Below are 112,518 nucleotides of genomic sequence, written 5' to 3' on the forward strand. Positions count from 1 at the left end.
TGACGACCACGAACTCGGCCGGACGGACCGGCGCGATGCCGACGAGCACGTTGACGATGCCGTTCGCCACGTCCTCGTCCGTCGTGGTCTCGCTGTCGCACTTGACGAAGTACGCCTCACGCGGGGTGCTGCCCTTGAAGGCGCCCTGGCGGAAGAGCGTGTGCAGGTACGAGGAGGCGCCGAGGCGGATCTGCTGCCACAGGCTCTCGTCGTTGGGCTCGAACACGACCCACTGCAGGCCGCGTTGGAGGCTCTCCTCCACATGAAGCGCGAGCCGCCGCACGGGCACGTACTTCCATGCGCTGTCGAGGGCGTCGGAGCCCTCCAGCGTGCGCGCTCCCCACACCAGCGGGCCGGTGAGCGGGAACGTGCGCAGGCAGTTGACGCCGAGCGGGTTGAGCAACCCGGTCTCACGGTCCGTCAGGTCGACGGTGAGCGAGTGCACTCCGACGAGCTGCGCCTCCGTGCCGGCCGGTGCCTTCCAGACACCGCGCTCGGAGTCGGTGCGCGCGATGACGCCGGCGACCGCGCCGGACGGCGGGAAGGCGCGCAGCCGACCGGTGAGCGGGTCGGTGAGCTGGATGTGCGGGAAGTACAGGCCGGCGTGGTTGCCGCGCACCGGGTCGAAGGCCGACAGGCCGGCCCGCGCGGAGTCCACGCTCACCCAGGTGCTGGGCGCGTCGACGAGCAGGAAGATCCGCCGCTCCTCGCACAGCCGCTGAGCGGCGGACACGACGGTGAGCGCGTCCTCGGTCTTCTCGTACGAGGCCAGTTCCGGCAGCGACAGCAGGTTGACGTCGGCCACCCCGCGCAGCGCCTGGACGCCCGTCTTGGCGGCCTCGGAGCCGATGAGGTCGCGCGGGCCGGGGGCCTCGCCGTCCTCGCCGCCCTCCAGCGGGAACACCGGCGGGTTGACCGAGGCCTCCAGGCCCAGGTCGTTGGCGCACTCGCCGAGGAAGCGGACGACGTCGCCGGGGTCGGTGGAACCGGCGACCACCTGAACACGGCGGCCGAAGGCGGTGACCTCGACGCCGGCGAAGGCGTGCTTGCCGGGCGCGTCGGGCAGTGCCCGCAGCTTGCGTTCCAGGAGCAGCGCCAACTCGGCCACGGTGGACGGGGCTTCGCCGTCGCAGTCGGGGTCGTAGAGCTTGAACTCGCGCTCCACGTCACCGATCTTCACCGTCAGGTCGACGGCCAGGTCGGGCAGTTCGTGCCCGAACGGCTTGGAGACGGTGCCGGACGGGTCGGGGCGCCCCTCGCCGACGGCCTCGACCCGGATCAGCCGGGAGCCGGCGTTGATCACGGTCGGCGCGTACCGTCCGCTGCCGGCGTCCATGGACAGGCCGGCGAAGCTCTCGCGGGCGTCGCCCTTGGCGTCGTAGACCCGCAGGTTGAAGGTCTCTTCGCAGGTGGGGGTGTCGTAGTCGACGGCGACGCGCAGACCGTTGCCCCAGACGCCGGGTTCCTTGGCGTGGACCTCCAGGACGCGGCTCTCGCTGTGGCCCTCGGTGGACTCCAGGACGACACACGCGGCCTTGCCGCTGCCCGCCTTGGCGACCCGGACGATCACGGCGACGGAGCCGCCGTTGCCGAAGAACTGGTGCACCGCGTACGCGAGCGGGCTCTGCGCGCTCAGCCCGCCGAAGCGGCGCTCGAAGTCGGCGAAGCCGGTGACGCGCACCGGCTCGTTCAGCGGACCGCGCCGGGTGTGTCCCACGAACGCGGTCACCGAAGTGGTCACGGCGGAGATGGCGCGGGTGCTGCTGGGAAGCTCTTCGACATAGACGCCCGGATACGTCGGCCTCGCGGCGCTCACGGCATTCGTCGGCATTCCCCCTCCTATCCCTGATCTCAGGCACCGGTGAAAGGCACCAAGAGGCGGCAGAGGGAGAGGTTTCGGCACGGCGACGCGCGGAAGTCTTCCGACGCGCCCTGTCGCGCCGGTCCGCACACCCCGTATCAGTTTCCCCCGTCAGTGCCCCGGACGGACGGCCGCCCGGGTCAAGCACGCACGCTTGTGACTCCTGATGCTCAAGTGCACTGCCCACCCTGTGAGTTGGCCGTTGCGGGAGCAAGTCGCGTTCGCGCCAGTTCGAAGGGAGGTTCGATGAAGGGCGTGGTGCATGACCCGCACACGATGTGCGCGTGTCGGAGCAGGTGCTTCACGGATCTCACACAGCGAGTGGTGCAGGAGAATGGGGCGCATGTCCCGACGTACCTCGCATCCTGGGCGGAAGCACGGCTCCGCCCCTGTTGACAACCCCTCCTGCCCTTGCGGTCTTGCGGAGACGTACGAAAAGTGCTGTGGCCGATTCCACCGGGGTGAGGCCGCGGCACCGACCGCCGAGACGCTGATGCGATCGCGCTACAGCGCATTCGTGAAGCGCAACGAGCAGTACCTGCTGAGGACTTGGCATCCGCGTACCCGGCCGGGGCAGGTCGAGTTCGATCCGGGGATGCGGTGGAGCGGTCTGGAGATCCTCGGCACCGGAGACGGCTCGGCCTTCCACAGCACCGGCACGGTGACCTTCCGCGCCACGTACCGGGGCGGCACGCTGCACGAGCGCAGCCGGTTCGAGCGGGTCGACGGCGCCTGGGTGTACGTCGACGGGGAGTTCCTCGACTAGCTGATACCCCGACGCTAGGGAGCGAGGATGTCGAGCTCCTGAAGGGCCCCGACCGTGATCTCCCGGGTCAGCTGCTCGGCGCGCGCCGCGTCGCCCTCCCGGATCGCCTCGGCGACCTGGACGTGCAGGGTGACGGCGGCCGGGTCGGGGTCCTCGAACATGACCTCGTGGTGGGTACGGCCCGCGAGGACCTCGGCGACGACGTCACCGAGCCGCGCGAACATCTCGTTCCCGGACGCGACGAGGACGACCCGGTGGAAGGCCATGTCGTGGACGAGGTACTCCTCCAGCCGGTGGCCGCGGGAGTTGGCGACCATGCCGAGCGTGCACGCGGTGAGTTCGGCGCACTGCTCGGCGGACGCGTGCCGGGCGGCGAGGCCCGCGGCGACCGGCTCGACGGCCGAGCGCAGGACGGTCAGTGAGCGCAGCTGGTGGGGGCGGTCCGCGCCGGCCAGGCGCCAGCGGATGACCTGCGGGTCGTAGACGTTCCACTCGGACTTCGGGCGCACGGTCACGCCGACCCGCCGACGTGACTCGACCAGGTGCATGGATTCGAGCACGCGCACCGCCTCGCGCATCACCGAGCGTGACACGTCGAAGCGCTGGGCCAGCTCGTCGGTGCGCAGAACGCTGCCCGGCGGGTACTCGCCGGCCGTGATGGCGGGTCCGAGGGAGTCCAGTACGCGGCCGTGCAGCCCCCGGCCCAGAGTGCTCATGCACTCAGCGTACGGGGAGGTTCACAGAAACAAAAAGTCAGACTTATTTGTCACAGACCCTTGAACTAGTCGTACCTAATCGGTTTCAGTGTCGTCGACGCCGGATGGCGTCCAGATGTCGAAGAAGACAGTGAGAGCACGATGCAGCAGCTGCGCACCTCCCATGTCGTCGTGGTCATGGGCGTCGCGGGCACCGGCAAGACCACCATCGGTCCCCTGCTCGCGGCCCGTCTCGGCGTTCCGTACGCCGAGGGCGACGACTTCCACCCGCAGGCCAACATCGCCAAGATGTCGGCCGGGATCCCGCTCCAGGACGAGGACCGGTGGCCCTGGCTCGACGCCATCGGCGCCTGGGCGCACGGGAGGGCCGGACTGGGCGGCGTGGTCAGCAGCTCGGCGCTGAAGCGGTCCTACCGCGACCGGCTCAGGGCCGCCGCGCCCGGTGTCGTCTTCGTGCACCTCACGGGCGACCGTGCCCTCATCGAGAAGCGGATGTCGCACCGGCAGGGCCACTTCATGCCCACGGCGCTGCTCGACTCCCAGTTCGCCACGCTCCAGCCGCTTCAGCCGGACGAGGCAGGCATCGCGGTGGACGTCACCGGCAGCCCCGAGGAGATCACCGCACGGGCCGTGAAGGCACTGGACGCGCTCCCCCACCCGGCCGGATAACACCTCCCGGCCCGCTCCCCAAGCTCTTCTCGCTCAAGTCCTCCTCCCTCAAGTCCTCCTCCCTCAAGTCCCCAGTCCCCCATACCCGCAAGGACACCACCGTGACCAGACTCAGCGTCGAGACCCTGGCAGCGGACGCACCGGCACCGATCACCTCGGCCGGTCACGCTCAGCTGGGCATCGCCGTTCTGGTGGGCATCGCCGTCATCGTCGTGCTCATCACCAGGTTCAAACTCCACGCCTTTCTGGCCCTGACCATCGGGTCACTGGTTCTCGGCGCCGTCGCGGGGGCCCCGCTCGACAAGGTGATCCTCAGCTTCAGCACCGGGCTCGGCACCACGGTCGCCGGCGTGGGCGTGCTGATCGCCCTCGGCGCGATCCTCGGCAAGATGCTCGCCGACTCCGGCGGCGCCGACGAGATCGTCGACACGATCCTCGCGAAGGCGGGCGGCCGGGCGATGCCCTGGGCGATGGTGCTGATCGCCTCGGTGATCGGCCTGCCGCTGTTCTTCGAGGTCGGCATCGTGCTGCTGATCCCGGTCGTGCTGATGGTCGCCAAGCGCGGCAACTACTCCCTGATGCGCATCGGCATCCCGGCCCTCGCGGGACTGTCCGTGATGCACGGCCTGATCCCGCCGCACCCCGGCCCGCTGGTGGCGATCGACGCGGTGGGCGCCAACCTCGGTGTCACGCTGGCGCTCGGCCTGCTCGTCGCCATCCCGACGGTGATCATCGCCGGTCCCCTGTTCTCGAAGGTCGCGGCCCGCTGGGTGGACGCCCCGGTCCCCGACCGGATGCTGCCGCCGCGCGCCTCCGAGGAGCTGGAGAACCGCCCCGGCTTCGGCGCCACCCTGGGCACCATGCTGCTGCCGGTCGTGCTGATGCTGGCCAAGGCACTGGTCGACATCGTCATCGACGACCCCGCAAACCGCACCCAGCGCGTCTTCGACGTCATCGGCAATCCACTGATCGCCCTCCTCGCGGCCGTGCTCGTCGGCATCTTCACGCTGCTTCGGCCCGCCGGCTTCGGCAGGGAGCGGCTCACCCCGCTCGTCGAGAAGGGCCTCGCGCCCATCGCCGGCATCCTGCTGATCGTCGGCGCGGGCGGCGGCTTCAAGCAGACGCTGATCGACTCCGGCGTGGGCCAGATGATCCTGGACATCTCCAAGGACTGGTCGATTCCGGCGCTGCTGCTGGCCTGGCTGATCGCGGTGGCCATCCGCCTGGCGACCGGCTCGGCGACGGTGGCGACGGTCTCGGCCGCCGGCCTGGTCGCCCCGCTCGCGGCCGACATGTCGACCGCCCACACCGCACTGCTCGTCCTGGCCATCGGTTCCGGCTCGCTCTTCTTCAGCCATGTCAACGACGCGGGATTCTGGCTGGTCAAGGAGTACTTCGGCCTCAGCGTCGGCGACACCCTGAAGACCTGGTCCGTCATGGAGACGATCATCTCGGTGGTCGCCGGCGGTCTGGTCCTGCTCCTCTCACTGGTCATCTAGGAGTACGAGGATGAGTCACCCCCTGTTCGACGTCAGCGGCCGCACGGCCCTGGTCACCGGCTCCAGCCGCGGCATCGGTCTCGCCCTCGCCCGGGGCCTCGCGGAGGCCGGCTGCACGGTGGTCCTCAACGGCCGCGACGCCGACCGTCTCACCAAGGCGGCCGCGGAACTGCCCGGCGACGTCCACACGGCCGTCTTCGACGTGACCGACGGCCCGTCGGTCGCCGCGGGGATCGCGGATGTCGAGGAACGGGTCGGCCCCGTCGACATCCTCGTCAACAACGCGGGCGTGCAACTGCGCGCCCCGCTCCTGGAGTTCACGGACACCGACTGGCACCGCCTCCTGGACACCAACCTCACCAGCGCGTTCCTGGTCGGCCGTGAGGCGGCCCGCCGGATGACGGAACGCGGCCACGGCAAGATCGTGAACATCTGCTCGCTGCAGAGCGAGGTGGTCCGCCCCGGCATCGCGCCCTACGCGGCCACCAAGGGCGCCCTGAAGATGCTCACCAAGGGCATGTGCGCGGACTGGGGCCCGTACGGCGTGCAGGTCAACGGGTTGGGCCCGGGGTACATCGAGACGGAACTGACCAGGCCCCTCGTCGAGGACGAGGAGTTCAGCGCCTGGGTGCGCCGCCGCACCCCGGCCGGCCGCTGGGGCCGTACCGAGGACCTGGTGGGCGGGGTGCTGTTCCTCGCCTCGCCCGCCGCGGACTTCGTCAGCGGACAGGTGCTGTACGTCGACGGCGGAATGACGAGCGTGCTGTGAAAGGGCCTGCTGACATGACAGGGATGCCGGGCTGTGTGATCCACGGTCAGGGAGACCTGCGGGTCGACCGGCTGCCGGTCCCGGAGCCCGGCCCCGGGCAGGCGCTGATCGCCGTCCGCTACGGCGGCGTCTGCGGCTCCGACCTGCACTACTGGCGACACGGCGGGGTCGGCGACTTCCGTCTGAGGGAACCGATGCTGCTCGGGCACGAGGTGGTCGGGACGGTCCTGGCGTACGGCTCCCCGGACACGTCGGGCCCGGCCGTCGGTACGGCGGTGGCCGTGCACCCCGCGACTCCGTGCGGCTCGTGCCCGGAATGCGCGGCGGGACGCCGAAACGTCTGCCGGGACACCCGCTACCTCGGCAGCGCGGCGCGCTTCCCGCACGTACAGGGTGGTTTCGCGGCCCAAGTGGTCGTACCCATCGAGCAGTTGAGGCCGCTTCCGGTGGGCCTCGGAATGCGGAGGGCGGCGCTCGCCGAGCCGCTGTCCGTCGCCCTGCACGCGGTGCGGCGGGCCGGGGAGGTGAGCGGACGGCATGTGCTGGTCACCGGTGCCGGTCCCATCGGGTGCCTCGTGGTCGCCGCGGCGAAGGCGGCGGGTGCCGCACGGGTCACGGTCACCGACCTTCTCCCGACGGCTCTGGAGTACGCGCGTGTCGCGGGCGCCGACACCGTCGTACGGGCCGACGATCCGGCCGACGCCGGGTGGCCGTCCGAGACGGACGAGGTGGATGTGGCTGTCGAGGCGTCAGGGGTGGCCGCCGGTCTCGACACCTGTCTGCGTCTGGTGCGGCGCGGCGGGGTCGTCGTGCAGCTGGGGATGCTGCCGCCCGGGCCGAGCCCGTTCGCCGGGAACCTCGTGGTGAGCCGGGAGATCGAGCTGCGGGGAGCGTTCCGCTTCGACACCGAGTTCGATGAGGCGCTGCGGCTGCTCGCCGCCGAGCCCGCCTTCGACGGGCTGGTCAGCGCGGTGGTGCCGGTGACGGACGCCGAGGCGGCGTTCGCGCTCGCCGCGGACCGGAGCCGGTCCTGCAAGGTCCTGTTGGACTTCGGTGCCTGAACCCGCTTCCCCGGCGGCCCGCTCGGCCTCATCATGAGGAGACCCCCGGCCACGGCCTCCGGGGCGAACGTGTCGGGGGGCGTCATGGCGGTGTCCCTCGGGATGCGTGTCTCGGGACTGCTCGTGGTCGGAGCGGTGGCGGTGGCTGTCGCGGCCTTCACCGGTGGCGGAACTGGCACACCGGACAGAGGGGGCGGGCACGGCACGATCGTGACCGTCGGGCCGTCGGACGGTTCCCGTTCCGCTGCGTCGCCCCTGCCTCCCGTTCCCCGGCAGTCACCCGCCGGGGAAGCGGGCCCCACGGCACTGCCGAGCACCCCGGGCCACACCCACCGCACCACGGCACCGCCGACCGACACCTCCCCCACCCCTTCCCCCACCCACGGCAACAGCCTTCTCCTGAGCCCCGCTTGGCTCCCGCCCGGCCCGGTCTCGCCCGATGCCGACTCCACCCCCGACCCGTCCGGCGTCTACGACGAGCTCCGGGACCCGGAGCAGTGCCGGGCCGCCCTCGATGTCGTCCCGGCGGCCTCGGCCGACCCTCAGTGGCGGGTTGTGCGCGCGCTCGCGACGGCCTGTCTGGCGGTTCAGGGCCGAGGCGGCAGCTGGGACGGCGCGGCCGAGGAGTACACCGGCCTGGCCGGGAAGACGGACACCTGCAAGGGCCGCGCCGCCTACGCCGTCCTCGGCGGGCTGCTGGACTTCCACCGCCTGCACCCGGGCGCCACCGTGCGGTTGCACGCCTCGGGCGGCACGCCCGCGTGCGCCTACCGGGTCGCCGGCGTGGACACCGGCGGCGACGGCGAGGCGCAGCCCGGCGACCCGGTCGCGATCGAACTGCGGGATATCTGCTTCGACCCGTCCGAACTGCCGCGGTTCGGAAACGTGTTCATCGGCGGGCAGCAGCTCGCCGGGCCGCCCGTGCAGCGGGCGCGGGCGGGCGACCGGCTGGTCCTGTCCGCAGTGGTGCCGTCCCTGGGCGGCTACCCGCGCTCGGTCGACGTGGTCGTCCGGTACGGGACCACCGAGGCGCGGCTGAAGGACGCGTTCACGGTCGTGGCACCCGCCGCGCTCCCGTCACCCGGTGTCCCGTCAGGGTCGCCACAGGGGGTGCTCCCGCTCGGCCCACTCCCGGCTCACCTTCCCGGTCCGTAGCCCGCCGCGTGCCTCGGGATCCGCGATCGCCATGCCGATGTGCCCCGCGAGGACGATGCCGATGGTCAGGGCGAGCCAGTCGTGGACGAAGGTCGCGCTGGTGCGCCACACGATCGGGGTGAGATGGGTGAACCACATGATCAGGCCGGTGCCGAGCATCACCAGGGTCGCCCCGGCGATCCAGGCCGCGTAGATCTTCTGTCCGGCGTTGAACTTGGCCGCCGGACGCGCCGAGCGCCGCTTGTCGCGCAGCAGGGCGCCGCGCAGCCACACCCTGTCGTGCGGGCCGAAGCGGTTCAGGTGCCCCAGGTCGGCGCGGAACCAACGGGAGGCAAGGCCGAGCAGGACAGGCACGGGCAGGGCGAGCCCGGCGCACTCGTGGACCCGGACCACCACCTCGCGGCGGCCGACGAGTTCGGCGAACTGCGGGATGTAGAGGAACGCGGCCGTCACCACGCACACGCCCATCAGTGCGGCGGTCGTGCGGTGCACCCAGCGCTGCGCGGGCCCGAACCGGCGGATCTCGGCGACCGGCGGGGTGTGTGCCTCAGCTCGTAGGGTCATCGTCCCGCCCGTTCGACTTGCCGACCCAGGCGTCGACGTCGTAGCCGAGGTGCTCCCAGTAGCCCGGCTTCACGTCCTCGGTGACGGTGATGCCGGAGAGCCATTTGGCGGACTTGTAGAAGTACATCGGCGCCACGTAGAGGCGGACCGGGCCGCCGTGGGCGTGGCCGATGTCCTTGTTCTGCATGCGCAGCGCCACCAGGACGTCGGAGCGGCGGGCCTGGGCGAGGGTGAGGCTCTCGGAGTACGTGCCGTCGAAGCAGGTGAAGCGCACGGCCCCGGCCTTGCCCCGCACGCCCGCCGCGTCCAGCAGCCGGGACAGCCGTACGCCTTCGAAGGGGGTGTCGGGGACCCGCCAGCCGGTGACGCACTGGACGTCCTTGACCAGCTTGGTCTGCGGCAGGGCACGCAGGTCGTCGAGCGTGTAGGTCTTCGGGCGGTCGACGAGTCCGTCCACGGTGAGGCGGTAGTTCAGGGCGTTCCTGTGCGGCACGGAGGAGGCGACCGAGTAGTAGCGGAACCCGCCGCCGTTGGGGAGCAGGCCGGTCAGACCGGTGGGGTCCTTGTCGGCCGCCGCGCCGAGGAAGCCCTCCAGGGCGTTCTGCAGCGTGGGTGCGGCGATCACGCCGAGGGCGCCCAGGCCGATGGTGCCGAGCAGGACACGGCGCCCGATCGGTGTGCCGCGCTCCTCGGGTGCCTTCGGGCTGCCGGGCTCCTCGGGTTGTTCGGAGTTCACGTATCCATTCGAACACCCGCGACCCCGGTGGGACCAGGAATCGCGGGTGCTCGTCAGGGTTCCGTAATCACTTCTTACGGCGTTCTCAGAAACCGGCGCCCGAAAAGCCGGTCAGCATGCGTGCCTGCTCCGCATACGTGCCTGTTCCCCATGCGTACTACGACGTCTCCTGCGCCGCCCTGTCCAGCTGGAATGCCTCGTTGCCGAGTCCGATCCGGGCGTGTGCCTCGGGGACGCGCGAGCGCAGGACCAGCCCCTGGGCCAGGCCGACGACCAGGGCGAGGCCGATGATGCCCGGCAGCGCCCAGCTCAGGGCCGAGTCGGGGCCGGCACCGACCAGCACGTCGAAGTCCTTGACGGTGTAGCCGGCGATCACGAGCAGGGCGACGGCGGCGAGCGCGGAGGTCACCAGGCGCCACCGCTGGGCGCCCAGGGCGCCGCGCCGGGCGAAGAAGACGATGACCGACACGGAGGCCGCCGCCATCAACAGGATCACGCCGAGGGCGCCGATGTTGCCGAACCAGGTGAACAGGTGCAGCACCGGCTCGGTGGGGTCGCCGGTGGGCTTGTCGTCGGCGATCGCGAAGGCGATCACGACGACCGCCGCCACGGCCGTCTGCAGCAGGGAACCACTGCCGGGAGCGCCGCTCGAACCGGTCGTTCGGCCGAAGGTGCGCGGCAGCAGGCCCTCGCGCCCCATGGCGAAGGTGTAGCGGGCGACGACGTTGTGGAAGCTGAGCATGGCCGCGAACATGCCCGTCACGAACAGGACGTGCAGGACGTCGGTGAAGGTGGAGCCGAGCCGGGACTCGGTCAGCGAGAAGAGCATTCCGGCGCTCTCCTTGCGGGCCACGCCGACCACCTGCGTGGGGCCCGCGGCGACGGTCAGGGCCCAGCTGCTGACGGAGAAGAAGACGGCCACGCCGGCCACCGCGAGGAACATCACGCGCGGCACCAGGATGTGCGGCTTGCTGGTCTCCTCCGCGTACACGGGCGCCTGCTCGAAGCCGAGGAAGGCCGCGATGCAGAAGCAGAGCGCGGTACCCACCCCTGCGCCGCTGAGCGTGTCCGGGTTGAAGGCGTGCAGCGACAGGCCCTCCCCGGCCGGGTCGCCGATCGCCGCGATGTCGAAGACCACCACCAGGATCACCTCGACGACCAGCAGTACGCCCAGCACGCGCGCGTTGACGTCGATCTTCAGCCAGCCCAGCAGACCGACGACCGCCAGCGCCGCCAGCGCCGGTATCCACCAGGCGATCTCCAGGTGGGCGTAGGTGGAGAAGAGCCCGGAGACCTCGAAGCCGAAGATGCCGTAGATGCCGACCTGCAGGGCGTTGTAGGCGACCAGCGCCACGAGGGCGGCACCCGCGCCGGCGGTGCCGCCCAGACCCCGGGAGATGTACGCGTAGAAGGCGCCCGCGTTGTGGACGTGCCGGCTCATCTCGGCGTAGCCGACGCTGAAGAGGACCAGCACCACGCCGAGGGCGACGAACAGGAGGGGCTGGCCGACGATCCCCATCACCGCGAATGTGGTGGGCATGACACCCGCGACCACCATGAGGGGGGCGGTCGCGGCGAGCACGGAGAGCAGCAGTCCTCCCGTGCCGAGGCGGTCGGCGCGCAGGGCGCGCTCCTGCCCCAGATACGTACTGATGCCGTCGGCGGCGGGTCTGCTCGCGTTGGAACTGCCCGTGGTCATCGCAGGACCGTCCTTCTGGTTGGCGTCGGGAGTGTCATGCCGTGCCGAGCGCGGCGGCGCGCGCGGTACGGAAGGCGGAGTGCGGATCGCGGTCCGGGTAGGACCACGGCGCCGCGGTGGCGTGCTCGCCGATGCGGTGGAAGAGGGCGGCGGCCTCGGCGCCCCGGCCCTCGCAGACCTTGGCGTGGGCGAGGAAGTTGAGGTCGACCAGGCGGCGCGGGTGGCCCTCGTGCTCCCACTCCAGCCACCAGTCGAAGGCGGTCTTCATGACCTGGCGGGCCCGGCGCCCGGTCCAGTGCCCGGAGGCGGCCGGGTCCGCCGGTTCCTGTCCGGCGGCGGCCAGCACGCGGTAGCGCTCGGCGTGGGCGACGACCGGCAGGATCGCGAGCGGGGAGTCGGCGGGGGCCTGTTCGGCGGCCCAGTTGGCGAAGTCGTAGACCTCGTGCAGGGGGTCGGGGCCGGCGCTCGCGTGCCGCTCGGCGAGGTGGGCGACCATCAGGTGGTGGGCGTGGTGGTGGTCGGCGTACCGGCCGCGGACCTGGTCGAAGAGCCGTGCGGTCTCCTCGTCCGCGCCCCCGTTCCGTTCCAGCATGAGCAGACCCAGCCACGGGGTGGGATCCGCGGGTACCAGGGCGGCGGCGTCCCGGCAGGCCTCCCGGGCACGGTCGGGCTTCTCCTTGCCCCGCAGGGCGCGCCGGACCAGTGCGAGCGCGAGCAGCACGGCCGCGTCGGCGGAGTCGGGCTCGGCGAGCAGCCAGTCCCCGGCCCAGGCGGCACTGTAGGGCTCCAGCGCCAGCACGGTGATCCGGTGCCCGCGGCGGTCCCAGTCGTCGCCGGTGTGCACGAGCAGGGACCGCGCGGCCTGCCACCGCCCCTGCGCCAACGCGGCGCGGGCGCCGGAGAGTTCGGCGTCGTCCAGGGCCGCGTCGAGCGCCTGGGCGGCCACACGCTTGCGGCCCCGGCCGAGGGGTGGCGGGGGTGGAGACACCGCGGGAACTTCCTCACGCGACACGGCTCGTCGGCCGGTTTCGGCTTGCCGTCGACTGGTCACGCACAGCAAACCCCCCGCCAATGCTTTGCGTCAAGAGATGTACGGCTGTTACACGCGTCAACTTCCGTTACTGCAGGGGCATTTGTGATCAGGTGACCTGCGGCAGCCCCGGTATGTGCGGTCACGGATGTGGCGTACGCCATGGCGCCCCCGGTTCCGGCACCTCACCATGGCGGGACGGCCACGTCACCGTCCTTGATCGTCCTTCGACCGTCGGGGCAACGTGACGGAGCCGACTCCCCGGATCCGGGTACTCCCAGGAGCCTGCCGGGCGCCGGGACGCTACAGTCACCCAAACGCACCCCGAGGCCCGGCCCGACGATCGAGGTACGCAGCGTGTCCGTTCTGGTTCTGATTCTCGCCGTGAGCGCCGCCTGCTGCCTGGGCTTCGGCTTCGTGCTCCAGCAGAACGCGGCCCAGCAGGCACCCCTGAGCGACTTCCTCTCGCTGCGTCTGCTCTTCGACCTGATGCAGGTGCCGCGCTGGCTGGGCGGCATCGGCCTGATGGTGGCCGGCATGGTCCTGGGCGCGATCGCGCTGAGCCAGGGCGAGATCTCCCTCGTCGAACCCCTGCTGGCCACGAACCTCCTCTTCGCCCTCGCCCTCTCCCGCAAGCAGACCAGGCAGCCGCTGGGCCGCCAGGGCTGGGGCGGACTCGCGCTGCTCGCGGGCGGCGTCACCGCCTTCATCGTCGCGGGCCGGCCGCACGGCGGCACCGCGGTCAGCGACCCCTTCCGGCACTGGCTGATCATCGGTGCCATGATCGGCCTCGCGCTGCTCCTGACGACGTACGCGAAGCGCTCCCGCCTCAGCTCCGGCCCGGTCCTCCTCGCCCTCGCCGCGGGTCTCCTCTACGGCGTCCAGGACGCCCTGACCCGGGTCAGCGGGCAGCGCTTCTCCGAGGGCGGCCTCACCGAGCTGGTCACCGGCTGGCAGCCGTACGGCGTCGCGGCCCTCGGCGTCACCGGCCTGATCCTGGTCCAGAGCGCGTTCGAGACGGCCCCCCTGCGCATGTCGCTGCCCGCCCTCACCGCGGCCCAGCCGCTCGCCGGCATCATCTGCGGAGTGGGCTTCCTGGGCGACCGCCTGCGCACCGACACGGGAGCGCTCGCCTGGGAGGCGGCCGGTCTCGCGGCGATCGTCGGCGGCATCGTCCTGCTCGGCCTGCACCCGTGCATGCCGAGCGGCGCGGCGAAGCCGCAGCGGGTCCGGGACCTGCAGCCGAACTGACGTCGTCCTGCTGACGCCGTCCTGCTTGGATGGCCGTATGACGAGCCCCGCAGACGAGATCCTCGACATCGTCGACGAGAACGACCAGGTCATCGGCCGGTCCCCGCGCGGCGAGGTGTACGCCGAGGGCCTGCGCCACCGCTGCGTCTTCATCCAGGCCAGGGACGCGCAAGGCCGCCTCTTCGTCCACCGCCGCACCCCGACCAAGCTGGTCTTCCCCTCCCTCTACGACATGTTCGTCGGCGGAGTGGTCGGCGCGGGCGAGTCCTACGACGACGCGGCGCTGCGCGAGGCCGAGGAGGAACTGGGTGTCTCCGGGCTCCCGGACCCGGGCTTCCTCTTCAAGTTCCTGTACGACGACGGCGCCGGCCGGACCTGGTGGTCGGCGGTGTACGAGGTCCGCTGCGATCTGCCGGTCGATCCGCAGGCCGAGGAGGTGGCCTGGCACGCGTTCCTGCCGGAGGCGGAGGTGGAGCGACGTCTGCCGGAGTGGGAGTGGGTGCCGGACGGGCTGGCGGCGTACGAGCGCTTGAAGGCCTTCCGAGGCACGTCCGGCCCTCCCGGCCTCTGAGGACGAGGCCCGTTCAGGGCCGATAAAGTCCTGAACGTGATCGACCTTGCACGAAACATCCGGCTCTGGTTCGCACCCGAACAGGTCCGGCAGGACGGCCGCACCCCCGATTACCGCTTCTCGCTGGCGAACGAGCGCACCTTCCTGGCCTGGCTGCGCACCGCGCTCGCCCTGATCGGCGGCGGCTTCGCGGTGGACCAGTTCCTGCCGGACCTGCGCTGGGCCTGGCGGGTCGGGCTCGCGCTCGCGCTGCTCGGAGCGGGCGTGCTGTGCTCCCTGCGTGCGGTCAATCACTGGATGCGCTGCGAGCGTGCCATGCGCCGCGGCGAGGACCTGCCGGTCTCACGGTTCCCGGCGGTGCTGAGCGTGGTCGTCGCCGTCGTGGCCGTGGCGATGGTCGTCGTCGTGCTCTTCGGGTGGGAGGGATGACCGCCGACGCGGTGCCCGAGCGCGACCCCGGGCTGCAGCCGGAGCGGACCCGGCTGGCCTGGCGGCGTACGACACTGGCGAGCACCGTGGCCGCCGTTCTCGCCATGAGGACCGCGCTGCACGGCGATGCCTCCCCGGTCGACGTCGTGGCCTGCGCCCTGTGCTGCGCCCTCTGGCTCGGCTTCCTCCTGATCGCCCACCGCCGAATCCGCACCCTGTCATCGCCCGACAGCCCCCACGCCCTCGCCCCCCGCCACGCCACCACAGCCGTCCTGTGCACCATCGCCGTCGCAGCCTGCGGAGCGGCCCTCGTCCTCTGACCGGAAACACCGCACCGCACCGCGACACCCCCCGACAACCGTCGCGGCCCACACCCCGTGCTCCATCTCGCAGGGCTCCCCGCCACGCCACCACAGCCGTCCTGTGCACCATCGCCGTCGCAGCCTGCGGAGCGGCCCTCGTCCTCTGACCGGAAACACCGCACCGCACCGCGACACCCCCCGACAACCGCCGCGGCCCACACCCCGTCCTCCATCTCGCAGGGCTCCCCGCCACGCCACCACAGCCGTCCTGTGCACCATCGCCGTCGCGGCGTGCGGGGCGGGCCTCGGCTTCTAACCGGCCGGTTCCACTTCCCAGTCCACCGTCACCACGATCTTTCCCCGCGTCCGGCCTTGCTGGCTGAGGCGGTGGGCGTCCGCCGCGCGTTCCAGTGGGAACGTCTCCGAGACATGCACGGACACGACGCCCTGTTCCGCCAGTTCGGTCAGCCGCAGCAGGTCCTCGGCGTCCGGGCGCACCCAGCAGTACCGGCCGCCGTAGCCGATGACGTCGCCGTCGGCGATCGACGCCAGACGGCCCTGTGGGACCAGCAGGTCGACCGAGGTCTTCAGGGCCTCGCCGCCGACGGTGTCGAACACGGCGTCCACGCCCTCGGGCGCCAGCCCGCGCATCCGCTCGGCCAGCCCCTCGCCGTACTTCACAGGCTCGCAGCCCAGCCCCCGCAGGAAGTCGTGGTTGCCCTCGCTCGCCGTGCCGATCACCCGGGCGCCCAGATGCCGGGCCAGTTGGACGGCGATGGAGCCGACCCCGCCCGCGGCCGCGTGCACCAGGACCGTGTCACCGCGCCCGACCTGGAGCGCCTTCACCAGCACCTGGTAGGCGGTGAGCCCCGCCAGCGGCAGCCCGGCCGCCTCCTCCCAGGTGAGGTTGCGCGGCTTGCGGGCGAGGGTGCGCACCGGGGCGGCGACGTACTCGGCGAAGGTGCCGCGGGAGAGGAAGTCCTCGCGCACGTACCCGATGACCTCGTCCCCGGCGGTGAACTCCGGGACGGAGACGCCCGGTTGCACCACCACGCCGGAGACGTCCCAGCCGGGCACCACGGGGAAGACGGGGTCGAGCATTCCGTCGAGGTAGCCCTCGCGGCACTTCCAGTCGACGGGATTGACGGCGGCCGCGCGGACCTTGACCAGCACGGCGTCGGGGCCGACCTTCGGATCGCCCACCTCGCCGTACTCGAGCACGTCCGGTCCGCCGTACCGGCTGTAGCTGATGCCTTTCATGACACCGACCCTCCGGGGTGCCCGGGCGCCACGCAACCCGAATGCCCCGATATGCACCGATCGCGTGGCAGCCTGTCCGTCGTCACCACCCGTACCCCCGAAGGTGAGCCCCATGACCACCCTCCACATGGAACACGCCTCCCACACGCACGCGCACGGCCCGGACTGCGGGCACGCGCGGGTGCCGCACGGAGACCACGTCGACTACGCGCACGACGGGCATCTGCACCGCGCGCACGGAGAACACTGGGACGAGTGCGAGCCCGCCGGACACGCCCCGCACGAGGGCCACGACCACCGGCACGGCGAGGGCTGCGGGCACGAGAGCGTCCTGCACGGAGACCACGTCGACTATCTGCACGACGGCCACCGGCACGCCACGCACGACGGCCACTGGGACGACCACTGAATCGGGCCGGACCGGCCCCCCGACAGCTCCCCGCGGTACTGCGCGGGGAGCTGTCGGCCTATCGTGGCTCAGATCACGTTCGCCTCGCGCACTGGACGACATACCGACCGGTCGGCATCATAGTCGGGAACCCTTTACGCGCCCGTTAGGAGCACCGATGAGTCCCGACCACCCGCCAGGCCTCGATCTCGACCGGCTGCGCGGCCTGCTCGACCAGGAGCGGCCCGGCCTGGTGCACGGCCCCCTGACCGGCCGGCTGATCGAGGGCGGACGGTCGAACCTCACGTACGCGGTCTCCGACGGCACCTCGAAGTGGGTCGTACGACGGCCCCCGCTCGGCCATGTGCTGGCCACCGCGCACGACATGAAGCGCGAGCACCGCGTGATCAGCGCCCTGCACCCGACGGACGTCCCGGTGCCGCGCCCGGTGCTGCTGTGCGAGGACGAGGAGGTCTTCGGGGCTCCTCTCTACGTCATGGAGTTCGTGGAGGGCACGCCGTACCGCACGGCCGACCAGCTCGCCCCGCTCGGCCCCGAGCGCACCAGGGGCGCCGTTCTGTCCCTGGTGGACACCCTGGTCGAGCTGCACGCGGTGGACCCCGCCGCGGTGGGCCTCGCCGACTTCGGCCGACCCGAGGGCTTCCTGGACCGGCAACTGCGGCGCTGGGGCAAGCAGTTGGACGCCTCCCGCAACCGTGAGCTGGCCGGCATCGACGAGCTGCACGCGGCGCTCGGCCGGCAGCTCCCCCCGTCGCCCGCGCCGACCGTGATCCACGGCGACTACCGGCTCGACAACGTCCTCATCGGCGAGGACGACAGCATCAAGGCGATCCTCGACTGGGAGATGTCGACGCTCGGCGACCCGCTCACCGACCTGGGGCTGCTGGTGATGTACAGCATGCCGCTCGGCATGCCGGACTCCCCCGTCTCCACCACGGCCGAGGCGCCCGGGCACCCGGAGCCGGCCGAGCTGATCGAGCGGTACGCCGCGCGCTCGGGGCGCGACGTCTCCTCGGTCTCCTGGTACACGGCGTTCGCCTGGTTCAAGCTCGCCGTGATCCTGGAGGGCATCCACTACCGCTACACGCTGGGCCAGACGGTCGGCCAGGGCTTCGACCGCATCGGCGACCTGGTGCCCGTCTTCATCGGGCACGGCCTGACCACTCTTCAGGAAGGCTGATCAGTCATGGACTTCGCGTTCGACGCGCGCACCGAGGAACTCCGCGCCAAACTCCTCGCCTTCATGGACGAGTACGTCTACCCGGCCGAGGCGGTCGCGGAGGAGCAGCGGGCCGCGCTGGCCTCCCCGTGGGACACCCCGGCCGTGGTGGGCGAGCTGAAGGCCGAGGCGCGCAGGCAGGGCCTGTGGAACCTCTTCCTCCCGGACGCCGAGCACGGCGCCGGACTGACCAACCTGCAGTACGCGCCGCTCGCCGAGATCACGGGCCGCAGCCCGCACCTGGCGCCCACAGCCACGAACTGCGCGGCGCCCGACACCGGCAACATGGAGGTGCTCGCGCAGTTCGGCGACGAGCAGCAGAAGAAGCAGTGGCTGGAGCCGCTGCTCGCCGGTGAGATCCGCTCGGCGTTCGCGATGACCGAGCCCGAGGTGGCCTCCTCGGACGCCACCAACATCACCACGCACATCGAGCGAGCCTCCGACGGCACGGACGAGTACGTCATCACGGGCCGCAAGTGGTACATCTCCGGGGCGATGAACCCGGACTGCAAGATCTTCATCGTGATGGGCAAGACGGACCCGGACGGCGCGGACATCCGCCGCCAGCAGTCCATGATCCTGGTCCCGCGGGACACCCCGGGAGTCGTCGTGAAGCGCGCGATGCAGGTGTTCGGCTACGAGGACCACTCCCACGGCGGCCACGCCGAGGTGGTCTTCGACCACGCGCGCGTACCGGTGACCAACCTGATCGGCGAGGAGGGCGGCGGCTTCGCCATCGCCCAGGCCCGGCTCGGTCCGGGCCGCATCCACCACTGCATGCGGCTGATCGGCATGGCGGAGCGGGCGATCGAGCTGATGTGCCGCCGGGCCGTCTCCCGTACGGCCTTCGGCAAGCCGCTGGCCCAGCAGGGCGTCGTCCAGAACTGGATCGCGGACGCGCGCGTGGCCGTCGAGCAGTTGCGCCTGCTGGTCCTGAAGACTGCCTGGATGATGGACACCGTGGGCAACAAGGGCGCCCACGCCGAGATCCAGGCCATCAAGATCGCCACGCCCCGCACGGTCGTCGACATCCTCGACCGCGCGATCCAGCTCCACGGCGCGGGCGGTGTCAGCCAGGACTTCCCCCTGGCCGAGCTGTACGCGAGCGCCCGCACCCTGATGCTCGCCGACGGCCCGGACGAGGTCCACCAGCGGTCGCTGGCGCGACGGGAGCTGAAGAAGTACATGTGAGCCCCATGACCCATGTGTAAGGGGCGGCTGCCATTGGCAGCCGCCCCTTACCTGTGCCCGTATGGACCTGTGCCCGTACCGCGGTTACGGCCGCAGCGCGCGCAGCAGCAGGTCCGCCAGGTGGTCGGCGACCTCCTGCGGGCTGAGCGGGCCGTCGGGCCGATACCAGGTGGACAGGTGGTGGACCGAACCGAAGTGGTAGTCGACCACCAGGTCGGCCGGGGTCGCCTTGGAGAAGACGCCCGTCTGCTGCCCCTCCTCCACCAGCGCGCGGAAGCGCTCGTGGTAGCGACGGCGCTCGGCCCGCACCTGCTTGTTCTTCTCCGGGCTCAGATGGTGCATGGAGCGGAAGAAGATGTTCGCGTCGTCGAGGTTGTCGATCGTCGTGACCACGACGTCGGCCGCCGCGCCCCGCAGCCGCTTCTCGATCGGCTCGTCGGCGTCCGCGAAGGCGTCGAGGCGCTCCTGCTGGACGCGCAGCACGCGCGCGTACACCTCGTGCAGGAGGTCGTCCTTGGAGCCGAAGTAGTGGTACAGCGCCCCCTTGGTGACGCCGGCCGCCTCGACGATCTCCTGCACCGAGGTGCGGTCGTAGCCCCGCTCGGCGAAGAGCCGGGTGGCGGCGGCCAGCAGCCGCTGAGGGACGGGAGTACCGTCACCGTCCGTCGTCCTGGGCACTGTGCCGCCACCTGCCTTCCAAGCTCTCGGTCTGCTTCTAAGCACTGTCCCGCGGTCGGGAACGAAGCTCCCGACGGAGGATCTTCCCACTTGCCGTCTTCGGCAAGTCGGGCAGGATCTCCACCTGCCGCGGGTACTTGTAGGCGGCCAGTCTCTCCTTGCAGTACGCCGCGAGTTCACCCGGGTCCGTGTCGGCGCCCGGACGGAGGCTGATGTACGCCTTGACGGTCTCACCGCGGTACCCGTCGGGCACCCCGACGACCGCCGCCTCACGGACCGCGGGATGCGTGTACAGCACGTCCTCGACCTCGCGCGGCCACACCTTGAAGCCGGACGCGTTGATCATGTCCTTCTTGCGGTCGACGACGTACAGCCATCCCTGCGGGTCCATGAAGCCGATGTCGCCGGTGCGCAGTTCGCCGTCCGGGAAGGTCTCGGCCGTCGCGTCGGGCCGCCGCCAGTAGCCGGGCACGACCTGCGGTCCGCGGACGAGGATCTCGCCCTGCTCGCCCATGGGGACCTCACGGCCCTGGTCGTCGACGATCCGCACGATCGTGTCGGGGCCCGGCAGGCCCACGGCCAGGGTGCCGGAGGCCGGGTCGACGGGGGCCTCCAGGCCGGGCGGGACGGAGGCGCAGGGTGCGGTGCACTCGGTCAGCCCGTAGCCGTTGCGGATGTACGGCCCGAAGCCTGCCCGGAACTTCTCCACGAGGGCCGGCGGCACGGGGGCGCCGCCCGAGGAGATGTTGACGAAGGAGGAGAAGTGGTCGGGGGTGGCGTCCGGGTGGGCGCCCAGCGCCATGAAGGCGGTCGACGGGCCGACCGTGTAGTGCGGCCGGTGCTCGGCGAACGCGTCGAGCACGACACCCGCCTCGAAGCGGTACGTCAGCACGAGTGTGCCCGCGCTGTTGAGACACGCGCCGAGCTGGCAGACCATACCGGTGATGTGGAACAGGGGCGCCATCGCGTAGTAGACCGGCGCGTCCGGCAGGGCGAGGCCCGTGCGCTGCCGCTCGGCGTTGAACATGATGTTGCCGTGCGTGTTGGTGGCGCCCTTGGGGGTGCCGCTGGTGCCCGAGGTGTAGCTGATCAGCGCGATGTCGGACGGCCCGGGGTCCCGGCCTTCCGGGGCCTTGTGCCCGGCGCGTGCCACGGCCACCAGGTCGTCGGCGTCGTCGGCCTGCGCCAGCCGCTCGAAGGACAGTACGCGCGCGTCGTCGCGCGTCTGGAAGTCCAGCTCGCACCCGGTCAGCACGATCCGTACGGAGGAGTCGGCGGCGGCGTCGCGCAGATACGACTCCCAGGCACGATCGGAGCAGACGAGAGCCGCCACCTCGCCGTCCCGCAGGACGTGCCCCACCTCCCCCGCCTTGTACATGGGGTTGACCGGCACGACGATCGCGCCCGCCTTCCACGCGCCCAGCAGGGCGAGCACGAAGTGCGGGGAGTTCTGCAGCAGGATCGCCACCCGGTCGCCGCGCTCCAGGCCGCGGGCGGCCAGATGCCCGGCGACCGAGTCGCTCAGCTCGTCTGCCTCGCGGTAGCTCAGCCGCCCGTCGAAGTAGGCGAGGAAGGCACGGTCCGGGGCCTCGGCGGCGGACCGGCGCAGGGCGTGCACGAGAGAGTCGGCGGGGTCGATCGGGGCCCGCTGGGCGTCGTTCAGCAGGGCCACCCAGGGCTGGGCGGCGTACGGGGAGCCGGTCACCGTACCTCCTCCCACTTCTGCTGGATGTGGTTCATGTTCGTCAGCCAGCGGTCGGGGCCGGCGGCCCTGGCCTGGTAGTACCCGGCGACCTCGGGGTGCGGGAGGATCAGGAACCGGTCCTCCTCCATCCCCTTGAACAGGGCGTCCGCGACGTCCGCCGGCTCGACCGCCGTCTGCTGGAGCACCAGCTCGCCCGCGCTGCCGGTGGCGGCCAGCATGTCGGTGCGGACACCCTGGGGACAGATGGCGTGGACCTTGAGGCCCCGGTGCCGGTACGTCAGCGACAGCCACTCGGAGAAGGCGTACGCACCGTGCTTGGAGACGCTGTACGAGGGCGCGCCGATCATGGTGAGCAGTCCGGCGGCGGAGACGGTGGACACGAACCGGCCGCTGCCGCGCTCCAGCCAGTCGGGGAGCAGTTCATGGGCGGCACGCACATGGGCCATGACGTTGACGTCCCAGGAAAGCTCCCAGGGCTTCTCGTCGAGCGGCTGCCCGAGCTCGGCGCCCTCGAAGGCGACGCCCGCGTTGGCGCAGTACACGTCGACCGTGCCACCGAGCGCGTCCCGGGCGTCGGCCACGATCGAGGAGGCGTCCCCGGGCACCGCGATGCCACCGATCTCCTCGGCGACCGCTGCGGCCCGCCCGGCGTCCAGGTCGTTGACCACGACCCGGGCCCCTTCGGCGGCGAACCGCCGGGCGAGGGCGGCCCCGATCCCGCCTCCGGCTCCGGTGACGACCACTCCGGCATCCTGCACGGCTTCCACCATCGGTCTCCTTCGACTGCGGCTCTGCTGCCAGCCCAGACTAACCGGTCGGTATGTGGCAGGAAAGGGGTGACTGCAACCCGCCAGGGGCGCTGGGCTGTATCAACTTGCGGCTCCGCCGCGTGGGCGCGACAGGCCACGATGAACCAGCGGCTTCCCCACGACCCGCGGGAGCAATACCTTGCCCCTCATGCGCCTATCCAGACGAGCCCTCCTCGCAGCGACAACGGCAGCAACATCACTCTCAGCGGCACCCCCGGCCACCGCAGCCCCGCGCAAACCCCTCCGCACCGGCTTCGAACAACTGGCGGCAACCGACTACGCCCAGCTCAGCGGCCAGCGATGCGGCATCGTCACCAATCCCACCGGCGTCACCCGAGACGTCCGTCACATCGTCGACGTGATGCACGCGGACCCCCGCGTCAAGCTGACGGCCGTCTTCGGCCCCGAACACGGCTTCCGCGGCACCGCGCAGGCCGGCGGCTCCGAGGGCCGCTACGACGACCCGGCCACCGGGCTCCCCGTCTACGACACGTATCTCAAGAGCGGCCGGCCCCTCGCCGACGTCTTCACGGCGTCCGGTGTCGACACCGTCGTCTTCGACATCCAGGACGTCGGCGCGCGCTTCTACACGTACATCTGGACGCTGTACGACTGCATGGAGGCCGCCCGGCTCGCCGGCAAACGCTTCGTCGTCCTCGACCGGCCGAATCCGGTGACCGGGCGCGCGGCCCGGGGCCCCGTGCTGCACAAGGAGTTCGCGACCTTCATCGGCCGGCAGCCGATCTCCCAGGCGCACGGGATGACCGTGGCCGAGCTGGCGCGGCTGTTCAACGGGGAGTTCCTCGAAACGCCGGTGCCGCTGGAGACCGTCCTGATGACGGGGTGGAAGCGATCGGAGTTCTACGACGCCTGGTCGCTGCCCTGGGTGCCGCCGAGCCCGAACATGCCGACGCCCGACTCCGCCCTGGTCTACTCGGGGACCTGCATGTTCGAGGGCACGAACCTGTCGGAGGGGCGCGGTACGACCCGCCCGTTCGAACTGCTCGGCGCGGAGGGCATCGACGGGCGGTGGGCGGCGGCGGTCGGTGAACTGGGCCTGCCCGGCGTGCACTTCAGGGAGGCGTACTTCGCGCCGACCTTCTCCAAGTTCCAGGGCAGGACGGTCGGCGGCGTGCAGATCCATGTGCACGACCGGGCCGCGTACGACCCCGTGCGTACCGGTGTCGCACTGCTGGTGACCGCCAAGAAGGTGTGGAGCGGCTTCGGTTGGCGGCCGGACAACTGGATCGACAAGCTCACGGGCTCCACGCGCGTACGTACGGCGATCGACGCGGGCGCGAGCGCCGACGAGGTGGTGGCGGGCTGGCAGGAGGAGCTGGCGGCGTTCCGGCGGATTCGAAAGGAATACCTCCTCTACGGATGAGTCACGACGTATGGCCTTCCTTGTCCGGTAGCAGGACGATGCGCCCACATCGCGGAGCTGCGGGGGACGAGGGGGCCTGTCATGGCACAGCCGGCAATGAGCGTGTCTCCCTTCTGGGAGCTGACCTTCGACGCGGACGGGGACGTCGACCGGCCGGAGCGGGACCGGCTGCTGGCCGAGGTCACCCGGCGCGGCGTCCGTGACCTGATCGTCTTCGCGCACGGCTGGAACAACGACCGCTCGGGCGCGACCCGCCTCTACAGCAGCTTCTTCGCGCCGATCCCCGACCTCGCGCCGACGGCCAGGCTCGGGTACGTGGGCGTCCTGTGGCCGTCGATGCGGTTCTCCGACGAGCCCATCCCGGACTTCCCGCGGTCCGTCGCGGCCGACGCGCCGGCGCATCCCGCGCTCGACAAGGACACACGGCACGCGCTGCTGGAGACCTTCCCCGGCCGGGCCACCGTGATCGACCAGCTCGCCCGGCTGCTGGACCAGCACACGGGCGAGGAGGCCGAGCTGGCGGAGTTCGGGCGGCTGGTACGGCTGCTCGTGGAGGTGGTACCGCCGGGGCCTCAACCGCTGTTCGCCGCGGACACCCTGGCGAACGGGGCGCCGCAGAGCGAGCCGGACATGTTCTCGCGGCCCGCGGCGGAGGTCTGCGAGGAGTTCGCGCAGGCGCTGGCGCAGCTCGAACCCCCGGGCGGACAGGCCTCGTTCACCCTGCCCAACCCCTGGGACGGTGCGCACGAACTGCTGCGGCAGGCGACGTACTACGCGATGAAGCGGCGCGCGGGGACGGTCGGCGAGCGCGGGCTCGGCCGGGTGATCGGGCAGCTCGCCTCGTCGGCGCCGGACGTGCGTGTGCACCTGGTCGGGCACAGCTTCGGCGGCCGGCTGGTGTCGTTCGCGCTGCGCGGTCTGCCCGAGGGAGTGCACACGGTGAAGTCGGTGACGCTGTTCCAAGGGGCCTTCTCGCACTACGCGTTCGCGGCCCGGCTGCCGCACGACCCACATGCGGGAGGCGTGCTGCAGGGCCAGCAGAACCGTATCGACGGCCCCCTGGTGTGCTGTTACTCCCACTTCGACTCGGCGCTCGGCACGATCTACCCGCTGGCCTCCCGCATGGCGAACGACGCGCAGGGCGTGGCCGAGGGCTTCGACATCGCGGGGATGCTGGGCGCCAAGTGGGGTGCCATGGGACACGACGGCGTGCAGGCGGTGCCCGGCACGCGTGCGTGCACGCTCGCGGACGTCCTCGGCTCCGGTCTGCCCGCCTCGGGGTGCGTCAACGTCGACGCGGCGGCCGTGATCAGGAAGGGCGGGCCGCCCTCCGGCGCGCACAGCGACATCGTGCACCGGGAACTGGCCGAGGTGGTGCTGGCGGCGGGCCGCGTCCGCTGACCCGCCGCCAGTGGTGTGTCACCTTCCACCGAGGGGTGGTGGAAGGTCACCTGTCACCGATGGGACGTGTACTCCACCACCTGCTGGAAGGTGGGCCGGTTCTGCCAGCTGATGTTGCGGTGCTTGATGCCGCCCAGGGTGCGCTGCACGATCGAGTCGGCGCACCACTGGTCGCCCGCCGAGCAGAGGGAGTCGCCGGGGTAGACGGTCGACGCGGACGTGCCGGCCGCCGACTTCAGGGTGCTGATCAGGATGTCCCGGCAGGAGTTCAGGCTGCCGCCGCCGCAGTACTTCGCCGCCAACGGCCCCTGCACCGGCTCACCGAGCACCGCCCGGATGTCCTTGTCGACGTAGCTCCACCAGCCGTACTGGAAGGAGCTTCCCGCGTGCGAGCCGGTGGGCCCATGGGCGGCCGACGGTGACTCGTCGATCGGCAGGTCGTTGCCGAAGGCGCTGTACAGGTCGCTGCCGAGGCCCGGTTCGAACTCGGCCTTGACCAGCAGCGGCCACCACGCGTCCAGGATCCGGATCGCGTCGGCGTCGGCGTACTTCTTCGAACCGGCCGACGTCTCCGTGCGCTTGGCGCCCGCCGTCACCCACGCCTGCAGCTTGCTCACCGCGGCCGCGGCCGTGGAGTCGGTGACCGGGCTGCTGTTGACGACCTTGAGCAGCTTCGGCAGCACGTCCTCGGCCCGCAGGTCGGCCAGTGACGCGTCCGACATCGCCTTCACCAGCGACGACCGTGTCACCCCGCCCGCGGCCACGAGCTTCTTCACCCGGTCCTCGAGCAGGTTGCCACGGTGCACGGACCCGTCGCCCCAGGGCGCGGTCGTGTAGTCCTTGGCCTGCTTGTTGTTCCAGGAGATGTAGTAGTCCTGGTCGATGGAGTTGGGATGCGCGGAGGCCGCCGTGTAGTCGGCGGTGTTGGTGGCCGGGTCCCAGTTCTGCCACTCGTACGCCGCCCGCGCCCAGACCGGGAACTCGGCGTCGACGCCACTCGCCCGCTCCGGGTTGTTGCCGCTGTTGTAGTACGCGGTGTGCGAGGAGTCGGCGTAGAACCAGTTGAACGTGTAGTTGATGTGCTGCGCCGCGCTCTGGAAGGTCTGCGGGCTCTTCACGTAGTCCGGGTCGTTGAGCATCTGGAAGCCGATGATCGAGTCGGCCTCGTGCATGTAGGACGAGCGCAGGGTGGTGTAGGCGACCTTCTTGCCGCCGACGGTCGCCCGGTACTCCACCGGCCCGTACTTGGTGCGCCAGACCCGCATCGTGTACGAGCCCGCCGCGGTGCCGTCGGCCGTGGTGGGCTTCCAGGAGTTCGCCTGCTCGACCTTGTCCATGGCGGTGCAGGTGCCGTGGTACAGGTAGTGGTAGTCGTCCTGGCACAGCTCCACGGCGTACGTGTCGATGATGTCCTGGCCGGAGGTCGTCGCGCTCCAGGAGTAGTCCTGGCCGCGGCCCAGTTCGACGTACATGCTCAGGCCCGCGAAGGAGGCGCCGCGGGCGCTGATGCCCGGGCCCTGGATCTCCTGGAGCATGAGCAGCTGCGGGGCGAAGTAGCCGGTCTGCGGCCCGAACACGGCTACAGGGTGGCCGCTGGCGGTGTACTTGCCGCTCACCACGAGGGCGTTGGACATGCCGCGCTTGGCCGAGCTCAGGGTGGTCGCCGCCGCCGTGGCCGAGGCGCCGGTGGAGCCGGCGGTGGCCGCGCTGCCCGTGCGGTCGTGGACGAGTGGCTCCTGGGTCACCGAACCGGCGTCGGGCAGGGCCTCGCCCTGGGGGTCGGCGGGCTTGGAGGCGTACGGGAAGCTCTCGCCGTTGTGGACGGTGAGGACGGCCTCGGGGTCGTTGCGTTCGCGGAAGGACTCCCAGACCTTGGTGCCCTCCTCCACGCCGTACTTGGACTGGGCGGCGATCAGTGAGAGCGCGTTGTTGACCTCGCCACCGCCGCCGGAGCCGAACAGCGAGCCGACGACCGAGGCCAGCGCGACCAGATCGGTGATCTTGAAGTGGTCGATGGTGCCGGCGTTGGTGATCGAGTCCTTGTGCCCGGTGAGGACGTACTCGCCCGGGAAGTAACGGCCACTGTCCGAGGCGTCGATGTAGGAGTTGATGCCGGCCAGGTAGGCGTTGGCGTCGTCCAGGGCCAGCTTCCCGCGGGCCCCGTTGGTGGCGACGGCGTTGTCGATCTGGGCCTGCAGATCGGCCTCGGTGTACGGGGCGCTGCGGTAGAACTCCTGCTCCAGCCCCTGGTTGGAGGGGGCGCCGCCCGCGAAGGTCGTCAGCTGGCCGCGTCCGACGTGCCGGAAGACGTCCATGAGCCACAGCCGGTCCTCAGCCGCGGCATACCCGGCGCCGAACTCCGTCCCGTATCTGGTGGTACCGGTGATGTGGGGAATGCCCGCCTTCTTGTCGCGGACGATCGTCACGTCGGTGCGGCCGGCCGGCTTCTCGGAGGAGGCGACCTGATCGGAAGAGACCCCGAAAGACGCGTCGTTGAAGAAGGTGTTGATCTTCGAGTCGGTGAGGGTGGAGTAGCCCGTGGCGAGGTCGGCGTACGGGCCGAGCTGGTCCTCGGCATGGCTGGGCTGGGTGCCGAAGGCCTGGTTGAGGAGGATCTGGGCCAGGGTGGCGTTGCCGTTCTCACCCGGCGGCGTGATGTCGGAGCACTGGCCGCCGCAGTAGTCGTTCGAGGCGGTGGCGGCGACCGCGGTCGCCTGGGTGAGCGGGGACAAAAGACCAGCAACCAGGACGCATATGGATGCGCTCTTCAGGAACCCGGCGAGCCTGCCGGGAGTTCTCAGTCTGCGTGGGGCGATACGTGAGGGACGCCGAGGCATGGCAGCTCCTACCGACGGGGGTGAGCCGGGACGTTACCGCCGGTAGCCCCGAGAGTGAAGATGAACATGCGTCAAGTTTTGGAGTAGTCAGGGCAGCTTATGGGGGTCATCGGAAAACGGATGGAGCCGAATCGCTTGTCGATACGTCTATTCGTCAACGTCGCGCGAAGTCCGGCGCGACGACGCCGAAGTGACCGAAGTACAGGTGCAGGTGTGACGGAGGTGCAGGGCGATGGCCGGTTTCCGGAGTCTGGCGAGACAGGTCCGCGATCCGCGGTGCGATCTGGCACTGCGGCGCTATTCACTGCGCAAGTGCCTTGAGCGGTTCGCTCCTTACGGGCACAGGGCGACCTGGGACCATTTGTGCTCCCGGGCAGGGTTCGGTCCGGAGGACCGCTCCCCCGACCCGGTGCGGCTCGTGGCCGCGCTGGACGAGTTGGAAGACGCGCGTTCGGTCTGGCTGGCCTACGAGGTCGAGTTCGCCGAGCGGCGCAAGAAGGAGAAGCACGACGGGCTGCGTCGGCCGGGCACTGTGGACGACTGGCACCGTCTGACCTGGGGCGGGTTCGGTGTCGCCTGGTGCGACGACCCACGGGTGCACCCCCGTGAACCGCTCGCCGAGGTGCTGCGCCGGCTGATCACCGGCCTGGAGCGCGAGCCGGGTTCGGGTTGCCCGGTGTGCGGCGCGCAGCGCCTGATCTGGAAGTACGACCTGGACCACGAACCCTCCACGGGTCCGGTCTGCACTCACTGCGGAATTCTCGTGCCACGGCCCGTGCTCAAAGCCGAGGCCCTGGCGGACGCAAGGCGCGGAAGGCTGCTCGTGTCGGCCTAGGGTCCGGCAATCGGATCGAGCCGGCTGCAGGACACGGCAACCTCCTGGCTGACCCGAGCGGGGTCGGTGGGGGTCCCCGGCATGCGTGACGCCGGGAGCGGGGGAACGTGCAGCCGCACGGCGGAGGCGGGAGTCGACGCGGAGGGTCGGCGACCGACGACAACACGGCCGGGGGTGCGCCGGGGATGCCGCACCCCCTGTTTGTCCGCCATTGTCACGACTGGCACCATCGGGACATGGTGCAGGTGTGTCTCAACGGATCTCGGGGCGCCTTGGACAGCGCGCGTGTGCCGCTGTCGCCGGAGGCGATGGCCGAGTCGGCGGCGTATGCGGTCGCGGCCGGGGCTACGGACATCCATGTCCATCCCAAGGGCCCCTGCGGGCAGGACTCCCTCTCGCCCAGAGTCCTCGCGCCGACGCTCGACGCGATCAGGGCGCGGGTGTCGGTGCCGGTCGGCGTGACCACGGGCGCCTGGGCCGAACCGGGCCCGGCCGCACGCCTGGAGCGTGTCCGCAGCTGGTCCATGCTGTCCGAGCCGCCCGACCACGCCTCGGTCAACTGGCATGAGGAGGGCGCGGAGGAGATCGCCGCCGCACTGATCGACCTCGGTGTGGGGGTCGAGGCGGGCATCTGGTCGGGGACGGACGGGGCGGCCCGGTTCGCCGTCTCGCCCGTCGGCCCGCGGGTGCGGCGGGTGCTGGCCGAGGTGACGGACACCTCGGAGGACACAGCCGAGCACACCGCCCATGCCCTCCTGGCCGACCTGGGTTCCGCCCACGGCCGCCCCGTGCTGCTGCACGGCGAGGACGGCAGCGTGTGGCCGGTGCTGCGGCTGGCCGGGCGGCTGGGGCTCGCCACCCGGATCGGCCTGGAGGACACGCTGCTGCTGCCGGACGGGGAACGAGCCCTGTCCAACGCTCAGTTGGTCGCCGAGGGGCTGTCCCAGTACGGGTGGGCCCAGCGCTCGTCGTAGGGCAGGGCGAGGAGCTCGGCGCGGACGGCCAGATCGGGCTCACCGTGGGCGCGCAGCCGGGCCGCACCCGGGCCGGCCAGCCAGGTGCGCAGGTCGGCGAGTCCGGTGTCCACGCTGTCGTCGTACCACCAGGAGAACGGGGAGGCGTCGGACAGCAGGTCGCGGAGCCAGGAGTCGGCGCAGAGGGCGAGATGCGCGCCGGCGACCGGACCACGGCCCCACCCGTCCAGGAACGGGGTCACGGTCCGGGCGATCGTGGTGCAGGTCTCGAAGGTGTCCTCGATGCCGTAGGGCGGCTCGGGCACCGTCAGGGCGTGCCGCCACCAGGCGTTCAGGAACGCCTCGATCGCGGCGGCCTGGTCGGCCGGCCAGGAGCGCCAGTCCACCCGGGACAGCCCGTGGGCCCCGTAGTTGATCGAACCCAGGCTGCCGTCGGCCATCGCCCGTGCGGCCTGCGGCAGCAGGCGCCGCATCACGGCCGCGTGGTCGTCGAAGTGGTCGGACACCTCGAAGAGGTAGTACTGCACGACGTCCACGGGTATCGGCACGTGCGGCGTGCGCAGATACGCGGTCTCCTCGGGCGCGTGACAGTAACCGCAACCGGTCTCGTCAACGCTCGCGAAACCGTCGAAGACCGTGTCGATGTCCGCGAGGGCGGCGTCAAGTGCGGCTGGAAACATGGGAGTTGGTCCCGTCAGGACTCCGTGCACGGCGTGCGGGTCGGCCGAAGATCCCGACGCTAGCAGTAGCTAATCCGCTCGCTCCACCCTTTTCCCGTCCGGACAGTGGGGAGGCGATGAAACACACCTGAGAACGACCTGCGGAACGAGGAGTCCCGATGTCGACGCTGCGCGTCACCGCCGAAGTGCTGACCGTCCACGAGCATCCGAACGCCGATGCCCTCGAACTGGCCCAGGTGGGCCTGTACCGGGCCGTCGTCGCCAAGGGCACGTACCGCACCGGCGATGCCGCCCTCTACATCCCCGAGCAGTCCGTGCTGCCGGCCGGCCTGATCGAGGAGCTGGGGCTGACCGGACGGCTGGCGGGCGGCAACTCGGACCGGGTGAAGGCGGTGCGGCTGCGCGGTGAGCTGTCGCAGGGCATCGTGTGCCGCCCGAAGGCGCTCGCGGACGTCGACCTGGCGCGGGCCGCCCTGGACGGCACGGACTTCGCCGAGCGGCTGGGCATCACCAAGTGGGTGCCGCCGATCCCGCCCACGATGAACGGCGAGGTCGAGTCCGCGCCCGATCTGCTGCCCTGGGTCGACATCGAGAACATCCAGCGGTTTCCGGACATCTTCTCACCGGGCGAGGCTGTGGTCCTGACCGAGAAACTGCACGGCTCGGCCTGTCTGCTGACCTACCTCGCCGACGAGGGTCGCGTGCACGTCTCCTCCAAGGGCTTCGGCGCCAAGTCCCTCGCCCTGAAGGAGGATCCGCGCAATCTGTACTGGCGGGCGGTGCACGGCCACGGCGTCGCCGAGGCCGCCACCCGCCTCGCCGAGCGAGTGGGCGCCCGCCGGGTCGGCATCTTCGGTGAGGTGTACGGCGCGGGGGTCCAGGACCTGACGTACGGCGCCGACGGCCGCCGGACCACCCTCGGGTATGCGGTGTTCGACGTCAGCGCGGAGATCGACGGCACGGTGCGGTGGCTGGACGCGGCCGAACTGCTCGGCGGAGAGCTGCCGTTGGTGCCGCGGCTGTACGAGGGGCCGTACGACATCGGCCGGGTGCTGGAGATCGCGAGCGGGCGGGAGACCGTGTCCGGGCGGGAGCTGCATCTGCGCGAAGGGGTCGTGATCCGTCCGGCGGCCGAGCGGCACAGCCCCGTGACCGGGGGCCGGGCGATCGCGAAGGCGGTGAGTGCGGCCTATCTGACGCGCAAGGGCGGCACGGAGTTCGAGTGAACGGGGTTGCCCGACGGGCGGGCACCCTCTCTAGTGCCGCGGCAGGGAACGTTTGCCCGTCAAGGAGCGGCGTCCGGTGCGTGCTCTCGGCGTGCCGGCCGGAAGTCCTCGTACTGGACGTACTTGGGCTTTCGGCCGGTGCGGTGAGAGTGCGTGCCGGGCGTCGCGACGGGGCGAACGTTGCCTGTTGCGGCACTAGCTCCGCTGCTGCCGCATCCGGTTCGCCGCTCGCTCGACCAGCAGACGCGATCCCGCCTGCTGTTCGCCGAACACGTCGTCCGGGTTGGACAGGACACAGCCGTCGAGGGAGAGACAGCCGCAGCCGATGCAGTCGGTGAGGTGGTCGCGAAGGCGGTTGAGCTGCTTGATGCGCTCGTCGAGCTCGGAGCGCCAGGCCTCGGAGAGACGGGCCCAGTCCTCCCGAGTGGGGGTGCGCTCCTCGGGGAGCTCGGCGAGCGCCTCGCGGATCGTGGCCAGGGGGATGCCGACGCGCTGTGCGGCCCGTACGAAGGCGACCCGGCGCAGCGCGTCGCGGTGGTAGCGGCGCTGGTTGCCGGCGGTGCGGCTGCTGCTGATCAGACCCTTGGACTCGTAGAAGTGCAGGGCGGAGACGGCGGCGCCGCTTCGCGCGGCGAGCTGGCCTACCGTGAGCTCGTGGATCTTCTCTGGAATCTGGGGCACTCCTCGAAGCCTACCGACCCCGTCGGGGCCGTTGTCCGTTGACATTGGATTCCCGTCCGAGCATGCTAAGCAGTTGCTTAGACTTTTGACCGATGGGAGGCCTGGACATGGCAGAGCCGAGGATCTTCACGTCCGCCGACGACCTGAAGGCGGCGGTGGGCGAGCAGCTGGGGTACACCGACTGGCTGGAGGTCGACCAGAAGCGGATCGATCTCTTCGCCGAGGCGACCGGGGACCACCAGTGGATCCATGTGGACCCGGAGAAGGCGGCGGCGGGACCGTTCGGCACGACCATCGCGCACGGGTATCTGACCCTGTCGCTGCTGCCGCTGTTCGGGCCGCAGCTGATCACGGTCGAGGGCGTGCGGATGGGCGTCAACTACGGGACCAACAAGGTCCGCTTCCCCGCACCGGTCCCGGTCGGCTCACGCCTGCGCGCGACCGGGAAGATCAGCAGCGTCGAGGACGTGCCGGGCGGCATCCAGGTGGCCGTCGCCTACACCGTGGAACGCGAGGGCGGCGACAAGCCCGTATGCGTGGCCGAGTCGGTGGCCCGCTTCTACCTCTGAGCGGCCCGGGGGGCTACTTGACCCCCACCATGCGCAGCACGAGGTCGGCGTCGAGCGCGCCGATCTCGTCGGGCGTCCAGGGCCCGTCGATGTTGAACCAGCGGGCGACGTCGATGCAGAGCGACATGACGGCGAGGGTCGTGCCCTTGACGTCCAGCACGTCGAACTCGCCGGACGTGATGCCGTCCTCGATGATCCCGCGCACCTCCGCGTCGCACTGCCGGCGCAGCGCGAGGATCTCGGCGCGAGCCCCCGGTCCGAGCGAGTCCAGCTCGTACTGCACGACCCGGGCGGTGGTGCGGCCGCCCGCGTGCCAGCGGACGAAGGAGCTCACCGCGTCGGCCAGCCGCTCGGTCGCGGTGCCCTCGCGCCGGGCCGCCGTCTGCAGGATCTCAAGGGCCTTGGCGTGACCGATCCTGCTGATCCGGTGGAGCAGCTCCTCCTTGGTCTTGTAGTGGATGTAGAGCGCGGCCGGGCTCATGCCCGCGCGGCCCGCGATGTCACGGGTCGTCGTGGCGTGGTACCCGCGCTCGGCGAAGGCCTCCACCGCGGCGATCAGCAGCCGCCGGGCCGCGTCGGGCGTGACCTCACCCCACGCCGACGCCTCGCCGCCGGCCGTCTCCTCCGCCGTACTCATCGCTCGCTGCCCCTCTCACCGACAAGGACAACACCATACCGCTGAAGCTGAGCGAGCGCTTAGTGTGCCCGCTCAGGGCTTCTCGGCCTGGCGGCTTCCGGGCTTGGTGGCCAAGGGCCTCAGAGCTTCTCGAAGGGGTCGTGGTCGGCGAGCAGCTTCTCCAGCCGGGCCTGGTCGACGCGGCTGACGATCTGTCCCGCCTCCTGCCGGTCCCGGATCACCTTGGCGAGGGTGAAAGCGGACGTGACCAGGTACAGGACGGCGATGGCGAGGAAGCCGCGCACCCAGGCGTCGGCGCTGAGCCGGAAGATGCCGATGGCGGTCGCGGCCATGGCGACGCCGAAGGAGGCGACGGCCTGGCCGTAGAAGGCGGCCGTGTTCTGCTGCTTGACCGGTGTATCACTCATGGGACAAGCGTCGGCGGACGTGGCCGCCGCCACATCCGCCGAAGTACCTAGGAGGTACTCAGAACTGAGAGATGGTCAGAACGCCGAGACGCCGGTCAGCGCCCGCCCGATGAGCAGCTTCTGGATCTGGCTGGTGCCCTCGTAGAGGGTCATCACGCGGGCGTCGCGCAGCAGCTTGCCCGCCGGGTACTCGTCGATGTAGCCGTAGCCGCCGAAGACCTGGAGGGCGTTGTTGGCCGCGCGGACGGCGGCCTCCGAGGCGAAGAGCTTGGCCTTGGAGGACTCGACGGCGAAGGGCTGCCCGCGGTCGATGAGGTCGGCGACCCGCCAGGTCAGCAGGCGGGCCGCGTCCACGTCCACGGCGATGTCGCTGATCAGCTCCTGCACCAGCTGGTGCTGCGCGATGGGCTTGCCGAACTGCTCGCGCTCGCCCGCGTACGTCACCGCCACCTCCAGCGCGGCCTGGGCTATGCCCACGCACCCCGCCGCGACCGACATCCGCCCCTTGGCCAGCGCCGACATGGCGACCGAGAAGCCCTTGCCCTCCTCGCCCAGCATCGCGGAGGCGGGGACGCGCACGTCCTCGAGGACCAGCTCGGCGGTGGCCTGGCCGCGCAGGCCGAGCTTGCCGTGGATGGCGCGGCGGGTCAGGCCGGGGGTGTCGGCCGGTACGAGGAAGGCGGAGACGCCCTTGTGGCCGGGGGCGTCGGTGGAGCGGGCGAAGAGGAGGACGACGTCGGCCCAGGTGCCGTTGGTGATGAACATCTTGGTGCCGTTGATCACGTAGTCCCCGCCGTCGCGCACCGCGCGGGTGGTCAGGTTGCCGGCGTCGGAGCCGGTGCCGGGCTCGGTGAGGCCGAAGCAGCCGACCGACTCGCCGGAGGTGAGCCCCGGCAGCCACCGCCGCTTCTGCTCCTCGCTCCCCCGGGCCGCGATCGTCTTGGCGACCAGCCCGAGCGAGACGGACACGATGCCGCGCACCGAGGAGTCACCGCGCCCGAGTTCCTCCGTCACCAGGCAGTACGCGAGATGGTCGCCGCCACTGCCGCCGTACTCCTCGTCGACGGTCAGACCGAGGAAGCCGACCTCGCCGAGCTTCTTCACCAGGGAGCGGTCCACGTCCTCGGCGCGGTCCCAGGCGATGACGTTCGGGGTGATCTCGCGGTCCACGAAGTCCCGGGCGAGCTGCCGGACGGCGGTCTGCTCCTCGCTGAGCTCCAGGTTCATGCCGAGCCACCCCATCACTGACGGACCTTGAAAGCCGTACATTTAAATTAGCACTGCTAGTTTCTCGTTGCAGCCCTACTATGTGCGCCATGGCCCGACCGCGCAAGCCCTTGCTCAGCACCGACCGGATCGTCGAGACGGCACGTGTGCTCGTGGACGCGGAGGGCCTCGCGGCCGTCTCCACGCGTCGGCTCGCGGCGGAGCTGGGCGTGAGCGGGCCCTCGCTCTACAACCACTTCCGCACCAAGGACGAGATCCTGGAGGCGGTCGCCGACTCGGTGAGCGCACAGGTCGACCTGTCGATGTTCGAGGACGGCCGGGAGTGGCGGACCGCGCTGCACGACTGGGCGGTGTCCTACCGGGCCGCGCTGCGCGACCACCCGAACATCGTGCCCGTCCTCGCCACCGGGCCCGGCCGCAGGCCGGCCGGTCTGCGCCTCGCGGACGCGGTGTACGGCGCGATGGTCGAGGCGGGCTGGCCGCCCGCGCAGGCCACCTCCATCGGCGCGCTGATGCGGTACTTCATCATGGGCTCCGCGCTCGGCTCCTTCGCCGGGGGCTTCGTGGACGACGAGAGCGCGTACGACCCCGCCGACTACCCCCACCTCGGACAGGCCCACCTGCTCGCCGAGCAGCAGGAGAAGATCGACGAGCGCGCCTTCGAGACAGGGCTCACGGCGCTCCTCGACGGGCTGGTGCAGCAGTACGAGCAGGTGAAGCGGACGGTCCAGGAACGGTAGGGACAGTTCGGCGGTCGCCAAAGTGTCCGTGCCGCATGCTGGAACCCATGACGACCAGGGACCCCCAGGCACCGCAGCTGGCCCGGCTCGCCGGGCTGATCGCCGACGAGACGCGCGCCGCGTGTCTGCTGGCGCTGCTCGACGGACGGGCGTGGACCGCGGGTGAGCTGGCGCGGCACGCGGGGGTCGCCGCGTCGACGCTGAGCGAACATCTGGGCAAGCTCGTCGCGGGCGGGCTGCTGGCCGAGGAACGGCAGGGCCGGCACCGGTATGTGCGTCTCGCCGACGCCCGGGTCGCCCAACTGCTGGAGGACCTGGCCGCGCAGGTGAAGCCGGGTGAGGTCGCTCGGCCGCGCAGTCTGCGGGAGTCGAGTGCCGGGTCGGCGATGGCGCGGGGGCGTACCTGCTACGACCATCTGGCGGGGCGGCTCGGGATCGCCGTGACCGACGCGTTGACGCTGCGCGGGCTGTTGCGGCAGGACACCGGGTTCGCGCTGACCGATGCGGGGGTGCGGTGGTTCGGCGCCACGGGCATCGCGCTCGAACTCAAGGGGCGGCGTCCGCTGGCGCGGGCGTGCCTGGACTGGACCGAGCGGCGCCCGCATCTGGCGGGGGTGGCGGGTGCGGCGCTGTGCCGACATGCGCTGGATGCGGGGTGGTGTGTGCGGATCGGGTCCGAGCGGGCGGTGAGGGTGACTTCGTCGGGGGAACGGGCGTTGGGGGAGCTGCTCGGTATCCAGGCGGGGGCACTGCGGTGAACTGGGCGGCTATGGAGGGTGGGAGTTCGTGTGGTGTCCCGGGTGCGGGTTCGATGTGGCTGGTCGCGCAAACCCCGCGCCCCTGTCGGGGCACTGCAGGACCGCGTCCGAAATCCGCGAGACCTTGCCTTCTCCCACCTTCTAGCCTCAGGAGCATGATGAACCTCCGTCGTGCGGATCTGCTCGCCCCCGCTGCCGCCGCCGTCACCGTCGTGCTGTGGGCCTCCGCCTTCGTGGCGATCCGTAGTGCGGGTGACGCGTACTCCCCGGGGGCGCTGGCGCTCGGGCGGCTGCTTTCCGGGGCGCTGGTGCTCGGGGTGATGCTGGTCGTCCGCAAGGAAGGGGTGCCGCCGCGGGCGGCCTGGCGGGGGATCGCGCTGTCCGGGGTGCTGTGGTTCGGGTTCTACATGGTGGTCCTGAACTGGGGCGAGCAGCAGGTGGACGCCGGGACTGCCGCCCTGGTGGTGAACATCGGGCCCATACTCATCGCCCTGCTCGGCTCTCGACTGCTCGGTGATGCGATGCCGCCGCGCCTACTGGCGGGGATGGCGGTGTCGTTCGCGGGGGCGGTCGCGGTCGGGCTGTCGATGTCGGGCGGCGGCGGATCCTCGGTGCTCGGAGTGGTGCTGTGCGTGCTGGCCGCGGTCGGCTACGCGGGCGGCGTCGTCGCACAGAAGCCGGCCCTGGGCAGGGCGAGTGCGCTGCAGGTGACGACGTTCGGGTGTCTCGTCGGTGCGGTGGGATGCCTGCCGTTCGCCGGGCAGTTGGCGGGCGAGGCGGCTGACGCGCCCGTGTCGGCGACACTCAACATGGTCTATCTGGGCGTGTTCCCCACCGCTCTCGCGTTCACGACCTGGGCGTACGCCCTCGCCCGTACGACCGCCTCCCGCATGGGGGCGACCACGTACGCGGTGCCCGCGCTGGTCGTGCTGATGTCGTGGCTGGTGCTCGGCGAGGTGCCGGGACTGCTCACGCTGGCCGGTGGTGCGCTGTGTCTGGCGGGTGTGGCGGTGTCGCGCTCGCGCCCCCGGAAGCCTTCGCGGCCCCAAAAGGGTCTCCCGCGGGCCGCGGCGCCTCAGAGCACTCCGGTGACACGGCCCGAGGAAGCCCCGGAATCAGCCTGAACGCACCCTGCCCGCAAGGACCTTGATGGACAGCAGGGCGATCAGCGCGAGGGCGATGATGTAGCCGGACACGGCCATGGAGGTGCCCGTCGCCTCCAGCAGCAGCACCATCACGAAGGGCGCGAGGCCACCGCCGAGCACGGCCGCGATCTGGTAGCCGAGGGAGGCTCCCGTGTAGCGCATCTCGGGCGTGAACAGTTCGGCGAACAGGGCGGCCTGGGGGCCGTACATGATGCTGAGGAAGCAGCCGGCGACGAACGTGCCGACGGCCAGCCACAGCAGTGAACCGGTGTCGATCAGCAGGAACATCGGTACGGCCCACAGGGCGATGCCGACCGCGCCGAACGCGTAGATCCTGATGCGGCCGACGCGGTCGGAGAGGGCGGCGGCGGCCGGGATCAGCACGAGCTGGGTGAGGCTGACGCAGAGAGAGACAGTGAGCACCCCGTCCCGCTTCATGCCCAGGTCACGGGTCGTGTAGTCGAGGACGCCGGTGATCAGGATGTAGAAGGTCGCGGTGTTCACGGCGAAGGAGCCGCCGGCCAGGAACACGGTGCCGAGGTGTTCGCGCAGGATCGTGCGCAGCGGCGAGTTCCGCTCGGACTTCTCCTTCTCGGCCAGCTGCCGTTCGGCCTGCCGGAATTCGGGGGTCTCCTCGACGTGCCGGTGGATGTACCAGGCGAGCGCGAGGACCAGCAGGCCGACCAGGAAGGGCAGTCGCCAGCCCCAGGCCGCGAACGCGGAGTCGCTGGTGAGGGCCCCGGCGATCAGGAAGACCGTGTTGGCGGTCACCACGCCGATGGGGACGCCGAGTTGGACGACACTGCCGTAGACGCCGCGCTTGCCCTCGGGAGCGTACTCGGTGGCCAGCAGCATCGCGCCGCCCCACTGCGCGCCGACCGCGACGCCCTGCACGACGCGCAGCAGGACGAGCAGGATCGGTGCGGCGACGCCGATCGTGTCGTACGTCGGCAGCAGACCGATGCCGGTGGTGGCGACGCCCATGAGCGTCAGCGCGAGGACCAGCATCGGCTTGCGGCCGCGCTTGTCGCCGAGCTGCCCGGCGATGATGCCGCCGATCGGGCGGGCCAGGAAACCGACGGCGAAGGTGGCGAAGGCGGCGAGTACTCCGGCGGTGGAGCTGCCGGCGGGGAAGTACAGATCACCGAGGACGAGGGCGGCGGCTATGCCGAAGACGAAGTAGTCGTACCACTCGACGGCCGAGGCGAGCGCTGCGGCGGTGGCGACGCGGCGGCGGTTGACCGTGGGGAGGACGGTCGGGGTGGGAGTGGGGTGAGCGGAGGGGAACGTGTCCATGCGTGCACACTCCAGTGGGTGCGGTGGGGACGTTCCCGGGAACATACTGACCGGACGGTATGGGGTCAACGGGTGTGCAAGGTGGTTGTACGGAGCATCCGGGGGCTCCGCCCCCGGATGCTCCGTCGGCCTGAACGGCCTCGTCCTCAAACTCCCCCGGAGGGGGCACCCCCGGACGGGCTAAAAGATCACGAGTGCCCGTCCACCCTTGCCCGCCAGCATGTTCTCGAAGGCGGCCGGGATGCCCTCCAGTCCGATCCGCTCCGTCACCAGTGCGCCGAGGTCCAGGCGGCCGGCCCGCACATGCTCGGCCAGCAGCGGCAGGTCCTTCGCCGGGTCCGAGTTTCCGTACACGCACCCCGCCAGGGTCCGACCCCAGTGGAAGATCTCCAGGGCGTTGAAGGTGACCTGCTGGTCCTTGCCGCCGATGCCGACCACCGTCGTACGGCCGCCGCGGCGGGTGGAGTCCCAGGCCGTGCGGATCGTCGACGCGCGGCCCACGCACTCGATGGCCACGTCGACGCCCTGCTTGTCCGTCAGGCCCCGGATCTCGCGGGCCGTCGTCTCGGAGGCGAGGACGTAGTCCGTGGCGCCCGCGCCGCGCGCCAGCTCCTCCTTCTCCGGGGAGACATCGACGGCGACGATGCGCGCGGCTCCCGCGATCCGGGCCGCCTGGAGTGCCGCCAGGCCCACTCCCCCGACGCCGTACACCGCGACCGTCTCGCCGGCCCGGACCCGCGCCGAGTGGTGGACGGCGCCGTAACCGGTCAGGACCGCGCAGCCCAGGAGGGCCGCGTCGGTGAGGGGGACCCCCTCGGGCAGGGGCAGGACGCAGCCCGCGGACACGACCGTCTCCTCGGCGAACGCGGCGACGTTCAGGCCGGGGTGGAGGTCGGAGCCGTCCGAGGTGCGGTGGGCGTACACGTCCGCGGCGCCGTTCAGGGCGTTGGCGCACAGCCACACCTCGCCGAGCGAGCAGGCGTGGCAACCTCCGCAGGACGGGGCCCAGTTGAGGACGACCTCGGCGCCGGGTGAGACATGCGTGACGCCTTCGCCGACGGCGACGACCGTGCCGGCGCCCTCGTGACCGAGGACGGCCGGGACCGGCACCCGCATGGTCCCGTTGGACAGGGACAGGTCGGAGTGGCACACCCCGGCGGCGGCGAGCCGGACGCGGACCTGGCCGGGGCCGGGGTCCGGGAGGTCGATGTCGGTGATCTCCAGCGGAGCGCCTACGCCGGGAAGTACTGCTGCGCGAACCACGGATACGCTCCTCAGAACTGCAGGGACTTGGTCTGGAGGTACTCGGCGAGGCCGTGCGTGCCGAGTTCGCGGCCGACGCCCGACTGCTTGTAACCGCCGAAGGGGGCAAGGGGGTTGAAGCGGCCACCGTTGATGTCGACCTGGCCGGTCTCCATGCGGCGCGCGAAGGCCACCGCCTCCGCCTCGTCGCCGGCCCAGACGGCGCCCGCGAGGCCGTAGACCGTGCCGTTGGCGATGCGCAGGGCTTCCTCCTCGTCGTCGTACGGGAGGATCGACAGGACCGGGCCGAAGATCTCCTCCTGGGCGATCGTCATCTCGGGCGTCACGTCCGCGAAGACGGTCGGGGAGACGAAGTAGCCCTGCTCGCGCGGTGATTCGGGGCCGCCGGCCACCAGCCGGGCCCCCTCCGCCACACCCTTCTCGATGTAACCCCGCACCCGCGTCTGCTGCTTGGCGTTCACCACGGGGCCGATGCGCTCGCCGTACTTGGCGGCGGCGGTGGCGGCGAGCGCGACCGCCTCCTCGTACTGATCCCGGTGCACCAGCATCCGCGTCCAGGCGCTGCACGTCTGCCCGGAGTTGGACATGACGTTGGCGACGCCGACGTTGACCGCCTTGGCCAGGTCGGCGCTCGGCAGGATGACGTTGGCGGACTTGCCGCCCAGCTCCAGAGCGACCCTCTTCACGGCCGCGCCGGCGGTCGCGCCGATCTGCCGGCCCACCGCCGTCGAACCGGTGAAGGAGACCAGGTCGACGTCCGGGTGCTCGGCGAGGGCCTGTCCGGCGACCGGCCCGAGGCCGGTGACAAGGTTGAAGACACCCGCCGGGACACCCGCCTCGTGCACCGCCTCGGCGAACAACTGGGCGACCAGCGGGGTGTCCTCGGCGGGCTTGAGCACCACCGTGCAGCCGGCCGCGAGCGCCGGGGCGACCTTGGCGACGACCTGGTGCAGCGGGTAGTTCCAGGGCGTGATCGCGCCGACGACCCCGACCGGCTCCAGGTGGACGATCGAGGTGCCGGCCTTCTCCTCGAAGGCGTGGGTCGCCGCCAGCTCGGCGTACGAGCCCGCGACCGCGATCGGTACGGCGGCGTGGACGTACCGCGAGAACTGCAGGGGCGAGCCGAGTTCGGCGGTGACCGTCTCGGCGATCTCGTCCTTGCGGGCCACAAGGACGTCCCGCAGGGCGGCCAGCCGGGCGGCCCGCTCGGCCGGAGGGGTCGCGGCCCAGGCCGGGAGGGCGGCGCGGGCGGCCCGTACGGCGGTGTCGACGTCGGCGGCGGTGCCGGCCGGGACCCGGCCGATCACCCGCTCGTCGACCGGGTTGACGACCTCGATGACCTCCCCGCCCGCGGCGGGGCGCCAGGCGCCGTCGATGTACATCCCGTCGTGTGCCTTCATCGTGCTCCTCCGGGGGCGGGGTGCGTCGTCCGCGTGGGTGCGTGGTCCGGGTCAAACCTACCGACCCACCGACACATAAACTAGCGGCGATAGTTTTCGGACGCCAGGCACCCCCTCGCCGGAGGCCTACCCCTCCAGGTCCGGCAGCCGCGCCGGGGACGGGCAGATGCGCTCGCCGTGCTGGTCGAAGACGAACAGATGGGCGATGTCGACCAGGAGCGGAACCTGCATTCCGTGGCGGAGTTCGATGTCGGGGGTGGTGCGTACGACCAGGTCGCCCGGGAGGCGGGGCTCGGAGGAGGCGGGCTGGGCGGAGGGGGCGTCGTCCTGCTCGTCCATGACCACCACCGGGCCGGCACGCAGGGCGCCCGCACGCTCCCGCATGCGCTCCAGGACGGTCGGGCCACCCTCCCGGCGGCGCCGCCGAGGGGGCCGTACGGCGGGCCGCGGCGCCTCCAGGTCGGGCACGAAGGCGGGCTGGGAGCCGGTGTTGAAGTGGACCAGGACCTCGTGGCCCTGGAACTCCACGTGCTCCACCAGGCCGGTGATCGCCACCTCGCCGGGGCGGGCGGAGGAGCGCTCGGCGATGCGCACGGCCTCCGAGCGCAGCCCGACGATCACCTCCCGGCCCTGCTGCACGCGCAGCAACTGGTGGTCCAGGCACAGGGGTTCGGGCAGCCGCAGATACTGCTTGCCGAGGCTGATGGTCATCGCGCCGTCGAGCGGAGCACGGACCAGGCCGCGCAGCAGGTTGATGCGCGGGGTGCCGATGAAGGCGGCGACGAAGACGTTGCGGGGCAGGGCGTAGACCACGCGTGGGGTGCCGACCTGCTGGAGCACCCCGCCGCGCAGCACGGCGACCCGGTCACCGAGCGACATGGCCTCGGCCTGGTCGTGGGTGACGTAGATGGTGGTGACGCCCAACTCGCGGGTGAGCTTGGAGATCTCGGCCCGCAGATGGTTGCGGAGCTTGGCGTCGAGGTTGGACAGCGGCTCGTCCATCAGGAAGGCGGAGGGGTGGCGGGCGATGGCCCGGCCCATGGCGACACGCTGGCGTTCGCCGCCGGAGAGCTGGCTGGGGAAGCGCTCCAGGAGGTCCTCGATGCCGAGCATGCGGGCAGTGGCGTCCACGCGCGGGCGCGGGTCCTCGCCGGGGCTCTCGACGCGCAGCGGGAAGCCGATGTTCCCGCGGCTCGTCATGTTCGGGTAGAGGGCGAAGTTCTGGAAGACCATCGCCATGTTCCGGTCGGACGGGAGCAGGTCGTTGGAGTACTCGCCGTCCAGCAGCAGCTTGCCCTCCGTGATCTCCTCCAGCCCGGCGATCATTCTGAGCACGGTGGATTTGCCGCAGCCGGACGGACCGAGCAGCACGAGGAACTCACCCGGCCGGATGTCCAGCGACATCCGGTCCACCACGCGAACGCCTCGCGTGTAGGTCTTGCTCACGTCGTGCAGAGAGATGGCGCGTGTCATGACACTGCCCCCGGGGGCGTACTGAGCGAGCGCTGACGCTCCGCGGTCGAATGGCCCGTGCGGGTCGTACGGGCTGTGAGTCACGGAAGTTAACGGACTGTACGCGGTCGGGGGAAGACAACGGACGGAATCGGGCCCTTCATTCCGCCCAGCGAGAAAGCGGACGCTCGTATTCAGTCGGCTCAGCGGGTCGCCGTCAGATGCGCGAAGACGACGACGTTGCTGCTGTAGCCCGTCCGGCGACTGAAGAGACCACCGCAGGTGAGCACGCGCAGCTCGGGGCGCCGGCTCGGGCCGTACACCTCCTTGTCGGGGAAGCGGGCCTTGTCGAAGACCCGGACGCGGTCGACGGTGTAGACCGCGGTGCGGCCGTCGGCGCGCCGGGCCTCGATCCGGCCGCCGGGGTGCACCTGCGCGAGCGCGGCGAAGACGGCGGCGCCGGTCCTCGTGTCACGGTGGCCGACGGCGATGGCCGTGCCCATCTCGCCCGGTGTGGGCCCGTCCTGGTACCAGCCGACGAGCTTGGGTCTGTCCAGCGGCGGGGTGCCGAGCTGGCGGTCGGGGCCGACCCGCACCGCGACGATCGGCGCGTCGATCCCCAGAGACGGTACGCGCAGGCTGGTCGCCGGCGACCGGGGCAGCGGCCGGGGCGGTGCGGCGGGCCCCGCCGAGGACGTCGGCTCGACTGCCCCGGGCCGTCCGTCGGCGACGCCGGGGGCCGGCTCGGCAGGCGCCTCGGCGGGCGCCGGCCCCCCGGCCCGGACGGGCGCGGCCGTGTGGTGGTGCCCCCCGCACCGCACGACCGTCACCAGGACGGCCACGATCACGGCCGTCCTGGCGAGGCGGTAGGCGCGGGTCCGGTACCAGGGCCTGCGTCTGCGCCTACGCGGCACCGTGGGAGCGGCGGCGCCGCAGCACCCGGACGTAGACGGCTCCGCCCACCGCCACCAGGCCGACGCCCGCGGCCGCGCTCAGCGGGTTGTACGACTGCACGGTGTCGACGAGACCGCCGCCCCCGGCGTGGACGCCGCCCTTCGGCCCGCCGTCCTGGTGGCCGCCCGGACCGCCGTGGTCCTCGATCGTCCGGTTCGGACCCTGCTGGCCTCGTTCCGGGTCGTGCTTGCTGTGGCAGTCGACAGTGAAGATCTTTTCCTTGGACCGGACGGGCAGTGCGTTCGGCGGCGTGAGGGGAATGAAGGTCCACACAAGCGTGTACCTGCCGTCGGCCAGCCCCAGGGTGTCGGTGTGACCGGCGCCGCCGGCGAGGGAGATCGTGCCGCTCACGGTGGCCGCGGTGGGCAGCGGAGGCTGTGCCGTGATGGAGTAGGAGACGCTGGTCACGTCGCCGAAGTTCGCGGCGTCGAGGTAGAACCTGCAGACCGCGGGGTCGTCCTTCGAGACACCGTAGGGCACGCGCTCCTCGTGGATCCTGATGTCGGCACCGTCGCCGGGGGCGGCCACAGCGGCCGTTGGCGCGAACCAGGAGGCCCCGGCCGCGGTGAGTACGGTGAGGGCGACGGCGCCGAGACGGGCGCCGGCGGACGGGGGCATCAAGGTGGGCATGGACGTTCCTCCGAGTCAGACGATTTTCATACAAATCGCTCTTTCACCTGACTCTCTTTCACATCCGGCCCTCGTCCTGCGGCAACGTCACCCGACGCGCCGTCAGATATCGCTCGACCGGCGCAATCGGCTTCCGGCCGGGCGCCCGTCCGAAGGGGTCCGGGCGACCTGGTCGCCGCCCGGGGCGGCCGGGGCACGCAGAGCGCTGCCCGCCGAGAGCAACAGCAGCGCCCCGAGCATCACGAACGGCGCCGCCACGCCCGCGACTCCCGCGACCAGGCCCGCCGCGGCCGGCGCGGCGACCTGACCGAGTCGGTTGCCGGTCAGACGCAGCGCGAGCGCCGTGGAGCGCGCGCCGTCCGGGGCGGCCTGGACGACGGTCGTCATGGACAGCGGCTGGCCGACGCCGAGGCAGAAGCCGAGGGCGGCCAGCAGTGCACCGAGCGCCCACACCGGCATCGGCAGGGCGATGCCGGCGCACAGCAGGGCCGCCAGCAGACAGGTCACGGTCAGCAGCGCGGGCCGGCCGAGCAGCCGCAGCAGCGGGGTGAGGACCAGACGGCAGGCGATGGTGGCCCCCGCTCGCACGCTCAGCAGCACACCGATCACCGACGGCGCGATGCCCCGGTGCTCGCCGACCACCGGCAGATAGGCGGTGAGGATGTCGGTGGCCGACAGCACCGAGAGGCTGACGAGCATGCCCGCTGGCACGCCCCGGGCGCGCAGGATGCCCCCGACCGGCACGCGAACCGCTTCTCTCGTACGGAACTCCACCGCCGTACGGTCCTCGATGCGCCACAGCGAGGTGAACGCGACGGCGGCACCGGCGCCCGCCACCACGAGGGCCAGCGCGCTGGTGCCGGCCATGTCCGGGCCGCCGATGAGCGTGCCCGCGGCGATCGGGCCGACCAGCTGGCCGAGCGAGGCGCCGATGGTGAAGTGGCCGAAGTTGCGGTCCTGTTCGTGCGGGGCGGACTGGCGGGCTACCAGGGACTGGGAGCCGATCACGAAGCAGAGGTGACCGAGGCCCATCACCCCGCTCCAGACCGCCATCGTCCACAGGGAGCCCGCCATGCCGCTCAGTGCGCAGCCGCCCGCTATCAGGACCACGCCCACCGGCAGCAGCGGTGCGCAGCGGCCGTGGTCGGTGCGACGGCCCAGCGGTACGGCGGCGAAGAGCGGAAGGAGGGCGTAGACGCCCGCGATGACGCCGACCGCCCGCTCGTCGGCGCCCAGCGCGAGGGCCCGGTAGGAGACGGCGGGCCGGGCCATCGACACCGCCCCCTGCGCGAAGCCGAAGGCGATGACGAGGCGGAGCAGCCAGCCGCGGTTCCCACCGGGCCTCATGGTGAAGTCCTCCAGACGAGGTGCGGGCCGCAATCGGACCGTGTCCGGCCTGCCCGGACGGCGTGCGGGCCGGATCAGATGATGCCGTAGAGGATTCCCGCCCCGAGGATCACCAGTGAGGTGAGCACGGCCCACTTCACGACGAACCTGGTGTGGTCGCCGAACTCGACCTTGGCCATGCCCACCAGGACGTAGACGGCCGGGACGAGCGGGCTCGACATGTGCAGCGGCTGGGCGATGAGGGAGGCGCGGGCGATCTCCAGGGACGAGACGCCGTGGGCCTGGCCGGCCTCGGCGAGCACCGGCAGGATGCCGAAGTAGAAGCCGTCGTTCGACATGAAGTACGTGAGCGGGATGCTCAGGATGCCGGTGACGAAGGCCATGTGCGGGCCCATGCCGTCGGGGATGTTCTCGACCAGCCATTTGGCCATGTGGTCGACCATGCCGGTGCCCTGGAGGACGCCGGTGAAGACGGCGGCGGCGAAGACCATGCCGGATACGTTGAGCACGTTCTCCGCATGGGCGGCGATGCGGGCCTTCTGGTCCGGCATGTGCGGGAAGTTGACCGTCAGGGCGAGCGCGGCACCGAGCAGGAACAGCACCGGGATCGGCAGCCACTCCATGATCATGGCGGTGAGGAGCGTCACCGTGAGCAGCGCGTTGAACCAGTACAGCCTGGGGCGCAGGGTGGCCCGATGGGGGTCGAGGCCCTGGAAGCCCTCGTCCTCCTCCTCGTGCAGCTCCGCGTCCGTGCCCGAGCCCGAACCGCCGGTGCGCGCAAGGGACTTGCCGGTACCGGAGCCCACACCCGAACCGGAGCCGGCACCGACCGGCACGGTCTCCGTCTCCTTCTCCTCCACCAGCGCCTCGTCCAGCGTCAGCACGCCGAGCCGCTTGCGCTCGCGACGGCCGAGGACGTACGAGAGCGCGAGGACGAACACCAGGCCCGTGGCGAGCGCCGGGATCATCGGGACGAAGATGTCGCTCGCGTCGAGCTTGAGCGCGGTCGCGGCGCGGGCGGTCGGGCCGCCCCACGGCAGGGTGTTCATCACGCCGTTGGCCATGGCCGCGACGCCGGTCATCACGACCAGACTCATCTTCAGGCGCTTGTACAGCGGGTACATCGCCGAGACGGTGATCATGAAGGTGGTCGAGCCGTCGCCGTCCAGCGAGACGATCGCGGCGAGGACGGCCGTACCGACGACGATCCGCAGCGGGTCGGCCTTGCAGAACTTCAGGATGGCCCGAACGACCGGGTCGAAGAGGCCGACGTCGATCATCACGCCGAAGTAGACGATCGCGAACATGAGCATCGCCGCGGTGGGCGCGAGGCTGGTGACGCCGTCGAGGACGTAGTCGCCGAGCTTCGCCCCCTTCCCGACGAAGACGCAGAACAGTGCCGGGATCAGCACGAGTGCCGCGATCGGCGACATCTTCTTCAGCATGATCAGGACCAGGAAGGTCGCGATCATGGCGAAGCCGAGGATGGTCAGCATGAGTGGATACCTAACGTTCGCCCTTGAACATCCCACCGGGCAGGCGGTGCGACGACGTTAGGTCCGTTCAAACGGCGTTAACAAGACGTTGACCTGTGAGCAATAAGCGCAAAACTGCAGGTCAGAGCTTTGCTCAGGTCAGAGGCATGACCATTTCGGCCGCGGGGGCGATTTCGACCGGCACTCCGTTGAGGACCGCGTTGCCCGAGAGCGGGTCGAGCAGGCTGCCGTCGAGGAGCTGGTTGACGTTGACACCGGGATCCGTGGCGGCATGGCTCATCCGGGTGCCGGGCCGGTCGTGGCCCCACCCGTGCGGCAGGCTCACCACCCCCGGACGCACGCCGTCGGTGACCTCCGCGGGGGCGGTCACCTCTCCCCCGGCTCCCTTCACGCGTACGGCGGCGCCGTCCAGCACGCCGAGGCGCTCGGCGTCCTCGGGGTGGATGTGCAGGGTGCAGCGGTTGGTGCCGCCGGTGAGGGCGGGGACGTTGTGCATCCAGCTGTTGTTGGAGCGCAGGTGCCGGCGGCCGACCAGGACGAGTCCGTCAGGGAGCTCCGCCAGGGCCCGCTTCAGCCTGGGCAGATCGCCGGCGATCGGCTGCGGCAGCAGTTCGACCTTGCCGCTCCTGGTCTTCAGCGGCTGCGGGAGGCGGGAGCGCAGCGGACCGAGGTCGATGCCGTGCGGGTGCGCGAGGAGCCGCTCCAGGCTCAGCCCTTCCGGCCGTACGCCGAAGCCGTCGCCGTAGGGGCCGAGGCGCAGCATCATGTCGAGCCGTCGCTCGGGGCCGCTCACACCGGTGAGCGCGGCGGCGAGTTCCTTCGGGTCGCGGCCGTGCACCGGGGAGTGCGCCTCCTTGACCGCCTTGCCGAGGGTCTGCGCGATCACCAGGTCGTCGACGGCGGACGGATCGGCGCCGTGCATGCCGGTGGCCGCCAGGACCAGCCGGGCGAGGATCTCGGTCTCGGCGAGGCGGCCGGGCTCCAGGGGGACGGCGGGGCGGGTGTAGCGGACCTGGTTGCGTACGGCGAGGGTGTTGAAGGCGAAGTCGTGGTGCGGGCTCTGGGAGGGCGGGGGCGGCGGCAGGACGACATGGGCGTGGCGCGAGGTCTCGTTGAGGTAGGGGTCGACGCTGACCATGAAGTCCAGGGAGTCCAGGGCCTTGTCGAGCCGGTCGCCGTCGGGCGCGGACAGCACCGGGTTGGCGGCGACGGCGACGAGGGCCCGGATCGGCTCGCCCTGCTCGGTGGCGGTGTCGATCTCCTCGGCGAGCGCGGAGAGCGGCAACTCGCCCTTCGCCTCGGGGTGTTCGCTCACCCGCGAGTGCCAGCGGCCGAGTGTGAAGCCGTGGCTCGGTCCGGCCGGGCGGGGCGTCCTGTCGGTTGCCGCCTGCGGGAAGAGGGCGCCGCCGGGGCGGTCGAGGTTGCCGGTGAGGATGTTGAGGACGTCGACGAGCCAGCTGCCGAGGGTGCCGTACGGGACGGTGCAGCTGCCGATGCGGCCGTACACGGCGGCGGTGGGGGCGGCGGCGAGTTCACGGGCGAGGGCGCGGGTCACGTCGGCGTCCACGTCGCAGGCCGGGGCGACCGCCTCGGGCGTGAAGTCCCTTACCGCTTCGCGCAGTTCGTCGAGGCCCTGGAGGTGCTCGGTCAGCTCCCCGGGATCGACGAGGCCCTCCTCGAACAGGACGTACGCCATGGCCGCGAGGAGGAGCGCGTCGGTGCCGGGGCGGATCGCCAGGTGCCGGTCGGCGAGTTTCGCGGTGCGGGTGCGGCGCGGGTCGATGACGGTGAGGGTGCCGCCGCGGGCCTTGAGGGCCTTGAGCTTGCCGGGGAAGTCGGCGGCGGTGCACAGACTCCCGTTGGACTCCAGGGGGTTGGCGCCGATGAGGAGCAGATGGTCGGTGTGGTCCAGGTCCGGCACGGGGATCGCGTTCGCGTCGCCGAAGAGAAGGCCGCTGGAGACGTGCTTGGGCATCTGGTCGACGGTGGACGCGGTGAAGACGCTGCGGGTGCCGAGGCCGGCGAGCAGCACCGGCGGGTAGAGGGCGCCGGCCATGGTGTGCACGTTGGGGTTGCCGAGGACCACGCCCACCGCGTGCGGGCCGTGCCGTTCGACGACGGGCCTCAGGCCCGCGGCGACCGCGTCGAACGCCTCCTCCCAGGTGGCCTCGCACAGCTCGCCGTCCTTGCGCACGAGCGGGGTGCGCAGCCGGTCGGGGTCGCCGTCGACGGCACCGAACGAGGCGCCCTTGGGGCAGATGAACCCCTTGCTGAACACGTCGTCGCGATCACCGCGGGCGCCGGTGACCCGGGTGCCCTCGATGGTGAGGGTCAGCCCGCAGGTGGCCTCGCACAGGGGACAGATACGCAGAGCGGTGCGGGACACGGGGTCCTCCCGGTGGGCGACGACGCTGGGCCCGACCGAGCATACCGACTGGTATGCAGGTACGGGAGGCCCCGTCGGGGATGAGGTCGGAAAACCGCGAGGTGCACACCGGACCGCTCTCTGACCGCCATCGAACCGCCCCCGGACCGCCCCCGGACCGCTCTCAGTCCAGCACCCGCGCCAGATAGGCCCGCAACAGCTCCCGCGCCTCGTCGATGATCCTGGGGTCACCCTCGGGCGCCATCCTGAAGGCCAGGTGGACCAGGGTGTCGGCGGTCTCCACGGCGATGAGGAAGGCGCGGCGCAGATCCTCGTCCGGCTCCCGGTCGAGGTAGCCGGAGAGCAGGTCGGTGAGGCGGTCGGCGACACGGTGGTTGGGTTCGGCGTTGCGGGCGCCGACCGGGATCTGGTTGCCGAAGTCGACGAGGGAGAAGCCGGGGGCGGTGCGTTTCATGGCCAGGTACTCGTCGAGGACGGCGTCCATCGCCGAGCGCCAGCCCCCGTCACCGGCCGACTTCAGCCGCTCGGTGACCTGCTCGGTGAAGCGCTCCAGGTTGCGCTGGGCGAGCGCGTCGGCCATCTGCCGCTTGTTGCCGAAGAAGCGGTAGACCGAGCCGATGGGGACCTGGGCGCGCTGGGCCACGGCCCGGGTGCTCAGGTCGTCGTAACCGACCTCGTCGAGGAGGTCGGCGCAGGCGTCGAGGATTTTGGTCAGACGTTCTGCACTGCGCCGCTGCACAGGTGCACGGCGTAGCGATGTCGCGTGGGGCACGGGCTTCATGATGCCTTTCCGGCGCGCTCCGGAGAACCTCGCCCCCCAGTACGCGTATAGGTGCCAGATGCACTCAATGCGCTCACGCCCGGACCGCCGCCCGGGGCGCCCGCCGCCTCGGACGCCGTGATGTCGGCGGTGCTCTCGACGGGCTCACCCTTCACCGCCCACACGGTGCCGTCGTCGGCGTACAGCCGGGCGGTGACGTGGTGCGTGCCGCGGGGCACGAGCCGGGCCGGGAGGCGGTAGGTGAGGCCACGAAGCCGGGTGACGAGCCGGTCGTCGACGAAGACGTAGGCGACACCTCGGCCCGCCCTCGCCCGCGGCGACGCATCGCCGGGAGAGAAGCGGAAGTTGCGGACGGTCAGGCGGACGTCCCAGGTGTCATGGACGTCCGGCTGCACCTCGATGCCGACCTCGGGCGCGCCCCTCTTCTGCACCTCACGGTAGTGCCGGCCCTGTTTGTCCGTATGGTTCAGGACCTTGCCCACCGGAGAGACCGACTCCCCGTTCTTCCCCTCGCGGGCATCACTGGAGCCGCAGCTCGCGGATCCGGTCAACAGCAGGACACAGACCGCGAGCGCGGCAAGGAGACCCCGCGTCCACGACATGCCCGGGAGACTAGAACACCGGTCCGACAGCCGGATCCCCCTGGAGTCTGGTTCTCGTTCCTCCCCGGTTCCTCCCTGGCGAGGAGGTCCCCAGGCCCCCTTGCGCCGGTGAAACCGCAATCCTACGGTGATACATAGGAATCAGATGCGCAGGAATCAGGCCGCAGCAGTTCGCAAGGGAGCGACGATGAGCGATGGGGGTACCGCCCGCACGAGCGGGTTCGAGCGCGGGGGAGCGCGCAAGACGGCCGAGGGGCTGACCTACCTGACCGGTTTCGGCAACGAGCACAGCTCCGAGGCCGTCCCCGGCGCCCTGCCCGTGGGCCGCAACTCGCCACAGCGCGCGCCCCTCGGGCTGTACGCGGAACAGCTCAGCGGTACGGCGTTCACCGAGCCGCGGGCCCACAACCGGCGCTCCTGGCTCTACCGGATCCGCCCGTCGGCCGCGCACCCGGCGTTCACCCGCACGGACAACGGCGCGATCCGTACGGCCCCCTTCACCGAGTCGGTGCCCGACCCCAACCGCCTGCGCTGGAACCCGCTGCCCGAACCCGCGTCCGGTACGGACTTCCTCGCGGGCCTGTGGACCCTCGGCGGCAACGGCGACGCCACGCAGCGCGCCGGCATGGCGGTGCACCTCTATCACGCCAACTCCTCGATGGAGCGCGTCTTCAGTGATGCGGACGGGGAGCTGCTGATCGTCCCGGAGCGCGGCGGGCTGCTGCTGCGCACCGAGTTCGGGCTGCTGCATGTGGAACCGGGACATGTGGCGCTGGTTCCCCGTGGGGTGCGCTTCCGTGTGGAGCTGCTTGATGCCTTTGCCCGCGGTTATGTGTGCGAGAACTACGGGGCGCCCTTCGCCCTCCCCGACCTCGGCCCGATCGGCGCCAACGGCCTCGCCAACCCCCGCGACTTCCAGGCTCCCGTCGCCGCGTACGAGGACGGGGGCGACACTGACACGGCGGGCCCGGTGGAGGTCGTGAACAAGTTCTGCGGCAACCTCTGGACGGCCGTGTACGACCACTCGCCGCTCGACGTGGTCGCCTGGCACGGCAACCTCGTGCCGTACGTCTACGACCTGCGCCGCTTCAACGCCATCGGCACCATCTCCTACGACCATCCCGACCCGTCGATCTTCACCGTCCTGACGTCGCCGTCCGACACCCCGGGGCTGGCCGGCGTCGACTTCGTCGTCTTCGCGCCGCGCTGGCTGGTCGGCGAGGACACCTTCCGGCCGCCGTACTTCCACCGGAACGTGATGAGCGAGTACATGGGTCTGATCGAGGGCGCCTACGACGCCAAGACCGCCGGGAAGGGGGGCTTCGTGCCGGGCGGCGGGTCGCTGCACAACATGATGTCGGCGCACGGTCCTGACCGGGAGACGTTCGACCGGGCGAGCGCGGCCGAGCTGAAGCCGCAGAAGGTGGACGACGGGCTGGCGTTCATGTTCGAGACGCGCTGGCCGGTGACGCTCACCCCGCACGCGGCGGGCGCGGAGCACCTGCAGCAGCGCTACGACGACGTGTGGCAGGGCCTGGAGAGGCATTTCCGCCCCTTGCACTGAAGATTCACTACCGGTACGGATGGCCCCGTGACCTCCTTCGCCCCGGACTCGATCGTCCTGAACCGCAAGCTGCCGCTCTGGTACCAGGTGTCGCAGTCCCTGCGCGCCTCGATACTCGGCCGCTCGCCCCAGGACCCGCTGCGACTGCCCACCGAGGAGCAGCTGGCCGGGCACTACGGGGTCAGCGTGCTGACCATGCGGCAGGCGCTGAAGGAGCTGGAGGACGAGGGCCTGATCACGCGCCACCGCCGCCGGGGCACGTTCATCGAGCCACAGGCGAGACGGGGCGCCCCGGTCCGCCTGCTCGGCTCGGTGGACGCCATCGTGGCCCAGCAGTCCGGGATGACGACCGAACTGCTGGACCACGGCCCGGCGCCCGTGCCGCCCGAACTCGCCGAGTACTTCCCGGAGATCGACGAGGTGGGCATGTACCACCGCCTGCGCGGCGACGAGAAGACGGGCGAGCCGACCAACCACGCCCGCAACTACGTCCGGCCCGAACTGGCCGCCCGCATCGACCCGTCGGACCTGCTCCGCTGGCCGATGACCAAGGTGCTGCGTGACGTGATGCTGGCGGACATCAGCCGCATCACGGACACCGTGGAGGCCCGGCTGGCGGACCCGGAGACCGCCCGGCTGCTCCAAGTCCCGCTGCTCAGCCCGATCCTGCACTACACGGGTGTGACCTACGACGCACAGGGAAGAGTCCTGGACGCGGCGGTGATCCACTACCGCGGCGACCGTTTCTCCTTCACGGTGACCCTGGACGCCACATGACCGCAGTGTCCGTACCACGTCGTACGATGCCGAGCGTGACGCACGACGACGCTCCGCTGCTGGCGGACCTCATGCCGTGGTCCGTCGCACCGCCGCGGCTCGGCCGAGGGTGGCCGACGGGCCCCGACGCCGCATCCCTGAAAGCCCGCTGGGACGCCCTGTTGAAGGCCGAAGGCCCGGACCGGGAGGCCCTGTTCGAGCCGACCCGCTCGCGCACCCTGCACACGGCGGTCGGCCGGCTCCCGGGCCAGTCGAGCGGCACCGAGAAGCTGATCCGTGCCGCGGGCCCCTGCCCGGACCCCGTACGGGTCCTGCACGCCCCCTTCGACGAGCAGTGGCTGATCCCCGACCACCGGCTGATCGACGCGGCCCGTCCCGAGCTGTGGCGGGTGGCCGACGAGCAGCAGATCTTCGTGGTGGAGACACCGTCGGAGACGACCGCCCCCCGCGTCCTGGCCACGTCCTGCCTCTCCCTCCTCCGCCCCGGCCGCATCCGTCCCCTGTACCGCCGCCCCGGCGGCACGGAACCCAACCTGGCGCCGGGGCTGCTCGACCACCTGGGCGCCCGGCTCGGCCACTCCCCCACGGCGCCGGACTTCCTTGCCTGGACGCTGTCGGCCGTACGGCCCGACCTGACGGTCCCGCTCACCGAGGACGCGGAACTCTGGTCCCGCGGAGTGGAGTTGGGCCGCCGCACGCTCTGGTTGATGCGCCGGGACGGCGAGCGTCCCAAGCTGCCGGGGGGCCGCAGGCCGTATGTGCGCGCCCCACTGCCGTCACGGCCGCTCACGATCGGCTACGACCGCGACGAGGAGACGCTGCTGCTCGACGAGGGCCGCATCTCCCCGGTGCCGCCCGAGGCCTGGGACTTCGAGGCGGCCGGCGTCCGGGTCCTGGAGCAGTGGTTCACGGCCCGCACTGCGCGGGCGGAGCCGGGAACCCTGGCGGCGATCCGGCCGACGGCATGGCCGCAGACGTGGACCTCGGAGCTGCTGGAGCTGATCACGGTCCTGGCGCTGCTGGCCGAACTGCGGTCACAGCAGGAGGAGTTGACGGCGACGGCACCCGTCACCGCCTCCGAACTGCACAAGGCGGGAGTGCTCCCGGCGCCGGAGACGACACGGAAGCCGGCCTCGGTCCTCGATCACCACGAGGAGGGGCCCGAGGGCCAGTTCGCGCTGATCTAACCCCCGCCCCGTTCCCGCGTCTTCTCGCTCCCGCGGCTACTTCCCGGGCGCGAAGGCGTCCAGCATCCGCTCCACCATCAGGTCGAAGGCCCCGTCGAGATCGATCGGCCCGGGGTCCTCCGTGAACGCCGCGGCCATCCGCGGATAGGCGCCGCCCGCCACCTGGCTCCCCAGGTAGGCGATCCGTGCCGCGCTCTCCTCCTCCGCCGACCACGGCAGCGACCGCGTCCGCTCGGCGGCGGCCAGCTCCGTCGCGACGTACGACGTCACGCACCCGTTCAACATGCCGACCAGCTGCATCTTCATGCCGTAGCGCGCCTGGAGCGGATCCAGGCAGACCAGGCAGTGCTCCAGGTAGCGCAGGGCGTTCGGGCTGAAGCCGTAGACCGGTGACATCAGCCGGGTCATCCACGGATGCCGGTGCATCAGCGCCCGCGTCTGCCCGGCGACCCGGCGCATGTCGCCCCGCCAGTCCCCCGACGGCTCCAACAGCTCGTGCTCACCGCTGACCGCGTCCACCATCAGCTCGTACAGGTCCTCCTTACGGGGGACATAGTTGTACAGCGACATGGTCCCGCAGCCCAGCTCGGCCGCGACATGCCGCATCGACACCGCGTCCAGGCCACCGGAGTCGGCGATGCGCACCGCCGCCGCCGCGATGTCGGCGCGTGTGTACGCCGGCCTCGGCCCCCGGCCCGTCCGCTCGGGACGCGCCCAGATCACTTCGGGTACCGCCGCTCGGCCCGCCATCGATCATCACCTCGGCCACCATCCTAGTTACGTACGGCGTACGCAGTGCGCTATGGTCGGGACATGACTTCTACGTACGCTGTACTCAGTGAAGGTCTGAAGAAGAAGTTCGGGAAGGTGCAGGCGGTGCGCGGGCTGGATCTCGCGGTGGCCCAGGGCACGGTCTGCGGTGTCCTCGGGCCCAACGGGGCGGGCAAGACGACCGCTGTACGCCTGCTGACGACGCTGCTGCGGCCCGACGAGGGCTCGGCTCGGGTCGCAGGACACGATCTCGTCCGGGAGCCCGCGGCCGTACGGCGCAGGATCGGCGTCACCGGGCAGTACGCGTCGGTCGACGGCGACCTCACGGGCCGTGAGAACCTGCGGCTGTTCGCGCGGCTGCACCGGGTGCGGGCGCCCGGACGGCGCGCCGACGAGCTCCTCGACCGGTTCGGGCTGGCCGAGGCGGCGGACCGGCCCGCGTCCGGGTACTCGGGCGGCATGCGCCGCCGGCTGGACCTGGCGGCCAGTCTGATCCGCCGCCCCGACGTGCTGTTCCTGGACGAGCCGACGACCGGGCTCGACCCCTCCAGCCGCAACCTGATCTGGGACGCGGTGCGTGAGCTGACGGCCGACGGCACGACGGTGCTGCTGACCACGCAGTACCTGGAGGAGGCCGACCAACTCGCCGACGACATCGCCCTGGTGGACCGGGGACGGGTGGCGCACACGGGGTCGCCCGCGCAGTTCAAGGCGGTCATCGGCACGTATGTCGAGGTCATCGTCGCGGATGCGGACGTGATGGGGAGGGCGGCCGACGTGCTGGACCAACTCACGGGCGCCGAGCCATCGTTCGACCACGAGCGGCGCGCCGTCGGCGCGGTCACCCGGGACCGCACACTCACGCTGCCCCGCCTGGTGCGCGAACTCGACGCGGCGGGCGTGCCGTTGCTCGACGCGAACCTGCGACCGCCGACCCTCGACGAGGCCTTCCTCCGGCTGACCGAAGACGACAAGGAGCGAGCAGCATGAGCATGGTGGCGTACGACGGGACCGCCCTGCTGGGTCGTCAGCTGCGGCGGATGCGGAACAACCCGGGGCTGCTGATCCTGTCCCAGACGATGCCGATCAGCATGCTGCTGTTCTTCGGGTACGTCTTCGGCAGCGCGCTGGCCATGCCGGGCGGGGAGTACCGGTCCTTCCTGGTGCCGGGGCTGCTGGTGGCGACGGCCGCGAACGGCATCATGACCGGTATGTTCCAGGCCGCCCAGGACACGCACCGGGGCGTCATGGACCGGCTGCGGACGCTGCCGATCAGCCGGACGGCCGTGCCGCTCGGTCAGGCCGTGGCGGACGTCGTCGTCACGGCCGCCGGGACCGTGCCGTTCCTGCTGGTGGGACTGGCCGTGGGATGGCGTATCGAAGGGAGCGCGCTCGAAGCGGTGGGCGCCGTCGGCCTGTTGCTGCTGTTCCGGTTCGCGACGACGTGGGTCGGGATCTTCCTCGGCATGCTCACACGGAGCGAGGAGGCCGCGGGTCAGCTGGGTGGCGCGACCTTCATGCTGCCTCTGCTGTCCAACGCCTACATCCCGACCGAGGGTCTGCCGGGCTGGCTGCGGACGGTCGCCGAGTGGAATCCGATCAGCGCGGTGACGACGGCCCTGCGGGACCTCTTCGGCAACGCGCCGGTGCCGGGGGACGCGGCCTGGCCGGTGGCGCACCCGGTCGCCGGGTCACTGATGTGGTGCGCCGTGCTGATCGCGGTGTTCCTGCCGCTCGCGGTGCGCAGGTATGCGCGTGGGGAGCGCTGACCTCAACGGCCGGAAACTCCGGGGGGTGTTTCCTCGGATACGGAGCGGGTGGGACGTACCGGAGGTGATGGATCGGGAGATGTGGCCACGCCCGGGCGCAGGCCCGGGCGTCGCTGCGTGCCGTGGGGATGACGGAGACGGGATCACAGCGTCGCGCCGGACGACGCGGTGCTCCGGGCGCGGCCCTTTGTGGAACGAACGCCGGTTTCGCTCAGCGTCCGCCGAACAGCGAACGACGCAGCCGGCGCAGCGGCGCGAAGAGCAGGACACGACTCACGCGCTTGCCCCTTGCACTGCGCTCACGCGGGGTGTCACGCGCCGTCAGCTCACGCATCAGCAAGGTCGCCTCGGCCGCTTCCCGCTGTGGGACGGCAGGGCCTCCCAGCACCGAGAGGTGGCGGTCGAGGCGCGAACTGGTCGCGCTGCTCCCGCACGTGATCGCAGGGACCCTGGCCCTGCTGCGCACTGTTATCTGTTCCATGTCACTCCCCACCCGTACGAGTCCACCCGGCCCGGGCAGGGTAACCCTATCGCCCCGTCGGGGCACTCGTGTATCGCGGTCACAGGATTCACCTTCCCCGTAAGGGTGTTGACGACTCTTCGTTCGTCACTCTCCGAATCCAACCGATTTCAGGGCGAGTTGGACAATGGGCTGGCTGGTGGGCTGCGGTGAGCCGCCGTCGGGCTCGACGGTCACAGCGAGTGACGTGGCGGATTTGTTGAGGTCGGTCGCGACCAAGGGTGTGTCGCCGCCCTTGAAAAGCCCGAGGGAGCGCGGTTGCACGTTGGGGCGCATGAGCCACAGCTGGTGCACGCGTCCGCTGGGCAGATCGCCGTATCCGCTGAGCGTGACGACGGCCTGCCCCTCCGATGCGGAAGCGACCACTCCGATACTTCGGCCCCGGGCGTCCTTGCCGGAGTTCGCGCGGGCGTCGGGAGCTGCGAGAACGTGGGCGATCTCACGTGCCTGCGAGCGTTCGGCGTTCAGGGTGTCCTGGGTCTTGTTCGCCTGGACGGCGAAGAGCGAGGCGACGACGAGGGCCGCGGCGGCGGTGGCCGTGGCGAACGGCACGAAGAGGGGGCGGCGCTCACGAGGCGCACGGGAGCGTGCCGACGGCGGCTGCGTGCCCCACACGTGCGGCGGCAGCTGGGGTGTGTGCTCCCGTGCGGCCCCCGGCTCCTGCGGTGTGGCCCGTACGGCGGCCAGCACCCGGTTGCGCATCGCGGTCGGTGCCGGAGCCGCCGTGGACCAGGCGAGGCGGACGGCGTCCTCGGACAGGGCGCGCACCTCGGCGGCGCAGATGTCGCACGACGCGAGGTGCTTCTCGAAGCGGAGCCGTTCCGCGGGCTCCAGGGCGTCGAGTGCGTACGGGGCCGCGAGCGAGTGCAGGTCCCCGCGGCGCAGCAGTTTGTCGAGGAGACTCATGCGAAACCTCCCAGGCACTTGCGCAGCTGGGTGAGTCCATCGCGCATACGGGTCTTGACCGTGCCCAGCGGCAGCGAGAGCCGCTCGGCCACTTCACGGTACGTGTAGCCGTCGTAGTAGGCGAGGGTGACGGACTGGCGCTGCAGGGTGGTGAGGCGGTCCAGGCAGCGGCGGACCCACTCGCGTTCGAGGCCCGCCTCGACCTCCTCGGTCACCTGGTCGAAGGCGGGGTTGTGGGACCGGCGGGCCTCGCGCTGCTCGCGTTCGCCGGCCGCGCGGGCGCTGCGCACCCGGTCGACGGCGCGGCGGTGGGCGAGGGTGAGGATCCAGGACAGGGCGCTGCCGCGTCCGGGGTCGAACCGCGCGGCGGACCGCCAGAGTTCGAGCAGCACCTCCTGGGCCACCTCCTCCGACTGCGCGGGATCCCGCACGACACGTCGGACCAGTCCGAACACCGGACCGGACACCATGCCGTACAGCACCTCGAATGCCTTCTGGTCCCCGCCTGCCACGAGTACCAGAAGCTCGTCCGCCTCCACTCGTTCCCCCTCTCTCCGGCCGCATGGGCCCCGTCCCGTCACACCAGGCATTCGCAACGAACGCACCTCCGGATGGGGTTACGGATCGCCGTGCCCAAAACGCGGGTCCGCGCTCCATGAATCCACGCTCGTCGACACAAGATTCCCGGCTCGTCTGAAACAAGATTCCAAGTTCGCCGTAAGAACGTTTGGGATTCGACCAATCCGCCCTGCCGACCGCTCCGAATCAGCGTTCGTCAGGCAAGTTGGGACTGAGGACGGACGGCATGACACCTATCTCCAGGAGCGGTGCGGGACGCAGGAGCATCGCGACCCTGATAGCCGGCGCGCTGGCCGCCGGGGGGCTCGCAGCCGCCGGCGTGGCCACGCTGGAACCGGGGGCGGCCTCCGCCTCCAGCCACCGGGAGGCCCCGCTGATCTCGGGGCAGCCCCAGTACGACAACACGGACGTGTACGCGTTCGTCAGCCCGGACAAGCCGGACACGACGACGATCATCGCCAACTGGATCCCCTTCGAGGACCCGGCGGGCGGCCCGAACTTCTTCACGTTCGCGGACGACGCGCAGTACGACATCCACATCGACAACAACGGTGACGCGCAGGGCGAGTTGCTGCTGCGCTACACGTTCAAGACGCACACGAAGAACAAGAACACGTTCCTCTACAACACGGGCGCGGTCACCAGCCTGAACGACCCCGACCTGAACGTCACGCAGACGTACGACATCGACCTGGTCAAGCTGCACAACCAGAAGGTGATGTCGAAGACGAAGCTCGCCGACAACGTGCCGGTGGCGCCGTCGAACGTCGGCAAGGCGTCGATGCCGGACTACAACACCCTGCGCAAGCAGGCGGTCTACAAGCTCGCGAACGGCGCGCAGACGTTCGCCGGGCAGGCGGACGACCCGTTCTTCCTGGACCTGCGCGTCTTCGACCTGCTGTACGGCGGCAACCTCTCCGAGGTCGGCCGGGACACCCTCAAGGGCTACAACGTCAACTCGATCGCCCTGCAGGTCCCGACGGACATGATCACGGAGTCGAAGCACCAGCCGGTCGTCGGCGTCTGGTCGACGACGCAGCGCAGGAACGCACAGGGCTACTACGAGCAGGTCTCCCGCCTGGGCAACCCGCTGGTCAACGAGGTTGTCAACCCGCTGAAGGACAAGGACAAGTTCAACGCGTCCTCGCCGTGGTACGACGCCCAGTTCCTGAAGAACGTGACCAACCCGGAGCTGCCCAAGCTCATCGAGGGGATCTACAAGATCAAGGCGCCCGCCGAGCCGCGCAACGACCTCGTCGACGTCTTCCTGAAGGGCGTCAAGGGCCTCAACCAGCCGCCGAACGTGCGCCCGGCGGAGGAGCTGCGCCTGAACACCTCGATCAAGCCGACCGCCTACCCGAAGCGGCTGGGCGTGCTCGACGGTGACAACGCGGGCTTCCCGAACGGCCGTCGCCTCACCGACGACGTGATCGACGAGGCGCTGCAGGTCGTCGAGGGTGAACTGGTCGGCTCCAAGAACGACTTGGGCGACGCGGTCGACAAGAACGACAAGAACTTCGGCCACTCCTTCCCGTACCTGGCCAACCCGACGGCCGGTTCGCGCGGTGCCACCGCCAAGGGTGTCACCAGCGGCAACGACGTCCGCAACCAGCTGGGCGACGCGCTGCAGCCGGCCGGTTCCTCCTCCGGCGGTATGACCGACACGAGTCTGATCGCCGCCTCCGCGGGAGCCGGCGCCGCCGGGATCGCGCTGATCGGCGCGGCCCTGATGTGGTGGCGCCGGATGCGGAGCCGGGCCTACTAGGCCCTTTCCCGCGGGCCGGGCGTCGCTCCTGAACAGCGCCGCCCGGGCCGCCCCACCGACTGGCGCGGCCCGCTCGTACCCATCCCCCACGGCCGGGCCGCGCCGCACACCCCCACACCCCGCATCTTCCTTTCACAGCACGCCGATTGAGGAGAGGGCATGGCCCCGCGTACGAACGGCACCGAGCCGGAGAAGGAGAACGGCCCCGCGCCGCTCACCGCACCGGACCCCGAGGTCGCACCGGCCGCCGAGCGGTCCCGGACCGAGCCCGGCACCCCGGCCTCCGAGCCAGAGCCCTCCACCACGACGGCCGACGCCCCCGAGCACACCCCGACCACCCAGGCACCCACCACCAGCCCACACCCCGACCGGACCGCACGGCCCGCCACGGACCACACCGTCGCCGCCCGGCGCACCCCGGCCGACGTCCGGGAGAACGACTCCGCTGAGGGCCCCCGCACCGGGCCGTCGGCCGGCAGCCCGGAAGACGGCCCTGTGGAGGGGCCTCGCACCGACCGGACCGCACGGCCCGCACGGCCCGTCACGGACGCGGTGGCCAGGTCGACGGCCTCCGAGGCCGTGCCCCTCGCGGCGGCCCCGGGCGCCCCGGCAGGCAGCCCCACGCAGGTGCCCGATGCGCAGTCGCGTGGGCAGGTCGCGGAACACGCCGTCGAGGCGGTGTCCCGTGCGGCGGGCGCCGAGGGTGGGGCGGAGGAGAAGCCGTCACGCCCCGGCGACCCCGCGCAGGCCGAAACCGACCGGTCGGCCCGGCAGCGGGTCGACGCCGTTCGCCGGGTGGGCGAAGCCGGACGGCGGATGCGGGCGCTTCAACTCGGCGGCACAGCCGTGCTGTTGGCCGTCGCGCTCACCGCGGGGTCGATCGCCTACGGGGCCATCCGGGACAACGGCGGCACGACGGTCGCCGCATCCGCCGCCGGTGCCGTGTCGCCGGCTCTGCTCTCCAGCGGCAGCCTCGACGCGAGCATCGCCGCTCTTCAGGCCCAACTCCGGTCGCAGCCCAAGGACTTCGGCAGCTGGGCGACCCTCGGTCTGGCGTATGTGGAGCAGGCCCGCACCAAGGGCGACCCCTCCCGCTACCCGCAGGCCCAGAAGGCCCTGAAGCGCTCCCTCGACCTGAGGCCCGGCAACGAGCAGGCCCTCACCGGCCAAGCCGCCCTCGCCGCGGCCCGGCACGACTTCAAGGACGCCCTCAAGTACGCCGACCAGGTCCTGAAGGAGAACCCCTACAGCCAGAACGCCCTCTCCTCCCGCATCGACGCCCTCGTCGAACTCGGCCGCTACGCCGACGCGTCGAAGGCCGCCGACACCGCCGACTCCCGCCGCCCGGGCGTCCCGGTCTTCACCCGGTACGCGTACGTCCACGAACTGCGCGGGGACGTGAAGACGGCCCGGCGGGTTCTGGAGCAGGCCCTCGCCACCTCCACCACCCGCGGAGACATCTCCTACGTGGCCGCCCAGCTCGGCCAACTCGCCTGGAACCAGGGCGACTACAAGAGCGCGCTGACCTACTACGCCCGCGCCCTCGCCGCCGACGAGAACTACCTCCCGGCCCTGGAGGGCCGCGCCCGCGCGCAGTACGCGAGCGGGGACAGGGCGGCCGCGATCAAGGGCATGGCGCAGGTCGTCGCCCGCTACCCGCTGCCGCAGCCACTCGTCGAGCTGGGTGAGATGTACGAGGAGCGCGGCGCCGAGGGCGACAAGGAGAAGGCCCGCGACCAGTACGCCCTGGTCGACGCCTGGATCGCCCTGGCCCGCGCCAACGGCGTCAACGCCGACCTCGACACCGCGCTCGCCGCGGCCGACCACGGGAACAAGGCCTCCGCCCTGCGCGCCGCCCGCGCCGAGTGGGCCCGCCGCCACACCGTGCACACCGCGGACGCCCTGGCCTGGGCCCTGCACGTCAACGGCCGGGACGCGGAAGCCCTCCCGTACGCCCGCGAGGCGACGGCCACCGGCTACCGCAACGCCTCGTTCCTCTACCACCGCGGCGTGATCGAGCGCGCCACCGGCCACGCGAAGGACGCCCGCGCCTCGCTGCAGGCGGCACTCACGCTGAACCCCGGCTTCTCACCACTGGGCGCCGGCGAGGCCCGCAAGGCGCTCAAGGACCTGGAGGCGGCGAAGTGAAAGCCCGTCGGTTGCTCGCCTCCACAGGGGCCGTCCTCACGGCGGCCTGCGCGCTCGCGCTGTTCCCTTCCACCAGCGCGAGCGCGCACCCCCTGGGCAACTTCACCGTCAACCGGTACGACGGCCTCGTCGCCGCCCCCGGCACACTGCGCGTCGACCACGTCGAGGACCTCGCCGAGATCCCGGCCACCCAGGCCAGGCCCGACATCAAGCGGCTCGGCATGAGCGAGTGGGCGCGGCAGCGGTGCGCGAAGGCGGCGGACGGCAGCAAGGTCACCGTCGACGGACGGGCCACGGCCCTGACCGTCGGCAGCAGCCAGGCGCACCTACGGCCCGGGCAGGCGGGGCTGAACACGCTCCGGGTGGAGTGCGGGCTGACCGCGCCGCTCCCGAAGGGCGACACCGTGCACCTCGGCTTCCACAGCGCGGGCGCCTCCTCCGGGCCCGGCTGGCGGGAGATCACCGCGCGCGGCGACCGTATGACGCTCACCGCGACGGACGTACCGAAGACCTCGGTCTCACACGAACTCACCAGCTATCCCAAGGAGTTGCTCTCCTCCCCCGCCGACACCTCGGCCGCGTCCCTGCGCGTGCGCGCCGGCGGACCGGCCCTGGTCGAGAAACGGCAGGACGCCCCGGCGGCCTCCGTGCTGCCGCGCGGCGCCGACCGCTGGACCCGCGCCCTGGACTCCCTGGTCGCCCGCCACGACCTCACCCTCGGCTTCGCGACGCTCGCGCTGCTCGTCGCGATCGTCCTGGGCGCGATGCACGCGCTCGCGCCGGGCCACGGCAAGACCCTGATGGCCGCGACGGCAGCCGCCCGCGGCGGCCGCGCGCGCCTCAAGGACGTCATGCCGCTGGCCGCCTCGGTGACGGTCACCCACACCCTGGGCGTGGTCGCCCTCGGCCTCCTGGTCACGGCCGGCTCGGCGGCGGCGCCCTCTGTGATCGCCTGGCTGGGCATCGCGAGCGGCGTCATGGTGGCCTGCGCGGGCGCGACCCTCGTACGCCGGGTCTGGCGCAACCGCACCCCCGGGCACCCCCACGGCCACGAGCCCGGACACGGGCATACACACGACCACGACCATCCGCATCCACATGCACATCCGCATCCGCATCCGGACGGCCCCGGCGGGCACACCCACACGCACGGGACGGACGGGCCCGACGGGACCGAGAAGCGCGAGCTGGTCCTGGTCGCCGCCCACACCGAGACTGCCTCGGCGACCACCGAGGCCCACTCACACCAGCACGCGTCCACCCACCCGCACGATCACGACCACGCTCATGCACACGACCACAACCACGACCACAGCCACTCCTCCCACACCGTCGAGCACACCCACGGCGGCTTCACCCACACCCACTCCACCGCCCCGACCCTCCGCGGCACGATCCTGCTCGGCTTCGCGGGCGGTCTCGTGCCCAGCCCCTCCGCGGTCGTCGTGCTCGTCGGAGCGTCGGCGCTGGGGAAGGCCTGGTTCGGGCTGCTGCTCGTCGTCGCGTACGGCGCCGGGCTCGCCCTCACCCTCACCGCGGCCGGGTTCGCCGTCGTCAAGCTGGGTACGGGAATGAACCGTGTGCTGGACAGGCGCCCCCGCTGGACCACCCACCCGATGGCGACCCTCGTACGCAGGACCGCCCCGCTCGCGTCCGCGTTCCTCGTCGTCGCCCTCGGTGTCGGACTGGTGCTCAAGGGGGCGGCATCCGTACTCGGCTGAGCTACGTTTGTGGAGAAATCACGCGCAGTGGAGAAAACACGCGGATGCGAATGGGGGACGCCCGTGTCCGAAGAACCGGGCAGTGAGCGTGTGGTCGCGGGCCGTTACCGTCTTCTGTCCCCTCTCGGTGAGGGCGGCATGGGGACGGTGTGGCGGGCCCGGGACGAGGTGCTGCACCGCGAGGTCGCCGTGAAGGAGGTACGCGCGCCCGCCGGGCTGCCGGCCTCGGACGTGGAGCGGATGTACGCCCGTCTGGAGCGTGAGGCGTGGGCGGCGGCGCGGGTCGCCGACCGCAACGTCGTGACGGTGTACGACGTGGCCACCGAGGACGGCCGGCCCTGGATCGTCATGGAGTTGGTGCGCGGTATCTCGCTCGCCGAACTCCTCGACGCCGAGGGCCCGTTGCCGCCGCAGCGGGCCGCGCACATCGGTGCCGAGGTGCTGTCGGCGCTGCGGGCGGCGCACGAGGCCGGAGTGCTGCACCGGGACGTGAAACCGGCCAATGTGCTGCTGTCGAGCGACGGTCGGGTGGTGCTCACCGACTTCGGCATCGCCATGGTGGAGGGCAGCTCGGCGCTGACGATGACCGGCGAGGTCATCGGCTCGCCCGAGTTCCTCGCACCGGAGCGGGCGCTGGGCCGCACACCGGGTCCGGAGTCCGATCTGTGGTCGCTCGGCGTGCTGCTGTACGCGGCGGTGGAGGGCAACTCCCCCTTCCGCCAGGCCACTCCGCTCAACACCCTGCGCGCGATCGTCGACGACGAGCTGCCGCCACCACTGCGGGCGGGGCCGCTCGCGCCCGTCATCGAGGGGCTGCTGCGCAAGGATCCGGCCGAGCGGCTGACGGCCGACCGGGCCCAGCAGGACCTGCGGATCATCGGGGCAGGAGGCACACCCCGCACGGAGGTACTGCCGACCGCGCCGTACGCGCCGACGATCGCCGAATACCCGGGGCGCGGGACGCCGGCCCCGCCGCCGCCGTACGCGTCCGCACCGACCGGGCCCGTGCCGGCGCCCGGGACGACGGCCACGACCGCGCCGCCGGAGCGCAACCGCAGGGCCGCCGTCGTCCTGGTCGTCGGCGTGCTCGCCCTCGCGCTGGCGCTGGGAGGACTGACGTACGCGCTGCTGAACCGGGACAACGGCGACGGGAGCGACAACAACGGCAGTAACACCCGCTCCGGGTCGGGGACTTCGCCGACCGCTGCCGAAAGCAAACCCGGCGGCGGGGCCGCGAGCCCCACGCCGAGCCCCAGCAGCAGTCGTACGAAGACGCCCCAGTCCGTGAAGGTGAGCCTCGCGGGCGCGAACACCGACTACTCGGGCACCTGTCCGCCCTCGAACTCCGAGGCTCCCACCTTCACGGCCACGCTGACGGTCGGGCGGCTTCCGGCGACGGTGACGTACCGCTGGGTGACGGAGAACGGCTCGCTGTCCGGGAACTGGAAGACGGTCTCCTTCCCGGCCGACGGCGACAGGTCCCAGCAGGACAGGCAGTTCATCACCACACGCGACGACAGCGGGACCTTCCAGGACGTGATCAGCGTGGAGGTCCGCGATCCCGTGCACGCGACGTCCAACTCGGTGCCGTTCTCACTGTCCTGCGAGAAGGAGACCCCGACCGACGGGACCTCCTCCTCCCCTTCCACTTCCGAGTCGCCCTCCCAGTGACGGGTCAGGCCGCGCTGGTCATGACGGGCAGATAGCCGCCCGACTGGCCGGCCGCGGTCGGGTGGTAGGACTCGCCGATGTTGAGCAACTCGACGCTGTGCAGCCAGCTGCTGCCTGAGCAGATCTCGTGGCCGGTGAAGGTGGTGCGGACGTCACCGAAGGTGAAGCCGTGATCCGCGGCGACCTTGGCCGTGGCGGTGTCCAGATAGTCGGCCGCGTCGTTGATCGCCTTCCGCTTGGTCTCGGAGAGGCCGACGCAGGTGGCGCCGAGCTTGTAGAAGCGGGGGTAGCCGAGGACGACGACGTGGGCGTTCGGGGCCTTGGCGCTGATCGCCGAGTAGACGCTGTTCAGCTGTCCGGGGAGTGTCGAGTCGACGTAGGCCCTGGCGGTGTTGATCCGGGAGAGGCAGGCACTTTCGGACTGGAGCACACAGGTCGTCATGACGTCGGAGAAGCCGGCGTCGTTGCCGCCGATGGAAAGCGACACCAGTCCGGTGGAGGCGCTGAGCGGGCCGAGCTGTCCTGACAGAACATCACCCGTTCGGGCGCCCGAGCAGGCGGTGAAGTCGAACGTCGAGGGTGAATGGGCGGCGGCCCAGAGGTAGGGGTAGGCCTTCGTGCTGCGCTTGCAGTCGCCGCTGGAGCTGATGTAGCTGCCCGACCCGACCCCGGAGGAGTAGGAGTCGCCGAGGGCCACATAGCCGGTGGCTGCGGCCTGCCCGGATGCCTGCGCAGCCGTGGCCCCGGTGAGGGCCGTGCCGACGGCGAGGAGGATCGAGCTCACGAAAACGGCAATTCGGGAACGTCTCATGGAACCTCCCTTTAGCAGGATCTCTGCCATAACCGTCGTACCAACTACGCGTGTTGATCGGAAGTGTCCATGTCAAGGCGGTTGAGTTCGTCCGACAGCCACCCCGTCCGGGCGAACACAGGTTTAAGAATCGACAAGGACAGGTACAGACCGCTTCCATGTCTTGACGGCCGCTCTCGCCCTGCGCGACATTGAAGTCCGGCATCCGGCGCGCTGGGGGGCAAAGTCGCCAATGCAGACCATCCGTATCAAGAGACCTTCGTCCGACGGCACCGAGCGAGCGCGACCAGGACCGGGGAGGGACCTGTCGCCACTGCTCGCGGGCGCCGCCACGGCCGTAGGGGGATTCGGCGCGCTTCTGGCGCTCGTCGACTCGGACTCACCCCTGCGCGGACCGCTCACCCTGTTCTTCCTGCTCGCCGCGCCCGCGACGGCCCTCGGGGCCGCGCTGCGCGGGCTGGAGCCCCTCGGCCGCACCATTGCCGCGGTCGCGGGCGCAATCGTCCTCAACATGCTGGTGGCGCAAGGCATGTTGGCTGTTCACCGCTGGTCGGTGCGTGGCGGAATCATCGCCGTGACCGTGATCAGTTTTCTGCTGCTTCTAGGCTGTGTAACGGTCAAACCATCAAAAACGTGAGGCCACGTTCCAGGTCTTGCCATACGGGTTCAATCATCAATACCGTCGTATATCTCACCCGCATCGGTCCATCATCAAGCGGCTCTAGGGGAGGGCTCAAGGACCGCGATGGATCCGGCGTGGGGCGCGGTAGGGGGGTGCCGTGCTCGGTGACCGCACTTGTGACCGAGTCGTGCCGCGCGACCGGCTGCCGTCAAGGCAGACGGCCAGCTTTGCCAGCTCGCCTCGGCGTGCACGTAGATCCAATTCGTCATGCCAGGGGCGTGAAACCCCCCTTTCGAACCGGACACAATGCCGGGCCGCCCAGGGGCGGGCGGTCCACCGGACGAGAGGGACCAGACTCATGAGTTCTGTTCTGCGGCCGGCGACCACGGACCTGGATCCGTCAACTGCCAGCAAATACCGGCCGATTTCTTCTCACCTGGCCATCACGCCACCGGTGAGTGTGGTGATTCCCGCCATGAACGAGGCGGAGAATCTCCCGTACGTGTTCAAGACACTTCCGCACTGGATACACGAAGTCGTCCTCGTGGACGGCAACTCGACGGACAACACCGTCGACGTGGCGCGCGAGCTGTGGCCGAACGTCAAGGTCGTCGAGCAGCACGGCAAGGGCAAGGGAGATGCCCTGATCACCGGGTTCGAGGCGTGCACCGGCGACATCATCGTGATGGTCGACGCCGACGGCTCGGCCGACGGGAACGAGATCGTCAGCTACGTCTCCGCCCTCGTCTCGGGCGCGGACTTCGCCAAGGGCTCCCGCTTCGCCAACGGCGGCGGCACCGACGACATGACGTTCATCCGCAAACTCGGCAACTGGGCGCTGTGCACCGTCGTCAACCGCAAGTTCGGCGCCCGCTACACCGACCTCTGCTACGGGTACAACGCGTTCTGGCGGCACTGCCTCGACAAGATCGACCTCGACTGCACCGGCTTCGAGATCGAGACCCTGATCAACATCAGGGTGGTCAAGGCCGGGCTCAAGGTGCAGGAGATCCCGAGCCACGAATACCTGCGCATCCACGGCGCGAGCAATCTGCGGGCCGTGCGGGACGGGTTCCGGGTGCTCAAGGTGATCCTCAAGGAGCGGTCCAACCGGCGGGAGCTGCGCCGGCAGGAACACCACTCGCCGATGCTCGACACCGTCGGGCTCGACTCGGTCGAACTCGGCCCGGTCGAACTCGACTCGGTCCGGGGAGAGGTGTCTTGAGCGATCTCGACATCTCCGTCGTGATCTGCGTCTACACCGAGGACCGCTGGGAGGACATCCTCGCGGCGGTCGCCTCGGTACGGGCGCAGTCCCACCGTGCCCTGGAGACCCTGCTGGCCGTCGACCACAATCCGGCCCTGCTGGACCGGCTCACCAAGGAGTACAAGGAGGTCGAGGAGGTCCGCGTGCTCGCCAACGCGGGCCCCCGCGGCCTGTCCGCCGGCCGCAACACCGGGATCGCGGCCGCGGGCGGCGAGGTCATCGCCTTCCTCGACGACGACGCCGTGGCCGAGCGGGACTGGCTGCGCCGCTTCGCCGAGGGGTTCGCCGATCCGCGGGTGATGGCCGTCGGCGGCCGTACGATGCCGATCTGGGCGTCGGGCCGGCGTCCCGCCTGGTTCCCCGAGGAGTTCGACTGGGTGGTGGGCTGCACCTACCGGGGGCTGCCGCCGGGCCTGGTCCGGGTGCGCAACGTCCTGGGCGGCAACGCCTCGTTCCGTCGTACGGCGTTCGACGCCGCGGGCGGCTTCGCGACCGGCATCGGGCGCGACGGCGACAAGCGGCCGCTGGGCTGTGAGGAGACGGAGCTGTGCATCCGTCTCACGCGCGCCAGACCGGACGCGATCCTGCTGATCGACGACCGTGCGGTGATCCATCACCGGGTGCCCGAGGCGCGCGAGCACTTCGGGTACTTCCGCACGCGTGCGTACGCCGAGGGCCTGTCCAAGGCCCTGGTGGCACGAAGTGTGGGTGCGGACAAGGGACTTGAGTCCGAGCGCCGGTACACGACCCGGGTCCTGCCGGCCGGTGTGGTGCGCGGTCTGCGCGACGCCGTGCTGGCCCGGCCGGGCGGTGCGGGCCGGGCCGGCGCGATCGTCGCCGGGGTGCTCACGGCGGCGGGCGGGTACGTGGTGGGGAGCGTGCGGGCCCGCAGGGGCGGTGCCACGTTCTCCGTGGCCGAGATCAGCGCCGGAGATCAGGGGGGATCTCATGACTGAAGCGCCCGTGCCCATCCTCATGTACCACTCGGTCGCGACCGCCCCGAACGACGCCACGCGGGCGCTGTCGGTGGCACCCGAGGCGTTCGCCGAGCAGATGGCACTCATCGGCGACCGGGGCCTCACCCCGGTCAACACAGCTGATCTGGCCGCAGGTTGGCGCTCAGGCCGCGCGCTGCCGGCGCGCCCGGTCCTGATCACCTTCGACGACGGCTACGAGGGCGTGCACCGGCACGCCCTGCCCGTGCTCGCCAAGCACGGCTTCGCGTCCACGCTGTTCGTCTCCACCGGCTGGATCAAGGGCGCCCACGACACCGGGGGCGGCCTGGACACCATGCTCGACTGGGAGCAGGTGCGCGAACTGGCCGCCGCGGACGTCGAGATCGGCGGGCACAGCCACACCCACCCGCAGCTCGACCAGCTCGACGACGACTCCCTGCGGCACGAGCTGATCCACTGCAAGGAGATCGTCACCGACGAACTGGGCGCCGTCCCGGCCTCGTTCGCCTACCCGTACGGCTACTCCAGCCGCCGGGTGCGCGAGGCGGTGCGGGCCACGGGGTACGCCCAGGCGCTCGCCGTCGGCAACGGCCTCGCGCGCCGCCGTCAGGGCCCGTACGCCGTGCAGCGGGTGACCGTCCGCCGCAGCACCGGCATCGAGGAGTTCGAGCGGCTGGTCGAGGGCCGTTCGATCGCCCGTGACTTCGCCAGGGACCGTGCCCTCACCAAGGGGTACGCGATGGTCCGCAGAGCACGACAGGTCCGCCGGAAGGCCATCCGTTCCCGTGTCTGACACGACGACAACGACCGAGGCCGCACAGCCCGTGACCGAGGCGCCCGAGCAGTCGGGGCGCCGTCTTCGGCTGCCCGGATTGGGCAGGCCCAAGGGCGGCGGCAGCCCGCTGTTCCGCAACGCCTACGCCCTGATGCTGAACACCGGCATCTCCGCGGTGCTGGGCCTGGGGTACTGGCTGATCGCCGCCCGCTACTACTCCGAGTCCGCGGTGGGCCAGGGTTCGGCCGCGATCGCCGCGATGAAGTTCCTGGCCGGGCTGACGGCGGTGGCCCTGACGGGTGCCCTGGCCCGCTTCATCCCGGTCGCGGGGCGTGCCACCGGACGACTCATCTTCCGTACGTACGCGGCGAGTTGCGTCGTGGTGTCGTTCGCGGCGGGCATCTTCCTGCTGACCCTCGACACCTGGGGGCCGTCGTACAGCTTCCTGCACGGGTCGGTCAAGGGGCTCGGCTTCATCATGGCCGTCGCCTCCTGGAACCTGCTCACGCTGCAGGACGGGGTGCTGACCGGGCTGCGCAGCGCGCCGTGGGTGCCGGTCGGCAACACGGTGTTCTCGGCAGTGAAGCTGGCGCTGCTGGTCGCACTCGCCGTCAGCATGCCGACGACCGGTGTCTTCGTCTCCTGGGTCCTTGCGATCCTCACCTCCGTGGTGCCGCTCGGCATCCTGGTGTTCCGGAAGCTGGTCCCCCGGCACATCGAGGCCACGGCGGACCGTACGAAGCCACCGACGCTGAAGGAGATCGGCAGGTTCCTGGCCGGCGACTACACCGGCTCGCTGTTCTCGCTCGCCGTGGTCTACCTGATCCCGGTGATCATCGCCTCGCAGGTCAGCTCAGAGGACAACGCGTACTTCTACATCACCACCACCATCGGCGGCACGGTCAACCTGCTCGCCATCAACATGGGCGCCTCGCTCACCGTCGAGGGCTCGCACGACCCGGCGCGGCTGGCCGCCAACACCCGGGCCGCGCTGAGGCGCATGGCGCGGATCATGCTGCCGATCTGCGGGCTGCTGTTCATCGGGGCGCCGTGGATCCTCGGTGTCTTCGGTGCGGGCTACGCGGACGCGGCGACCCCGCTGCTGCGCTGGTTCGCGGTCGGCGCGCTGCTCCGGGTCGTCATGGAGACGTACTTCGCGGTGCTGCGCGCACAGAGCCGCACCGCCGGACTCGCCTGGCTGCAGGGCCTGTTGTGCGTGCTGGTGCTCGGACTGACGCTGCTGCTGCTCCCCCGTATGGGGCTGACCGGCGCCGGCGTCGCCGAGATCTCCTCGCTGTCGGTGATCGTCCTGATCGCCGCGCCCAGGCTGTTCCGCACGCTCAGGGCCGCACCGGCCGCCGCCGTCCCCGAAGAGGCCGCACCCGACGGGGACCTCGCCGACCTGGGGGCGCGCGAGGTACCCGCCACGGAGTCGACGCGCCGGCGCGGGCCGGCCTGGGCGCTGGACAGCGACACCCTGGCGCTCGGCATCCACGTCGACTTCGACCACCAGGAACGCCGTCCCGACGTCCGCCCGGGCCCCGGCACCCCGCCCGCCGGTACGCCCGTGACACCCGCCGACCGCCGGCCGGCCTGGGCGAAGAACCCGGAGCTGGGGCTGCCGGTGGAGGAGCGGGAGCCGGGTTCCGAGGCGTCCCTGGGACCGGCCGAGATAGAGGTGGACGCGCCGTTCGAGGCCGAGTTCGGGGCCGACTTCGAGGCGGGCGACGACGAGGAGGCCGTACGGGCGGCCGAGGCGTCGCTCGTCCGGGAGGAGGCGCCCGTACGCGAAGAGGTGCCGGTGCCCGTCGCGCCGTCTGCGCTGTCGTTGCGCGAACGCCTTCAGCCGAGCCGCTTCGGCGTCGTCCTCGGCTGTCTGCTGGTGGCCGCGCTGCTGCTGTACTGGGTGCCCGCGCTGCGGCTGGGCGAGGCGGACCTGGAGGAGATGGGCGGGCTCGGTCTCATCTCGATCCTGCCGCTGCCCACCCTGGTCGGTGCGGCGCTGCTGGTCGCGGTGTTCGCCTCGCTGCTCTGGCTCGGCCGGGAGCACAAGGCGCTGCTGCTGGTGACGCTGCTCGCGACCGTGGTGTCGCTGCACGCGCTTCCCGCGGTGCTCGAGACCGAGCCGCGCTTCCCGACGGCCTGGCAGCACCTCGGGTTCCTGGACTACATCGACCGCACCGGGTCCGCCGTACCGGACCTGGACGCGCGCTGGAGCTGGCCCGGCTTCTTCGCGGTGGCCGCGTTCGTCACCAGGGCCTGCGGGATGACGGACCTCACCGACCTCATCCGCTGGTGGCCGCTGACCATCCAACTCCTCTACCTGGCACCGATGTTCCTGCTCGTGCGCTCGATGCGGGCGAGCTGGCGCGCCAAGTGGACGGGCATCTGGATCTTCGTGCTCAGCGGCTGGGTGGGGCAGGACTACTTCTCGCCGCAGGGCTTCACCTTCCTCCTCTACCTGGCGTTCGTGGCGATCCTGCTGGTCTGGTTCCGGGCGCCGCGGGTGATCTGGGCGAAGCGGCGGCCCGGCGAGGCGGAGGTCGAGCCGACCAGCCGCCGCCAGAAGGCCGTCCTGCTCGGCGTGGTGATCGGACTGTTCGCGGCGAGCGTCCCGGCCCACCAGCTCACGCCGTTCGTGATGCTGGGCGTGCTCGCGGTGCTCGTCCTGACCGGCCGGTCCGAACTGCGCGGCCTGCCCATCCTGTTCGGCGTCCTGGTCGTCGGCTGGCTGGGCTTCATGGCGGAGCCCTACTGGTCAGGGCACTTCAACGACCTGTTCGGCGGCGTAGGCGGCGTCGGCAGCAATGTGTCCACGTCGGTCTCCGGCCGTATCCAGGGTGGCGACTCGACGCACAAGCTCGTGCTGTACACACGCGTACTGCTGGCCGGCGGCGTGATGACGTTCGCCTGCTGGGGCTGGTGGCGGCGGCGCGACCACAAGTACCGCGAGCGGTCGCTGCTGGTGCTGACGTTCGTCCCGTTCCTGGGCTTCGGCATGCAGTCCTACGGCGGCGAGATGGCCCTGCGCGTCTTCATGTTCGCCGTGCCGGGCGCGGCGCTGCTGGCCGGTCTCGCCCTGTTCCCGCGCACCGGCGTCACCGCCGAGGAGCGGGACAAGGACCGGGTCAGCCTCGCCCCGCTGGCCGCGCTCCTGGCCGGGCTGCTGCTCATGGGCGGCTTCCTGGTGGCCCGTTGGGGCAACGAGCCCTTCGAGCGGGTCCGGCCCGGCGAGGTCGCGGCCATGGACTACGTGTACGCCCACGACAAGCCGACCGTCCGACTGCTGTGGCTGAGCAACGACACGGTCAACGACGTGACGCCGGCGATGCCGTGGGGCGCGAAGGACATGGAGCGGGTCAACTACGTGCCCACGCTGGCCCCGGCCGACCCGGTGCTGGTGTCGAGCCTGGTCAAGGCGCTGAAGGACGCGGGCCCGAACTCGTACCTGATGATCAACGCCAGCCAGATGACCTATCTCCAGATGGACGTGGGCTATTCGGACACCTGGCAGCCCAGGCTCCTGAAGAACCTGGACCAGCGGCCCGAGCTGAAGAAGGTCTACGTCAACGCCGACGCCACCGTCTACGCCCTCAAGAAGCAGTCCGAGGGCACGGTGCCGGCGCCCGATCCGGGTCTGATCGGACCGCAGATCACCTGGACGCCGTGGTCGGTCGTCGGCGCCCTGGCCGCCCTGGCGCTCATCGTGCTGCTGACGGCGCGCGAGGTGGTACGGGTCGCGACGCGGCCGAGCGTGCGGCAACTGCGCCGGCTGCAGAGCAGCTTCTGGTTCTCGCTGCCGCTGCTGGCGGTGCTGCTGGCCGCGCTGGTGCAGAGATTCCTGACCATGAAGTGACCATGGTGCAGGGGTAGTTGCCTTCGCGTCGCCGTCGCCGAAGTGGCTTACCGGGCCTACCTGGTAAGCCACTTCACTTCGTAGGCCTGCATCTCGAACTGCTTGCCGTCGACCTTCGCGCTGATCGACCGGTCGAGGATGTTGACCACCAGGACGGACTTGTCGGTGGCGAGGACGCGGACGTTGGGCACGTCGTCCGCGGCGACCGCGACGGTCTTGTAGGCCGTGCCGGGCGGGAACTCCTGGTGGAAGCGGGAGACCAGGTCGAACATGGGCAGCTTCCTGCCGCCGCTCGAACTGTCGGTCGGCGTCCACAGACAGCCGGGGCAGTCGCCGCCCTTCTCGTCCTCCGGGTTCCAGTAGAAGCCCGAGGAGGCGCCGCCCTTGACCATGGCGATCATTCCGGCGGCCTGGACGGCGACCCGGCGGGTCTCGGACCAGCCCTTGCGGTCGTCGTTGCCGTCGGCGGGCTCGACGTAGTACTCGGCCCACCACAGCGGCAGGTTGTCCGTCTGCTTCCGCACCCACCTGCCGACCGCAGTGAACTTGTCGGTTGCCGCGAACTCGTTCGGCAGCATCTCGTCGTCGTTGGTGTAGCTGGAGCCGTCCACGACGACGAAGTCGGCGCCCGCCTTGTTCTCGTTCCAGTAGTCGAAGGCATCGAGGATGCGCTGGTCCATGGCGCCCCAGGGACCCTTGAAGGTCGAGGACGCCTCGTCCGCACGCGGGTCGACACTGTCCATGACCAGGTACGGACCGCCGACCATGATGTCCTTGTCGACCTTCTTCAGGGCCTTGTACACGAGGTTGTACAGCTTGGTGTAACCCTCGTAGTCCCAGCGGCCCTTGGCGTCGTTCCAGAAGCCCTTGAACTCGTTCCACACGATGAAGTGGCGTACGTCCGGATAGCGCTTGGCGACCGTCGCGGCGAGCGCGGCGAAGTCGGCGTAGTGCTCCGACTGCGGCGCCGTCTCCAGGGCGGACTGGCTCCAGTTGGTGTTGTCGACGCCTGCCTTGCCGCCCTTCATCCAGTCCGGAGAACAGCACAGGGTGACGACCGGGGTGCCGCCGGACTTGCGGATGAAGTCGATACGGCGGTCCATCGCGTCGAAGTCGTAACGCCCCTTCACCGGCTCCGGATTGTCCGCGCCCCAGCCCATGACCGCCTGGTCCTGCGGCATCCCCCCGGCGTCCGAGAGCAGCCCCTCGACCCGGTCGGTGGCAGCCGAGCCGCCCTCGTCGGCGCTGTACTGGGTGTGGGTGAAGCCCCAGCCCACCTCGGGTTTGTCCTGGTCGGGAGGGGTCGCCGGAGTGCCGTGCACCGTGTCTCCGTTGCGCGAGGTGCCCGCGGTGCTTCCGCCCCCGGGAAGCGTGTTGATCAGGGTGACGATCAGCGCCAGTGCCGCCACACCCACGCCGAGCAGCGCGGTGAGCCGCCACCGTCGTGCCCCCGAAGTCCACTCATGACGTCCCATCGAGGGCAACACTAACCGTGTGAACGCCAAGTAGGGCAGATGTTGTAAAGGCACAGCTCTGCTGCATTTCCAGGGGACGCGCATTCGATCGCGGCTGCGCCGCGGGCCGGGCCCGCGGCATGACGTCGACGAACTCGGCGCTTGGGGTGAAACGGGGAACAGGGCGCGGGAAATCCAGTGCGCGGGATGCGTCGGTGCCGGATCATGGACGCCATGTCTGCCAACCCACACGACGCTCTGCCGATCCGGCTCAACGTCGACGACAGTGACTCGCCGTCCGATGTCGTCGACGCGCTGTTCCTCGGCCGCTTCGCGACGGGCGAGCAGCCGTTCTCGCATGCGGCGAACATCGACCGCGTCCGGTCCGGGGCGACGCTCCTGCCGGCGGGCGCCCAGGTGCTGCGCATCGCCCGCGACGACGACCGCAGCGCGACGCTGGCGGAGGGCGACGGCTGGACGCTGCTGGTCTCCCGCTGGAACCGCGGCGCGGACGTCACGGTCACGGCGACCACCGCCGAGTTGGCGCAGAAGATCCTCGACCAGGCGACGGACGGCGCGGCGGACGAGCCCGAGCCCCAGCCGGAGAACGTGACGATGGGGTTCTGGTATGTCTCCCCCAGGCGCGGCCCGCACCGCACGACCCGGCAGATCTCGGCGGGCACCTGGGACGAGGTGCGGGAGAACTACACCGCGCCGGTGGCGGACGCGATGGACCGCCTGATGAAGACGACGCCCGAGGACATCGCGGGCCGTCTGCTGCTGCTGCACGGCCCGCCGGGCACCGGCAAGACCTCGGCGCTGCGGACCCTCGCCCGCTCCTGGCGGGACTGGTGCCAGGTGGACTGTGTGCTCGACCCCGAGCGCCTGTTCTCCGACGTCGGCTATCTGATGGACATCGCGATCGGCGAGGAGGACGGGACGGGCAAGGGCCGCTGGCGGCTGCTGCTCCTGGAGGACTGCGACGAGCTGATCCGCGGCGAGGCCAAGCACACCGCGGGCCAGGCGCTGTCACGGCTGCTGAACCTCACCGACGGCCTGCTGGGCCAGGGCCGCAACGTCCTGGTCGGTGTGACGACCAACGAGGACCTGGAGCGCCTGCACCCGGCCGTGGTCCGCCCCGGCCGCTGTCTGGCCCGCATCGAGGTGGGCGCGCTGACCCGCCGGGAGGCCGTGGGCTGGCTCGGCACGGAGGAGGGCGTGGGCCGAGAGGGCGCCACCCTGGCAGAGCTGTACGCACTGCGCCGGGGCACCTCGCCGACGGCGCTGCCGGAGCCGAGGGACGGGGTCGACGCGGGGCTGTATCTGTAACGCTGCGGTGCTTTGATGGTCGTATGACCCTGTTCGTCGGGACGTCGGGTTGGCAGTACAAGGACTGGCGGGGCGTGCTGTACCCGGCCGGGTGTCCGACACGGCTGTGGCTGGAGGAGTACGCCGAGCACTTCACGACGGTGGAGCTCAACAACGCGTTCTACCGGCTGCCGACGCGCGAGAACTTCGCGGCCTGGCGGGACCGGGTCCCGGAGGGCTTCGTGGTCGCGGTGAAGGCGAGCCGCTATCTGACCCACATCAAGCGCCTCAAGGACCCGCGGGAACCGGTCGACCGCCTGATGAGCCACGCGGCAGGTCTGGGCGACCGGCTGGGGCCGGTGCTCGTGCAACTGCCGCCGACGCTGAAGGAGGACGCGGACCTGCTGGACGAGTGCCTCGGCTGCTTCCCCTCGGGTACGCGGGTGGCGGTGGAGCCGCGGCACGACTCGTGGTGGACGCCCGCGGTTCGGAAGGTGCTGGAAGCGCGGGGCGCGGCCCTGTGCTGGGCCGACGCCCGCTCCCGCCCGGTGACGCCCCTGTGGCGCACCACCGACTGGGGTTACGTCCGCTTCCACGAGGGCCGCGCACTGGCGTGGCCGCACTACGGGCGGCGGGCGCTGGAGACGTGGGTGGACCGGATCGCGACCACCTGGTCCGACGCCCGGGATGTGTACACGTACTTCAACAACGACCCCGGCGGGGCGGCGGTGGAGAACGCGGTGACCTTCGCGCGGACAGCAACCAGAGCGGGCCTCACGGCGACCCGCACACCGGAACTGGCCGCCCGGCGCTGACCAGCGCCCCCAAAGGGGCGCGGGGCCGTGTCGATACGCGGCTACCGCCGCGCGGGCGCGACCAGCCACAACGGCCCCGCAGGCGATCGACGGCCGATCGCAGCACTCCCGCGGACTGCTTACCCGTCGTAGGCCGCCCGCAGCGCATCCCGCACCGCGGCCAGCGCCGCATCCTCGTCCAGCGCCAGCCGGCGAGCCCGCTCCACGTAGGCCTGGGCGGCCAGGGCCAGCTCCCGCTCCGCCGCCGAGCCCGCGGCAGCGACGAACGTGCCGTTGCGCCCCCGCGTCTCGATCACCCCGTCGCTCTCCAGCGCCCGATACGCCTTGGCCACCGTGTTGGCCGCGAGCCCGAGCCCCTCGGCGAGCCCCCGCACGGTCGGCAGCCGGTACCCGACCGGCAGCACCCCGGACCGGGCCTGCTCGGAGATCTGCGCCCGCACCTGCTCGTAGGGGGCGGCACTGTCGTCGATGTGGATCTTCAAGGTCACGGCTCGATTGTCCCGCACCCGCCGGAAAATGAGGGGCGCTCGCGCTCGTCCCCACGTAGCGTGCGCCTTCATGACTGTGATCGTGCGCGCCCTGCGCCCCGACGACCGGGCCGACGTCGAGGCCTTCGCCCGGGTACGGCACCTGGCCCTCCCTCACATCCTGTGGACCCCTGACGCCATCGTCCACAACCTCGCCCACACTCACCCCGACGCGCGTTTCGTCGCGCTCGTCGCCGAGGAGGACGGCGAGGTCATCGGCACAGCGCAGGTGCAGTTGGCGTACGACAGCCCGGAACCGGGCCTGGGGATGCTCAACATCTACGTGCACCCGGACAGGACCCGCCGCGGCGCCGGGGGCCTCCTGGTGCGCACGGCAGAGGCACACCTGGTCGAGCACGGCGCGACGAAGCTGTACGCCTGGGTGCTGGACGAGCCCGCCAACCGGGCCTTCGCCGAACGGCACGGCTACGGCGCCAGCCGCTCCGCCCACTTCCTCCGTCTGGACCTGACCGGCGGCACGCTGCCGCCGCTCCGAACCCCTGCGCCCGGCGTCGAGTTGCGCAGCGCGGCCGACTTCGCGGACGATCCGCGCCCGCTGTTCGAACTGGACGCGGAGACGGCCCGGGACGAACCGAGCGACGTGGACACCGAGTTCACCGACTACGAGAACTGGATCGAGGAGAGCTGGAAGCACCCGCTGCTCAACCGGGAGCTGACCAAGGTCGCGCTCGTCGAGGGCCGCCCCGCCGCGTTCAGCCTGGCCTGGACGGACGTCGCCACCGGCCGCTACGCCACCGCCATGACCGGCACCGCCCGCGCCTTCCGCGGCCGCGGCCTGGCCAAGCTCGCCAAGAACGCCTCCCTGCACGGCGCCCGGGCCGCCGGCTTCACCGAGGCCCTCACCGGCAACGACGACGGCAATGGCCCGATGCTCGCGATCAACAAGTGGTTCGGGTACGAGATCTGCGCGACGGAGGTGCGCCATGTCCGCGAACTCGGCTGATCCGAGCGGCCAGTTGGAGGTCGTCCTCGTCAAGGCGGGGCGTACGAAGATCCGTTACGCGGCCGACCTGATCGGCGACGACGGCACGCGCATCGCGGTCCACGCCCCCTGGGCGGGCGAGGGCGTCCGCGACTTCGGCTTCGTCCGCTTCGAGAAGGGCGACGTCTTCACCGAGTACTACTGGCGGGACCGCTGGTACGCGGTGAAGGAGGTCCGTGACTCCGCGGGTGTGGTGAAGGGCTGGTACTGCGACATCACCCGCCCCGCCGTGCTCTCCGGCACCGAGTTGATCGTCGAGGACCTCGACCTGGACCTGTGGCGCTCCGCCGACGGTCAGGACGTACTGCGCCTGGACGAGGACGAGTTCGCCGAGAGCGGTCTGGCGCAGCGGGACCCGCAGGCCGCGGCCGCCGCCGTGGCCGCCCTGGACGAGCTGGAGAGGCTGGCCCTCCATGGCGGCTTCGACGCCCTCCTGACCTGAGGAACTCCCAGGAGGGCGGCCGTCAACAGCGCGCGCGTCCGGGGCTCACACCAGTGCTACCACCGCGTACCGCTCGTCCGCCACCTCCTTCCCCCACAGCACCGCGTCCTGCGACAGTCCCTCGACGCGCAGGTCCGCGGTGAGCGGGGTGAGGAGGTCGGTGAGCCGGCCGGCGGATATGCCGACCGGGCTCACCGTGCCCCACACGCCCTCGACCAGCACGAGCCGGCCGCCCGGGCGCACCAGTTCGCGCCAGTGCCGCAGGGCCCTGCCGGGGTCGGGGAGCGCCCACAGCACGTGTCGTACCAGGACGACGTCGAAGCGCTGCTCCCCCACCGGCGGTGCCGTCGCGTCACCGACGAGGAACACCGCGTCACGCCCGGCGAGCTTCGCTCTCGCGAGGTCGACCATGGCCGGCGACAGGTCGACGCCGGTGACGCGGTGTCCCTGCTCCGCGGCGAGGAGCGACAGGCTGCCGGTACCGCAGCCGAGGTCGAGGACGTCGCTCGTCCGCGCGGGCAGCCAGGAGACGAGCCGGCCGGCCCAGGCCTGGCGCACTTTCGGGTCGCGCAGCCCGTGATCCGGTTCGTCGTCGAAGGAGGCGGCCCGCGCGTCCCAGTCGGGCCGCTCGGCATCCGCCCCGGTCAGGCGCTCGATGTCATCCGTCATGCGCCCCAGAGTGACACGCGCCACTGACAGTCGAATCGTGACAGCCGCCACTGACAGACCCGGACCGATGAGTCACTCTCCCGAAAAGGGTCTACCTCCGTGCGAAGACGGGAACTGGGTAGACACCGAAGGAGGCAGTTATGCGCCGGACCACTGTGCAGAAGCCCCTGAGCAGGACGGACTCCCGCAAGGTCCGCGAGGAGGCCGACGAGCGTCCTGGCGGACGCCCGGAGGTCCGCAAGGACATCGCACGCACGTGGTGGCCGGACGGCTGACGGCAGTCAGTCCAGCCGCTTGCGGTAGTGGATGCGGTCGTAGGGACCGGTGACCCGGCGCCCCACGATCTCGTAACCGAACTTCGGATAGATCTTCTGGTTCTCCCACATCATGGCGTTGGTGTAGAGCCTGACCTCGCGCAGTCCGAGCGCACGCGCCCGTGCGTCCACGAAGCCCAGCAGCCGTCGCCCCACGCCGCCGCCGTGCGCGTCGGGGTGGACGGCGATGCTGTCGAGGAGCAGGTGGTCGCCGTTCTCCTCCAGCACGACCAGGCCGATGACGGGGTCTCCCGTCACGAACACCTTCCCCGCGGCCACGTTCGCCGCGTGGTCCGCCTCCATGGGCACCGGCACCACCCCGATCCGCTCGATGTAGTGGTGGTAGGCGGCATCGGTCACGGCTTTCACGGCCGGTACGTCGGCGGCGACGGCAGGCCGGATCTCGTGCTCTTCCATGCCGCGCACGGTACCTACCTGATCCCAGTCTGAGCACTCCCTTAACGCCACCATAAGGATCTCCACCACCCGCCCCCAGCAGGCGATTCCACGGTTTCTTGGGGCTAGCTTCTGATCGCGCCCCACGGGATTCACCCCCACGGGACCCACCCCACGCGTCAGGACCGTCCCGAGGAGATTCCGCATGCCCGCACGCCGCCGCACGGTCGCCGTCGTCGCCGCCCTCGGTGCCGCCCCGCTCGCCCTGACCTGCCTCGCCGCCGCCCCGGCGTCCGCGCACGGCACGATGGGTGATCCGGTCAGCCGGGTCTCGCAGTGTTACGCGGAGGGCCCGGAGAGTCCGAAGTCGGACGCGTGCGGGGCCGCGATCGCGGCCGGCGGCACCCAGGCGCTCTACGACTGGAACGGCATCCGCATCGGTGACGCGAACGGGCAGCACCAGGCGCTGATCCCGGACGGCAGGCTGTGCAGCGCGAACAACGACGAGTTCAAGGGGCTGGACCTGGCCCGCGCCGACTGGCCGGCGACGAGGGTGAGCGCGGGCTCGTACACCTTCAAGTACCGCGTGACCGCGCCGCACAAGGGCACGTTCAAGGTGTACGTCACCAAGGCGGGCTACGACCCGGCGCAGCCACTTGCCTGGTCCGACCTGGACCTGCGGCACCCGGTGGCGACGGTCACCGACCCGGTCGCGTCGGGCGGCTTCTACACGTTCTCCGGCACGCTCCCCGCGCGCTCGGGCAAGCAGCTCCTGTACGCGGTCTGGCAGCGTTCGGACAGCCCGGAGGCCTTCTACTCCTGCTCGGACGTCACGTTCGGCGGGAGCGACGGCAGCACCGGCGGCGGTGCGCAGGGCGGTGCGGGCGGTGGCGCGACAGGCAGTTCGTCCCCGGCACCGACCGCCTCCGCCCCCTCCGAGGAGCAGATCGAGGAGGGTGCCGACAAGTCGAAGGTCGGTCACCACGGTCACGGTGACGCGGACGTCGGCGCATCGACGGGCCCGACGACCGTCGCCGTGGCCGTGGCCGTGGCCGACGAGCCTCAGGTGGCCGGCGCTTCGGAGAGCCTCGCCGAGACGGGTGGCGACGACAGCACCCCGTACATCGCCATCGGCGGTGCGGCCGCCCTGGCCCTCGGTGCGGCGGCCCTGTTCGCCTCCGTCCGCCGCAGGGCGACCGGCGACAGCGGACGGCAGGGCCGCTGACCGGGCCGAAAAGCGCGGGGCCTGTCCGGCGGCTCAGGTCGGACAGGCCCCGAGAAGTGCGTCAGCTCAGCGCCGACGCACAGGTGGTGGCGGTGGCATGCGCCGGATCCAGGGAGTTGGCCACCTCGTGGAAGACGATCCGGTCGGTCAGCCCGATCAGGGCGTGTTCGGAGAAGTCGACCGCGCACAGGTTCTGCAGCAGCACGTTGCGCACGTCGGAACCGCTCAGGTACTGGCTGCTGTACGGCGTGACGACCTCGTCGTACTTGGTGGCGATGACCGTGTAGTGGACGCCGGGAACGGTGTCGCCGCCCGCGTTGAGCTTGGTGAGGAACGCGGAACCGACGATCTGGTCGGCCAGCCCGGGCGTCGATGCGGAGATCCAGTCCGCGGCGCCGGGGAAGTACGGCAGCAGGTTGGTGAGCCCGTCCAGGTCGGTGCCGTGGTTGTCGGGCGCGATGCCGACGAGGGCGTTCACCTTGGGGGCTCCGCCGAGGAACCTGAGGTAGTAGCGGGGCATCATGCCGCCCTGCGAGTGACCGACCAGGTCGGCCTTGGCGGCGCCGGTCGCGGCGAGCACCTTGTCGACGTATGCGGAGAGCTGCTCTGCCGACTTGTCAATGGGGCCGAGGCCGTAGAAGACGGGGACGCCCGGCAGTTGGCCGTAGTCGAGGGAGAAGACGCAGTAGCCGCGGTCCTCCAGATAGGGCGCGAGGCCGAGCCAGTTGTCCACGGAGTTGGCGAGGGTGCCGTGGACCAGGACGACGGGGCGGGGGTGGGTGGCGGAGGGCTTGCAGGAGTAGTCGTTCCAGCCGTGTGACGAGGTCGCGGCCGCGTGGGCGGTCGTGGCGGGGACGGTGGCGACGGCTGCGGTCATCAGCAGCGCGGCCAGGGGTCTGAGCACTCGTTTCCAGGGCAGCATCGTGTGATCTCCTTGCGGCTCAAGGGAGTTGCGATGGCCTTACGCCCTGTGATCCGGATCACGAAGGATGCTGTTCACTCGTCAAGTTACGGACGAGTAGCCCAAGTGTGAAGTTACGTGTCAGTAAAAACTTCCAGTGGTAACTGACTCCGCAGTAGACGCTGACGAAGCGTCACCAGGCGGGCCTGATGGGGCCATAGGGCGCAATGCGCGCCAACTGATCGCGCAGCGCCCGCACTTCACCCTCCCCGAGCACTCCCGCCCACCCCCGCACGACCGCGGCGGCCGCCTCCTCCGCAGCCCTGGTGCACGCCCACCCCCGCTCGGTCAGCACGACCAGCCGGGCCCGCGCGTCCACGGGATGCGCCCGGCGCTCGGCATACCCCTTCCGCACGATCTCGTCGACGAGCTGACTGGCGGCCTGCTTGGTCACGCCGAGGTGGGCGGCGAGCTCGGTGACGGTCGCACCGTCCGGGGCGAGCCGCGCGAAGGCGAAGCCGTGCGCGGGCCTGAGCCCCTCGAATCCACGGGCGACGACACCCTCATGGATGCGCTGGGTGAGCTCACCGGCGACGGCGAGCAGGGCGGCGGACAGGGCCATGGCCTCGGAGTTGTGCACGGAGGCATTGAAACACCCTTGACGAATTGGTCAAGCAGCTTGACCATATAGTCAAGCGGCTTGACCATACGACGCCGACGCCACTCCCGAACCCGGAGGCCACCCATGCCCGTCATCCGCACGTCCGATGCCGTCACCCACGAGATCCACGGCGCCCGCTTCGTCTCGTACGCCACCCCGCTCAGCGGGAGCAAGGAGCTGTGCGCCTGGCGCGGTGAGATCCCTCCCGGCACCGAGGCACCCGTGCACACCGTCACCCGAGAGGAGATCTTCCACCTCCTCGTCGGCGAACTGTTCATCACCCTCGACGGCCGCACCGACCGCATCACCGCGGGCGACACGGTCATCGTCAACCCGGGCGCGACCCTCGGCGTCGAGAACCGCACCGATCAGACGGCGATCTCCTGGGTCACCACCTCCATCGGCCTTGAGGCCGAACTGGCCGACGGCACCCGGATCACTCCGCCCTGGGCCAACTGAGCCCTACGCCGCCAACGTCCCCGGCATCACAGCCCCCGGCCCGAACTTCGCCCGCACCCGGTCCGCGGCCTCCTCCATACGGCGGAGTTTCTCGTCGGCGGGGTCGAAGGTGAGCTGGTGCGAGGCCTGTTCGGCGGGTGTGAGGGATTCGGCGCGGAGGGTGAGGTTGCGGACGCGGGCGCGCTGGAGGCCGAGGGCCTCGTACATGTCGTAGGCCGCCCCGGCCAGTGCGGCCGAGTGGGCGGTCGGTTCCTTGAGGGTGCGGGTGCGGGTCGTCGAGGAGCGGTCGGCGTAGCGGACGGTGAGGGTGAGGGTGCGGCAGACCTTGTCCAGGGCGCGGAGGCGGGTGCCCAGTTCCTCCGCGGCGGAGAGCAGCGCGCGACGGTGCCGGTCCGGGGACAACTCGTCGCGGGTGAAGGGGCGTTCGGCGGCGAGGGAACGGGCGACGCCGTTCGGGACGACCCGGCCGCGGTCGACACCGTTCGCCTTCTCGTGCAGTTCGCGGGCCGCCCTCGCGCCGATCAGCCGCTGCAGCGTGGACAGCGGTGCGGCGGCGACCTGGCCCAGTGTGCCCAGACCGTACTCGCGCAGGGTGCGTGCGGTGGCCGTGCCGACGCCCGGGAGCGCGGTGACCGGACGGTCCGCGAGGAACGCCGCGATGCCGTCCGGATCGCCGGGGACCTCGCACGTCAGCCCGGGGCGGGCGTCACTCAGGGCCACACGGGCCAGCATCGGGCCCGGCCCGGCGCCGATCACGCAGTCGACACCGTGCAGGGCGAGGGCGCGGACGCGGATCACCGCCGCCAGTTCGATCGCGCTGCGCCCGAAGTACCGTTCGGCGCCCCGCAGATCGGCCAGCGCACCGTCCGGCGGCAGCGCCTCCACGACGGGAGTGAACTCCTCGAGCAACCCGAGCAGCCCCGGCAGAGCGGCCTCGCGCGTAGGAGGCAGCTGGAAACGTACGCACACGATGGTCATCCCGCACTCCCCGGGCTCTGGTGCCACAACTTCCGTACCTGCGAAGGATCTTGACCGGCGGGCCGCAGATCGGCCCACGGGTTCATCTCGTATCCGGTGGGCATGTGGATCCGCCGGCCTCGTGCCGGATCTCCGCCCGCCCCTTCCGGCACGGGTTCCGCCAGCCGTGCCGCCACCTCGTCGAGGCCGCCCTCGGCGCGCAGCTCGACCAGTTCGGCGAGGTTCCAGGCGGCGGCGCCCACCACGCTGAGACTGCGCGGGCCGCGCCGCTGCACCACCCCGCGCACCAACAGCAGCCAGGAGTGGAAGACGGTGTGGGCGCAGGCGTCGTGGGAGTCGTCGAAGAAGGCGAGGTCGACCAGGCCCGTACCGTCGTCCAGGGTGGAGAAGATGACCCGCTTGCCGGAGCGGATCGGCGGCGTCTGGGTGGCCGCCTTAGCGCCCGCCACGAGGACCGTCTCGCCGTGCCGGGCCTCGCGCAGCCGCCGTGCCGACAGCACGCCCAACTCCTCCAGAAACTCCCGATGGTCGTCCATCAGATTGCGCGAGGCGTCCATCGACAGCACCCCCAGTTCGGCACTCAGCTTCTCGGCGTCGGACAGATCCGGCAGCCCCGCCGGCGCCGTCTTCCGCCCACCTCCCAGCGGGAGTTGGCCGCCGCCCGAACCCCCTGAACTCCGCCGCAGCTCGGTCAAGTGCAGTTGCAGATCACGGCGGTTGGCGCCGAAGGCGTCCAACGCGCCGACCTGGGCCAGCCGTCCGGCCAGCGGTCTGCTCGGACGTGCCCGCTCCCAGAAGTCCAGCAGCGAGGCGTACGGCTGCCCCTCCGCGATCCGCGCCGCCTCGGCCTCGCTGATGCCGTACACGTCGGAGAGGGCCAGCCGCAGCCCCCAGACGCCCGGCCCCGATTCCGACCCCTCTGATTCAGACACCAGTTCGACACGATGGGCGACCGCCGACCGGTTCACGTCCAACGGCAGGACCGGCACCCCGCGCCGCCGTGCGTCCGCCAGCAGCAGCCGCTTCGGATACATCCCGGGGTCGTGCGTGAGCAGCCCGGCGTAGAAGGCAGCCGGATGATGGGCCTTCAGCCACGCCGACTGGTACGTCGGCACGGCGAAGGCGACCGCATGCGCCTTGCAGAAGCCGTAGCTGCCGAACGCCTCGATGATCTCCCAGGCCCGCTGAATCGTCTCCACGTCATAGCCGTTGGCCGCCGCGTGCTGCGCGAACCACACCTTGATCCGCCCCTGCGACTCCGGGTCGGACAGCCCGCGCCGCACCCGGTCCGCCTCCCCCCGCCCGCAGCCGGCCATGATGGCGACGATGTCGATGATCTGCTCGTGGAAGACGACGACCCCGTACGTCCCCTTCAGCGGCTCCTCCAGATCCGGATGCGGATACCGCACCGGCGCCCGCCCGTGCCGCGCCTCGATGAACGGCCGCACCATGTCGGCGGCGACCGGTCCGGGCCGGAACAGCGAAATGTCGACGACGAGGTCATGAAAGGTGGCCGGCTGCAGCCGCCCCACCAGATCCCGCTGCCCCGGCGACTCGATCTGGAAGCACCCCAACGTCTCGGCGGAACGGATGAGCCGATAGGTCGCCGGATCGCCGCCCCGCAACGCATCCAGGTCGATCCGCTCCCCCGTCGCCCGCTCCACCTCAGCGACCGCGTGCGCCATCGCCGACTGCATCCGCACCCCCAGCACGTCCAGCTTGAGCAGCCCGAGGTCCTCCACGTCGTCCTTGTCGAACTGCGACATCGGCAGGCCCTCGCCGCTGGTCGGCACGACCGGCGTACGGGACAGAAGGGAGGCGTCGGAGAGCAGCACCCCGCACGGATGCATGGCGACTCCGCGAGGCAGGGCGTCAAGAGCCTCGACCAGCTCCCACAACCGCCCGTACCGCTCCTTCTCCCTCGCCAGCGCCCTGAGTTCGGGCAGTTCCTCCAGCGCCGCCCGGGCATCGCGCGCCCGGATGTGCGGGAAGGACTTGGCGACACGGTCGATCTCGGCCGGATCCATGGACAGCGCCGCCCCCACGTCACGAATCGCGTGCCGGACCCGGTACGTCTCCGGCATGGCGACGGTCGCGACCCGCTCCTCGCCGAACCGGCCGATGATCGCGCGATAGACCTCCAGCCGCCGCGCGGACTCCACATCGATGTCGATATCGGGCAGCACCACCCGCTCCTTCGACAAGAAGCGCTCCATCAGCAGCCCGTGCTCAACCGGATCCGCGTTCGCGATGCCCAGAAGATGGTTCACCAACGAACCCGCGCCCGAGCCGCGAGCGGCGACCCGAATCCCCATCCCCCGTACGTCGTCCACCACCTGAGCGACCGTCAGGAAGTAGGAGGCGAAGCCGTGGTGGGCGATGATGTCCAGCTCCCGGTGCATCCGCTCCCAGTAGGCGCGCTTCCCGGAGTGGCCGTGCGCCACCATCCCGGCCGCCGCCCTCGACGCCAGCGCCCGCTGGGCGGTGCGGCGGCCGGCGCCGACGAGGTGCGGCTCGGGGAAGTGGACGGCGCCCATGCCGAGGTCGTCCTCGGGGTCGACCAGGCACTCGGCGGCCGTCGCCCGCGTCTGCTCCAGCAGGCGGTATGCGGTGTCGCGCCGGTAGCCGACGGCCTCGACGATCCGCTCGGCTGCGTCCAGCATGGCGCCCGCGTCCTTGAGCCAGGCCTCCCCGGAGTCCAGTTCCTGCCCCGGGTCGACGGGGACCAGACGGCGGGCCGCGTCCAGGACGTCGGCGACCGGGCCGAGGCCGGGGTCGGCGTAGCGCACGGCATTGCTGAGCACCGGCCGGATCCCCTGCTCGGCGGCGAAGCCCACGGTGCGGGCGGCCAGCCGCAGTGAGCCGGGACCGGTGCCCTTGCGCCCGTGCCAGACGGCCTCCAGGCGCAGGGCGTCGCCGTAGACCTCACGCCAGGGCGCGAGGAGTTTCCCGGCTCGGTCCGGACGCCCCGCGGCCAGCGCGCGGCCGACGTCGGAGTCGGACCCGAGCAGCACGGTCAGGCCGTCGGCGTGGTTGCTGCTCCAAGCCAGCCGAGGCGCACCCTCGGCGCCATGGGCGGCCGTGACGAGCCGGCACAGGTCGGCCCAGCCGCGGGCGCCATCCCGGGCGAGGAAGGTGACGCGGGGTGTCGACTCGTCGATGAAGGCGCCGCCACGCACAGGGGTGCGGCGCCTTTCCCGCCGTACGGACTCGCGTACGGGCTGCTCCACCGCCAGGTCCGCGCCGAACAGCGGGCGGACGCCCGCCTTCGCGCAGGCCTTGGCGAAGCGGACCGTGCCGGCGAGGGTGTCGCGGTCGGTGAGGGCCAGGGCGTCCATACCCCGCTCGGAGGCACGCTCTGCCAGCCGCTCCGGATGCGAGGCCCCGTACCTCATGGAGAACCCGGAGACGGTGTGCAGATGCGTGAAGCCGGACATCCACACCCCCATCCTCGAACACCAGTTCCCAACTACCTCACCCCCACCATAGACCAAAAATCGAATACATGTACGACAGCCGTTCGGCCCTCTCCCACCTGCGGAAACGTCCACCGCCTCGGACTGTGGGGACATGACACAGAGGAGCTTTCTCGCCGAGGTGACGGACGCGGTCACCCCGCGCACCACGCTGCTGGTCATCGGCGTGATCGCGCTCCAGCTGCTGTTCATCACCTCCTATGTGGGGGCGCTGCACGACCCGAAGCCCAAGGACGTGCCCTTCGGAGTCGTCGCGCCCCGGGCCGCGGCCGAGCAGGCGGTGACCCGGCTGGAGCAGCTTCCGGGGTCCCCACTGGACCCGCGTGTGGTGGCCGACGAGGCGACGGCCCGAAAACAGATCCTGAACCGGGACATCGACGGGGCACTGATCATCAACCCGGCCCGGACGACCGACACGCTCCTGGTCGCCAGTGGCGGCGGCACCGTCCTCGCGACCACCCTGGAGCGATACCTCACCCTCCTGGAGGCCTCCCAGCAGCGGACCGTCCGGACGCTGGACGTGGCCCCGGCCTCCTCCCAGGACTTCGACGGGCTGTCCTCCTTCTACGCGGTGGTGGGCTGGTGCGTCGGCGGCTACCTGTGCGCCTCGGTCCTGGCGATCAGCACGGGCGCCCGCCCCGCCAACCCGCGCCGCGCGACGATCCGACTGACCGTCATGGCATTGGTCTCGATCATCGGCGGACTCGGCGGAGCGATCATCATCGGCCCGATCCTGGGCGCCCTGCCGGGCAGCGTGATGGCCTTCTGGGGACTCGGCGCCCTGGTCACCTTCTCGGTCGGGGCGGCAACCCTCGCCCTCCAGGGAGTCTTCGGGATCGCCGGCATCGGCCTGGCGATCCTGCTCGTGGTGATCGCGGGAAACCCGAGCGCCGGCGGCGCCTTCCCGCTTCCGCTGCTGCCGCCGTTCTGGAAGGCGATCGGTCCCGCGCTGCCGCCGGGCGCCGGCACATGGGTGGCCCGCTCGATCGCGTACTTCCAGGACAACGCCACGACGGGCGCCCTCCTGGTCCTGTCGGCCTGGGCGGCGGCCGGAATCGTCATCACACTCCTGGCAGCAACCCTGCGCACCAGACGCCAGGCCGCCGACCTACCACCACAGCCGCCGTAAGCCCGCAGGGCGCCAGTAGACGTACGGCGTATGCATGACCGTCAGTCGCCCACGACGGGAAGGGGCCCCGGCCCCGACTCCCCCCACCCCACAGGCACTACGCGCACCCCCACCACCCGCACAGGCGCCGCAGGCGTACGCCCCTCCAACCGGCACCCGCACGCGAAAGTCCCGCCCCTCGCGCGCGGGGCGGGACTTCACACAACCGGCGTGACGCTCAGCCGATCTCGGCACCGAAGGTCGACAGCGCCTCGGTGACCGGCTGGAAGAAGGTCTCCCCACCGGACGTGCAGTCACCGCTGCCACCGGACGTGAGGCCGATCGCCGCGTCGCCGTCGAAGAGCGAGCCGCCGCTGTCGCCGGGCTCGGCGCAGACGTCGGTCTGGATGAGGCCGTTGACGATGTCGCCGTTGCCGTAGTTCACGGTGGCGTCCAGTCCGGTGACCGTGCCGCCGTGCACCTTGGTGGTGGAGCCGCTGCGGGTCACCTTCTCGCCCACCGTGGCGGCGGCGGCGTGGGTGATGGCCTGCGAGGAGCCGTTGTAGAGGTCGACCTCACTCGGGTGAGCCACGCCGGAGGTGTACTTGACCAGGCCGAAGTCGTTGCCCGGGAAGCTGGACTGCTCGTTGGTGCCGATCTGCTTGCCGCTGGAGTCGGACCAGGTGGAGATGGCCTCGGTGCAGTGCCCGGCCGTGATGAAGTACGGCTGGCCGCCCTTGACCACGTTGAAGCCGAGCGAGCAGCGCCCGCCCGAGCCGGAGATCGCGTCGCCGCCCGCGATGAAGGGCTTGAACTCCCCCTTCGTGCGCTGGACTTCGGCCACCGAGCCGAGTCCGTCGACGACCTTGGTCAGCTTGGCCCACTCGGCCTTGGTGACCGTACGGTCGGCGGTGACGACGACCTTGTTGGTGGTCGGGTCGGTCACCCAGGAGGTGCCGGGGATGGTCGCGTCCTGCTTCAGCGTCGCGTGGGCGCTCTTGAGTTCGGCGAGGGAGTTCTCGACGATTCTCGCCTTGGCGCCGGCCGCCTCGACGGTTTTGGCGGCGGTCTTGTCCAGCACGTTGACGACGAGGCTCTTGGCCTTCGCGTCGTAGAACGTGCCCGCCGCGTCGGTGCCGAGGTCCTCACCGAGGGTCGAGGCGAGCTTTCCGGCCGCCGTGACCGACAGGGTCTGGGGCGCGGAGGTCTTCGGGGCCTCGCTGGCGTTCGCGGTCTGGAAGGTGACTGCCGCGGCGACCAGCGCGGCGATGCCCGCACCTGCCACGGCCACACGTCGCTTGGGTATGCGTCGGTGCTTCAACTCGCGTCCTCCTGTGGGGGGTCGGCCCGCGAGATTGTGGGGATCCCGCGAACCGGAAGGCGTTGAACTGCGCCTACTATCCCGAGACCGACAGGGAGCACACAAGGGCTTCTTCAGGACGCGCGTAGAACGCGTCTTCGCGCGCCCCTCACTTTTGACAGTCCACGGTCACCCCACGTCTTCGCTCTGCAAACACTACGAGCGAGTAGCCTGTGCGCACTCTGTGAGGTCTAGTCCTGTCCGGATTTCGACCCTCCGGGTTCCGGATCCAAGCGGGCCACGGGAGAAGGCAGTTGCTCCTGCACCGATTGCTGCACCGGCTGCTGCACCGGCTGCTGCACCGGCTGCTGCACGACCTGCTGCGGCGCCACGGTGTTCTGCTGCGCCCGCTCCAGGAACCGCAGCAACTCCACCGGGAACGGCAGAACGAGCGTGGAGTTCTTCTCGGCGGCGACCGCCGTCACCGTCTGCAGCAGCCGCAGTTGCAGCGCGGCCGGGGTGTCCGCCATCTGCTGGGCCGCCTCGGCGAGCTTCTTCGACGCCTGGAGTTCGGCGTCGGCGTTGATGACCCGCGCGCGCCGCTCACGGTCGGCCTCGGCCTGCCGGGCCATGGAGCGCTTCATCGTCTCGGGCAGGGAGACGTCCTTGATCTCGACCCGGTCGATCGTCACACCCCACTCCACGGCCGGGCTGTCGATCATCAACTCCAGGCCCTGGTTGAGCTTTTCGCGGTTGGACAGCAGATCATCCAGCTCACTCTTGCCGATGATGGACCGCAGCGAGGTCTGCGCCATCTGCGCGACCGCGAACCGGTAGTCCTCCACCCGGACGATCGCCTCGGACGGCCCGGTCACCTTGAAGTAGACGACCGCGTCCACCCGCACCGTGACGTTGTCCCGGGTGATGCCCTCCTGTGCGGGCACGGGCATGGTCACGACCTGCATGTTGACCTTCTGGAGCTTGTCCACGAACGGCACGATCATCGTGAACCCGGGCTCCCGCACCTCGGATCGGAGTTTGCCGAGGCGGAACACCACACCCCGTTCGTACTGCTTGACGACCCGTGCGGCCGCCATCGCGTACACCACACCGGCGGACGCGAGGGTCACTCCCGCCGCCACCAGCTCCTCGACCATGCCGGCCCCCAGGGTCCGAAGTGGGCGTATTACAGAGGAGTTCCGCCTGTACGTCGAAGGTAACTCCGAGGCCCGGACAAGGGCGAGCCCCCGCACGACAGTTGCCTGCGGGGGCTCGTCTTCTGCCGGCTACCGCTGCCCGCTGCCTGTCACAGGCCGCGGGCCGCAGACCGGAGACCGGAGACCTCTTCGAGGTCGACCCGGCCGGCCCGTCAGCCGATGCTCACGCCGTAGTAGCTCAGCGCCTCGGTGACCGGCTGGAAGAAGGTCGTGCCGCCGGAGCTGCAGTTGCCGCTGCCGCCGGAGGTCAGACCGTAGGCCACGCTGCCGCCGTACAGGGGTCCGCCGCTGTCGCCGCCCTCGGCGCAGACCGTGGTCTGGATCATGCCGTAGACGACGTCGCCACTGCCGTAGTTGACCGTGGCGTTCAGGGCGGTGACCCGGCCGCTGTGGGTGCCGGTGGTGGAGCCGCGACGGTAGACCGTCGTGCCGACGCTCGGAGTGGCCGCGCCGGAGATGGTCTGGCTGCCGACCGCGCTCGGGTGCGCGACCGAGGAGTTGGTGTAGCGCACCAGCGCGAAGTCGTTGGTCGGGAAGCTGTAGCCGACGTTGGTACCCAGCACCGTGGAGTGGCCGGAGTTGGAGTACCAGGTCGAGGCGACCTCACCGCAGTGGCCGGCGGTCAGGAAGTAGTACGTGCTCCCGCTGTGCACGTTGAAGCCGAGCGAGCAGCGGTAGGAGCCGCCGTAGATGGCGTCGCCGCCGGTGATCAGCTTCTTGAACGTGCCCGGGGTGTGCTTGATGGTCAGGGCACCGGCGTTGCCGCCGGCCTGGCTCTTGATCTTCGCGATCTCGGCCTGGGAGACCGTGCTGTCGACGGTGACGACGACACGGTTGGTCCTGCTGTCGACGGCCCAGGCGGTGCCCGGCACGTCGGCCTTCAGCACCGAGGCGTTGGCGCTCTTGAGCTGGGCGGTACTGAAGGGGGTGGCGGTGGACGCGTTCGCGCTGGGGACCGCGATCGCTGCGGCGGCCACGAGTCCGGTGCTGACGGCGATCAGCCGGGTCCGTCTCGCGATACCGCTGCGGGGGGTTGTGCGCTTGATCCTCACGTTCGTTCCTCCCAAGGGGAAGTAAGGGGCCCGCGTGGGGTCGGGGCCCGTGAGGCGCAGCCGGGGCACTGATCGTCCGGATTCCGGACACGCCGTGCCCCTGACAAGCGCTTGCGGGGAGTATTCGGCCGAACGGCCGGTAGGCGCAAGGGCGCCTTTCGGCCGTAGACCTTTGAACGAACCATGGGTTTTGGCCATACATGCCTGGTTCAGACCAAGTTGCGCTCCCCCGCCTCGACCGCGATGTCCAGGGTGTTCCCGGGCGGTGGGAAAGGGCAGATGAAGTGGTCGGCGAAAGCACACGGCGGCAGCAGGGCGCGGTTGAGGTCGACGGTCGTACGGCCCTCGGCGTCGGGAGCGGCCGGGTGGAGGAACCGGAACCGGTAACTGCCCCTCCCGCTGGACGCGTCGGCGAAGACCGCCCACAGGACGTCACCCTGGACCGTGACCTGGAGCGTCAGCTCCCGCCCGTCGAGTTCGAAGGCCAGTTCCCCGCCGAGCCCGAGTCCGCGCTCGCGTCCGTCCGCGTTCTCGACGCGTACGGTGCGGTCCTCGCCGTACCGCGTGAAGCGCCCCGGCACCGACCAGCGCGGGTCGTAGGGCGTGGCCTCGATGCCGTTGAACGCCCGGCGTGCCGCGGAGTCGGGGTCGAAGTCGCGTACGCCCCATACGCCTTCGCGGACCAGCACGACCAGCCGGCGTCCGCCGTACGCCACACGCGCCTCGGCCACCGGGCCGGCATCGGCCGCGAGCCGGACCTCACCGGAGAGGACCTGCCCGTCCACGGTCAGGCCGTCCCTCTCGTCGGCGCCGAGCACCACCGAGTCACCGTCGGCCGCCCAGATCCCGGGGATGTCCGGAAGTCGCCCGTCCGGATAGTCCTCGAACCAGTACGTGCCGGTCAGTGCGAGCGGCCCGTAGGGCGCCGAAACCGTCTCGGCGCGGTGCTCCTGCCATTGCTTCCATGCGTCGGACGCGTCCGAGGTCATGCGATCAGTCCTGTCGTCATGTGGTCAGCCCTTCCGGACCGGGTCGGGCAATCCGAGATGTGAGCGCAGGGTGGCGCCCTGGTATTCCGTGCGGAACGCGCCGCGTTCCTGGAGCAGCGGCACCACCTTGTCGACGAACTCGTCGAGTCCGCCCGGGGTGATCAGCGGTTGGAGGATGAACCCGTCGGCGGCGTCCCGCTGCACGAACTCGTCGAGTTCGGCGGCGACCGCCTCCGCGGTGCCGACGAAGGACTGCCGGCCGCTCGCCTCGATCACGGTCTGCCGGATGGACAACCCCTTCTCCTTCGACAGGGCCCGCCACTTCTCGGCGATCACGACGCTGTCGCCGCGCCGGGTCCGGCCCTGGCTGATCCCCGGCTCGGCCACCGGGTCGATCTCGGGGAGGGGCCCGTCCGGGTCGTACGAGGACAGGTCGACCCCCCAGATCTGCTCCAGCGCGAGGATCGCGTTCTGCGGGGAGACCTGTTGGCGCCGGATCCGGTAGGCCTTCTCCTGCGCCTGTGCCGCAGTGTCGCCGAGGACGAAGGTGACGCCTGGCATGATCTTCAGATCGTCCGGGCCGCGGCCGTACTTCTCCAGGCGGCGCTTGACGTCGGCGTAGAAGGCGCGCCCCGCCTCCAGCGAGCCGTGCCGGGTGAAGACCACGTCGGCCGTGGCGGCGGCGAACTCCCGCCCCTCGTCGGAGTCCCCCGCCTGGATGACGACGGGGTGCCCCTGCGGTGAGCGCGGCACGGTGAACTCGCCCGCGATGTCGAAGTGCCGCCCGCGGTGCGCGAAGGGGCGGGGGATGCCGTCGGCGGTCCAGGAGTCCCACAACTTCCGTGTCACCTGGACGAATTCGGCGGCGCGGGTGTACCGGTCGGCCCGGTCGAGGAAGCCGCCGCGCCGGAAGTTCTCGCCGGTGAAGGCGTCGGAGGAGGTCACCACGTTCCAGGCGGCCCGACCGCCGCTGAGGTGGTCCAGCGTGGCGAGTCTGCGGGCGAGTTCGTAGGGCTCGTTGAAGGTCGCGTTGACGGTGGCGGCGAGTCCGAGGTGTTCGGTGACGCCGGCGAGCGCGTTCAGCACGGTGAGCGACTCGGGGCGTCCCACCACGTCCAAGTCGTGGATGCGGCCCTTGTGTTCGCGCAGCCGCAGGCCTTCGGCAAGGAAGAAGAAGTCGAACAGCCCGCGTTCGGCGGTGCGGGCGAGGTACTCGAAGGACGAGAAGTCGATCTGTGACTTCGAGCGCGGATCGGCCCATACGGTGGTGTTGTTGACGCCGGGGAAGTGCGCGGCGAGATGGATCCGTCTCCGCGAAGGCCGTCGTACGGTCATGACGTCGCCCCTGTCCATGACGTCGCCCCTGTCACGGCGTACCGGTTGGCGGGTTTCGCGAGGCCCAGGTGCTCCCGAAGTGTGCTGCCCGGGTAGAACGTGCGGAACAGGCCGCGGTGCTGGAGCAGGGCCACGGTCCCGTTGACGAGCCGCTCCAGGTCTCGGCGCGGCTCGGTGGGCGTGAGGTGGAAGCCGTCGACGACGCGGTTGGTGTGCCAGGTGGCGATCAGCTCGGCGAGGTCCACGGGGCCGCCCCGGTACCGGGGGCCCTGCGCGCTCTGCCGGGGGCCGCCCCCGCCGTGGCCCGGCTCGGCCGCGTGCTCACCGTCACCGAGGTCGACGAGGAGGCTCGCGAGGACGCGCAGGCTGTCGGGGTTGCGCCCGAACTCCGAGGCGGTACGGCGCAGTTGCTCCCGTACGGCGGCGGCCTGTGCGGCGCTTGCGACCCGTACGAGGGCCACGTCGGCGTGGCGCGCCGCGGTGCGCCGGGCGTGCCCCTCGGTGGCGTCGATCACGCGCACGGGGTGGCCCTGCGGGGGACGCGGCACGATGGAGGGGCCCTTCACCGAGAAGGTGGTGCCGGTGAAGTCGACGTGGTGCAGCTTGTCCCGGTCGATGAACCGGCCGGTCGCCACGTCCCGTATCTCGGCGCCGTCCTCCCAGCTGTCCCACAACTGGTCGGCCACCTCGGCGACTTCGCCCGCCTCGTGCCACAGCTCGTCGACGGGCGCCGCGTGCCGGCGGCCGAAGAGGCGGGCCTCGCCCTCCGTGGTGGACACGTCGATCTGCCAGCCGGCCCGGCCGCGGCTGACCCAGTCGAGGGTGGCGACGGCGGCCTGGACATGGAAGGGCTCGGTGTGCGTGGTCGTGACGGTGGGCACCAGGCCGATGCGGGCCGTGGCGGGGGCGATGCGGGACAGGACGGCTAGGGCGTCGGGTCCGGGGCGGGCGAAGGTGTCGCCCAGCGTCACGAAGTCGAGTCCGCCGCGCTCGGCGAGCCGTGCGCGTTCGACGTAGGAACCGGCGTCGTACGCGCCTTCCTGATCGAGGGCGGCGGCCAGGTGCAGCAGCCCCCGGCCGTGCGATGAGGTCATGTGGGGGATCCCTTCAGAGAACCTTGGAGAGGAACGCCCGCGTGCGCTCCTGTTGTGGCCGGTCCAGTACGTCCTCCGGCGTGCCCTGCTCGACGATCCGCCCGTCGTCCATGAAGACCACCGTGTCGGCGACCTCGCGGGCGAACCCGATCTCGTGCGTGACGACGATCATCGTGGTGCCCTGTCCGGCCAAGTCCCTTATGACGTCGAGTACTTCACCGACCAGCTCGGGGTCGAGCGCCGAGGTCGGTTCGTCGAAGAGCAGCAGCTTCGGCTCCAGGGCGAGGGCCCGGGCGATGGCGACGCGCTGCTGCTGGCCACCGGAGAGCTGCCGGGGATAGGCGTCGGCCTTGTCCGCGAGGCCGACCCGCTCCAGCAGCCGGCGCGCGCCGGCCATCGCCTCCTTCCGGGGCCGCTTCAGCGCGGAGACCGGCGCCTCGATCACGTTGTCCAGCACGGTCAGGTGCGGGAACAGATGGAAGTTCTGGAAGACGAAGCCGATCCGCGTGCGCTGCTTGAGCACCTCGCGCTCGGGCAGTTCGTGCAGCTTGTCGCCGGAGCGCCGGTAGCCGATCAGTGTGCCGTCCACGCTGATCGCGCCGTGGTCCACCTTCTCCAGATGGTTGACGGTGCGCAGCAGCGTCGACTTGCCGGAGCCGGACGGGCCGAGGACGACGGTGACCTCACCGGTGCGCACCTGAAGGTCGATGCCCTTGAGGACTTCGAGCGAGCCGAAGTTCTTGTGGACGGACCTGATGTCGACCATGACGCTCATCGCGGGGCTTCCTTGGGATCGGGGTGTCATGCGGCCGCCTGGGAGGACAGCCGGGACAGGAACCGCAGCGCGGCCCGTGCCGTCGCGTCGTTCTGCCGGAAGGCGGGACCGCCGGTGCGCGGCCGGGTGAAGGCTCCGGGCGTGCGTCCGTCGGTGTAGGGCCCGAGCGCGAACCGCCGGGGATGCGGCAGGCCCGCCCGGTCGAGGATCCGCCCGTCGCCGGGGTCCACCCGGAGCAGCCCGTCGGGGGTCTCGGCGACGCCGTCGGCGTGCAGTTCGCGCAGCAGGGCGTCGCGGGCCCGTCCCACGGTGGGCTCGGGCAGTCGGGCCTCGACCAGCGTCCTCGCCTCGACGAAGAAGTCCGGCACGGTGGCGCTCGACGCCCGGAACACCCCGTCCTCGCCGCTGACAGTCATGCCGGCGCCCAGGAACTTCAGGACACCGGCGCGGGAGAGCGCCAGCATCTGCCGCAGTCGCGGCCCGGGCGGCCCGGAGGCCACATAGCTGAAGAAGCCGTGCCACCAGGGGCCGATGCCGCCGAGCCGGACCAGCTGGCCGTAGACCGAGAGCAGCGCGAGGAACACCGCCAGGTCCGGGCTGTACCGCGGATCATGACGTCTGCTCAGATCCCCCTCGACATAGCCGCGCAGTCCCTCCTGGAACTCCTCGAACGAGCCGTACCGCACCCCGTCCAGCGGGTGGTCGAGCGCGTCCAGGTCGAGCCGGTCGGCGGGGTCGGGCACGGCGGACGCCACGAGCGCCTCCCGCTCGGCGACGTCGGCCGCGGCCGCGTACTTCTCCTCGAAGACGCTCCAGGCGACGCTCGTCCGCTCCGGATGCACGGTGAACAGCCGGTGGTAGTGGGCGAACCCCAGCTCCTTCGCCACCAGCGGCCACACGTCCCGCCGGAAGTCGAACCCCTGGGGCCGCGCGAGCAGCTCGTCGACCTCGGCAGGCCCGAAGAACCGTGGCAGCGGCGGCCGTTCGCCGCTCCAGTCGTAGCCGATCTTCGAGTGGTACGGCACTCCGCGCCGCGAGCCCACGTACAGCACCGGTTCCTGCCCCGAGGGCACATACGTGTCGCCCTCGTACCGTCCGCCCCGCCCCTCGGTCAGCAGCACCATCAGGTCGACGAAGGCGAGTCCGAACCCGCGCACGAGGACGGGTTCGCCGGCCTTCAGCGCGGAGAGGTCGCTGTCGGCGGTGAAGTCGGGCGGGAGGTGCAGCAGACCGTGATCTCGGGAATACGTCGCCAACGCGCTCTGTTCGTCGTCGAGTTCGGCGTCCAGATGGCCGAGCGCGAGGACGACGAGGTCGGCGGGGAGCGGGCGCGGCCGTCCCTCCAGCCACACCTGCTGGCGGCCCTCGCGGGGGCCGCTGACCCGCAGGGCGCGCCGCGGATGGTGGTGGACGGTGACGTCCGGTGGCAGGGCGGCGACAGCGCGTTCGTGCACCCAGCGCAGATACGACCCCTGCAGCGGCCGGTCGGCGAAGACGCGGCCGTCGATGCCGGCCCACTCGTGCAGCGTGGGGCCCTCGCTCACCGGGCCCTCCATGGCCACCGTCTCGTCGGTGAACATGGTGATGTCCTCGGCGTGGGAGTTCATCCACAGCAGCGGTGACTGCGCGGCGCGCCAGATGCGTCCGGCGCCCGGCTGATGGGGGTCGACGAGGTGGATGTCGAGGCCCGAACCGCCGTACAGCTCGGGCGCGTTGGCGGCGATCCGCTCGATGAGACCGGTCCCCCGCGGACCGGCCCCGACGATCACCAGGGAAGGCCTCATCGCGCGCCTGCCGAACCGCGGGCGTAGTGCTTCTCCACGTAGTACTGGGCGAGGCCCAGTACCGAGGTGACGACGGTGTACCAGAGGGTGGCCACCATCAGCAACGGGATGACCTGGTAGGTGCGGTGGTAGATCAACTGGGCTGAGAACAGCAGGTCGTTGACCGCGATGACGCTGACGATGGACGTGCCCTTGAGGGCGCCGATCAGCATGTTCCCGGCGGGCGGCACGATGGAGCGCATCGCCTGCGGCAGCACGATCCGCCGCCAGCGCCGCCATCTGCTCAGCCCGAGCGCCTGGGCGGCCTCGATCTGCCCGCGGTCGACGGCCAGGATGCCGCCGCGCACCACTTCGGCGGCGTAGGCGGCCTCGTGCAGGGTCAACCCCACGATGGCGACCTCGACCGGCCCGAGCAGGTCGACCGTCCGCACCCCGAACAGCTCCGGGTAGAGGGCCCCGATGTTGAACCACAGCAGCAGCTGCACCAGGATCGGAATCGACCGGAACAGCCACACGTACCCCCAACTCACGCTCCTCAGAACGGGGTTGGCGGACAGGCGGAACGCGGCGAGCAGGGTGCCGAGGGCAAACCCGAGCACCATCACGACGGCGGTCAGCCACAGCGTGAGCCACAGCCCGCGCAGGACGGAGTCCGAGGTGAAGTAGTCGGCGACGACGTCCCACTGGAACGCCTTGTTGCGCAGGACGGAGTTGACGGCAAGGCCGAGGAGCGCCAGAACGACGACCGCGGCGGTCCACTGACCGAACCGGCGCTGCGGAACGATCCGCAGGGCCTCCGCGCGCTCCGGCAGGTCCGGGACGGCGGGAACTTTGGCGAGGGTGTCGGAAGACATGGGAAGGCTCCGTGGTGGGTCCCCCGCTCGGGCGAAGCCGAGAACGGAGGAGAGTCGAACACGGGTGGTGCCTTCACACGGATGCGGCCGAGCCCCTCAGCGGGGCCGCCTGTCGAGACTACGTGTGCGTTTCCCCTCACTGTCAAGGCTGTCCGAACTGTGAGCGGTACGTCTCAAGTCAGTTGACGCACAACCGGATGCCTGTTCCACTTGGCCCATGCATCCACAGCAGTGGCTGGTCAAGCGCTCCCACATCGACCTCGGTCGCGTGTGGTCCTCCTCCTGTTGAGCTGACCCCCTGCCCCGCCCTGAATTCTCGGGGCGCTCTTTTTGCGTTCTCCTCTCTCGCCTTCACACGCGCCCTCCCCTCACTCAGCGTTTCTCGCTCTCAGGAGACCGCCCAGCCATGCGCACACCCCTGCATGCCCGAAACAGACTCATCACCCCCTTTGCCCTGATCACCGCGGCGACACTGCTTCTCACGGCGTGCGGCTCGGGTGCGGACGGCACCACCGACGCCGTGGGCGCGGCGGACAAGTCCGACAAGGTCCCCACCACCGACGTCGTCTCCGCCGTCGGCAAGGACGAGAAGTCCGCCAGGCTGCTGCCTTCGGGCGTCAAGGGCCTGACGGTCGCCATCAGCGTCGGCGGCACCCCGCCCGGTACCACCTACCTGGCCGACGGCAAGACCCTCACCGGCCAGGACGTCGACTTCGCGAACGCCGTGGCCAAGGTGCTCGGCATCAGCCTCAAGACCGAGCAGGCAGGCTTCGAGGCGATCCTGCCGGCCCTCGACAGCGGCAAGTACGACTTCGGCGCCAGCAACTTCGGCGTCACGGACGAACGCCGCACAACGATCGACTTCGTCACCTACATCAACGACGGCCAGGGCTTCGCCACCCGCAAGGACAGCAAGCTGTCCAAGGTCACGGACCTCAGGCAGCTGTGCGGCCTGAACGTCGCGACCGGCGCGGGCACCACCTTCGAGGCCACGCTGGAGGAGAACAAGAAGGTCTGCACGGACGCCGGCAAAAAGGCCTACGCGGTACAGACCTACGGCGAACAGGGAGCCATCTGGTCCTCACTCCAGCAGGGCCGCAGCGATGTCGTGATGTCCACCATCAATGGCCTGCGTTACGCGGTGGCCCACCAGGAAGGCGTGAAGTTCCTCAACGAATACCACCGCCTCGATGTCGGTTTCGCCTTCAAGAAGAACACGAAACTCGCGCCCGCTTTCCAGTCGGCGGTGAACAAGCTGATAGCGGACGGTACTTACACCAAGATCCTCAAGAAGTGGGGCACTACGGGCTCGGCGATCGAGAAGTCCCGGATCTCCCCGCCGGAACTGAAAAACTGACCCGCCCCCGCTAACGCACCATCACCACGCCTCTCCTGGACGCACCCCGAACACCCAGGACCCGATCCATCAACGCCCCAAGAACATCCCGCACGGAGGACCGCTCCCGCGCATCGCACTCGAGTACCGGCACATCCTCACGCAGCCCCAACACCTCCCGGACCTCGTCGAGTTCGATGCGCTCGGCCCCGTCAAACAGATTCACGGCGAGCACGAAAGGCACACCCCGGGCTTCGAAGTAGTCAACAGCCGGAAAGCAGTCCTCGATCCGCCGGGTGTCCGCGAGGACCACCGTCCCCAGGGCCCCTTCCGCCAGCTCCTCCCACATGAAGGAGAACCGCCCCTGCCCGGGCGTGCCGAACAGATACAGCGCGATCGTCGGATCGAGAGTGATCCGCCCGAAGTCCAGCGCAACGGTCGTGGTCGTCTTCGACTCGACCCCTTCGAGCGAGTCCACACCCACGGAGACCTGCGTGATCGCAGCCTCCGTGTCCAGCGGCTCGATCTCCGAAATCGCCCCGATGAACGTGGTCTTGCCGACCCCGAGCCCCCCGCTCACCACGACCTTCACGGCGAGCGGGACGATCCTGTCAGAGCGCCCGGACATCATCCCCGATCCTTCCCGGCCCCTTCGAGCACGACTGTCGCTCCCCAACAGGCTTTACGTCCAAGGGCCGTTCACCGTTCACCGCCCACGCCCGGGAATCGCGCAACCGCCGGTTCAGCAGTCACACCCGCAGTCGCAGCAGTCGCACCCATCACAGCAGTCGCAGTCACAGCAGCTGCAGCACTCACAGCAATCGCCGCAGTCCGTGTCCTTGCAGAGCCCGTCCTTGCGCTCATGGCTCCACGGATCGTCGTACTCGCCGCAGCACATCTGGCACGTACAGGCGAGCCCCGCCCACACCGCACAGCCCGCCAGCAGCCCGCGCCTGTCGCGCCGAGGCGGCTGTGGGGGCAGGGGCGGGCCACCGGGACCGCCGGGCGGCGCGTACGACCCGGCCGGCGTCGGGGCCGACCCGTGCGCACAGGCCGCCGTTCCGAAGGCCCGGTCGACGGAGACGCGCAGCTCGTGCACGAGCAGCCGATGCGCCAGCTTGCCCTCCTCGAACTCCACCTCGTGCAGCGCGAGCCGTATCCCGTGCAGGGCGTCGTCGGCGAGCCGCCGGGCCTCGGCGAGCGAGGTCCCGGTCGCGGTGAGCGGGTTCCACGCACCCGACGCGGCGTCAGTTTCCTTGTCCTCCACGGCATCCAGCAGATGCGCGAGCCGACCGAACAGCCGCCCGGCCTCGGCGAGCGGCTCGGCGTTACCCGGCCGTCCCGCCAGGACCGCGGTGTACGCGAAGGCCGCAGCGGTGGCCGTCTCCGTCGGTTCGGTGACCGTCAGCACCGGCGTCCCGGGCCCGGCGAGCGCCTCGATGCCGAGCTGCCGCTCCACGGCGTCCACGAGAACCGCCGTGTCGAACCCGACCTCGGATCCCGTACGGGCCCCTGCCGCACCCCAGCTCGACGCCACCCGGCGTGCGGCGAGCGCGACCGGCCTGCGCGCCAGCAGCCCGTCCCCGTCGGCGACATGGTCCCTGACCTTGGCCGAGGCGAGCACCAGCGAGACGGCGGCCGCGAGCCGCGCTCCTTCTCCCTGTGCGACGGACGCGGTACGCATCCCGCGCAACGGACAGGGCCCGGCCGTACGCCGCCATTTCCCGGCCCGTTCCGCCTGAGCCTCCGTCAGAACCGATATGAGCAGTCCGTCGTAGTTGGTGACGACCCGCGCGAACTGCCCGTGGTCCTTGCGCAGCGCGAGACACAGCCCGCACAAGTGCGCCATCCACTGGGACTTGAGACGCTCACCGAGCCGATGGCTACAGGGCCTGACGATTCCGAACACGATGATCCCCCCGTGACGCATGTGACTTCTGATGCGGCGTTGAGCGGCGGCATCGTATCGACCACCCCGTTCACCCGTACGCCCCGCCCGTCACCCGTACGCCGTGAAGAATCATATTTCACTCACAGTCAGCATCGGCATACTGCAACGCCCTTGGGATACCCGGGCTCTCGACGGATTCGCTCTGCACCAGTACCGTCACAAACCCCCCGCGCGGCGTCTATCCACTTGGCGCGCCAACCGCATCATGGATGACCATAGGGGTGCGGAAAGCAGAAGGACCGCTGTGAGAGGAGGCGTCCATGGGATCGGTACGCAAGGCAAGTGCCTGGCTTGGCCTCGTCGACGACAACGATGACGAGCGTTACTACGACGACGACTACTCCGAAGGGACCGAGCAGCCCGGGGAGGCCTGGGTCACGGACCCGCGGGTCAAGGTGGCCTCGGAAGCCGCGGAGGAAAGGGACCGCCGCATCGGCACGGTGACCCCGGACAGCTTCCGGGACGCCCGCGCCATCGGCGAGCTGTTCCGCGAGGGCGTGCCGGTCATCGTGAACCTCACCGCCATGGAGGCGGGCGACGCCAAGCGCGTCGTCGACTTCGCGGCCGGGCTCATCTTCGGCCTGCGCGGTTCGATCGACCGCGTGTCCAACCGCGTTTTCCTGCTCACTCCGGCCGACACGGAGATCGTGAGCGGGGAACCGGCCGCGCGCCGTGCGGACGGTTTCTTCAACCAGAGCTGAGGCAGGGCCGCTCACCGGCCCTGCCCCCGCGCAGGGTTCACCGAAAGGCGTCGAGTCCGGTGAGCGCCTTGCCCAGTACGAGCTGGTGCATCTCGACGGTGCCTTCGTACGTCAGCACCGACTCGAGGTTGGTCGCATGCCGCATGACGGGGTATTCGAGCGAGATCCCGTTGGCGCCGAGGATCGTGCGTGACGTACGGCAGATCTCGATCGCCTCTCGTACGTTGTTGAGCTTGCCGAAGCTGACCTGCTCGGGACGCAGGCGGCCGGCGTCCATGCGCCGCCCCAGATGGTGGGCGAGCAGAATCCCCTTGTGCAGTTCGACCGCCATGTCGGCGAGTTTGGCCTGGGTGAGCTGGAACCCCCCGATGGGCCGCCCGAACTGCTCCCTCGACTTCGCGTAGTCGACGGCGGCCTCGAAACAGCTGCGTGCCGCGCCCATCGCTCCCCAGACGATGCCGTAACGGGCGTGCGAGAGACAGCTGAGAGGGCCCTTGAGGCCGACGACCTCGGGCAGGACGGCGTCGGCGGGCAGCCGCACGTCGTCGAGGACGAGTTCGCTCGTGACGCTGGCCCGCAGCGACCACTTGTGCTTGATCTCGGGCGCGGAGAACCCGGCGCTCCCGGTGGGCACGACGAACCCGCGGATCCCGTCGTCGGTCTGCGCCCAGACCACCGCGACCCCGGCGACGGAGCCGTTGGTGATCCACATCTTCCGTCCGTTGAGAATCCAGTCACCGCCGTCCCGCTTGGCGTACGTCCGCATCGCGGCGGGGTCGGAGCCGTGGTCGGGTTCGGTCAGCCCGAAGCAGCCGATGACCTCACCGGCGGCCATGCGCGGCAGCCAGGTCTGCTTCTGCTCCTCGCTCCCGAACCGGTGGATCGCGTACATCGCGAGCGATCCCTGCACCGAGACCAGGGACCGGATCCCGGAGTCGGCGGCCTCCAGCTCCAGGCAGGCGAGCCCGTACTGCACGGCGCTCGCCCCCGCGCACCCGTATCCGGTGAGCGACATGCCGAGGGCGCCGATGCCGCCGAGCTCACGGGCGAGTTCCCTGATCTGTGGCAGCTCCCCCTTCTCGTACCAGTCGGCCACGAACGGCAGCACACGGTCCGTGGCCCAGGCCCGCACCGTGTCGCGGACGGCCAGGTCCTCCGGTTCCAGCAGGTCGTCGATCCCGAGCGGGTCGGCGGGATCGAAGGGGGGCAACTTCGAGGACGCGGACATGGGACACCCTCCGACACACGACGAAAACTAGCACCGCTAGTTACGATTTCCGGGCCGACGCTACGGTGCCGCCTCCCGCACGTCCAGTGTCACGCCCCAAAGGGGCGCGGGGCGCGGGAGTCCGCGACTTCCCGAGGCGCGGGCAACTCCACCGGCGCCGCAGGCTCCCCGCACTGCATGACCCGCGGCAACCGCAACGCCCCTGAGGGGCGCGGGGAACTGCGCGACCAGCCACAATGGCGCCGCAGACAAGCGATGGCCCCGCGGCGGAGCCGCACATCGGTCAAGCCGAGACGCGGGAGTCCGCGACTTCCCGAGGCGCGGGCAACTCCACCGGCGCCGCAGGCTCCCCGCACTGCATGACCCGCGGCAACCGCAACGCCCCTGAGGGGCGCGGGGAACTGCGCGACCAGCCACAATGGCGCCGCAGACAAGCGATGGCCCCGCGGCGGAGCCGCACATCGGTCAGGCCGAGACGCGGGAGTCGGCTACTTCTCGGGGTGCCGGGAGGTCCACCGTTGCCGCTGCCGCAGGCTCGCCGCACTGCATGACCCGCGGCAACCGCAGCGCCATCACCGCACCGAGCAGCAGCAGTCCCGCGCTGACCAGCAGGGTCACATGCAGCCCGTGCACGAAGGAGTCCCGGGCCGCCCGTCGCAGCGCCACTCCGACGGGCCCGCCGAGCCGCGCGGCGACGTCGTACGCCTCGCCCAGCGAATGCCCCGCGGCCGAGGACGCCGACGCGGGGACGCCGGGCACCTTCGAGAGTCCGGGCGTGTAGGCCGCGTTCATGACGGTGCCCAGGAGGGCGATGCCCATGCCCGCCCCGAGCTGGTACGACGTCTCGCCGATCGCCGCCGCGCCACCCGCCTGAGCCGGCGGGGCCTCGCTCAGCATCGACTCGTACGCCCCGAAGAGCGTCGTCTCCAGGCCGAAGCCCAGCAGGAGGAACCCGGACAGCAGCAGGCCCGTGTTGTCGGTCGCGCCCATCGCCGTGAGCACCAGTACGGCCACGGCGGTGAGGCAGAACCCGAAGCAGACCATCCGGCGCGGGCCGAAACGGCGGAGCATGCGCGCCCCCGCCAGGCCCGCCGCCATCGCCGCGAACGTCAGCGGCAGCAGTCGCAGTCCCGTTTCCAGCGGTGACAGTTCCAGCACCAGCTGCAGATACTGCGCCGCGATCAGCTCAAGGCCCACCAGGGCGAGCATCGCGAGCACGATGCACCCCACGGCCGTGCTGAAGGCGGGCCGCGCGAACATTCCGAGGTCGACGAGCGGGTGCGTACGGCGCCGCTGCCGTCGTACGAAAAGGACCAGCAGCAGCGCGCCCACGGCCAGGGGCACCGCGGCGAGCACGCCCGGATCGCCGCCGCCGAGCTGCTTCACGCCCAGGACCACGCCGAACAGTCCGGCGGCGGCCATCAGCGCGCCGACGACGTCCCAGGGGCCGTCGCCCGCCCCCCGCGACTCGGGCAGCAGCAGCCGGCCCACCGGCAGGCTGACCAGCATCAGCGGGATGTTGACGAGGAAGACCGAGCCCCACCAGAAGTGCTCAAGGAGGAAGCCGCCGAGCAGCGGGCCGACCGCCGCGCCGACCGCGGCGACCGCGCTCCAGACGCCGATCGCGACCGCCCGCTCGCGCCGGTCCGGAAAGACCTGGCGGAGGATCGAGAGCGTCGCGGGCATGATCATCGCGCCGCCGACGCCGAGCAGCGCCCGCGCGAGGATCAGAACCAGCGGGTCGTGGGCGAGGGCCGCGAGACCGGAGGCGACGCCGAAGAGGCCGTAGCCGAGAAGGAGGATCCGTCTGCGGCCGACCCGGTCGCCGAGCGTGCCGAAGAGGATCAGCAGCGAGGCGCAGGCGAGGGGGTAGACGTCGACGATCCAGAGCAGCGATATCGCGCCGGGCTTGAGGTCCTCGGTGACGGCGGGCACCGCCACGTGCAGCACTGTCGCGTCGACCGCGACCAGCAGCAGGCTCGTGCAGAGGACGACGAGGACGACCCAGCGGTTTGCACCGGCCCCGGCCGCCCGACGGCGCAGCGCAGCGGCGGCCGTGGTCGTCCCGGACATGTACGTACCTCCCAGATGTTCCCTCGCGGTCGGCGGGCACACGGGGTGGGGACTCCCCGTGATCTCGGCCGGAGAGGAGCGGTGATCTCCGGCCCGCGCAACGAAGGCGAGTGACACGTCAGCCTACGCGAGTTCGCGCCAGGGTCACGTGGCGGACCTCTCAGACTTCGCACCCACCCGTGTGGCGTACGCCACTCCCCCTCCCCCTGGTCCACGCCCCGCCCGGCCCCCCGGTTCGGTGGGCCGTCGATAATCGAGCCCGTGACCGATCTTGCGACGCGCGTGACAGTCCCCGGCGACACGGCCCTGCGCAGAGCGGCCCCGGCCCTGCTCGGGTACGCGGCCGTGCGCGCCCTGGGTCTGCTCGCCCTGGTCCTGTGGAGCGGTGCGCGTGACAAGAGCGCGTACACACTGCTGACGGCCCGCTGGGACGCGTTGTGGTACACGCGGGTCGCCGAACTCGGCTACGGCTACGAGGTGCGCCTGCCGAACGGCGACGTGCACTCGAACCTGGCCTTCTTCCCGCTGCTGCCCTGGCTGGAGCGGCTGCTGCACGCCGTCACGCCCCTGTCGTACGCCGACGCCGGCTTCGTCGTCAGCCTGCTCGCCTCGCTCGCGGCGGCCTGGGGGATCTTCGCGGTCGCGGACCATGTGTACGGCCGCAGGGCCGGTGCATGCGCGGTGCTGCTGTGGGCGGTGCTGCCGGTCGGGATCGTGCAGTCGATGGCGTACAGCGAGTCGCTGTTCACGGCGCTCGCCGCCTGGTCGCTGTATGCCGTGCTGACCGGTCGCTGGCTGACGGCGGGCCTGCTGGCCGCGCTGGCGGGGCTGACCCGGCCGGTCGGGCTCGCCGTCGTCGCGGCCGTGTGGGTGGCCGCGGTCGCCTCGTTCGGGCGAGAACGCAGCACGGCGGACGGGCAGGTCGCTCGTCCGGGCGAACGCGCCCCAGCGCCGTCCGGAGACGGCCCCGCAGAGCGTGTGGCCGCGCTCGACGGCGCACGGGACGCTGCGCGCGCCCCCAGTGTCGTACGACGCGCCCTGGCCATGCTGCTGGCCCCGCTCGGCGCCGCCGGCTACGTCCTGTGGGTCGGCCATCACACCGGCAAGGGCCCGCTGGGCTATCTGGACGTCCAGGCGGGCTGGCGCAACGGCTTCGACGGCGGGGCCGCCTTCGCCCGCTTCGTCGCCGACAAGTTCACGTCGTTCCCGTCGGCCCTGGCGGGCGTCGGACTGATCGTCGGGGTCGGACTGGTGGTCTGGCTGTACGTCGTCTGCGTACGGCAGCGTCAGCCGCTTGCGCTGCTGGTGTACGCGGGCGTGGTCACCGCGCTCGCCCTGTGCGCGTCGAGCTACTTCGGCTCGAAACCGCGCCTGCTGCTGCCCGCCTTCCCGCTGCTGCTGCCCCTCGCCATGGCCCTGGCGCGGCTGCGTATCCCCAGGTCGGCGCTGGTGGTCGGCGGTGTCGCGGTGGCATCGGCCGTGTACGGAGCGTTCTGGCTGAACGGCTCCGGTCCACCGTGATCCGCCCGCCGGACCCGGTGAGCGTCCGGAAAAATCCGCCCCAGCATTCGGTGAACGAATTCATAAGTCCCATTAAACTGATTCGCAGAATGATCAAAGGAATTGAAGGGAAGCATCGTCCGGCATTGCGGATTCCTTGGAAATAAACGACCTCCTGAGAGGAATCCCACATCACATCGTCATCACAAAGCAGCTGATTCGACGGAGAACTGAGCCCCCTCGCTGTAACGTCGATTGGGTGCGTACCGAACGAAACCTCACCCGTCTGGACCGGGTGTTCGCGAGGCTGGACCGGGAGCCTGAACGGCCAGCCCACATCGATGTGCCGAAGATGAGCAGGCACAGGGTCGCCTTGCTGACCGGGACCCTGGCCTTCTATCTGGCGATCGTGTGGGCCGTGGTGACCACCTCCTGGCTGGTCCGCCTGGACTGGCAGGTCATGTTCTTCCGGCCGTACCAGCAGTGGCAGGGCATCCACTGGTTCGTCGACTACTACGTGGTTCTCGGCCAGCGCGGCCCGACCGCGGTGATGGTCGCGGCCTGGCTGGGCTGGCGCTCCTGGCGGCAGCACACACTGCGCCCGCTGCTGACGCTGGGCGCCTCGCTGCTGCTGCTGAACATCACGGTCGGCGCCGCCAAACTCGGCATGGGCCGTCTGGGACCGCACTACGCGACCACGATCGGCTCGAACGAGATGGGTCTCGGCGGCGATATATTTCCCAGCGGCCACACCGCGAACGCCGTGGTGACCTGGGGAATCCTGGCCTATCTGGCCTCCACACCACGAGCCCGCCGCTGGCTGTCCGCCGTGTCCGCGGTGACCTCGCTGGGCGTCGGGATGGCCACTGTCTACCTCGGTACGCACTGGCTGAGCGACGTGCTCCTCGGCTGGGCCGCCGGCCTGCTGATCCTGCTGGCCCTTCCGTGGTGCGAGCCGCTGATCGCCAGGGCCGAGGTCGCGATCTTCGACCTGCGCGACCGCTGGCGCGCCCGCGGTGGCGCCCCGGCACCGGCCGCTCCGGTCGGCTCCCCGGTGCTGCTCAAGCGGCGGCCGGCCGCGCAGGAGGACGTCGCGGCGCGCGAGTCGGTCTCCTCCTCGCCCCGCTCGGCCCGGGCGCCCGCCTACCTGGCCCCGGGCCCGCACACGGCCCGCTCGGAGCGCACCCCGGTCACTCCGGTCGGCAGCCGCCGCCCACCGCACTCGGACCGCATGCCACGCGGCGCTACGGCCTCCACGGCCCGCCCGCTCACAGGCGGCTGACCCCACAGGACAGCCTCCAGGACAGCGGGGTCCGGTACGCACAGCCAAGCCCCGCACACGAAGGCCCCGGTTCCCGTCCAGGAACCGGGGCCTTCGTCGTGCACGGGCCGGCTCAGCCCTTCCAGGCCCGGGCCACCGTGCCGTCCTTGACCTCGAAGTTCAGCCGCCCGACGCGGTACTCCATGGTGATGATCGCGCCCGGTGGCAGTGAGCGCACCGTGGGCCAGCCCTTCTCGCGCGCGAGCCGCTCGGCCCTGGCCGCTTCGAGGCCGACGTACCCGTCCGGACTGTCCTGGGGCTCCGCTTGAGGAGTGGGAATCGGTGCCATGCCGCCACGCTAGGCCTTCCCCGGCGACCGGGGAAGGCCGGCCCGGTCCCAGGGGTCACGGGTCCCCCTCCGGTCACACTTCTGTCACAGGACCACGACAGGTGTTTCGGCTCGACTCACTCACACGTACGAGCGGATCCGTACGCCTTACGCAGGCAATCGAACGTAATTCCCGCGTGTCGCGACGGCTTGTCGAATAGCCGGACGGAAAGTGCCTGGAGTACCGCCACCGGGGGCACTCCCGGATTCGATTTCCCTCCGATTCCGGGCGGGTTCGCGGGAGCTGACACCGCATAGGAAATGCACGGTTCCAGCACACAACCCCCGCACACCCCCTGTCGGAGCGCGCGGCGACGCGAGCATCATGACGTGAGCTCGTGGGTACGCGTGCGCGGGCTTCGGCGGACCCGGGGCGCGACGAGCGAAGGGGCGAGCGAGCGATGGGGACCCACACGGCGCAGACGGCGGCGCGGCCCGTGCCGACCGATCAGGGGCGGGTGATCGTCGACTGGCTCACGACCACCGACCACAAGAAGATCGGGCACCTGTACCTGATCACGTCGTTCGTCTTCTTCCTGATCGGCGGGGTCATGGCGCTGCTGATGCGCGCCGAACTCGCCCGGCCGGGGCTGCAGATCATGGACAACAACCAGTTCAACCAGCTTTTCACCATGCACGGCACGGTCATGCTGCTGCTGTTCGCGACGCCGATGTTCGCGGGCTTCGCCAACGAGTTGATGCCCCTGCAGATCGGCTCCCCCGATGTCGCCTTCCCGCGCCTGAACATGCTGTCCTACTGGTTCTTCCTGTTCGGCGGCCTGATCGTGCTCGGCTCGCTGATCGTGCCCGGCGGCCCCGCCG

General features: G+C 70.9%; 102 protein-coding genes and 1 pseudogene (2 of these 103 cut by a window edge). 49 read left to right on the top strand and 54 right to left on the bottom strand.

Annotated elements, in window-relative coordinates; genetic code table 11:
* On the bottom strand, positions 1-1,831 hold the 5' portion of the coding sequence (locus OG870_RS09795; protein ID WP_266511349.1) for a phage tail sheath subtilisin-like domain-containing protein. 35 nt of this gene lie to the left of the window's left edge; only the first 1,831 of its 1,866 coding nucleotides appear in the window; the start codon lies at positions 1,829-1,831; the stop codon falls past the left edge of the window.
* Between the two features lie 373 nt (positions 1,832-2,204).
* Here OG870_RS09795 and OG870_RS09800 point away from each other — a divergent pair, with 373 nt between their 5' ends.
* On the top strand, positions 2,205-2,627 hold the full coding sequence (locus OG870_RS09800) for a YchJ family protein (RefSeq protein WP_266511351.1): 423 nt from the start codon (positions 2,205-2,207) through the stop codon (positions 2,625-2,627).
* A 14-nt stretch (positions 2,628-2,641) separates the two neighbouring features.
* Here OG870_RS09800 and OG870_RS09805 read toward each other — a convergent pair whose 3' ends face one another.
* A complete protein-coding gene (locus OG870_RS09805; protein ID WP_266511354.1) occupies positions 2,642-3,343 on the bottom strand; it encodes a FadR/GntR family transcriptional regulator in 702 nt (233 codons plus the stop codon).
* Positions 3,344-3,484: 141 nt separating this feature from the next.
* Here OG870_RS09805 and OG870_RS09810 point away from each other — a divergent pair, with 141 nt between their 5' ends.
* From OG870_RS09810 to OG870_RS09830, 5 genes are all read left to right on the top strand, one after another.
* The gene (locus OG870_RS09810; RefSeq protein ID WP_266511357.1) at positions 3,485-4,012 is read left to right on the top strand and encodes a gluconokinase; all 528 of its coding nucleotides are present in this window, start codon (positions 3,485-3,487) and stop codon (positions 4,010-4,012) included.
* Between the two features lie 101 nt (positions 4,013-4,113).
* The gene (locus tag OG870_RS09815; RefSeq protein WP_327690815.1) at positions 4,114-5,511 is read left to right on the top strand and encodes a GntP family permease; all 1,398 of its coding nucleotides are present in this window, start codon (positions 4,114-4,116) and stop codon (positions 5,509-5,511) included.
* A gap of 10 nt (positions 5,512-5,521) precedes the next feature.
* Entirely contained in the window at positions 5,522-6,280 is a 759-nt protein-coding gene (locus tag OG870_RS09820) for an SDR family oxidoreductase (protein WP_266585807.1), read from the top strand.
* Positions 6,281-6,303: 23 nt separating this feature from the next.
* Positions 6,304-7,341 carry an L-idonate 5-dehydrogenase gene (locus tag OG870_RS09825; RefSeq protein ID WP_266588504.1) on the top strand — a complete coding sequence of 346 codons (1,038 nt, stop codon included), beginning with the start codon at positions 6,304-6,306 and terminating at the stop codon, positions 7,339-7,341.
* Positions 7,342-7,425: 84 nt separating this feature from the next.
* Positions 7,426-8,496 (top strand): hypothetical protein, encoded by a 1,071-nt coding sequence (locus OG870_RS09830; protein ID WP_266585805.1) that lies wholly within the window; start codon positions 7,426-7,428, stop codon positions 8,494-8,496.
* Here the strand turns inward: OG870_RS09830 and OG870_RS09835 are convergent.
* From OG870_RS09835 to OG870_RS09850, 4 genes are all read right to left on the bottom strand, one after another.
* Positions 8,434-9,060 carry a cytochrome b/b6 domain-containing protein gene (locus OG870_RS09835; RefSeq protein ID WP_266585803.1) on the bottom strand — a complete coding sequence of 209 codons (627 nt, stop codon included), beginning with the start codon at positions 9,058-9,060 and terminating at the stop codon, positions 8,434-8,436. The genes OG870_RS09830 and OG870_RS09835 overlap by 63 nt on opposite strands.
* Positions 9,044-9,796: a molybdopterin-dependent oxidoreductase gene (locus OG870_RS09840; RefSeq protein WP_266511372.1), complete on the bottom strand. Its 753-nt coding sequence runs from the start codon at positions 9,794-9,796 to the stop codon at positions 9,044-9,046. The genes OG870_RS09835 and OG870_RS09840 overlap by 17 nt, the downstream gene beginning before the upstream one ends.
* A gap of 157 nt (positions 9,797-9,953) precedes the next feature.
* Positions 9,954-11,495 (bottom strand): APC family permease, encoded by a 1,542-nt coding sequence (locus OG870_RS09845; protein ID WP_266585801.1) that lies wholly within the window; start codon positions 11,493-11,495, stop codon positions 9,954-9,956.
* A 34-nt stretch (positions 11,496-11,529) separates the two neighbouring features.
* Positions 11,530-12,483: a hypothetical protein gene (locus OG870_RS09850; RefSeq protein WP_266585799.1), complete on the bottom strand. Its 954-nt coding sequence runs from the start codon at positions 12,481-12,483 to the stop codon at positions 11,530-11,532.
* A gap of 399 nt (positions 12,484-12,882) precedes the next feature.
* Between OG870_RS09850 and OG870_RS09855 the strand changes: the two genes are divergently transcribed.
* Genes OG870_RS09855 through OG870_RS09870 form a run of 4 tightly spaced genes read left to right on the top strand, consistent with a single transcriptional unit; the run spans position 12,883 to position 15,096 of the window.
* A complete protein-coding gene (locus OG870_RS09855; protein WP_266585797.1) occupies positions 12,883-13,776 on the top strand; it encodes a DMT family transporter in 894 nt (297 codons plus the stop codon).
* Positions 13,777-13,813: 37 nt separating this feature from the next.
* Positions 13,814-14,347, top strand: a complete 534-nt coding sequence (locus OG870_RS09860) for an NUDIX hydrolase (protein ID WP_266585795.1) — start codon at positions 13,814-13,816, stop codon at positions 14,345-14,347.
* Positions 14,348-14,383: 36 nt separating this feature from the next.
* Complete coding sequence (locus OG870_RS09865; protein ID WP_266511385.1) at positions 14,384-14,776, top strand: YidH family protein; 393 nt, start codon at positions 14,384-14,386, stop codon at positions 14,774-14,776.
* Entirely contained in the window at positions 14,773-15,096 is a 324-nt protein-coding gene (locus OG870_RS09870; protein WP_266511387.1) for a DUF202 domain-containing protein, read from the top strand. The genes OG870_RS09865 and OG870_RS09870 overlap by 4 nt, the downstream gene beginning before the upstream one ends.
* A gap of 294 nt (positions 15,097-15,390) precedes the next feature.
* On the opposite strand, the gene OG870_RS09875 is transcribed toward OG870_RS09870, so the two are convergent.
* Complete coding sequence (locus OG870_RS09875; RefSeq protein ID WP_266585793.1) at positions 15,391-16,338, bottom strand: NADP-dependent oxidoreductase; 948 nt, start codon at positions 16,336-16,338, stop codon at positions 15,391-15,393.
* Positions 16,339-16,450: 112 nt separating this feature from the next.
* Between OG870_RS09875 and OG870_RS09880 the strand changes: the two genes are divergently transcribed.
* The 3 genes from OG870_RS09880 to OG870_RS09890 all read left to right on the top strand — a co-directional run bounded on the left by OG870_RS09880 (position 16,451) and on the right by OG870_RS09890 (position 19,157).
* Positions 16,451-16,747 (top strand): hypothetical protein, encoded by a 297-nt coding sequence (locus OG870_RS09880; RefSeq protein WP_266585791.1) that lies wholly within the window; start codon positions 16,451-16,453, stop codon positions 16,745-16,747.
* A 157-nt stretch (positions 16,748-16,904) separates the two neighbouring features.
* Positions 16,905-17,927, top strand: coding sequence for a phosphotransferase family protein (locus tag OG870_RS09885; RefSeq protein ID WP_266511393.1), 1,023 nt, complete (start codon positions 16,905-16,907; stop codon positions 17,925-17,927).
* 6 nt (positions 17,928-17,933) lie between these two features.
* A complete protein-coding gene (locus OG870_RS09890) occupies positions 17,934-19,157 on the top strand; it encodes an acyl-CoA dehydrogenase family protein (RefSeq protein WP_266511396.1) in 1,224 nt (407 codons plus the stop codon).
* 84 nt (positions 19,158-19,241) lie between these two features.
* Here the strand turns inward: OG870_RS09890 and OG870_RS09895 are convergent, their stop codons facing one another.
* Genes OG870_RS09895 through OG870_RS09905 form a run of 3 tightly spaced genes read right to left on the bottom strand, consistent with a single transcriptional unit; the run spans position 19,242 to position 22,310 of the window.
* Complete coding sequence (locus OG870_RS09895) at positions 19,242-19,835, bottom strand: TetR/AcrR family transcriptional regulator (protein WP_266511399.1); 594 nt, start codon at positions 19,833-19,835, stop codon at positions 19,242-19,244.
* Positions 19,836-19,872: 37 nt separating this feature from the next.
* Positions 19,873-21,540 (bottom strand): class I adenylate-forming enzyme family protein, encoded by a 1,668-nt coding sequence (locus tag OG870_RS09900; protein WP_266585789.1) that lies wholly within the window; start codon positions 21,538-21,540, stop codon positions 19,873-19,875.
* Positions 21,537-22,310, bottom strand: coding sequence for an SDR family oxidoreductase (locus OG870_RS09905; protein WP_266511405.1), 774 nt, complete (start codon positions 22,308-22,310; stop codon positions 21,537-21,539). The genes OG870_RS09900 and OG870_RS09905 overlap by 4 nt, the downstream gene beginning before the upstream one ends.
* A gap of 187 nt (positions 22,311-22,497) precedes the next feature.
* Between OG870_RS09905 and OG870_RS09910 the strand changes: the two genes are divergently transcribed.
* Together OG870_RS09910 and OG870_RS09915 are read left to right on the top strand one after the other, a co-directional pair.
* Positions 22,498-23,733, top strand: a complete 1,236-nt coding sequence (locus tag OG870_RS09910) for an exo-beta-N-acetylmuramidase NamZ family protein (RefSeq protein ID WP_266585787.1) — start codon at positions 22,498-22,500, stop codon at positions 23,731-23,733.
* A gap of 81 nt (positions 23,734-23,814) precedes the next feature.
* Entirely contained in the window at positions 23,815-25,134 is a 1,320-nt protein-coding gene (locus OG870_RS09915) for a serine-threonine protein kinase (protein WP_266511410.1), read from the top strand.
* Positions 25,135-25,187: 53 nt separating this feature from the next.
* On the opposite strand, the gene OG870_RS09920 is transcribed toward OG870_RS09915, so the two are convergent.
* Positions 25,188-27,971, bottom strand: a complete 2,784-nt coding sequence (locus OG870_RS09920; RefSeq protein WP_327690816.1) for a penicillin acylase family protein — start codon at positions 27,969-27,971, stop codon at positions 25,188-25,190.
* 232 nt (positions 27,972-28,203) lie between these two features.
* Between OG870_RS09920 and OG870_RS09925 the strand changes: the two genes are divergently transcribed.
* Both OG870_RS09925 and OG870_RS09930 read left to right on the top strand, forming a co-directional pair.
* On the top strand, positions 28,204-28,806 hold the full coding sequence (locus tag OG870_RS09925) for a hypothetical protein (RefSeq protein ID WP_266511416.1): 603 nt from the start codon (positions 28,204-28,206) through the stop codon (positions 28,804-28,806).
* Positions 28,807-29,042: 236 nt separating this feature from the next.
* On the top strand, positions 29,043-29,780 hold the full coding sequence (locus OG870_RS09930; RefSeq protein ID WP_266585783.1) for a 3-keto-5-aminohexanoate cleavage protein: 738 nt from the start codon (positions 29,043-29,045) through the stop codon (positions 29,778-29,780).
* Here the strand turns inward: OG870_RS09930 and OG870_RS09935 are convergent.
* On the bottom strand, positions 29,726-30,460 hold the full coding sequence (locus tag OG870_RS09935) for a hypothetical protein (protein ID WP_266511422.1): 735 nt from the start codon (positions 30,458-30,460) through the stop codon (positions 29,726-29,728). The genes OG870_RS09930 and OG870_RS09935 overlap by 55 nt on opposite strands.
* Positions 30,461-30,618: 158 nt before the next feature.
* On the opposite strand from OG870_RS09935, the gene OG870_RS09940 reads away from it, so the two are divergent.
* Positions 30,619-31,686 carry an RNA ligase (ATP) gene (locus OG870_RS09940; RefSeq protein ID WP_266585770.1) on the top strand — a complete coding sequence of 356 codons (1,068 nt, stop codon included), beginning with the start codon at positions 30,619-30,621 and terminating at the stop codon, positions 31,684-31,686.
* Between the two features lie 195 nt (positions 31,687-31,881).
* Here OG870_RS09940 and soxR read toward each other — a convergent pair whose 3' ends face one another.
* Positions 31,882-32,367 carry a redox-sensitive transcriptional activator SoxR gene (gene soxR, locus OG870_RS09945; protein ID WP_266511430.1) on the bottom strand — a complete coding sequence of 162 codons (486 nt, stop codon included), beginning with the start codon at positions 32,365-32,367 and terminating at the stop codon, positions 31,882-31,884.
* A 107-nt stretch (positions 32,368-32,474) separates the two neighbouring features.
* Here soxR and OG870_RS09950 point away from each other — a divergent pair, with 107 nt between their 5' ends.
* Positions 32,475-32,936, top strand: coding sequence for a MaoC family dehydratase (locus tag OG870_RS09950; RefSeq protein ID WP_266923542.1), 462 nt, complete (start codon positions 32,475-32,477; stop codon positions 32,934-32,936).
* 13 nt (positions 32,937-32,949) lie between these two features.
* On the opposite strand, the gene OG870_RS09955 is transcribed toward OG870_RS09950, so the two are convergent.
* From OG870_RS09955 to OG870_RS09965, 3 genes are all read right to left on the bottom strand, one after another.
* Positions 32,950-33,573: a TetR/AcrR family transcriptional regulator gene (locus OG870_RS09955; protein WP_266511436.1), complete on the bottom strand. Its 624-nt coding sequence runs from the start codon at positions 33,571-33,573 to the stop codon at positions 32,950-32,952.
* A 119-nt stretch (positions 33,574-33,692) separates the two neighbouring features.
* The gene (locus OG870_RS09960; protein WP_266511439.1) at positions 33,693-33,980 is read right to left on the bottom strand and encodes a YiaA/YiaB family inner membrane protein; all 288 of its coding nucleotides are present in this window, start codon (positions 33,978-33,980) and stop codon (positions 33,693-33,695) included.
* A gap of 75 nt (positions 33,981-34,055) precedes the next feature.
* A complete protein-coding gene (locus tag OG870_RS09965; protein WP_266511442.1) occupies positions 34,056-35,207 on the bottom strand; it encodes an acyl-CoA dehydrogenase family protein in 1,152 nt (383 codons plus the stop codon).
* Positions 35,208-35,296: 89 nt separating this feature from the next.
* Between OG870_RS09965 and OG870_RS09970 the strand changes: the two genes are divergently transcribed.
* The 3 genes from OG870_RS09970 (at position 35,297) to OG870_RS09980 (ending at position 37,829) form a co-directional block, all read left to right on the top strand.
* Positions 35,297-35,947 carry a TetR/AcrR family transcriptional regulator gene (locus OG870_RS09970; RefSeq protein ID WP_266511444.1) on the top strand — a complete coding sequence of 217 codons (651 nt, stop codon included), beginning with the start codon at positions 35,297-35,299 and terminating at the stop codon, positions 35,945-35,947.
* Positions 35,948-35,994: 47 nt separating this feature from the next.
* Complete coding sequence (locus tag OG870_RS09975; RefSeq protein WP_266585762.1) at positions 35,995-36,705, top strand: ArsR/SmtB family transcription factor; 711 nt, start codon at positions 35,995-35,997, stop codon at positions 36,703-36,705.
* Positions 36,706-36,863: 158 nt separating this feature from the next.
* Positions 36,864-37,829: a DMT family transporter gene (locus tag OG870_RS09980; RefSeq protein WP_266588502.1), complete on the top strand. Its 966-nt coding sequence runs from the start codon at positions 36,864-36,866 to the stop codon at positions 37,827-37,829.
* On the opposite strand, the gene OG870_RS09985 is transcribed toward OG870_RS09980, so the two are convergent.
* The 11 genes from OG870_RS09985 to OG870_RS10035 all read right to left on the bottom strand — a co-directional run bounded on the left by OG870_RS09985 (position 37,821) and on the right by OG870_RS10035 (position 51,457).
* Positions 37,821-39,146: an MFS transporter gene (locus tag OG870_RS09985; protein WP_266585760.1), complete on the bottom strand. Its 1,326-nt coding sequence runs from the start codon at positions 39,144-39,146 to the stop codon at positions 37,821-37,823. The genes OG870_RS09980 and OG870_RS09985 overlap by 9 nt on opposite strands.
* Positions 39,147-39,326: 180 nt before the next feature.
* On the bottom strand, positions 39,327-40,409 hold the full coding sequence (locus tag OG870_RS09990; protein ID WP_266585758.1) for a zinc-binding dehydrogenase: 1,083 nt from the start codon (positions 40,407-40,409) through the stop codon (positions 39,327-39,329).
* 11 nt (positions 40,410-40,420) lie between these two features.
* Positions 40,421-41,809, bottom strand: coding sequence for an aldehyde dehydrogenase family protein (locus tag OG870_RS09995; RefSeq protein ID WP_266511454.1), 1,389 nt, complete (start codon positions 41,807-41,809; stop codon positions 40,421-40,423).
* A 126-nt stretch (positions 41,810-41,935) separates the two neighbouring features.
* A complete protein-coding gene (locus OG870_RS10000; RefSeq protein ID WP_266511457.1) occupies positions 41,936-43,282 on the bottom strand; it encodes an ABC transporter ATP-binding protein in 1,347 nt (448 codons plus the stop codon).
* A 182-nt stretch (positions 43,283-43,464) separates the two neighbouring features.
* A complete protein-coding gene (locus tag OG870_RS10005) occupies positions 43,465-44,175 on the bottom strand; it encodes a class F sortase (RefSeq protein ID WP_266585756.1) in 711 nt (236 codons plus the stop codon).
* Positions 44,165-44,845 (bottom strand): hypothetical protein, encoded by a 681-nt coding sequence (locus OG870_RS10010; protein ID WP_266511463.1) that lies wholly within the window; start codon positions 44,843-44,845, stop codon positions 44,165-44,167. Before OG870_RS10010 ends, OG870_RS10005 begins: the two co-directional genes overlap by 11 nt.
* A 102-nt stretch (positions 44,846-44,947) precedes the next feature.
* The gene (locus OG870_RS10015; protein WP_266923546.1) at positions 44,948-46,192 is read right to left on the bottom strand and encodes an MFS transporter; all 1,245 of its coding nucleotides are present in this window, start codon (positions 46,190-46,192) and stop codon (positions 44,948-44,950) included.
* Positions 46,193-46,266: 74 nt separating this feature from the next.
* Positions 46,267-47,688 carry a CitMHS family transporter gene (locus tag OG870_RS10020; protein WP_266585747.1) on the bottom strand — a complete coding sequence of 474 codons (1,422 nt, stop codon included), beginning with the start codon at positions 47,686-47,688 and terminating at the stop codon, positions 46,267-46,269.
* 133 nt (positions 47,689-47,821) lie between these two features.
* Positions 47,822-50,074: a molybdopterin oxidoreductase family protein gene (locus OG870_RS10025; protein WP_266585745.1), complete on the bottom strand. Its 2,253-nt coding sequence runs from the start codon at positions 50,072-50,074 to the stop codon at positions 47,822-47,824.
* Between the two features lie 163 nt (positions 50,075-50,237).
* A complete protein-coding gene (locus OG870_RS10030; RefSeq protein WP_266511475.1) occupies positions 50,238-50,855 on the bottom strand; it encodes a TetR/AcrR family transcriptional regulator in 618 nt (205 codons plus the stop codon).
* The gene (locus tag OG870_RS10035; RefSeq protein WP_266585743.1) at positions 50,852-51,457 is read right to left on the bottom strand and encodes a hypothetical protein; all 606 of its coding nucleotides are present in this window, start codon (positions 51,455-51,457) and stop codon (positions 50,852-50,854) included. The genes OG870_RS10030 and OG870_RS10035 overlap by 4 nt, the downstream gene beginning before the upstream one ends.
* Positions 51,458-51,644: 187 nt before the next feature.
* On the opposite strand from OG870_RS10035, the gene hmgA reads away from it, so the two are divergent.
* The 3 genes from hmgA to OG870_RS10050 are packed head-to-tail and all read left to right on the top strand — an operon-like array spanning position 51,645 to position 54,985.
* Positions 51,645-53,021: a homogentisate 1,2-dioxygenase gene (gene hmgA, locus OG870_RS10040; protein WP_327690817.1), complete on the top strand. Its 1,377-nt coding sequence runs from the start codon at positions 51,645-51,647 to the stop codon at positions 53,019-53,021.
* Positions 53,022-53,048: 27 nt separating this feature from the next.
* Positions 53,049-53,798, top strand: coding sequence for a GntR family transcriptional regulator (locus OG870_RS10045; RefSeq protein ID WP_266585739.1), 750 nt, complete (start codon positions 53,049-53,051; stop codon positions 53,796-53,798).
* A 26-nt stretch (positions 53,799-53,824) separates the two neighbouring features.
* On the top strand, positions 53,825-54,985 hold the full coding sequence (locus OG870_RS10050) for a type ISP restriction/modification enzyme (RefSeq protein WP_266585737.1): 1,161 nt from the start codon (positions 53,825-53,827) through the stop codon (positions 54,983-54,985).
* Positions 54,986-55,021: 36 nt separating this feature from the next.
* Here OG870_RS10050 and OG870_RS10055 read toward each other — a convergent pair whose 3' ends face one another.
* Entirely contained in the window at positions 55,022-55,735 is a 714-nt protein-coding gene (locus tag OG870_RS10055; protein ID WP_266585735.1) for a TetR/AcrR family transcriptional regulator, read from the bottom strand.
* A 63-nt stretch (positions 55,736-55,798) separates the two neighbouring features.
* Between OG870_RS10055 and OG870_RS10060 the strand changes: the two genes are divergently transcribed.
* A complete protein-coding gene (locus OG870_RS10060; RefSeq protein ID WP_266585733.1) occupies positions 55,799-56,746 on the top strand; it encodes an ATP-binding cassette domain-containing protein in 948 nt (315 codons plus the stop codon).
* Positions 56,743-57,525 carry an ABC transporter permease gene (locus OG870_RS10065; RefSeq protein ID WP_266511491.1) on the top strand — a complete coding sequence of 261 codons (783 nt, stop codon included), beginning with the start codon at positions 56,743-56,745 and terminating at the stop codon, positions 57,523-57,525. Before OG870_RS10060 ends, OG870_RS10065 begins: the two co-directional genes overlap by 4 nt.
* Before the next feature lie 211 nt (positions 57,526-57,736).
* Here OG870_RS10065 and OG870_RS10070 read toward each other — a convergent pair whose 3' ends face one another.
* From OG870_RS10070 to OG870_RS10080, 3 genes are all read right to left on the bottom strand, one after another.
* Positions 57,737-58,006: a hypothetical protein gene (locus tag OG870_RS10070; protein WP_266511494.1), complete on the bottom strand. Its 270-nt coding sequence runs from the start codon at positions 58,004-58,006 to the stop codon at positions 57,737-57,739.
* 126 nt (positions 58,007-58,132) lie between these two features.
* A complete protein-coding gene (locus OG870_RS10075; RefSeq protein ID WP_327690818.1) occupies positions 58,133-58,951 on the bottom strand; it encodes an anti-sigma factor in 819 nt (272 codons plus the stop codon).
* Positions 58,948-59,541: a sigma-70 family RNA polymerase sigma factor gene (locus OG870_RS10080; protein WP_266511499.1), complete on the bottom strand. Its 594-nt coding sequence runs from the start codon at positions 59,539-59,541 to the stop codon at positions 58,948-58,950. Before OG870_RS10080 ends, OG870_RS10075 begins: the two co-directional genes overlap by 4 nt.
* A 215-nt stretch (positions 59,542-59,756) precedes the next feature.
* Between OG870_RS10080 and OG870_RS10085 the strand changes: the two genes are divergently transcribed.
* From OG870_RS10085 to OG870_RS10100, 4 genes are all read left to right on the top strand, one after another.
* Positions 59,757-61,295 (top strand): DUF4331 domain-containing protein, encoded by a 1,539-nt coding sequence (locus OG870_RS10085; protein WP_266511502.1) that lies wholly within the window; start codon positions 59,757-59,759, stop codon positions 61,293-61,295.
* Positions 61,296-61,454: 159 nt separating this feature from the next.
* Positions 61,455-63,443 carry a tetratricopeptide repeat protein gene (locus OG870_RS10090; protein WP_266923558.1) on the top strand — a complete coding sequence of 663 codons (1,989 nt, stop codon included), beginning with the start codon at positions 61,455-61,457 and terminating at the stop codon, positions 63,441-63,443.
* Positions 63,440-65,164 (top strand): urease accessory protein UreH domain-containing protein, encoded by a 1,725-nt coding sequence (locus OG870_RS10095; protein ID WP_266923560.1) that lies wholly within the window; start codon positions 63,440-63,442, stop codon positions 65,162-65,164. Before OG870_RS10090 ends, OG870_RS10095 begins: the two co-directional genes overlap by 4 nt.
* Positions 65,165-65,227: 63 nt before the next feature.
* Complete coding sequence (locus tag OG870_RS10100) at positions 65,228-66,835, top strand: serine/threonine-protein kinase (RefSeq protein WP_266585725.1); 1,608 nt, start codon at positions 65,228-65,230, stop codon at positions 66,833-66,835.
* A gap of 4 nt (positions 66,836-66,839) precedes the next feature.
* Here OG870_RS10100 and OG870_RS10105 read toward each other — a convergent pair whose 3' ends face one another.
* The gene (locus OG870_RS10105) at positions 66,840-67,646 is read right to left on the bottom strand and encodes an SGNH/GDSL hydrolase family protein (protein WP_266585723.1); all 807 of its coding nucleotides are present in this window, start codon (positions 67,644-67,646) and stop codon (positions 66,840-66,842) included.
* Positions 67,647-67,878: 232 nt separating this feature from the next.
* Between OG870_RS10105 and OG870_RS10110 the strand changes: the two genes are divergently transcribed.
* The 5 genes from OG870_RS10110 (at position 67,879) to OG870_RS10130 (ending at position 75,122) form a co-directional block, all read left to right on the top strand.
* A complete protein-coding gene (locus OG870_RS10110; protein WP_266520131.1) occupies positions 67,879-68,283 on the top strand; it encodes a hypothetical protein in 405 nt (134 codons plus the stop codon).
* Between the two features lie 343 nt (positions 68,284-68,626).
* Positions 68,627-69,493: a glycosyltransferase family 2 protein gene (locus OG870_RS10115; RefSeq protein WP_266511514.1), complete on the top strand. Its 867-nt coding sequence runs from the start codon at positions 68,627-68,629 to the stop codon at positions 69,491-69,493.
* Positions 69,490-70,491, top strand: coding sequence for a glycosyltransferase family 2 protein (locus OG870_RS10120; RefSeq protein WP_266923562.1), 1,002 nt, complete (start codon positions 69,490-69,492; stop codon positions 70,489-70,491). The genes OG870_RS10115 and OG870_RS10120 overlap by 4 nt, the downstream gene beginning before the upstream one ends.
* The gene (locus OG870_RS10125) at positions 70,484-71,284 is read left to right on the top strand and encodes a polysaccharide deacetylase family protein (RefSeq protein WP_266585719.1); all 801 of its coding nucleotides are present in this window, start codon (positions 70,484-70,486) and stop codon (positions 71,282-71,284) included. Before OG870_RS10120 ends, OG870_RS10125 begins: the two co-directional genes overlap by 8 nt.
* Positions 71,277-75,122: a lipopolysaccharide biosynthesis protein gene (locus tag OG870_RS10130; protein WP_266585717.1), complete on the top strand. Its 3,846-nt coding sequence runs from the start codon at positions 71,277-71,279 to the stop codon at positions 75,120-75,122. The genes OG870_RS10125 and OG870_RS10130 overlap by 8 nt, the downstream gene beginning before the upstream one ends.
* A gap of 56 nt (positions 75,123-75,178) precedes the next feature.
* On the opposite strand, the gene OG870_RS10135 is transcribed toward OG870_RS10130, so the two are convergent.
* On the bottom strand, positions 75,179-76,597 hold the full coding sequence (locus OG870_RS10135; RefSeq protein ID WP_266585715.1) for a GH39 family glycosyl hydrolase: 1,419 nt from the start codon (positions 76,595-76,597) through the stop codon (positions 75,179-75,181).
* Positions 76,598-76,810: 213 nt separating this feature from the next.
* Here OG870_RS10135 and OG870_RS10140 point away from each other — a divergent pair, with 213 nt between their 5' ends.
* Positions 76,811-77,905, top strand: coding sequence for a DUF5925 domain-containing protein (locus OG870_RS10140; RefSeq protein ID WP_266511529.1), 1,095 nt, complete (start codon positions 76,811-76,813; stop codon positions 77,903-77,905).
* A 23-nt stretch (positions 77,906-77,928) separates the two neighbouring features.
* Positions 77,929-78,699: a DUF72 domain-containing protein gene (locus OG870_RS10145; protein ID WP_266585714.1), complete on the top strand. Its 771-nt coding sequence runs from the start codon at positions 77,929-77,931 to the stop codon at positions 78,697-78,699.
* A gap of 119 nt (positions 78,700-78,818) precedes the next feature.
* Here the strand turns inward: OG870_RS10145 and OG870_RS10150 are convergent, their stop codons facing one another.
* Complete coding sequence (locus tag OG870_RS10150; protein WP_266585712.1) at positions 78,819-79,187, bottom strand: GntR family transcriptional regulator; 369 nt, start codon at positions 79,185-79,187, stop codon at positions 78,819-78,821.
* 70 nt (positions 79,188-79,257) lie between these two features.
* Between OG870_RS10150 and OG870_RS10155 the strand changes: the two genes are divergently transcribed.
* Positions 79,258-80,190 (top strand): GNAT family N-acetyltransferase, encoded by a 933-nt coding sequence (locus OG870_RS10155; protein WP_266511545.1) that lies wholly within the window; start codon positions 79,258-79,260, stop codon positions 80,188-80,190.
* Positions 80,171-80,671: a DUF402 domain-containing protein gene (locus OG870_RS10160; protein WP_266585710.1), complete on the top strand. Its 501-nt coding sequence runs from the start codon at positions 80,171-80,173 to the stop codon at positions 80,669-80,671. The genes OG870_RS10155 and OG870_RS10160 overlap by 20 nt, the downstream gene beginning before the upstream one ends.
* Before the next feature lie 45 nt (positions 80,672-80,716).
* Here OG870_RS10160 and OG870_RS10165 read toward each other — a convergent pair whose 3' ends face one another.
* Entirely contained in the window at positions 80,717-81,340 is a 624-nt protein-coding gene (locus OG870_RS10165) for a class I SAM-dependent methyltransferase (protein WP_266585709.1), read from the bottom strand.
* Positions 81,341-81,480: 140 nt separating this feature from the next.
* Here OG870_RS10165 and OG870_RS10170 point away from each other — a divergent pair, with 140 nt between their 5' ends.
* Entirely contained in the window at positions 81,481-81,615 is a 135-nt protein-coding gene (locus tag OG870_RS10170) for a hypothetical protein (RefSeq protein ID WP_266511554.1), read from the top strand.
* 6 nt (positions 81,616-81,621) lie between these two features.
* Here OG870_RS10170 and OG870_RS10175 read toward each other — a convergent pair whose 3' ends face one another.
* A complete protein-coding gene (locus OG870_RS10175) occupies positions 81,622-82,071 on the bottom strand; it encodes a GNAT family N-acetyltransferase (RefSeq protein WP_266585707.1) in 450 nt (149 codons plus the stop codon).
* Positions 82,072-82,255: 184 nt separating this feature from the next.
* Here OG870_RS10175 and OG870_RS10180 point away from each other — a divergent pair, with 184 nt between their 5' ends.
* Positions 82,256-83,275, top strand: a complete 1,020-nt coding sequence (locus tag OG870_RS10180; RefSeq protein WP_266585705.1) for a lytic polysaccharide monooxygenase auxiliary activity family 9 protein — start codon at positions 82,256-82,258, stop codon at positions 83,273-83,275.
* Between the two features lie 61 nt (positions 83,276-83,336).
* Here the strand turns inward: OG870_RS10180 and OG870_RS10185 are convergent, their stop codons facing one another.
* Positions 83,337-84,197, bottom strand: a complete 861-nt coding sequence (locus OG870_RS10185; protein ID WP_266511563.1) for an esterase/lipase family protein — start codon at positions 84,195-84,197, stop codon at positions 83,337-83,339.
* A gap of 172 nt (positions 84,198-84,369) precedes the next feature.
* Positions 84,370-84,816: a MarR family winged helix-turn-helix transcriptional regulator gene (locus OG870_RS10190; protein WP_266585703.1), complete on the bottom strand. Its 447-nt coding sequence runs from the start codon at positions 84,814-84,816 to the stop codon at positions 84,370-84,372.
* A 105-nt stretch (positions 84,817-84,921) separates the two neighbouring features.
* On the opposite strand from OG870_RS10190, the gene OG870_RS10195 reads away from it, so the two are divergent.
* The gene (locus OG870_RS10195; protein ID WP_266585702.1) at positions 84,922-85,296 is read left to right on the top strand and encodes a cupin domain-containing protein; all 375 of its coding nucleotides are present in this window, start codon (positions 84,922-84,924) and stop codon (positions 85,294-85,296) included.
* A 3-nt stretch (positions 85,297-85,299) separates the two neighbouring features.
* Here the strand turns inward: OG870_RS10195 and OG870_RS10200 are convergent, their stop codons facing one another.
* Complete coding sequence (locus tag OG870_RS10200) at positions 85,300-86,274, bottom strand: DNA polymerase Y family protein (protein WP_266511571.1); 975 nt, start codon at positions 86,272-86,274, stop codon at positions 85,300-85,302.
* Complete coding sequence (locus OG870_RS10205) at positions 86,271-89,711, bottom strand: DNA polymerase III subunit alpha (protein WP_266585700.1); 3,441 nt, start codon at positions 89,709-89,711, stop codon at positions 86,271-86,273. Before OG870_RS10205 ends, OG870_RS10200 begins: the two co-directional genes overlap by 4 nt.
* Before the next feature lie 133 nt (positions 89,712-89,844).
* On the opposite strand from OG870_RS10205, the gene OG870_RS10210 reads away from it, so the two are divergent.
* Positions 89,845-90,879 (top strand): DUF3533 domain-containing protein, encoded by a 1,035-nt coding sequence (locus tag OG870_RS10210; protein WP_266585698.1) that lies wholly within the window; start codon positions 89,845-89,847, stop codon positions 90,877-90,879.
* A 217-nt stretch (positions 90,880-91,096) separates the two neighbouring features.
* Here OG870_RS10210 and OG870_RS10215 read toward each other — a convergent pair whose 3' ends face one another.
* The 9 genes from OG870_RS10215 to OG870_RS10255 form a co-directional block, all read right to left on the bottom strand.
* Complete coding sequence (locus OG870_RS10215) at positions 91,097-92,179, bottom strand: S1 family peptidase (protein WP_266511580.1); 1,083 nt, start codon at positions 92,177-92,179, stop codon at positions 91,097-91,099.
* Positions 92,180-92,409: 230 nt separating this feature from the next.
* The gene (locus OG870_RS10220) at positions 92,410-93,315 is read right to left on the bottom strand and encodes a slipin family protein (RefSeq protein WP_266585696.1); all 906 of its coding nucleotides are present in this window, start codon (positions 93,313-93,315) and stop codon (positions 92,410-92,412) included.
* Between the two features lie 212 nt (positions 93,316-93,527).
* The gene (locus OG870_RS10225) at positions 93,528-94,427 is read right to left on the bottom strand and encodes a S1 family peptidase (RefSeq protein WP_266585694.1); all 900 of its coding nucleotides are present in this window, start codon (positions 94,425-94,427) and stop codon (positions 93,528-93,530) included.
* Positions 94,428-94,636: 209 nt separating this feature from the next.
* Positions 94,637-95,416, bottom strand: coding sequence for a DUF1684 domain-containing protein (locus tag OG870_RS10230; protein ID WP_266585692.1), 780 nt, complete (start codon positions 95,414-95,416; stop codon positions 94,637-94,639).
* A 24-nt stretch (positions 95,417-95,440) separates the two neighbouring features.
* Positions 95,441-96,751: an NtaA/DmoA family FMN-dependent monooxygenase gene (locus OG870_RS10235; RefSeq protein WP_266588500.1), complete on the bottom strand. Its 1,311-nt coding sequence runs from the start codon at positions 96,749-96,751 to the stop codon at positions 95,441-95,443.
* Positions 96,748-97,845 carry an LLM class flavin-dependent oxidoreductase gene (locus OG870_RS10240; RefSeq protein WP_266585691.1) on the bottom strand — a complete coding sequence of 366 codons (1,098 nt, stop codon included), beginning with the start codon at positions 97,843-97,845 and terminating at the stop codon, positions 96,748-96,750. Before OG870_RS10240 ends, OG870_RS10235 begins: the two co-directional genes overlap by 4 nt.
* Positions 97,846-97,858: 13 nt before the next feature.
* On the bottom strand, positions 97,859-98,620 hold the full coding sequence (locus OG870_RS10245; RefSeq protein ID WP_323178388.1) for an amino acid ABC transporter ATP-binding protein: 762 nt from the start codon (positions 98,618-98,620) through the stop codon (positions 97,859-97,861).
* A gap of 26 nt (positions 98,621-98,646) precedes the next feature.
* Positions 98,647-100,404 (bottom strand): FAD/NAD(P)-binding protein, encoded by a 1,758-nt coding sequence (locus OG870_RS10250; RefSeq protein WP_266841281.1) that lies wholly within the window; start codon positions 100,402-100,404, stop codon positions 98,647-98,649.
* Entirely contained in the window at positions 100,401-101,258 is an 858-nt protein-coding gene (locus OG870_RS10255) for an amino acid ABC transporter permease (RefSeq protein ID WP_266511598.1), read from the bottom strand. The genes OG870_RS10250 and OG870_RS10255 overlap by 4 nt, the downstream gene beginning before the upstream one ends.
* A 406-nt stretch (positions 101,259-101,664) precedes the next feature.
* Between OG870_RS10255 and OG870_RS10260 the strand changes: the two genes are divergently transcribed.
* A complete protein-coding gene (locus OG870_RS10260; RefSeq protein ID WP_327690819.1) occupies positions 101,665-102,615 on the top strand; it encodes an ABC transporter substrate-binding protein in 951 nt (316 codons plus the stop codon).
* Positions 102,616-102,625: 10 nt separating this feature from the next.
* Here the strand turns inward: OG870_RS10260 and OG870_RS10265 are convergent, their stop codons facing one another.
* Positions 102,626-103,222: a GTP-binding protein gene (locus OG870_RS10265; protein WP_266842218.1), complete on the bottom strand. Its 597-nt coding sequence runs from the start codon at positions 103,220-103,222 to the stop codon at positions 102,626-102,628.
* 114 nt (positions 103,223-103,336) lie between these two features.
* On the bottom strand, positions 103,337-104,503 hold the full coding sequence (locus tag OG870_RS10270; RefSeq protein ID WP_266511603.1) for a DUF5685 family protein: 1,167 nt from the start codon (positions 104,501-104,503) through the stop codon (positions 103,337-103,339).
* 302 nt (positions 104,504-104,805) lie between these two features.
* Between OG870_RS10270 and OG870_RS10275 the strand changes: the two genes are divergently transcribed.
* Positions 104,806-105,246 carry a cell division protein SepF gene (locus tag OG870_RS10275; protein ID WP_266511606.1) on the top strand — a complete coding sequence of 147 codons (441 nt, stop codon included), beginning with the start codon at positions 104,806-104,808 and terminating at the stop codon, positions 105,244-105,246.
* 37 nt (positions 105,247-105,283) lie between these two features.
* Here OG870_RS10275 and OG870_RS10280 read toward each other — a convergent pair whose 3' ends face one another.
* Together OG870_RS10280 and OG870_RS10285 are read right to left on the bottom strand one after the other, a co-directional pair.
* Complete coding sequence (locus OG870_RS10280; RefSeq protein WP_266585685.1) at positions 105,284-106,474, bottom strand: acyl-CoA dehydrogenase family protein; 1,191 nt, start codon at positions 106,472-106,474, stop codon at positions 105,284-105,286.
* 465 nt (positions 106,475-106,939) lie between these two features.
* Positions 106,940-108,547, bottom strand: a complete 1,608-nt coding sequence (locus tag OG870_RS10285) for an MFS transporter (protein ID WP_266511612.1) — start codon at positions 108,545-108,547, stop codon at positions 106,940-106,942.
* Between the two features lie 261 nt (positions 108,548-108,808).
* Between OG870_RS10285 and OG870_RS10290 the strand changes: the two genes are divergently transcribed.
* Together OG870_RS10290 and OG870_RS10295 are read left to right on the top strand one after the other, a co-directional pair.
* The gene (locus OG870_RS10290; protein WP_266585683.1) at positions 108,809-110,068 is read left to right on the top strand and encodes a glycosyltransferase family 39 protein; all 1,260 of its coding nucleotides are present in this window, start codon (positions 108,809-108,811) and stop codon (positions 110,066-110,068) included.
* 238 nt (positions 110,069-110,306) lie between these two features.
* Positions 110,307-111,329: a phosphatase PAP2 family protein gene (locus tag OG870_RS10295; RefSeq protein ID WP_266511617.1), complete on the top strand. Its 1,023-nt coding sequence runs from the start codon at positions 110,307-110,309 to the stop codon at positions 111,327-111,329.
* A gap of 112 nt (positions 111,330-111,441) precedes the next feature.
* Here OG870_RS10295 and OG870_RS10300 read toward each other — a convergent pair whose 3' ends face one another.
* On the bottom strand, positions 111,442-111,657 hold the full coding sequence (locus tag OG870_RS10300; RefSeq protein WP_266511620.1) for an I78 family peptidase inhibitor: 216 nt from the start codon (positions 111,655-111,657) through the stop codon (positions 111,442-111,444).
* Positions 111,658-112,097: 440 nt separating this feature from the next.
* On the opposite strand from OG870_RS10300, the pseudogene ctaD reads away from it, so the two are divergent.
* Positions 112,098-112,518, top strand: a pseudogene (ctaD, locus tag OG870_RS10305) (aa3-type cytochrome oxidase subunit I) (its annotated part continues 1,148 nt past the right edge of the window); the annotation flags it as partial.

This window comes from Streptomyces sp. NBC_00461, assembly GCF_036013935.1.
In the GTDB taxonomy this organism is placed as follows: Bacteria; Actinomycetota; Actinomycetes; order Streptomycetales; family Streptomycetaceae; genus Streptomyces.

What these genes read in the sequence shown, in the direction of transcription:
- OG870_RS10200 (WP_266511571.1), bottom strand. Translation starts at nt 86,274, where the DNA reads ATGACCATCGTGTGCGTACGTTTCCAGCTGCCTCCTACGCGCGAGGCC.
- OG870_RS10205 (WP_266585700.1), bottom strand. Translation starts at nt 89,711, where the DNA reads ATGTCCGGCTTCACGCATCTGCACACCGTCTCCGGGTTCTCCATGAGG.
- OG870_RS09950 (WP_266923542.1), top strand. Translation starts at nt 32,475, where the DNA reads ATGGCAGAGCCGAGGATCTTCACGTCCGCCGACGACCTGAAGGCGGCG.
- OG870_RS10260 (WP_327690819.1), top strand. Translation starts at nt 101,665, where the DNA reads ATGCGCACACCCCTGCATGCCCGAAACAGACTCATCACCCCCTTTGCC.
- OG870_RS10235 (WP_266588500.1), bottom strand. Translation starts at nt 96,751, where the DNA reads ATGACCGTACGACGGCCTTCGCGGAGACGGATCCATCTCGCCGCGCAC.
- OG870_RS09875 (WP_266585793.1), bottom strand. Translation starts at nt 16,338, where the DNA reads ATGAAAGGCATCAGCTACAGCCGGTACGGCGGACCGGACGTGCTCGAG.
- OG870_RS09830 (WP_266585805.1), top strand. Translation starts at nt 7,426, where the DNA reads ATGGCGGTGTCCCTCGGGATGCGTGTCTCGGGACTGCTCGTGGTCGGA.
- OG870_RS10255 (WP_266511598.1), bottom strand. Translation starts at nt 101,258, where the DNA reads ATGTCTTCCGACACCCTCGCCAAAGTTCCCGCCGTCCCGGACCTGCCG.
- OG870_RS10070 (WP_266511494.1), bottom strand. Translation starts at nt 58,006, where the DNA reads ATGGAACAGATAACAGTGCGCAGCAGGGCCAGGGTCCCTGCGATCACG.
- OG870_RS09800 (WP_266511351.1), top strand. Translation starts at nt 2,205, where the DNA reads ATGTCCCGACGTACCTCGCATCCTGGGCGGAAGCACGGCTCCGCCCCT.
- OG870_RS09985 (WP_266585760.1), bottom strand. Translation starts at nt 39,146, where the DNA reads ATGGACACGTTCCCCTCCGCTCACCCCACTCCCACCCCGACCGTCCTC.
- OG870_RS10180 (WP_266585705.1), top strand. Translation starts at nt 82,256, where the DNA reads ATGCCCGCACGCCGCCGCACGGTCGCCGTCGTCGCCGCCCTCGGTGCC.
- OG870_RS10050 (WP_266585737.1), top strand. Translation starts at nt 53,825, where the DNA reads ATGCCGAGCGTGACGCACGACGACGCTCCGCTGCTGGCGGACCTCATG.
- OG870_RS10075 (WP_327690818.1), bottom strand. Translation starts at nt 58,951, where the DNA reads ATGAGTCTCCTCGACAAACTGCTGCGCCGCGGGGACCTGCACTCGCTC.
- OG870_RS10115 (WP_266511514.1), top strand. Translation starts at nt 68,627, where the DNA reads ATGAGTTCTGTTCTGCGGCCGGCGACCACGGACCTGGATCCGTCAACT.
- OG870_RS09975 (WP_266585762.1), top strand. Translation starts at nt 35,995, where the DNA reads ATGACGACCAGGGACCCCCAGGCACCGCAGCTGGCCCGGCTCGCCGGG.
- OG870_RS09890 (WP_266511396.1), top strand. Translation starts at nt 17,934, where the DNA reads ATGGACTTCGCGTTCGACGCGCGCACCGAGGAACTCCGCGCCAAACTC.
- OG870_RS09940 (WP_266585770.1), top strand. Translation starts at nt 30,619, where the DNA reads ATGTCGACGCTGCGCGTCACCGCCGAAGTGCTGACCGTCCACGAGCAT.
- OG870_RS10185 (WP_266511563.1), bottom strand. Translation starts at nt 84,197, where the DNA reads ATGCTGCCCTGGAAACGAGTGCTCAGACCCCTGGCCGCGCTGCTGATG.
- OG870_RS10230 (WP_266585692.1), bottom strand. Translation starts at nt 95,416, where the DNA reads ATGACCTCGGACGCGTCCGACGCATGGAAGCAATGGCAGGAGCACCGC.
- OG870_RS09965 (WP_266511442.1), bottom strand. Translation starts at nt 35,207, where the DNA reads ATGAACCTGGAGCTCAGCGAGGAGCAGACCGCCGTCCGGCAGCTCGCC.
- OG870_RS10060 (WP_266585733.1), top strand. Translation starts at nt 55,799, where the DNA reads ATGACTTCTACGTACGCTGTACTCAGTGAAGGTCTGAAGAAGAAGTTC.
- OG870_RS10125 (WP_266585719.1), top strand. Translation starts at nt 70,484, where the DNA reads ATGACTGAAGCGCCCGTGCCCATCCTCATGTACCACTCGGTCGCGACC.
- OG870_RS09970 (WP_266511444.1), top strand. Translation starts at nt 35,297, where the DNA reads ATGGCCCGACCGCGCAAGCCCTTGCTCAGCACCGACCGGATCGTCGAG.
- OG870_RS10165 (WP_266585709.1), bottom strand. Translation starts at nt 81,340, where the DNA reads ATGACGGATGACATCGAGCGCCTGACCGGGGCGGATGCCGAGCGGCCC.
- OG870_RS10085 (WP_266511502.1), top strand. Translation starts at nt 59,757, where the DNA reads ATGACACCTATCTCCAGGAGCGGTGCGGGACGCAGGAGCATCGCGACC.
- OG870_RS09825 (WP_266588504.1), top strand. Translation starts at nt 6,304, where the DNA reads ATGCCGGGCTGTGTGATCCACGGTCAGGGAGACCTGCGGGTCGACCGG.
- OG870_RS09820 (WP_266585807.1), top strand. Translation starts at nt 5,522, where the DNA reads ATGAGTCACCCCCTGTTCGACGTCAGCGGCCGCACGGCCCTGGTCACC.
- OG870_RS10110 (WP_266520131.1), top strand. Translation starts at nt 67,879, where the DNA reads ATGCAGACCATCCGTATCAAGAGACCTTCGTCCGACGGCACCGAGCGA.
- OG870_RS09920 (WP_327690816.1), bottom strand. Translation starts at nt 27,971, where the DNA reads ATGCCTCGGCGTCCCTCACGTATCGCCCCACGCAGACTGAGAACTCCC.
- OG870_RS10055 (WP_266585735.1), bottom strand. Translation starts at nt 55,735, where the DNA reads ATGGCGGGCCGAGCGGCGGTACCCGAAGTGATCTGGGCGCGTCCCGAG.
- OG870_RS09810 (WP_266511357.1), top strand. Translation starts at nt 3,485, where the DNA reads ATGCAGCAGCTGCGCACCTCCCATGTCGTCGTGGTCATGGGCGTCGCG.
- OG870_RS10300 (WP_266511620.1), bottom strand. Translation starts at nt 111,657, where the DNA reads ATGGCACCGATTCCCACTCCTCAAGCGGAGCCCCAGGACAGTCCGGAC.
- OG870_RS10010 (WP_266511463.1), bottom strand. Translation starts at nt 44,845, where the DNA reads ATGCCCACCTTGATGCCCCCGTCCGCCGGCGCCCGTCTCGGCGCCGTC.
- OG870_RS09905 (WP_266511405.1), bottom strand. Translation starts at nt 22,310, where the DNA reads ATGGTGGAAGCCGTGCAGGATGCCGGAGTGGTCGTCACCGGAGCCGGA.
- OG870_RS09910 (WP_266585787.1), top strand. Translation starts at nt 22,498, where the DNA reads ATGCGCCTATCCAGACGAGCCCTCCTCGCAGCGACAACGGCAGCAACA.
- OG870_RS09960 (WP_266511439.1), bottom strand. Translation starts at nt 33,980, where the DNA reads ATGAGTGATACACCGGTCAAGCAGCAGAACACGGCCGCCTTCTACGGC.
- OG870_RS09805 (WP_266511354.1), bottom strand. Translation starts at nt 3,343, where the DNA reads ATGAGCACTCTGGGCCGGGGGCTGCACGGCCGCGTACTGGACTCCCTC.
- OG870_RS10265 (WP_266842218.1), bottom strand. Translation starts at nt 103,222, where the DNA reads ATGTCCGGGCGCTCTGACAGGATCGTCCCGCTCGCCGTGAAGGTCGTG.
- OG870_RS10140 (WP_266511529.1), top strand. Translation starts at nt 76,811, where the DNA reads ATGTCTGCCAACCCACACGACGCTCTGCCGATCCGGCTCAACGTCGAC.
- OG870_RS10160 (WP_266585710.1), top strand. Translation starts at nt 80,171, where the DNA reads ATGTCCGCGAACTCGGCTGATCCGAGCGGCCAGTTGGAGGTCGTCCTC.
- OG870_RS09955 (WP_266511436.1), bottom strand. Translation starts at nt 33,573, where the DNA reads ATGAGTACGGCGGAGGAGACGGCCGGCGGCGAGGCGTCGGCGTGGGGT.
- OG870_RS10245 (WP_323178388.1), bottom strand. Translation starts at nt 98,620, where the DNA reads ATGAGCGTCATGGTCGACATCAGGTCCGTCCACAAGAACTTCGGCTCG.
- OG870_RS10250 (WP_266841281.1), bottom strand. Translation starts at nt 100,404, where the DNA reads ATGAGGCCTTCCCTGGTGATCGTCGGGGCCGGTCCGCGGGGGACCGGT.
- OG870_RS09930 (WP_266585783.1), top strand. Translation starts at nt 29,043, where the DNA reads ATGGTGCAGGTGTGTCTCAACGGATCTCGGGGCGCCTTGGACAGCGCG.
- OG870_RS09935 (WP_266511422.1), bottom strand. Translation starts at nt 30,460, where the DNA reads ATGTTTCCAGCCGCACTTGACGCCGCCCTCGCGGACATCGACACGGTC.
- OG870_RS09860 (WP_266585795.1), top strand. Translation starts at nt 13,814, where the DNA reads ATGACGAGCCCCGCAGACGAGATCCTCGACATCGTCGACGAGAACGAC.
- OG870_RS09870 (WP_266511387.1), top strand. Translation starts at nt 14,773, where the DNA reads ATGACCGCCGACGCGGTGCCCGAGCGCGACCCCGGGCTGCAGCCGGAG.
- OG870_RS10080 (WP_266511499.1), bottom strand. Translation starts at nt 59,541, where the DNA reads ATGCCTGGTGTGACGGGACGGGGCCCATGCGGCCGGAGAGAGGGGGAA.
- OG870_RS10210 (WP_266585698.1), top strand. Translation starts at nt 89,845, where the DNA reads ATGACACAGAGGAGCTTTCTCGCCGAGGTGACGGACGCGGTCACCCCG.
- OG870_RS10065 (WP_266511491.1), top strand. Translation starts at nt 56,743, where the DNA reads ATGAGCATGGTGGCGTACGACGGGACCGCCCTGCTGGGTCGTCAGCTG.
- OG870_RS10090 (WP_266923558.1), top strand. Translation starts at nt 61,455, where the DNA reads ATGGCCCCGCGTACGAACGGCACCGAGCCGGAGAAGGAGAACGGCCCC.
- hmgA (WP_327690817.1), top strand. Translation starts at nt 51,645, where the DNA reads ATGAGCGATGGGGGTACCGCCCGCACGAGCGGGTTCGAGCGCGGGGGA.
- OG870_RS09915 (WP_266511410.1), top strand. Translation starts at nt 23,815, where the DNA reads ATGGCACAGCCGGCAATGAGCGTGTCTCCCTTCTGGGAGCTGACCTTC.
- OG870_RS10105 (WP_266585723.1), bottom strand. Translation starts at nt 67,646, where the DNA reads ATGAGACGTTCCCGAATTGCCGTTTTCGTGAGCTCGATCCTCCTCGCC.
- OG870_RS10020 (WP_266585747.1), bottom strand. Translation starts at nt 47,688, where the DNA reads ATGCTGACCATCCTCGGCTTCGCCATGATCGCGACCTTCCTGGTCCTG.
- OG870_RS10220 (WP_266585696.1), bottom strand. Translation starts at nt 93,315, where the DNA reads ATGGTCGAGGAGCTGGTGGCGGCGGGAGTGACCCTCGCGTCCGCCGGT.
- OG870_RS10145 (WP_266585714.1), top strand. Translation starts at nt 77,929, where the DNA reads ATGACCCTGTTCGTCGGGACGTCGGGTTGGCAGTACAAGGACTGGCGG.
- OG870_RS09885 (WP_266511393.1), top strand. Translation starts at nt 16,905, where the DNA reads ATGAGTCCCGACCACCCGCCAGGCCTCGATCTCGACCGGCTGCGCGGC.
- OG870_RS09980 (WP_266588502.1), top strand. Translation starts at nt 36,864, where the DNA reads ATGAACCTCCGTCGTGCGGATCTGCTCGCCCCCGCTGCCGCCGCCGTC.
- OG870_RS10195 (WP_266585702.1), top strand. Translation starts at nt 84,922, where the DNA reads ATGCCCGTCATCCGCACGTCCGATGCCGTCACCCACGAGATCCACGGC.
- OG870_RS10280 (WP_266585685.1), bottom strand. Translation starts at nt 106,474, where the DNA reads ATGTCCGCGTCCTCGAAGTTGCCCCCCTTCGATCCCGCCGACCCGCTC.
- OG870_RS10175 (WP_266585707.1), bottom strand. Translation starts at nt 82,071, where the DNA reads ATGGAAGAGCACGAGATCCGGCCTGCCGTCGCCGCCGACGTACCGGCC.
- OG870_RS10155 (WP_266511545.1), top strand. Translation starts at nt 79,258, where the DNA reads ATGACTGTGATCGTGCGCGCCCTGCGCCCCGACGACCGGGCCGACGTC.
- OG870_RS10015 (WP_266923546.1), bottom strand. Translation starts at nt 46,192, where the DNA reads ATGAGGCCCGGTGGGAACCGCGGCTGGCTGCTCCGCCTCGTCATCGCC.
- OG870_RS10000 (WP_266511457.1), bottom strand. Translation starts at nt 43,282, where the DNA reads ATGACACGCGCCATCTCTCTGCACGACGTGAGCAAGACCTACACGCGA.
- OG870_RS09995 (WP_266511454.1), bottom strand. Translation starts at nt 41,809, where the DNA reads ATGAAGGCACACGACGGGATGTACATCGACGGCGCCTGGCGCCCCGCC.
- OG870_RS09925 (WP_266511416.1), top strand. Translation starts at nt 28,204, where the DNA reads ATGGCCGGTTTCCGGAGTCTGGCGAGACAGGTCCGCGATCCGCGGTGC.
- OG870_RS10030 (WP_266511475.1), bottom strand. Translation starts at nt 50,855, where the DNA reads ATGAAGCCCGTGCCCCACGCGACATCGCTACGCCGTGCACCTGTGCAG.
- OG870_RS10275 (WP_266511606.1), top strand. Translation starts at nt 104,806, where the DNA reads ATGGGATCGGTACGCAAGGCAAGTGCCTGGCTTGGCCTCGTCGACGAC.
- OG870_RS10035 (WP_266585743.1), bottom strand. Translation starts at nt 51,457, where the DNA reads ATGTCGTGGACGCGGGGTCTCCTTGCCGCGCTCGCGGTCTGTGTCCTG.
- OG870_RS09880 (WP_266585791.1), top strand. Translation starts at nt 16,451, where the DNA reads ATGACCACCCTCCACATGGAACACGCCTCCCACACGCACGCGCACGGC.
- OG870_RS10285 (WP_266511612.1), bottom strand. Translation starts at nt 108,547, where the DNA reads ATGTCCGGGACGACCACGGCCGCCGCTGCGCTGCGCCGTCGGGCGGCC.
- OG870_RS09835 (WP_266585803.1), bottom strand. Translation starts at nt 9,060, where the DNA reads ATGACCCTACGAGCTGAGGCACACACCCCGCCGGTCGCCGAGATCCGC.
- OG870_RS10135 (WP_266585715.1), bottom strand. Translation starts at nt 76,597, where the DNA reads ATGGGACGTCATGAGTGGACTTCGGGGGCACGACGGTGGCGGCTCACC.
- OG870_RS10170 (WP_266511554.1), top strand. Translation starts at nt 81,481, where the DNA reads ATGCGCCGGACCACTGTGCAGAAGCCCCTGAGCAGGACGGACTCCCGC.
- OG870_RS10240 (WP_266585691.1), bottom strand. Translation starts at nt 97,845, where the DNA reads ATGACCTCATCGCACGGCCGGGGGCTGCTGCACCTGGCCGCCGCCCTC.
- OG870_RS09845 (WP_266585801.1), bottom strand. Translation starts at nt 11,495, where the DNA reads ATGACCACGGGCAGTTCCAACGCGAGCAGACCCGCCGCCGACGGCATC.